Here is a 115,069-nt window from a genome sequence, read left to right on the forward strand (position 1 = left end):
AGACGCTGGGGGCCGGGCGAGCGGATCGTGTTCGAACCCTATTCGCGCGAGATCTACGAGCAGTCGTTCGACTGGATTGCGAAGCACGGCATCTTCAAGGACGGCACGATGGGCGATGGCGCTTACGACAAGGCCACGGTCGCGTTCGGGAGGATTTGAGAGCGGGCGCCGGAGTGCCTCAGGCGAGATCGCCGGACAGCGTTGTCACGACCAGCGGCCGCACGTGAGTGCTCGTCGCTCGGCGAGGATGATCGCGCTGTTCATTGCCGATCGCCAAGGAAGCGCGCGATCGGCCGCAGGGCGTCAATGGCTGGAACGGTCTCGCAAGCCTGGAGGGCCGGGCACCATGGATAGGGCAAAGCCGCCAGCCACCGCATGATGGGCTCGGAGTCCTCGGACGGAAGCACGCACATCACCTCGATGTCGATCGCGAGCCTCTTCACGCGCCCGTCGTCGGAGGCAAATTGCCAGTCATAATGTCCGCATCCGACGCGGACGGCGCCGCCCTCCTTCGCCGACATCCCGACCAGCCAGTCGCAACGGAACTGCGGCAGAAAACCCGCATCGGGACGGGAGAGGCAGAATGTGCGCACATTCTCGTACTGGTCACTGAAGCCGGTGACCAGTACCTGGGTGATTTGCGCGAGCCCCTTGGCCGAACTCGGAAATGAGATGGCGTCGGTCTTGACTGCCATTTCGAGCTCGCAGTCGTCCACGAAAGCGCGCGTCATCAATTCAGGACGGTTGCCGTCCTTCGCCACGATATACGTGCTGATCGCATCGGCAGCGTCGATGGCCGTAACTCGGCTCATTTGGTCGCCCTCAACACGCTCAGGCCGCCTCTAGCACCCCAGCCTATCGGCGATCCCGCCAAAATCCTTCGCGACGATGTCCCACTTGCCGGTGGCTTCGAAATCGACCTTTTGAAGCGGGCCATACTCGGTCGGCCGCGCCACGAAGGCGGTCTTCAAGCCGCGCTTCTGCGCAGCCGCGAGATCGCCGTTGTGAGCGGCGACCATCATCACCTCCTCCGGCTTGAGGCAGAGCAGCTTTGCAGCGCCGAGATAGGTCTCGGGATCTGGCTTGTAGTGCTCGAACAGCTCGGCCGACATGATGAGGTCCCACGGCAGACCGGCGTACTTCGCCATGTTGGTGAGCAGCGCGACGTTGCCGTTCGACAACGGCGAGATCACGAACTTGGTCTTGAGACGGGTCAGGCCGGCGACGCTGTCGGGCCAGGGATTGAGGCGGTGCCAGCCCTTGGTGAGATAGTCGAGATCGGCGTCGGTGAGACCCTTGATCGAGAACTGCTCGACCAGCTTTTCCAGCGAACGGCGATGCAGATCATCGAGCATGACATAGCCGCGCTCGGGATGTTTGCGCACGTCGTCCATCGACGCCATGTACATGCCGCGCCAGCCGTCGACCAGAGCGGTCCAGTCGGCGCTGATGCCGCGGCCCTTCGCCCACCACATGAAATCGGTGATGAGGCTGGTGCGCCAGTCCACGACCGTGCCGAACACGTCGAAGACCAGGGCTTTGACGGCGGTGAGATCGGACATGTGCGCTTCCTCCACATTCGTCATTCCGGGATGGCCCGCAGGGCCAGGCCCGGAATCCATAACCCCGACTTGTGGTTATGGATTCCGGGCTCTCGCTTCGCGAGCTCCGGAATGACGGCAGTTGTTACTGCATTGCTTAGTCCAAATGGAACTTCGCGAGCTCGCGGTGCTCGGCCTTGATGTAGCGCACGGTGCCGGTGACGGAGCGCATCACCACCGTCTCGGTCTCAATCACGCCGTCCTTGCGGAACTTGACGCCCGAGAGCAGCGAGCCCGTGGTGACGCCGGTGGCGGCGAACAGGCAGTCGCCGCGCGCCATGTCCTCGATGCCGTAGATCATCTTGGGATCGTTGACGCCCATCTTGGCGGCGCGCTCGCGCTTCTCGTCGGAATCAAGGATCAGGCGGCACTGCATCTGGCCGCCGATGCAGCGCAGCGCCACGGCCGCGAGCACGCCTTCCGGCGCACCGCCGGTGCCGAGATACATGTCGACGCCGGTGTTATCGGGGTCGGCGCAGTGGATCACGCCGGCGACGTCGCCGTCGGTGATCAGGCGCACGGCAGCGCCGGTCGAACGCACGCTCGAGATGATGTCGGCATGGCGCGGACGGTCGAGCACGAGAACGGTGATGCCTTCCGGCTTGACGCCCTTGGCCTTGGCGAGACGGAGCACATTGTCGGCAGGGCTCGCATCGAGATCGACGACGCCCTTGTCGTAGCCCGGACCGATCGCGAGCTTCTGCATGTAGACGTCGGGGGCGTGCAGCAGTGTGCCACCGTCGGCCATTGCCATGGTGGCGATCGAGCCCGGCATGTTCTTGGCGCACAGCGTGGTGCCTTCGAGCGGATCGACCGCGATATCGACTTCGGGGCCGGCCTTGAGGCCGACCTGCTCGCCGATGTAGAGCATCGGCGCCTCGTCGCGCTCACCCTCGCCGATCACGATGGTGCCCTGGATCGGCAGCTTGTTGAGCTCGCGCCGCATCGCGTCCACCGCGGCCTGGTCGGCCGCCTTTTCGTTGCCGTGGCCACGCAACCGGGCCGACGACACCGCCGCCCGCTCCGTCACGCGCACGATCTCCAGCGTAAGAATGCGCTCGAGCAATGCGTGCGGAGGGACTTCAATATGGGTCGACATCGGCTAACTCCTTCGAAACAGTTTTGGACAGAGATCTCTGTCCGCATCAACTCGTAACACCCACAGTTCGTTCGAACGGTGTCAGTTCTTCTCAATCCTGATGACCTGCGGCCGTCCGCTGATCACCTTGTCCTTCTGCACGGCGGCGAGCGCGCGGCGCACCGCGTCCTCATGCGTGGCATAGGTGATCAGGATGACGGGCACGGGGACCGCCTTGCCGTCGCTCGGCGCAGCGCCGCCATTGGGATGGCGCTGCACGATCGACTCGATCGAAATCTTCTGCTCTGCGAGCCGGGTCGCGATCGCAGCCGCAGTCCCCGGGAAATCGCGCGCGAGAAGGCGGATGTAATAGCCGCCCTCGTGGCGCTCCATCGGCGCCTTCTTGGTGTCGTGGAGCTGCGCGATCGGCCGGCCGAACGGATTGGCGCGGATGCCGCGCGCGACATCGGCGATGTCGGCGACCACGGCGGATGCGGTGGCCGCGCCGCCAGCACCCGGGCCGACCAGCGTGATCGGGGGAATGCCCTCGCCATCGATCGTGACCGCATTGGTGACACCCATCACCTGCGCGATCGAGGAGGACTTTGGAACCATGGTCGGATGCACGCGCTGCTCGATGCCCTTGGCAGTGCGAACCGCAACGCCGAGCAGCTTGACGCGGTAGCCGAGATCAGCGGCGGCGCGAAGATCTTCCGGCGCGATGGAGGAGATGCCTTCGACATACACCGCGCTTTGAGCAACTTTCGTGCCGAAAGCGAGGCTGGCGAGAATGGCGAGCTTCTGCGCGGTATCATGGCCGTCGACGTCGAAGGACGGATCGGCCTCGGCATAGCCGAGCCGCTGCGCGTCCTTCAGGCACTCGGCGAAGGACAGGCCTTCCTGCTCCATCCGGGTCAGGATGTAATTGCAGGTGCCGTTGAGGATGCCGTAGACGCGGTTGATGCCGGTTCCGGCAAGACCTTCGCGCAGCGTCTTGATGACAGGGATCGCAGCGCCGACCGCTGCCTCGAAATTCAGCGCACCGCCGTGCGTTTCAGCGGCTTTCGCCAGCTTGATGCCGTGCTTGGCGAGCAGCGCCTTGTTGGCGGTGACGACCGACTTGCCGGCACTCAGCGCGGCCTCGACCGCGGACAGCGCGGGATCGCCGGCGCCGCCCATCAGCTCGACGAAGCAGTCGACCTCGGGATGGGTGGCGAGCGCCATCGGATCCTTGGCCCATTCGACGCCGCGCAGATCGACGCCGCGCTTCTTCGCCTTCGAGCGCGCGGTGACGGCGACGACGCGAATGCCGCGGCCGCTGCGGCCCGTGAGCACGCGCGCTTGCGTTTCAATCAAACGGACAACTTCGGCGCCCACGGTGCCGAGCCCCGCTATGCCCACTTTCAGGGGTGCAACCATGATATCTTAGAAAACCTGCGGAAGAGAAGCTTAGCGCCGATTGGCGAGCGGAACCACGTTGTGCAACGTTTCGATGCCGCTTTCAAGGAAGCGGCGCACGCCGCGCGCGGCCTGCCTGATCCGTTGCTCGTTTTCCACCATGGCGATGCGGACATATCCTTCGCCATGCTCGCCGAAGCCGACGCCGGGCGAGACCGCGACGCCACTTTTCTCCACCATCAGGGTCGCGAACTGCATGCTGCCGACGCTGCGGAAGGCCTCCGGCAGCGGCACCCAGGCGAACATCGAGGCCTCCGGCGGCGGGATCTCCCAGCCGGCGCGGCCGAACGATTCCACCAGCGCATCGCGGCGCTTGCGGTAGGTGTCGCGCATCTCCTTGATGCAATCGTCAGGGCCGTTCAGCGCGGCGGTCGCGGCGACCTGCACCGGCGTGAAGGCGCCGTAGTCGAGGTAGGATTTGACGCGGGCGAGCGCCGCAATCACGCGGTCGTTGCCGACCGCAAAGCCCATGCGCCAGCCGGCCATGGAATAGGTCTTCGACATCGAGGTGAACTCGACGGTGACGTCGATCGCGCCGGGCACCTGGAGCACCGAGGGCGGCGGGTTGCTCTCGTCGAAATAGACCTCGGCATAAGCGAGGTCGGACAGGATCAGGATCTCGTGCTTCTTCGCGAAGGCGACGAGGTCCTTGTAGAAGTCGAGGCTCGCGACATAGGCGGTCGGGTTCGACGGATAGCAGACGACGAGCGCCAGCGGCTTCGGGATCGAATGCACGATCGCCCGCTCCACCGCCTCGAAGAATTGCGGCGTCGGCTCCGAGGGCACCGAGCGGATCACGCCGCCCGCCATCAAAAAGCCGAAGGCGTGAATCGGATAGCTCGGGTTCGGACAGAGGATGACGTCGCCCGGCGCGGTGATCGCCTGGGCCACGTTGGCAAAGCCCTCCTTCGAGCCGAGCGTCGCCACGATCTGCGTGTCGGGGTTGAGCTTCACGCCGAAGCGGCGGGCGTAATAGGCGGCCTGGGCCCGGCGCAGGCCGGGGATGCCGCGCGAGGCCGAGTAGCGGTCGGTGCGCGGCTTGCCGAGGGTCTCCTTGAGCTTCTCCAGCACATGGGGCGGTGCCGGCAGGTCCGGATTGCCCATGCCGAGGTCGATGATGTCGGCGCCGGCATTCCGCGCGGCCGCCTTGGCCCGGTTGACCTGCTCGAACACGTAAGGCGGAAGGCGGCGGATGCGGTAAAATTCTTCCATGGCTCTCTGGGCTCCAGGCAACCGGTCAGGACAGAATCGACGGGCCATGACGGCCGCCTTCGAAAGGCGCCCCGCCCCTCTCGCGCAAATCGCTCAAAATCAAATACTTAGAGCAATTTTCGACGACGGTGGCTGAAGTCGTTCGCCCTGACTCTCGGCTGAACTGAGGTCTTTTAGCACGGCACGACGGGGGCGCCAGCGATTACCTTGCGCTGCGTTATTTCGCATCTTTGGCGGCAATGGCCTGGCGTTCGCGGGCGGCGGCGAGCTCGGCCTCGATCTTGGCGCGCTGCTCCGGCGGGATGACCGCCTGGTCGCGATCCGGCGGCAGGTCGTGCACCGGCAGATAGGTGCCGGGCTCCTTGGGATGCGCCTGCGCATCCGCAGGCGTGAGATCGGCAAGCTGGCTCGAGCAGCCGCCAAGCACAAACACCGCGCCCAGAAGCGCGCCGCCGATCAGCAGCGATTTTTGCAGGTCCCTCAACGCCAACACTTGGGAAATCCCCTACTCGTCCCAAAGCACGGCCCCGGGCAAACCTACCCGACACCGCGCCCAAGCTCAAACCATTGCTGCCCGAAATGGTGCGAGCGAGAAAACAGCCCGGAACTACCAAGACGAGCGGTGCGGCTCGATTGTGACGGAACCAAGAAAATTTGTCGCACCGCAACACATCTTCGAGAGGGTTTAACGCCAAACATGCGAGCTTCGCGGTGACGAATACGGAATGAATCGTTACTGTTCTGGCCATGAGTACCGCCACGACCGACACGCCCAAACCCGAGACCAAGTTCGATGCGGAGGCCTTCGCGATGAATGTCGCGCGGGCGATGGAGAGCGGCGGCAAGGCGCTCGCGGCCTACCTCAAGCCGCGCGAGAGCGGTGAGGTGCAGGATCGCCCGCCGGCCGAGCTGACGGAAGTGGTCAAGACCTTCACCTCGGTCGCGGAATACTGGCTGTCGGATACGTCGCGGTCCTCTGATCTCCAGACCAAGCTAGCCAAGGACTATCTCGATCTCTGGGGCTCGGCGGCGCGCCGCATGGCCGGCCAGGACACGGTGCCCGCAATCGCGCCCTCGCCGCGCGACAAGCGCTTCGCCGATCCGGAATGGAAGTCGAACCAGTTCTTCGATTTCATGATGCAGCTCTATTTGCTCACGAGCAAATGGGCACAGGAGCTGGTGCGCGATGCGGAAGGGCTCGATCCGCAGACCCGCCGCAAGGCGGAGTTCTACGTCCAGCAGGTCACCAACGCGATCTCGCCGTCGAATTTCGTGCTGACCAATCCGGAAGTGCTGCGCGAGACGGTGGCGAGCAGCGGCGAAAATCTCGCGCGCGGCCTGAAGATGCTGGCCGAGGACATCGCGGCCGGCAAGGGCATGCTGAAAATCCGCCAGTCCAACCCGGATAACCTCGTCGTCGGCGTCAACATGGCGACGACGCCGGGCAAGGTGATCTACCAGAACGAGATGATGCAGCTGATCCAGTATTCGCCGACCACGGAGAAGGTGCTGCGCACCCCGCTCCTGATCGTGCCGCCCTGGATCAACAAGTTCTACATCCTCGATCTCAAGCCGGAGAAATCCTACATCAAGTGGTGCGTCGACCAGGGCATCACCGTGTTCGTGATCTCATGGGTCAATCCCGACAAGCGGCTCGGCAAAAAGAGCTGGGAAGACTACATGAAGGAAGGCCCGCTCACGGCGATGGACGTGATCGAGAAGGTCACCGGCGAGATGAAGGTGCACACCGCCGGCTATTGCGTCGGCGGTACCATGCTCGCAACCACCCTCGCCTGGCTCGCCGAGAAGCGCCGCCAGCGGGTCTCGTCGGCGACGTTCTTTGCCGCGCAAGTCGACTTCACCCACGCCGGCGACCTCCTCGTCTTCGTCGACGAGGAGCAGATCGCAGCCCTCGAGCACGACATGAAGGTATCAGGCGTGCTCGAAGGCTCGAAGATGGCGATGGCCTTCAACATGCTGCGCTCCAACGACCTGATCTGGTCCTACGTCGTCAGCAACTATCTGAAGGGCCAGCAGCCGAGCGCGTTCGACCTGTTGCACTGGAATTCCGACGCGACACGGATGACGCAGGCGAACCATTCCTACTACCTGCGCAATTGCTATCTGGAGAACCGGCTGTCGACCGGCACCATGGTGCTCGACAACACCCTGCTCGATCTCTCCAAGGTCAAGGTGCCCGTCTACAACCTCGCCACCCGCGAGGACCACATCGCACCGGCGGAATCGGTGCTGTACGGCTCGCAGTTCTTCGGCGGACCGGTGAAGTATGTACTGTCGGGCTCGGGACACATCGCCGGCGTCGTCAACCCGCCCGCCTCGAACAAGTACCAGTACTGGACCAACGACAACATCAAGGACATCACGGTCGCGGACTGGATGAAGGGCGCGGTCGAGCACAAGGGCTCGTGGTGGCCGGACTGGCGCGAATGGCTGGGCAGCCTCGATCCTGAGGAAGTGCCCGCGCGCAGCGTCGGCAGCGATGCCCTGCCGCCGATCGAGGACGCGCCCGGCAGCTATGTCAGGGTTCGCGCGTAGCGCAGGATCCGGAAAAGTGCGAAGCGGTTTTCCGGAGAGATCATGCGCAAACAAATACGAGGCGCATGGCGCAATCTTTCTCGTTTGTATAAGCTCGCCTCAAGCACAGCGACGACAGAGGGGACCGGGTTATGACGCGCGAATTGTTCTGGCTTACCTGTACGGTGATCCTGACCGGGATCCTCTGGATTCCCTACACCATCAACCGCTGCCAGGTTCGGGGGCTGAGCGGCGCCATGGCCAACCCCTCGCGCGGCGACAAGCCGCAAGCCGAATGGGCGAACCGCCTGATGTTCGCCCATGACAACGCGGTCGAGAACCTCGTGCTGTTCGCACCGCTGGTGCTGATCCTGAACGCGATCGACTATTCCACGAAATGGACCGTGCTCGCCTGCGCGGTCTATTTCTGGTCGCGCGTCGCGCATCTGATCGTCTATGCGCTCGGCATCCCGGTGTTCCGCACCCTCTTCTTCACCGTCGGCTTCCTGGCGCAGGCCGTGCTGGCGCTGGCGATCTTCAAGGTCTTCTGACCGGCGGACGCGCGGCAACGCGTAGCGATGCATCACGAAGCAAACCGCGACTTTCTCCAGTTCCAGGACCTCGGCGCGGACACGATCAAGTCGATCGTCGACCGCGCACAGGTTTTGGCGGCGGCCTGGCACGACCGCGCGATGCCGCAGACCCTCGCCGGCAAGCGCGTCGGGCTCATCGTCGACGACGGCGGATGGCGTAATACCACCGCCTTCGACCTCGGCATCCAGGCGATGGGCGGCACCTGCGTCCGTTCGCCGGTCAGGTTCAATGCCGCCGAGGCCACTGCGGACCTCGCGAAATATCTCGACGATTGGTTCGATGTCCTGGTCGTGCGCACCCGGGAGCTGTCGGCTCTGCGAGAGCTCGCAGCCAGCGCCGATGCTCCGGTCATCAATGCCAGAACGCGGTCGAACCATCCTTGCGAGACGCTCGGCGATCTCGCCTATGTCAGGAGCAAGAGAGCGCGTCTCGACGATCTCAAGGTCGTCGGCGTGGCGCCCGATGCCAACATCCTGCGGTCCTGGGTTGAAGCCTCGATCGCGCTGCCGATCAAGGTGACCCAGGCCTATCCAGCGGATTGGCACGTCAAGGACCTCGCCAGCCCGAACTTCGCTGCCACAACCGACCTCGACGCCTTGTTCGACGCGGACGTCATCGTCACCGACTGCTGGCCCGACCGTGGGCGCGACGATCAACTGGCGAGCTACCGGATATCGGCCGCGATCCTGGATCGGTGCCGCTCCGACGTGATTTTCCTGCCCTGCCCGCCCGTGACCAGAGGTCAAGAGGTCAGCGCCGATGCGATGTCGCATCCGGCTTGCCAGAGCCCGCCCGCAAAGGCCTATCTCCTGCACGCGCAGAATGCGCTGCTCGAATGGACGGTCGCATAGAGGCCGGGGAAGGCTCGCGGCCAATGCAAGCCGGGTCTTCGAACGTCGGCCAGCGCCGCCGTGTTGCCGAGCCCTCACCGCCAACGGCGCGCTGGCCCCTGTCGGCACGTTCTCGCGCACGGAGATTATCGGCCAGGACGTCGACCTGATCACCGCCCGCATCAACTACCGGTTGGGCGGCCCGATCATCGCGAAGTACTAAGCGCACCAACCTCGTAGTCGTCATGCCCGGGCTTGTCCCGCCTGCGCGGCCGAAGCCGCTTCGGCGAGGCGAAGGCCCGGGCATCCACGTTCTTCCTTGATCGCGGCAACGCGTGGATGGCCGGGACAAGCCCGGCCATGACGCGCGGCACGAGAGCGCCCTACTCTTCCGGCAATCCCAGCATCAGCCGCATGTTCTGCACGGCGGCACCCGAGGCACCCTTGCCGAGATTGTCGAGCCGCGCGACCAGCACCGCCTGGTGGTACTTGTCGCTGGCGAAGACGTAGAGCTCGAGCATGTTGGTCTCGTTGAGCGCCTCCGGCTCGAGCCGGCCGCCCTTGGTCGCCTCGTTCTGGAGCGGCATCACCTTGACGTATTTCGATCCGGCATAGCGCTTGGCCATCGCGGCCTGGAGGTCGGCACCACCAGGCTTGCCCGGCAGCGTGTCGAGCTGGAGCGGGATCGAGACCAGCATGCCCTGCCGGTAGTTGCCGACCGAGGGAATGAAGATCGGCCGCCGCGTCAGGTTCGAATAGAGCTGGAGCTCGGGCAGATGCTTGTGCTCGAAGCCGAGGCCGTAGAGCTCGAAGGACGGAGCGCTGCCATCCTCGAAGCTTGCGATCATCGACTTGCCGCCGCCGGAATAGCCGCTCACCGCGTTGACGGTGACGGGATAATCGGACGGCAGCAGACCTGCGTCGACGATCGGCCGCAGCAGCGCGATGCCCCCGGTCGGATAGCAGCCGGGATTGGAGACCTTGCTCGCGGCCTTGATCTTGCCGGCCTGGTCCGGCGTCAGCTCGGGGAAGCCATAGGCCCAGTCGGGCGCGACCCGGTATGCGGTCGAAGCGTCCAGCACCTTCGGCGCCGAGGCGCCCATGCTGTCGACCAGCGCGACCGTTTCCTTGGCGGCATCGTCGGGCAGGCAGAGGATGACGAGGTCCACCTCCTCCATCAGCGCCTTCTTGGCCGCGGGGTCCTTGCGCTTGTCGTCGGCAATGCTCTTCACCGCGACATCGCTCTGGAGCTTCAGCCGCTCGTTGATGCCGAGGCCGGTGGTGCCGGAGCCGCCGTCGACGAAGACGGTGGCCGGCTTCTTCGTGGCGCCGGCGGTCGGGGCTTTGGTGGTTTCCGTGAGGCTCATGGCGCGCTCCTTTCGAGCATGTTGGTTTCGTTCACGAAGGCCTCCGGCCTCACGTCCTGCATCAATTGTGCGATCTCTCTGGCGTCGGCGGTGGGCTGTGCCCCGAGCGCATTGGCGATCGCCGTATAGTCGGCGTCCGACTTGTGCTGGTTGAGCTTGAAGCTGCCTTCAACCTCTTCAACCGTCATGACCAGACCCACGATCCCCTTCTTCAGCGCCTCAAGCCGGCCCGCCGTCATCTTGGCCGATGTCCAGGGCTTCTTCGGCAGCAGCCAGTTCTCGAACTTGTCGCTGAGCGTATCGATCTGCACCGACAGCTCGTCCTCCGACAACGGACGCACCGGCCCGCTCAGATGCACCGACTGGTACAGCCAAGTCGGCACCTGGTCCGGCGAGACGTACCAGTCCGGCGATACATAGGCATCGGGGCCGTTGACCGCGAGCAGCCAGGACGCACCGCCGCCCGCAAGCTTTAGCAGCGGATTGTGACGGGCGACATGAAAGGCGGCCTTCGGCGTGCCGTCGGCGGCGTAGGTCAGATAGAACGGCAGCGGCGAGGCCACCGGCTTGTGGCCGTCGAAGGCGCACATCGTGCCGAAGCCGCGCTCCTCGGCGAATTTCAGGCTCGCGGCGCGGTCCTGTCTAAAAAAGGGTGGCGTGTACATCGTGGTCTCCTGCTGGGTCTCCTTGGGGGAGCCGCCGGATCAGATCGCGCTGACAGGAGAGAGAGTGCCGCGGATCGGGTCCAGCGGCAAAGACGATGATCTCAAACGCGATCGACCGCCCAAACCGCTAAAGCGCGGCGGCGGCGACGGGCGAACAGGATGGTCGCGGCGTTGATCATGGCGCGCGGCTATAAGGCCACCGGGTTCCATGGTCAAGTCCAAATGCGTGGCGCATCAGGACGGGATGCCGCGGAATTTCCTTTAAGCGTGGGGGTTCCGGAGACAGACCGACACGCCACAGCCTGCCGGTCCTTAGTCTTTCGAAAACCCAGCCCAGGACATCGCCATGACCGAGATTACCCGTCGCGCAACGCTGGCCGGTGCCGCCGCCTCGGCGCTCCTGCCCTTCGTGAAGACCTCGCCCGCGAGCGCCGCCGCGCCCCCGGCCGCGACCCAGAACGCGAGCTTTTACCGCTACAATGTCGGCACCCACCAGATCACCGTGGTCTGCGACGGCGTCGCCACCGTCAACCTGACTGACAATTACGCAGCCGGCGCCAGCAAGGACGACATCAACAAGGTGTTCGCCGAACATCACCTGCCGGCCGACAAGGTCACCCACACCTTCAACCCCGTTGTCGTCAACACCGGACCGAAGCTCGTGGTCATCGACACCGGTCTCGGGCCCGACCAGTTCACGCAGACCAAGGGCAAGCTCGGCCAGTTCCACAACAACCTCGCCGCCGCCAGCATCGACCGTGCGGCGGTCGACACCGTCATCATCTCCCACTTCCACGGCGACCACATCAACGGCTTGCTCGCGGCCGAGAACAAGCCCGCCTTCCCCAATGCCGAGATCATGGTGCCGGCGGCGGAATGGAAATTCTGGATGGACGACGGCGAGATGAGCAAGGGGACGGGCAATCCGATCCTCGAGAGCAACTTCAAGAACATCCGCCGCGTGTTCGACGCGCTCGGCCGCAAGGTGACGCAATACGAGCCCGACAAGGAGGTTGCGCCCGGCATCACCTCGGTGGCGAGCCCCGGCCACACGCCGGGCCACAACTCCTTCATCGTCGCCTCCGGCGCGGAGAAGGTGCTGGTGCAGGTCGACATCACCGCAGGCGCGGCGTTCCTGTTCGTGAGGCATCCCGAATGGAACATCGCCTCCGACGTCGACAAGCCGCTGGCGCAGGAGACGCGGCGCAAGCTCTACGACATGGCGATCGCCGAGAAGATGCCGATCCAGGCCTTTCACGCCGCCTTCCCCGGTCTCGTCCGGGTCGAGAAGGACAAGGACGGCGCAGGCTATCGCTGGATACCGTCGATCTGGAACGCCTCGCTCTAGGCTCGCCGACACGCTGACCGGGCGGCCTTCGCCGTCCGGTCAGATCAGGCTCCAGATCCATTCCATCAGCTTGGCCATCACATCGCCGAACAGCAGCAGCGCCGCCGCCCAGACCAGCGCGGAGATGAAATTGGCGGCCTGAAAGCTCCAATAAGGCATCTCGAAGATGCCGGCTGCGAGCGGCACCGAGGCGCGCAAGGGCCCGAAGAAGCGGCCGATGAAGATGCTCGGCACGCCCCAGCTGCGCACGAAGGCCTCGCCCTTCGGCAAGAGCTCCGGATAGCGCGAGAGCGGCCACATCTGCGCGACCTGCTCCTTGTAGCGATAACCGAACCAGTAAGAGACCCAGTCGCCGAGCGCCGCCCCAAGGCCGCCGGCGATCCAGACCGGATAGAAGCTGATCCCGCTCGCCCCGATCAGCGCGCCGATCGCCACCAGAGCGCCCCAGGCCGGGATCAGCAGCGAGATGAAGGCGAGCGACTCGCCGAAGGCGAGCAGGAACACGATCGGGGCAGCCCAGACCTGGTGAGCGCGCACGAAGTCGGCCAGGGCGTGCGCAAACTGCTCCATTCAAAAATAGCCTTCCCGCCCTGCCTCAAGGTGCTGCTCGATGAAAATGACTGGTAAGCCAAGGGCTTGTGTGACATCAAGTCACAAAACCGGCGCCCAACCGTACCGGAACGTCAAATTGCCGGGAATTACTGGGGCTGCGGCGTAAAATCGCCGGGATTGGCTCCCACCCACACCCCCTTGGCCGGCATGCGGTGACCTCTATAGGTGAGCCGTGGCATAGTCGCCCGAACCGATTCGCCGCCTGCGCGGCCCTCAAAACGCATCAAGATATATGTCCAAGCAGTTGAAAACAAAAGGCAAAGACGATTTGTTTGACGGCAATGAGCCGAAAGCGCGTGCGAGCGCCGCGAAGGCGGCACCGCGCGCGAGCGGTGGCGAGGCCGATTACACCGCCGCCGACATCGAGGTGCTCGAAGGCCTGGAGCCGGTGCGGCGCCGGCCCGGCATGTATATCGGCGGCACCGACGAGAAGGCACTGCATCACCTCTTCGCCGAAGTCATCGACAACTCGATGGACGAGGCGCTGGCGGGACATGCGACCTTCATCGGCGTCGAGCTCAGTGCCGACGGGTTCCTGACCGTCACCGACAACGGCCGCGGCATCCCGATCGATCCGCATCCGAAGTTCCCGAAGAAGTCGGCGCTCGAAGTCATCATGTGCACGCTGCATTCGGGCGGCAAGTTCGACAGCAAGGTCTACGAGACTTCGGGCGGTTTGCACGGCGTCGGCATCTCCGTGGTGAACGCCCTCTCCTCGCGTCTCGAGGTCGAGGTCGCGCGCAGCCAGAAACTCTACCGCATGAGTTTCGAGCGCGGCCATCCCAAGGGCAAGCTCGAGGATCTCGGCAAGATCAACAACCGCCGCGGCACGCGCGTGCGCTTCAAGCCTGATACCGACATCTTCGGCGCCAAGGCCGCGTTCAAGCCGCAGCGCCTGTTCAAGATGACACGCTCCAAGGCCTATCTGTTCGGCGGCGTCGAGATTCGCTGGAACTGCGCACCCGAACTGCTCAAGGGTATCGAGGACGTTCCGGCGGAAGCCACATTCCACTTCCCCGGCGGCCTCAAGGACTATCTCGCCGCCGCGATCCACGCCGACACGCTGGTGCATCCCGACATCTTCTCCGGCAAGTCGGGCCGCAACGGCGCGCATGGCGCCTGCGAATGGGCCGTGGCCTGGACCGCCGATGCCGACGGCTTCCTGTCGTCCTACACCAACACGGTGCCGACACCGGACGGCGGCACGCACGAATCCGGCCTGCGCAGCGCGCTGCTGCGCGGCCTGAAGGATCACGCCGAGCGCGTCGGCCAGGGCAAGCGCGCCTCGTCCATCACGTCGGAAGACGTGATGGTGGGCGCGGCCGTGATGCTCTCGGTGTTCGTGCGCGAGCCGGAATTCCAGGGCCAGACCAAGGATCGTCTTGCCACCGCCGAGGCGCAGCGCATCGTCGAGCAGGCGATGAAGGATCCGTTCGACCATTGGCTGTCGGGCAATCCGAACATGGCCAACCGGCTGCTCGACTTCGTGATCGACCGCGCCGAGGAGCGGCTGCGCCGGCGACAGGAGAAAGAGACCGCGCGGAAAACCGCCGGCAAGAAGCTGCGCCTGCCCGGCAAGCTCGCCGATTGCACCGATGCCGGCACCGAGGGATCCGAGCTCTTCATCGTCGAGGGCGACTCGGCAGGCGGCAGCGCCAAGCAGGCGCGCGACCGCAAGACCCAGGCCGTGCTGCCGCTGCGCGGCAAGATCCTCAACGTCGCCTCCGCCGGCAAGGATAAGCTGACGGCGAATGCGCAGCTCTCCGATCTCGTGCAGGCGATCGGCTGCGGCCAGCTCTTGCATTATCGCGAAGAGGATCTGCGCTATCAGCGCATCATCATCATGACCGACGCCGACGTCGACGGAGCCCACATCGCTTCGCTGCTGATCACTTTCTTCTACCGGCAGATGCCCCGGCTGATCGACGAAGGCCATCTCTTCCTCGCGGTGCCGCCGCTCTACAAGCTGACGCACGGCTCGAAGTCGGTCTACGCCCGCGACGACGCGCACAAGGAAGCGCTGCTCAAAAGCGAGTTCAACGCCAACGCCAAGGTCGAGGTGAACCGCTTCAAAGGCCTCGGCGAGATGATGCCGGCGCAGCTCAAGGAAACCACCATGGATCCGAGCAAGCGGACGCTGCTGAAAGTGGTGCTGCTCGCCGACGACCGCGATACCACGGCGGATTCGGTGGAGCGCCTGATGGGCACCAAGGCCGAGGCGCGCTTCGCCTTCATCTCCGACAAGGCCGAATTCGCCAGCGAAGAGCTGCTGGACGTCTGAGGCAGGCTCCGATGCGCTGCAAAAGCCCCGGCCATCGGCCGGGGCTTTTTTGTTGCAGCCAGGCCTCAGAGTTCCCGCGAGAGCGCGACTCGGTCAACGACTCAGGGGTCGCCGAGGGCTGAGGCAGGGCTGCCTCCATTTCGGACAAGGGCGATGTGCTAACGAAAACTTACTCCAGGCACGAAGTCCAAAACATGACATAAAGCTTTATGATTGCTTCGTTTTTCAAGTTTCTGCCAATCGCGTTTCAAAACCCGATCGAAGGGTGTTTTCCGGCGACTGTGCCTGTGCAGCAACAGCATTTCCGGGAGAACCGTCTATAGTCCGGGCATCAGATGACACGGACTTCAGTGCGCTCGCGCCTGCTGCGACAGACAAAGGTTGGGGATTTTAACATGAAGAAGATTTTGCTCGCTCTGACCGCTGTTGCGGCAATGACCGGTTCGGCCTCGGCGGCCGACCTGGCTGCCCGCCCCTACGTGAAGGCCCCGGTTGCGGCGCCCGTCGCCAACTGGACCGGCTTCTACATCTTCGGCGGCGGCGGCGGCGGCCTCTCGAACTCCGACCAGCGCGTCCAGACCACGGTCGGCGCCGTTCCGCTGACGATTGATCAGCGCCAGGGCGGTTCGGGCTGGTTCGGCACCGTCGGCCTCGGCTACGACTGGCAGTTCAACAGCACCTGGGTTGCCGGCGTGTTCGCCGATGGTCAGTTCGGCAGCATCCGCGGCACGGTGCAGGATCCGCTCCTGTTCGGTGGCATCACCGGCAGCCAGAAGCTGGAAGACTCCTGGGCCGCTGGCGTGCGCCTCGGCTGGCTGGTTGCTCCGAACGTTCTCACCTATGTCAACGGCGGCTACTCCGGCGCTCACTTCGGCAGCACGAACTTCCTGACGCTGGCTGGTGTCCCCGCGGGTGTTCATCTCAATGGTTACAACCGCAACGGCTGGTTCGTCGGCGGTGGCGTCGAGAACAGCCTGAACTTCTTCGGCATCTCCTCGCCCGGCTGGTTCATGAAGACCGAGTACCGTTCGGCCTTCTACAATGCCAAGACCCAGGACATCCTGTCGGACGTCAGCAATCTTCCGGTCGGTGGTCAGAGCATCCGCGCCAACAGCTGGAACCAGACGATCTCGACCTCGCTGGTCTATCGCTTCAACTGGACCGGTCCGGTCGTCGCCAAGTACTGAGCGACCAAGTACTGATCCGAACGCAAGTTCAGACGTCAAAGCCCCGGCATCGCCCGGGGCTTTTTCGTTGCGTGTGCATCACCGGCTGACGCTCGCCTTGAGCGATCGGTACGCCTCTCCAAGCCGCCCTTCGATCGTGGCCCAATCCGCCACCGCGATCCCCTCGCCGCGCGAATCGCGAAACGCCATCGCCTCCGCCCGCGCGATGCCGAACTGCTGGATGCCGGAATCGTCCTCGCTCTTGCCGTAGGTCAGCGCGGTGACGCGGGCGATGGTGAGGCCATAGTCGCGCGGCGCTACCGCCTCGCGCCGCGCCTGCCACCAGTCGAGCTCGAGCCGCGCGGCCTCGGCCACGTCGAATGCCACGGGCGCGGCTGGCGCAAGATCACGGTAATACGCCACGAGGGCCGGCAGGACCGCATCGGCCTCCCGGCGCGAGTGCGTCGGCTGGAACATTTTGGCTGCCTCGGCCGCGCTGAAGGCGACGTGCAGGCTGCGCAGCGGCGAGAAGCCGAACTGCGTCCGCGTCGATTCGTAGAGATGGTAGAACAGCGCGCCATAGCGCTTGTCGTAATAGTCGCGCCACATCGCGGTCTCCAGCCGCGCCATCTCGGCCGGATCGAAAGCGCGCAGATCCGCCCGGCGCGGAACCGCGGCATAGGCCTCGACCAACACGAGGGCGATCGCCCCACCGAGGACCATCTTCCGCCGCGACATGCATCCTCCCTCCCGGCCGCGTTGCGTCCGCGGCCATTGTATCCGAACCGAAGCTACGGCTAGTCTGGCGGGAAGTTTTCGCGGCCCGCGGCAATCGTTCATGCCGTGCGCCGCGACAGAAGCAGACCGATGGGGAGGAATGCATGCGCAGATTTCTGCTTGTCGCAGGCCTGTTTGCCCTCGCCGTCGGGCTGCTCTGGATCGGCCAGGGCACGGGCACCGTTCCCTGGCCGCGATCGAGCTTCATGGTCAACCAGTTGCAATGGGCCGGCTATGGCGCCGCCATGGCCGGCTTCGGGCTGGTGCTGATCTGGCAGAGCAACCAATAGAAGAAACCAGGGAATACAAGCATGACATCCAACCGGTTCGATCTTCGCGGCAAGGTCGCGATCGTGACGGGAGGCAATGGTGGCATCGGCCTCGGCCTCGCCCACGGCTTGGCCGACGCCGGCGCCGACATAGCCGTCGTCGGACGCAACGAGACCAAGTCAGCCGCAGCCGTCGCCGATCTCAGGGCGCGCGGCGTGAAGGCAATCGCCGTCGCCACCGACGTGACCGACAAGGCGGCGGTCGCTGCCATGATCGACCGCGTCGTCAAGGAATTCGGCCGGATCGACATCCTCATCAACAATGCCGGCATGAGCATCCGCAAGCCGCCGCACGAGCTCGAGCTCGACGAGTGGAACAAGGTAATCGACACCAACCTCACCAGCGCCTTCGTGTGCTCGAAGCTCGCCTATCCCGCGCTGAAGGCATCCGGCAACGGCAAGGTGATCAACATCGGTTCAATGATGTCGATCTTCGGCGCGAGCTTCGCGACCGCCTATGCGGCGAGCAAGGGCGGCATCGTGCAGTACACCCGCGCCTGCGCCAATGCCTGGGCGCCCGACAACATCCAGGTCAACGCCATCCTGCCAGGCTGGATCGATACCGACCTCACCCGCGGCGCGCGGCAGCAGGTCTCGGGGCTGCACGAACGGGTGCTGGCACGTACGCCCGCGGGGCGCTGGGGCGACATCGACGACTTCGCCGGAATCGCTGTGTTCCTCGCCTCCCCCGCCTCGAACTTCGTCACGGGCACCGCGATCCCCGTCGACGGCGGGTTCTCGGTGATGGCGTAAGCCTGTCCCACACGCAGGATAACTGCACGCAAAAAAGAAGCCCCGGCAATGCCGGGGCTTTTGAATTTGGGTCGTGATCGTTTTTTGTCGCTTGCTTGGTCGTTCGTTGACGCGCTCAGTAGCGCGCGATGACCGGGGCGTCGAACTTGTAGCTCGCGCGCACGACGGCCCACTGGATGTCGCGCGGCTTGGCATCGAAGGTGTAGTTCCCCGAGGTGCCGCCGAGCTGATAGGTCTGGCCGCCGAAGGCCGCGTAATTGTATTCGAGGCCGACGATCCAGTTGCGGGTGATGCCATATTCCCAGCCGGCGCCGACGGTCCAGCCGTTGGCCCAGTGGGTCTGACCGCCCGAGCCCGTCGCCGGGGGAACGGTGTCGCTGACGTTGAGACGGTTGTTCACGCCGGCATAGCCGCCCTTGATGTAGAACAGGTTGTTCTGCACGGCGAAGCCGGCGCGGCCCACGACCGTCGCGAGCGCGTTGGCGCGCCAAGTGAAGATGTCGTCGCCAGCACCGAAGGCGGTGTTCACGACCGTGCCCTTGTTATCGAGGCCGGAGATCGTGCCTTCCATGCCGAACACGTAGTTGTTGGCCTGCCAGTTGTAGCCGATCTGGGCGCCGCCCATGATGCCCGAACCGCGCTGACGATAACCCTGTCCCGGAAGGAGATCGCCGAACGGCGCGCCGGTCCCGTTGTTGATGAACTGCTCGTTGGTCCAGGCGCCACCGATGTGGCCGCCGACATAGAAGCCGGTCCAGTTGAACAGCGGCTCGACATAGGCGGGCGCCTTCGTGTAGCGCGCACCGAGATCGGCGGCGGAGGCGGCGCCGGTCGAAACCAGAGCGGTCGTGCAGGCGAAGGCGGCAATCAATTTGTTACGCATGGTACACCCCGTGTCCCCGTGTCCTTTGATGGGTGCACGCTCACACGCAGGTCTTACTCAAATTTGAATCAAGAAAGTTAAGACGCCGGATTGGCATACAGCGCATCGTGAATCCGTTTGCGCTGTTGCACGCACGCAACGCGCCGCGCGCGATTTAACGCGGCATTATCCCTACCGCCTGCTTGCATTACGGTGCCGGCGCGGCCTTCGGCTGCACATGCTCGGGCCGCACGCCGATCGCCAGGAAGCGCGCGGGGATGCCTTGCAGCCACGGCACCGCGGTGAGGACGCGCAGGACCAGCGGCACCTTCAGCGGCCGATCGCCGCTCTGCAACGCGCCGCTGATGATGTTGTTCTGCACGATGACCTGCATCGCCTGCGTCATCCGCACCGGAAACGCGCGCCGGCGCCGCACCGCATCGAGTTCATCCTCGGAGGGGCGGCCGCGCTGAAGCTTGTCGGCGAGCAGGTTTGCGGTCGCGACCGCGTCCTGCACGGCGAGATTGACGCCGACGCCGCCGACAGGCGACATCGCATGTGCGGCATCGCCGATGCAGAGCAATCCGGGCCGCGTCCAGCGGCTCAGGCGATTGATTGCGACGGTGAGAAGCTTGAGGTCGTCAAAACTCTTCACGTCGGCGATGCCGGACCTGAGGATCGGCGCCATACGCACGACGTCGTCGAGCAGCGCCTGCAATCCCCTCGCCTTCACCACCTCATATTGCCCCTTGGCGATGACATAGGCGCATTGCCAATAGTCGCCGCGGTCGAAGGTGACCATCATCTTGCCGGGCTCGATGCGCGCGAACAGGTTCTCGGTCTCGCTCGCCCTGCGGCCGACACGGAACCACAGCACGTCCATTGGCGCGCCGATCTCCTCGACCTCGAGACCCGCGCGCTCGCGCACCGTCGAATGCCGGCCATCGCAGGCGATGGTGAGATCGGCCTCGATGTCGATCGGCCCATCCGGCGTGTTCGCGCGCACGCCCGCAATGGTGTCGCCGCGGCGGATCAGGTCGACGGCTTCCGTATTCATCATCACCTTGAGCGATGCGAACCGCTTGCCGGCCTCGCGCAGGAAATTGAGGAAGTCCCATTGCGGCATGAAGGCGATGAAGGGATATTTCGTGTCGAGCCGGCGGAGATCGGCGATGCGCACCTTTGTGCCGCCGAACAGGCCGTCCATCTTCTGCAAGCGTTGATGCGGCAGCTTCAGGAAGTCGTCGATCAGACCGAGTTCGTCCATCACCTGGAGCGTCGAGGGATGCACCGTGTCGCCGCGAAAGTCGCGGAAGAAATCGGCATGCTTCTCCAGCACCGCGACGTCGATGCCGGCGCGTCCGAGCAGATAGCCCAGCATCATGCCGGCCGGCCCGCCGCCGACGATGCAGCATTGGACTTTTGTCGTTCGGTTCGGTGCTTGATCCGATGTCATTGTTGCCACAACGTGCGCTGTCGCTCGGAGATGAGCTAAGCTTAGCTCAGTTCAGCTCGACCGCAGTCGCAATTCGAGGTCACCTGAGGCTTGCGGCCTCGGTCGATGGGCCGCCGAAGGTCGGGTTCCACCAGCCCTAGCGCGGGCTCGATCCACAAGGAACCTCTTGGAGCCGTAGCCATACGGATTTTCCCGCTATCCGGACTTGCCTAAGATTCGACTTAAATCATTGGCGAGATCATAAGTTGTATCGCCATAAAAGATCGCGTCGCTCAATGAACGCGGCATTCGAACGAACCAGGTGGGGAAATGCCAATGGCCGAGGCGTTGCAGATCAATTTCGCATTGTGGGGCATGATCGTCTGCGCGGCGATCAAGATCAGTCAGTTCCTGGCGGTAGGTTAGCCGAACACCATCCAGCTGATCGCGGCAAGCGCAGCGCGGGTGATGACGTAGAGCCAGCAGATCATCGCGGCGCCGACTGCGGTTAGATAGGCGCCAGCAAAGGCACGCTCGCGCATCGGCGTCTTGCTGCCAGCGAATTTCTCGGCGTCGATGTCCGCGCCCAAGCTGGCCTGATTAGCTGTATCCGACATGTCTCACCTCCGGCGACGGAGTATGGCGCAGGAATGTTGCGTCCAGCCGACAGCAACGTGGAAAGCGCGGGGGCGGTAGCCTGGCAAAAGCGAGATGCCCTGAAATATCTGGCGCGCATTCCGCTGCCGGAACTTGCAAAAAACATAACCTTGCAGGTTCTTCCCAGCCCCGCCACCATTCTAAGGTCCCGCGCGTCACGACGCGGCCGATGGTCGGGCGGCGCTAATTGTTGCTGCGGTTCGCGGTGCGAAAACTCTTGATCTCCGAGACGCTGCCGTCGCGATAGGTCAGCTCCACCGAAACGAACTGCGTGGCGGGGGCGAGCTTCATGTAGAGCGGCATGCCGGCGCTGATCGCGCTGGGGTCACGCATGTCGCAATTCGGCATCTTCAGCACCTGATTGGGCACGGCGGTGTCGATGCCGATGCGCACCTCGCGGATGGCGCAGCGATACGAGACCAGATGCGTGTAGTAGACCAGCAGCCCGTTGAACTCGCGGAACGACAGCCAGCTCGTCGAGGTCATGTCGAGGATCTTGCGCTGGTCGCGGATCAGCGCGGCCTCGGGATCGAACTTGATCGGGAACGGGCCCTGCATGTCGCCGGATTGGTCGACATAGCGGACCTCGATGGTGCCAGCCTGCGCATCCGGCGGCAGCTCGATCGAGGGGTTCGGCATCCGCTTGCGCGTGCGCGGATCGAGCGTGTCGATGAAGCCGGTCTCGCGGAAATCGCCCTTGCCGGCCATCCGCCAGGAAATGCCGAGCGTCGGATCGGCGAAGGAGAACACCACGCTCCAGCCGCCATTGTGGCGCGAGAAGCTCGCGATCGGCGCGTTGGTGGTTTCCTCCTTCGGCAGGCGCGGCACCGACACCGGCGGCAGCGCGGCGACCTTCTGCGGCGGCTGCTCGGCGGGGCGCGCGGCGGCGTCCTTGGCCAAGCCGCTGAGGAAAACGTCGTCGACCATCTGGTCGAAATAAACCGGCACCTGCTTGTGCCTGACGGTGTCGGCCATCTCGCTGACCAGGCGGCGGGTGCGCTGAGCCACCTGCACGAGGTTCTCGCCGGGCTGGAGCAGCTCCTTGGCGAAGGTGCGCGTGAACACCGAGTTGGGGTTGGCGTCGTCGTTGGACAGACGGTCGAGCGCGGTCTGGCGGGGACCTGCCGAGAACACCGAGAACACGCCTTCGGGCAGCTGCGTCATCGGCGCCAGCCCGCCGCCGCCGGCGACAGCGCGTGTGCCGGCGCGTTCGAACGGATTGTTGCGGCAAGCGTCGAACACCAGGATCGAGGTGCGCGCTTTCTTGTTCTGGAGCCGCTCGACGATGCGGTCGGCGAGGACGGAAGCGTCGCGCACCAGCTCTTCCTGACCTTCGGTCGCCGCCGGCACGTCGGTCGGCAGCAGATAGTTCTGGCCCGCGATCTCGAAGCCGTGGCCAGCGTAGAAGAAGAACGCGGTGTCGCCAGGCTCGATCGCCCGGTCGAAGGCGAGCAGCGTCTCGGAGAATTGCTGACGGTTCTGGTTCTCGGCGACCATCACCTGGAAGCCGAGCTGCTTCAAGGTGTCGCCCATGGTGCGGGCGTCGTTGACGGCCTTGAGCAGCTTCGGGACGTTGCGGTAGTCGTTGTTGCCGACGACGAGCGCGACGCGCTTCTCGGCATGTGCGGGCAGCGCGACGCCGCCAAGGCTCATCACCAGACCAAAGGCTGCCAGAATTCTGAAAAGCCGACGCGTCATCGAGTAAATCCCGTTGCAGAACGGCCGGTCCCCAGCTCCCTCGAACGGTCGTTCATTGAAGCCTCCGCCGCTGATGTGATAGTCGGCCGAGCCATACCGGCGGTTCAAGGGCGCCCGGCTTCGAGCGCCCCGGTTCCGTCATCTGGCCTATGGCAGATTCGGCCGGAATCTGCTTTTTCTAGGGCGTCGCGCTGCAAGCGGGGGCTGCCGTGTATCGCTGGTGTACTGACGAAGTCGAACCGCATGACCGCTTCGACTATTGGCGCGAGGTGCGGGCCAAGGGATTGTTCGGCGTCACCGCCGAGCTCGAGCGCGAACGGCGTGCGGACTTCTTCGGCGAATTCTCGCTGCGCCAGCTCGGCGGCGCCGGCCTCGTCGAGCTGAAGGCCTCGCCCTACACGGTCGAGCGCAGCGCATCCGACATCGCCTACGCCCCTGGCGATTCCATCTGCGTCTACCAGCAACTCGGCAGCGGCGGCTGGTTCGGCGGCATGCGCGCCAGCGAGTTCGCGATTGCCAATGGCAGCTTCGCCACCAGCCATACCGACCTGCCCTACCGCACCACGCCGCTCGGCACCGGAGGCTTCCACCTGCGAATCGTGAAGATCCCGATGAGCAGCATCCCGGCCCAGGACAGGCGCATGCGCGAGCTCGCGCCGAAGACCTTCAACGACCACGCTTTGGCGCCCTTGCTCGCGGCCTGCTTCACCGATCTCGGCGAGGCCGCCACGGACGAGAGCGCGACCGACGCGACCTCCCTCGTCCAGGCCCTCGCGCATCTGGCACTGATCGAGCGTGGCATCGTGCGGTCCGGCAGCCGCCGCGGACAGGCCGCGCTGCGAACCGCCCGCCTCTCGCAGGCGCGGCACCTGATCGCGCGCCATCTGCAAAACCCCGATCTGACGCCGGCCATGGTGTCCGACCAGCTCGGCGTGTCTGTACGCCACCTGCATATGCTGTTCGAGGCCGCCGAGAAGAGCTTCTCGCAGACCGTGACCGACGAGCGTCTGAAGCAGAGCCGCCGCCTGATGCGCGAGGCGCCGGAACGGCTGATCGCCGACATCGCGACCTCCTGCGGCTTCGAGAGCCTTGCGACCTATTACCGGGTCTTCAACGCCGCCTACGGCATGGCTCCGGGCGACTTCCGGGCCCAGGGGGCGGAGGGGCGCTAAGCGCGGGTCCTGGCGGTTCCGGCCTGGGCGGAAAACCCCAGACGCACCCGGTATTTGGCTAAAAACCTCAGGTTTTTTAGGGTCTTCCCGCGCCCGCTCCATTGACTTTGGCTGATTCCTGCCTATGTTCCGGGGCGACGCGGCTCAGGTCGAAGACCGATTCCTGATCCTGGCGCTTTGTTCGCGTGAGTCAGCACCCCCAGCTTCTTTGAGAGCGCGCCGTTTCGGGGTGGAGCGCGACAGCCTTATTACCCTCGATTCCGAACGGCGGTTTCGACCAGAGGCTCAATGTCCTTTTCAAATCTCGGACTGTCCGAAAAAGTCCTCGCCGCAGTGGCGGCCACCGGTTACACCAACCCCACCCCCATTCAGGAACAGGCGATCCCCCACGTCCTCGCACGCAAGGACGTGCTCGGCATCGCCCAGACCGGCACCGGCAAGACCGCGGCCTTCGTGCTGCCGATGCTCACCATCCTCGAAAAGGGCCGTGCCCGGGCGCGCATGCCGCGCACGCTGATCCTGGAGCCGACCCGCGAACTCGCGGCGCAGGTGAAGGAAAACTTCGACCGCTACGGCGCCGGCCAGAAACTCAACGTTGCGCTGCTGATCGGCGGCGTCTCGTTCGGCGACCAGGATGCCAAGCTGATGCGCGGCGTCGACGTGCTGATCGCCACCCCCGGCCGCCTGCTCGACCACACCGAGCGCGGCGGCCTGCTGCTCACCGGCGTCGAGCTGCTCGTCATCGACGAAGCCGACCGCATGCTGGACATGGGCTTCATTCCCGACATCGAGCGCATCTGCAAGCTCGTCCCCTTCACGCGGCAGACCCTGTTCTTCACCGCGACCATGCCGCCGGAAATCCGGCGCATCACCGAGGCCTTCCTGCACAATCCGCAGAAGGTCGAAGTCTCCCGCCCCGCCACCACCGCCGTGACAGTGACGCAGGCCCAGGTGCCCGCTGGGCGCGAGGCGCATGAGAAGCGCGAGCTGCTCCGCCGCCTGCTGCGTGAGGCCAAGGACCTCAAGAACGCGATCATCTTCTGCAATCGCAAGCGCGAGGTTGCGATCGTTCACAAATCGCTCCAGAAGCACGGCTTCAGTGTCGGCGCGCTGCACGGCGACATGGACCAGCCGGCCCGCATGGCCGCACTCGACCAGTTCCGCAAGGGCGAGCTGCCGCTGCTCGTCGCCTCCGACGTCGCGGCGCGCGGCCTCGACATTCCCGAGGTCAGCCACGTCTTCAATTTCGACGTCCCCCACCACGCCGACGATTATGTTCACCGCATCGGCCGCACCGGCCGCGCCGGCCGCACCGGCACCGCGATCTCGATCGTGACGCCGCTCGACCAGAAGTCGATGGCCGCGATCGAGAAGCTGATCGGCCAGAGCATTCCGCGCGCCGAAGGCGACTACGAAGTGCATGCGGACTCGGGCGAGCAGAGCGAGCGTCCGCGCGGACGGGAACGCGAACGTTCACGCGGCGGCCGCGGCAAGCCGCAACGCGGTGGCCGCGATCGTGAGCGCAGCCACGAGCCGCGCGAGGCGCGTGGCGAGGCACGGCACGCCTCCGAAGCACGGCATTCCCCCGAACCGCGAAACGGATCCGAGCCGAGGCATGCGCCCGAGCCGCGCCGCGGTTCGCGCCAACAGGCCCCGACCTCGCATGTGCCGTCGATCGGCCGGCCCGAGCCGCGCCGCCAGCGCGAGGTCGACACCGAGCCGGGCGATCACTCGCATCTTCCGGCATTCCTGTTGCGGCCGGTTCGCTCGCCCGCCGGCGCTTGAGGCGCGATGCTTCAGGTTGGTTGAGACAGACGTCTACACACTTTTTCAGATGCATTCGTGAACGTAGATTTACGGGTCGTTCACGATCGTCCGTTAGCCTACGAACATAATTTAAGCATTGCAGCGATCGGCGGCGTACCGATCGCCGTGGGGAATGTTCCGTGGTCAAGGTGCTCGACGAACACGAACGCACGATGGCGTTCGCCGAGGTAGCGCTCGGTCAGATCCGATCGCTTCGGCAGACGGCAATCCCACGCAATTACGAGATCTGGTACGTCTATGCCACCGGCTACAACGCGCCGCTCAACAAGATCATCAACGAGACGCTGGCGCGCAACGGCAAGCTGACCGAAGCCGATCTCGAGCAGATCTACGAGACCTATCTCTCCCACATCAAGACCACTGACCGCATCGACAAGGTCGGCGCGCGCGTCATCGGCGAGATCGACGACGTGATGAAGGTCCTGGGCGAAGCGCTCGGGATGACCGGCTCCTACGACGCCAGCCTGTCGGGCGCGACCGCGAAGCTGGCTTCGGCCAAGAACCGCGACCAGATCAAGGCGATCGTCGAGACGCTGCTGCGCTCGACCAGCGAGATGCGCGAGACCAACAAGGCGCTGGAAGACCGGCTGACGCTGTCGAAGAACGAGATCAGCAACCTCCAGCAGAGCCTGGAAGCGATCCGCGCCGAGAGCCTGACCGATCCGCTCACGGGTCTCGGCAACCGCAAATATTTCGACCGCATGATCGGCATGGCCGTGCAGAGCGCGCTGGCGAGCGGCGAGCCGCTGTCGCTGCTGCTGTTCGACATCGACCATTTCAAGTCGTTCAACGATTCCTACGGCCATCTCACCGGTGACCAGGTGCTGCGGCTGGTCGGGCTGTCCTTGAAGCAGACCATCAAGGGCCAGGACATCACCGCGCGCTATGGCGGCGAGGAATTCGCGGTCGTGCTGCCCAACACGGCGCTGCGCCAGGCCCTCACCGTGGCCGATCACATCCGCCGCGCGGTGATGGCGAAGGAATTGAAGAAGAAGTCCACCGGCGAGATCCTCGGCCGCGTCACGATCTCCGTCGGCGTCTCCATGCTCAAGGAAGGCGACGACACCGACGCGCTGATCGAGCGCGCGGATGCCTGCCTCTACGCAGCCAAGCGCAACGGCCGCAATCGCGTGATCTGCGAAGCCGATCCGGAGTTCGCGGTCGAGAGCCACAGCCGCGTGGCCTGAGGCGGCTCGTCGCGCGCTTGACTTTCCAATCTGCCGAACGACATCTTCCTCGCTGCCTGAGCATCGAGGATTTGTCGTCGTGCCCAACAATCCGCATGACTTTCACACGCCGCAGCCGTCCTACACCAAGGACGAGCTGCTGAGATCGAGCGAAGGCGGCTATTTCGGTCCGGGCAACGCGCAACTGCCGGCTCCGCCGATGCTCATGATGGACCGCATCACCGAGATCAGCCTGGACGGCGGCACATACGGCAAGGGCCACATCGTCGGCGAGCTCGACATCGTCCCGGGCCACTGGTTCTTCGACTGCCACTATTGCGGTGATGCGATGATGCCGGGAAGTCTCGGCCTGGACGCGATGTGGCAGATGATCGGCTATTGGCTCGGCTGGTCGGGCTCACCGGGAAAGGGCCGCGCCATCGGGGTCGGCGAAGTCGAGGTCACGGGCGCCGTCACGCCGCAGACGCGCTCCGTGCGCTACGAGGTCGCCATGCGCATGGTCCGGCGCGGCAAGCTGGTGCTGGGCATTGCCGATGGCCGTGTGCTCGCCGACGGCGTCTGCGTCTTCGTGGCGAAGGATATGCGGGTTGGTTTGACGAAAGCCGTTGACTGAGCCTCTGCTCTCGTAGGGTGGGCAAAGGCGCGCAAGCGCCGTGCCCACGATCCTTCCTCGCGACGATCCCACCCGTGGGCACGCTTCGCTTTGCCCACCCTACCGCACCGCCTTCTTGGCTGCCTTCCTGGCCGGCCGTTTCTTCGCAACAGTCTTCTTCACCACCGCCTTCTTCCCCTTCGGCCGCTTCTTCACCTTGGCGCGCTGGGCCGCGGCGAGCGCCGCCCTTGCCCATTGTGCAAGCTCGGCGGAATCGTCGAACAGGCGCGCCGGCAGCTCCCAATAGGAGTTGACCGTCACGGTCTTGGCGCGGGTCGAGTACTGGAACGGCTTTGATCCCTCGGCCTCAAACTCCGGAATGGTCACCTCGTCGGCGCGGAAGAACAGGCCGGCGCGCAAGGACAGCGCGAAATTGGTGCCGTCGGCGGAAATGCCGTAGCCGGAAAACATCTTTCGGATGGTGACGGGGCCGAAATCGGCGAACAGGTCGATCAGGAATTCGCGGTCCATGGCCCAGCTCTCTCCCCGAGGTCGTCCCCGCCTAGTGCGCAATTGCGCACGGGGAGCGGGGACCCATACTCCGAGGCAGGAGTTTAGCGAAGACTGGAAGTTACGCCACGCGGTACGGACACCTCCCACGATTGAGGCATCACGCCGTATGGGTCCTGGCTTTCGCCAGGACGACGCCTGAGTAAAACGCGAAAGCCGGGCTTACCCGTCGATCTTCGCCGGGCGCAGCTCGACCGACTCGCCGCAGCCGCAGGCAGAGATCTGGTTGGGGTTGTTGAAGACGAACTGGGCCTGCATCTTGTCGGCCTTGTAGTCCATCTCGGTGCCGAGCAGGAACAGCACAGCCTTGGGGTCGACCAGGATCTTGACGCCCTTGTCCTCGACCACCTCGTCGGTCGGGCGGATCTCATGGGCGTATTCGACCGTGTAGGACTGGCCGGCGCAGCCGCCGTTCTTCACGCCGACGCGCAAGCCCACGATCTCGGAATCGGCGCGCTGGGTCAGCTCGGTGATGCGCTGGGCAGCGGCATCGGTCAGTCGCATCACCTGCGGGCGGGGCCGCCGGGGCTTGGGTGTCGAAGCTGGTGTCGCCTGGGTCATGTTATTTATGTGGTCCGTTGCGGAGCGAATTCAATGCGAGCCGAGACCGTCACCACATGTTGAGCACGAGGCGCGCCTCGTCGCTCATGCGTTCGGGCGACCAGGCCGGCTCCCAGACCACCTTGACGTCGACCACGCCGACGCCAGGGACGCTGGCAACCGCGTTCTCAACCATGGTCGGCAGCTCGCCGGCGGCCGGGCAGTTCGGCGTCGTCAGCGTCATCAGCACGTCGACCGAGCGGTCGTCCTTGATCTCGACCTTGTAGATCAGGCCGAGCTCGTAGATGTCGGCCGGGATTTCCGGATCGAACACGGTCTTGAGGCCGGCGATGATCTCGGTGGTCAGGCGCTCGGTCTCCTCCGGCGGCAGCGCCGAGAGGGTCTCCATCGGATTGGCTTTGATTTCGGCCGTGTCACTCATGCGAACAAATCCCGCGCCTTGAGCAGCGCCTGTGCCAGATGATCGACTTCTTCCCGCGTATTATACATGCCGAACGAGGCCCGGCAGGTGGCAGTCACATTGAACCGCTCTAAAAGCGGCATCACGCAATGGGTGCCGGCCCGCACCGCGATGCCCTGGCGGTCGATCACGGTCGCGACGTCATGGGCGTGTGCGCCCTTGAGCTCGAACGAGATCACCGGGCCCTTGCCGCGGGCCGTTCCGATCAGCCGCAGCGAATTGATCTCGCGCAGCTTCTCCTGGGCGTAGGCAGTCAGGTCGGCTTCGTGCGCGGCGATGCGCTCCTTGCCGATCGAATTGACGTAATCGATGGCGGCGCCAAGCCCGACGGCCTCGACGATCGCGGGCGTACCCGCCTCGAACTTGTGCGGGGGATCGCCATAGGTGACGACATCACGCGAGACCTCGCGGATCATCTCGCCACCACCATTGTAAGGGCGCATCGCGACGAGGTGGTCGTACTTGGCCCAGAGCACGCCGATGCCGGTCGGCCCGTAAACCTTGTGGCCCGTGAAGACGTAGAAGTCGCAGCCGAGATCCTGGACGTCGACGGGCAGATGCACCGCACCCTGGCTGCCGTCGACCAGCACGGGAATGCCGCGCGCGTGGGCGATTTTGACGACGTCCTTGATCGGCACGATGGTGCCGAGCGCATTCGACATCTGCGTGATCGCGACCAGCTTGGTCTTCGACGTCAGCAGCTTCTCGAACTCGTCGATGAGGAAATTGCCCTCGTCGTCGACCGGCGCCCACTTGATCACGGCACCTTGCCGCTCCCTGAGGAAATGCCAGGGAACGATGTTGGAGTGGTGCTCCATGATCGAAAGGACGATCTCGTCGCCGTCCTTGATGTTCGGGCCACCCCACGACGACGCCACCAGATTGATCGCCTCGGTCGCGTTGCGGGTGAAGATCACTTCCTCAGTCCGGGACGCGTTGATGAACTGCGCCACCTTGGCGCGGCCGCCCTCATAGGCTTCGGTCGCAGCGTTGGCCAGGTAGTGCAGGCCACGATGCACGTTGGCGTATTCGCTCGTATAGGCCTGCGTCATGCGGTCGAGCACGGACTTCGGCTTCTGCGCCGAGGCCGCGTTGTCGAGATAGACCAGCTTCTTGCCGTAGACCTGCATGGCCAGCGCCGGAAAGTCCTCGCGCACGCGCGCAACGTCATAGGCGCCGTTCTTGACTGCGGGATGGGTGCTCATGACCGCCGCTCCAGCCAGCGCTCGGCGATGCCGATCACGTGCTCACGCAATCCGTCATCGGCGATCTGCTCGATCGCCTCACCGACGAAGGCCTGGATCAGCAGCGCCTGGGCCTGCTTCTCCGGCAGGCCGCGGGCCTTCAGATAGAACAGCAGGCTGTCGTCCAGCGCGCCGGCGGTCGCGCCGTGGCCGCAGGAGACATCGTCGGCAAAGATCTCGAGCTCGGGCTTGTTGTCGGCCTCGGCTTCGTCCGAGAGCAGCAGTGCGCGAGTCATCATCTTGCCGTCGGTCTTCTGCGCGTCGGGACGAACGATGATGCGGCCCTGGAACACCGAATGGGCGCGATCGTCGATCACGGCACGGAAGACCTCGCGGCTGACGCAGTTCGGCACGGCATGATCAACCACCAGCGTGGTGTCGCCATGTTCGGTCTTCTGCAACAGGTTCACGCCATTGGCGGAGAGCTCGCTGCCCTCGCCTGCCAGCGTGATGAAGCCCTGCAGGCGGCTGACGGCCGCGCCTGTGGTCATGTTGAAGAAATTCAGCTTCACATTCGCACCGACCGTGACGAACTGCGAGGTCACGTTCACCGCATCAGGCGCATCGTCCATCAGGCGGATATGCGCGACGTCGGCGTCATCGCCGATCCAGAGGATCACCGCATCGTTGACCTGATAGCTGCTCGCCTTCCCGGCTGCGACGAAGCTCTCGACGACTGTGGCGCGCACGCCTTTGCCGATCCGCAGATGCGAGCGGGTGAACGCGGACGCACCGGCCGCAGTCGCGATGTGGATGACCTGGATAGGCGCAGACAGCTGCGTACCGTCGGCCACCGAGACCACGACGCCATCCGTCGCCATGGCCGCATTGAGCGAGATCACGGCATCGGTCGCGGCAGTCTGGAGGAGGTCACCGGCCGCAGGATTGGCCTCGTTCGCCAGGACCTCGCGCAACGTCTTGAGGCTCACTTCGGACGCGAGCGCCTTGACGTCGGAGAGATCGGCAATAAACACGCCATCGACCAGCACCAACTTGCGGGCGCCCGCGATCGCGTGCGCCTTCACAGCCTCGGCGGCACCTTTCAGCGCAGCCGCATCGGGGCTGGCCGCCAGCGGCAGCACCTCGCCGACCAGCGCGCGCAGATCGGTGTATTTCCACTCCTCGATCCGGCGATGCGGCAGGCCGAGACGCTCATAGGTCTCGAACGCCTCGCGGCGCACCGCAACGACCGCCGGCGAACCCGGCAAGCGGCCTTCGGCGCTGGCGAAGAGATCGCTCACCGCACGGCCGTTCCCGGTCTTTGCCACAGCAACGTTCATCACAAAAATCCTTACGCGTCCTCGAACTGGGCGTAGCCGGACGCCTCCAGCTCCAGCGCCAGATCCTTGGCACCGCTCTTCACGACCCGACCGCGCGACATCACGTGCACGAAATCAGGCACGATGTAGTTCAGAAGCCGCTGATAGTGGGTGATGACGACCATCGCGCGCCCCGGCGAGCGCAGCGCGTTGACGCCGTCGGCGGCGATGCGCAGCGCGTCGATGTCGAGGCCGGAATCCATCTCGTCGAGGATGCACAGGCTCGGCTCGAACAGCGCCATCTGAAGCACCTCGTTGCGCTTCTTCTCGCCGCCGGAGAAGCCGACATTGACGCCGCGCTTGAGCATGTCCTGCGGGATGTTCAGCGACTTCGAGACCTCGCGCACCTTCTTCAGGAAGTCCGGGGTGGAATATTCGCTCTCGCCGCGCGCCTTGCGCTGAGCATTCAGCGCGGTGCGCAGGAAGGTCATGGTGGCGACACCGGGGATTTCGACCGGATACTGGAACGCCAGGAAAACGCCCTTGGCGGCGCGTTCCTCGGGAGCCATCTCCAGGAGATCCTCGCCCTTGAACAGGATCTGGCCGTCGGTGACCTCGTAGCCGGGCTTGCCGGCGATGACGTGCGAGAGCGTCGACTTGCCGGAGCCGTTCGGCCCCATGATCGCGTGCACCTCGCCCTCGTTCACGGTCAGCGTCAGCCCGTGGAGGATCTCACGCTCCTCGACACGAACCTTGAGGTCTTTCACTTCAAGCAAAGCCATCTTGGTATCCAGTCTATTCAATTGATTTTGGAGCGCCGCAGCGCGCCGCGAGGATCGGCGATCAGCCGACCGACCCTTCAAGCGAGATCGAGATCAGCTTCTGCGCTTCCACCGCGAATTCCATCGGCAGTTGCTGCAGCACGTCCTTGACGAAGCCGTTGACGACGAGGCCGACGGCCTCTTCCTGCGAAAGGCCGCGCTGGATGCAGTAGAACAGCACGTCCTCGGAGATCTTCGAGGTCGTTGCTTCGTGCTCGAACGTTGCCGACGAGTTCTTGGCCTCGATGTACGGCACGGTGTGCGCGCCGCATTTGTCGCCGATCAGCAGCGAATCGCAGGCGGTGAAGTTGCGCGCGCCAGTCGCTTTCCGGTGCGCGGTGACGAGACCGCGATAGGTGTTCTGCGACTTGCCCGCCGCGATGCCCTTGGAGATGATGCGGCTCGACGTGTTCTTGCCGAGATGGATCATCTTGGTGCCCGAATCGACCTGCTGGAAGCCGTTCGAGATCGCGATCGAGTAGAACTCGCCGCTCGAATTGTTGCCACGCAGGATACAGCTCGGGTACTTCCAGGTGATCGCCGAGCCGGTTTCGACCTGGGTCCAGGAGATCTTGGAACGATCACCGCGGCAGTCGCCACGCTTGGTGACGAAGTTGTAGATGCCGCCCTTGCCTTCCGAATTGCCCGGATACCAGTTCTGCACCGTCGAATATTTGATCTCGGCGTCATCAAGCGCGACGAGTTCGACCACGGCGGCGTGCAGCTGATTCTCGTCGCGCTGCGGCGCGGTGCAGCCTTCGAGATAGGAGACGTAGGAGCCCTTGTCGGCGATGATCAGCGTGCGCTCGAACTGGCCGGTGTTGCGCTCGTTGATGCGGAAATAGGTCGACAGCTCCATCGGGCAGCGCACGCCCGGCGGCACGTAGACGAACGAGCCGTCGGAGAACACCGCCGAGTTCAGCGTTGCGTAGAAATTGTCCGAGGTCGGAACCACGGAGCCGAGATATTTCTGCACCAGCTCGGGATGCTCGCGGATCGCCTCCGAGATCGGCATGAAGATCACGCCGGCCTTCTTCAGCTCCGCCTTGAACGTGGTCGCAACCGAGACCGAATCGAAGACCGCGTCGACCGCGATCTTGCGGCGGGCGGGATCTTCCTCGCCCACCTTGGGCTCGACGCCTTCGAGCATGGCGACTTCCCGCAAGGGGATGCCGAGCTTCTCGTAGGTCTTCAGGATCTCCGGATCGATCTCGTCGAGCGAGGTCACCGTCTTCTTCGGCTTCGGCGCCGCGTAATAGTAGATGTCCTGGAAGTCGATCCTGGGATACTCGACGCGCGCCCAGGTCGGCTCGGTCATGGTCAGCCAGCGCCGATAGGCCTCCAGCCGCCACTGGAGCATCCAGGCGGGCTCGTTCTTTTTCTGCGAGATGAATTTTACGATCTCTTCCGACAGCCCCTTGGGAGCCTTCTCGGAGTCGATCAGGGTCTCAAACCCATAACGATACTGGTCGACGTCGATGCGCTTCACGCGCTCGACCGTCTCTTGTACGGCTGGCATTCCATCCTCCGCTCGCGGTTTCAAGGACCGCGGTGGATCAAACTCGGACGAGTATTACGATGTTTTCTGGCCGAAAGCACGCGCTTAGAACCGTTCAAGCCGTGTTTCGTCGCTTACGCTCTAAGTAGGGTATTACCCAGCTTTCGCCAAGCCTCTAACGCCCTATTGATGTCATCTGGTTCTGTGGACCAGCCCAGACTGAGACGCACCGCTCCCTGGGCGACGGTGGCATCATACCCCATCGCCGACAGCACGTGCGACGGCTGGACCTTGCCCGAGGAGCAGGCCGAGCCGGAGGACACGGCGACCCCTTCGAGGTCGAAGCCGATCACGGCAGTCTCGGCCTTCAGGCCGGGTGCGGTAAAAAGAACCGTGTTCGGCAATCGCTCCACGTCGTCCGCGAAGATGGTGCCTCCGGCGACGCCGCGAAGTCCATTTTCCAAGCGATTCCTGAGGGTTATCATCCGCTCCACATCTTCCGGGAGAGTCTGAAGCGCCGCCCTCACCGCTGCACCGAACCCGGCAATGCCTGCGACATTCTCGGTTCCCGCGCGGCGGTTCAGCTCCTGGCCGCCGCCCCGCAGCACCGGCTCCAGCCCGGCGATTCCCTCAGCGACAACCAGTGCGCCGACGCCCTTGGGACCGCCGATCTTGTGCGCAGAAAAGGTCGCAAGGTCCGCGCCTACCGCGTTAATATTGAAAGCAATTTTGCCGAGCGCCTGGATCGCGTCGACATGCAGGAGGCCGCCGACCTCGCGGACGATCCGCGCGGCTTCGGTGACCGGCTGGACCGCGCCGGTCTCGTTATTGGCCGCCATGATCGAGACCAGCGCCGGCGGACCGTCGCCAAGCAGTGCCTTCAGGTGATCGAGATCGATTACGCCCGAGCGCGTGACCCGGATCTGACCGATCCTGTCGGCCGGGAACCGGCCGCCTGCCAGCACCGAGGCATGCTCGATAGAAGAGACCAGCAGCCGTTCGACAGGGCCGCCAGAGGGACCGCGCAGACCGGGCGAGAGCGCCAGCGCATTGGCTTCGGTTCCAGCGGATGTGAAGACAACGTTCCGCGGCAGCGCACCGGTGGCCGCCGCAAGCGCGGCGCGGGCCTCCTCGACCAGCCGTCGCGCCTCGCGCCCCTCGGCATGAACCGAGGACGGATTGCCGACCAGGTCCCAGGCAGCGAGCATCGCGTTCCGCGCTTCAGTGCGGAGCGGTGTGGTCGCGTTCCAGTCGAGATAAACACGGCGCGGCATTGAGTATTATGTTACCTTGCATAGCGGGACCTGGTCGGCCCGCCTCGCTGCCCGACATGGGCCGCCGCCGCGCACTTGGCAACCGTGATTCCGAAACCGCAGCCGGCGATGACGCCGCCATGACACGCTAACACCTTGCGCCCATTGAGTGATGTTCAAGATGCTTGCTTTTTGCCCCGCAGCCTATGTTAGAACGCGGCCGTCAAGTCACCGCGCGCCATTCGCGCATCACCGCGAGGCGCACGCCTTCTCATCCTTCATTCGCGCTTTCGTCGGCATCAAAGTCGACGAAGCCACAATCGGTTGATTGCCGAGGAACCTCGCTCCAGCACATCAATCAAGAGATCATCGATGCCTGAAGTCATTTTCGCCGGCCCCGCTGGCCGTCTCGAAGGCCGCTATCACCCGGCCAAGCAGAAGAACGCGCCGATCGCGATGATCCTGCATCCGCATCCGCAGTTTCACGGCACGATGAACCATCAGATCGTGTACCAGTGCTACTACGCCTTCGCGCATCGCGGCTTCTCGGTGCTGCGCTTCAATTTCCGCGGCGTCGGCCGCAGCCAGGGCTCGTTCGACCACGGCACCGGCGAACTGTCCGATGCCGCCGCCGCGCTCGACTGGGCGCAGACCATCAATCCCGAGGCGCGTGCCTGCTGGGTCGCCGGCTTCTCGTTCGGCGCCTGGATCGGCATGCAGCTTCTGATGCGCCGCCCCGAGGTCGAGGGTTTCATCTCGATCGCGCCGCCGGCCAATCTCTACGACTTCTCGTTCCTCGCGCCCTGTCCCTCGTCCGGCCTGATCGTGCATGGCGAGAAGGACGCCGTGGTGCCGCCGAAGGACGTCAACACCCTGGTCGAGAAGCTGAAGACGCAGAAGGGCATCGTGATCGACCAGCAGATCATCCCCGGCGCCAACCACTTCTTCGACGCCAAGCTCGAGCCGCTGATGGAGACCATTACGGCGTATCTGGACATGCGTCTCGCCAACGTCCGGTGAGGCCGTAACCTTGTAGCCCGGATGGAGCGAAGCGAAATCCGGGACACTCTTTCCGCTGATACAAGGCCCCGGATTGCGCTTCGCTCCATCCGGGCTACGGCGCCCAACTCAAGCCAGCTTGAGCGCAGCTATCCCCCCCAGCCCACGTCGAGTGCGCCGGCGATCACCAGCATCAGCCAGGCGAGGGATGACGACATCGGCTCAGGCCGCGAGCTTGAGGAGATGCGCATCGTGCCGGACGAGGAAGGCGCGTAGCAGTTGCGGATAGTCCGCCCCGACCGCGGTACGGACGCTCGGGCGCTTCGCGAGCTCGGCGCGCCAGGCGCGGACCTTCGGCACATCCTTGAAGATGCCATGCTCGGTCAGTTCGTCGAAGAGATCGAAATAGCGAAAGACCGGCGCGAACACCGCATCGACCAGGCTAAACGCCTCGCCGGCGAAATAAGGCCCAGCGCCGAGCGCGGCTTCCACGCGCGCGAACTTCGCGACAAGGGCCTGACGCTTGCTTTCGAAGGTCGCCGGATCCGTCGCGGTCTCGAGGCCCCAGAGATCACCGAGGATCGCCGAGCCGAACTCCATCCAGGCGCGATGCTCGGCACGCTTCAAGGCATCGGCCGGATGCAGCTTGGCGCCGGCTTGCGTCTCCTCGATGTATTCGCAGATCACGTTGCTCTCGAACAAGGCCACCTCGCCCTTGTCCGTCGTCACCACCAGCACCGGCACCTTGCCGAGCGGCGAGATCTTCAAGAACCAGTCGGGCTTGTTGGCGAGATCGATGTCGATCCGCTCGAACGGAACGCCCTTCTCCTTCAGCGCGATCACGGCGCGCTGCACATAGGGGCAAAGCTTGTGGCTGATCAGTTTCAGTGATGCGGTCATGGCAACGATCCCGGCAGTTAGATGCAACTGCATCCAAGATAGATGCATTTGCATTCTTCTGTCAAGATCAATGCATCTGCATTTAACCGGCTGTGGCCGTGGGCTGCCCCCTCAGGGCCGCGCGATCACCCCGCCCGTCATGGGCATCGGAACGCCCGTGGTGGCCGGATAGGACAGCGGCAGGCCCTTGAGGCCGCGGACGGCGAGGAAGCCGAAGGCCTGCGCCTCGATGGCGTCGGAGGCCCAGCCGAGGGTCTCGGCGGCCTCGACCGTGGCCGAGCCCACCCTCTCCCGCAGCATCCGCAGCATGGTCAGGTTGCGGGCGCCGCCGCCACAGACGATCCAGCTCCGCGGCCGCCGCGGCAGCAGCGGCATGACACGGGCGATCGCGGCAGCGGTGAAGGCCGTGAGCGTCGCCGCGCCGTCGGCCGGCGCGACCTCGCCGAGCTTGAGCGCTGCGAAATCGTTTCGATCGAGCGATTTCGGCGGCGGGCTTGCGAAGAACGGCAGCTCCAGCGCCCGCGCGATCCAGGCGTCGTCGACCTTGCCGAGCGCGGCGAACTTGCCCTCCGCGTCGAACGCCTGGTTCATGGTGCGGTACATGAAATCGTCGAGCAGCGCATTGCCGGGCCCGGTGTCGCAGGCGATCAGCGTGTCGTTGCCGTCGATATAGGTGACATTGGAGACCCCGCCGATATTGACCACGACGATCGGCCCTTCGCGCTCCAGCGAATTGGCGAGCGCGCGGTGGTAGACCGGCACGAACGGCGCGCCCTGCCCGCCCGCCTCGACGTCGGCAGCGCGGAAATCATGCATCACGGGGATATGGATCGCCCTGGCGAGCGCCGGCCCGTCGCCGATCTGAACCGTCATCCGCTTCTCGGGCCGGTGCAGCACGGTCTGGCCGTGGAAGCCGACGATGTCGATGTCCTCCGGTCGCATCCGATTCTGGGCGACGAAGGCGGCGACCGCCTCGGCATGGGCCTGCGTCACCGCGCGCTCCGCCTCGGCGAGGACGCCGGGGCGGGCATCGCGCCGCGGCAGGTGCACGGCCTCGGACAGCGCCTGGCGCAGCAGATTGCGCTCCGCCGGGCTATAGGGCCGGTAGCTGGACGGTCCGAATGCCTTCACCTGTTTTCCGTCGGTCTCGATCAGCGCGACATCCACCCCGTCCAGCGAGGTGCCGCTCATCAAGCCGAGTGCCGTCAACATCATCTCAAGCGGGCCTCGACGTCCCCTGCCCCGACGCCTGACTTGTATCAAACAAGTACATCTTATAATGCCACAGCGCGCATTTTTGCGGCAGCCCGGCTGACGCTGGTTCCGCAACTTGCCGCAATGATCGTAAAATAAGAATGATCAGGCACGCCGACAGATGACTGCATTTAAATCGGATTTCCTCAACACCCTGCAAGAGCGTGGATTCATCCACCAATGCTCCGATTTCGAGGGGCTGGACGCGCTCGCCGCCAAGGGCGAGGCAACCACCTATGTCGGCTACGATTGCACCGCCCGTTCGCTGCATATCGGCAACTACCTGACCATGATGATGCTGTACTGGCTCCAGCAGTCCGGCAACAAGCCGATCACGCTGATGGGCGGCGGCACCACCATGGTGGGCGATCCCTCCGGCAAGGACGAGACGCGCGCGATGCGCACCGTCGCCGAGATCGAGGCCAACAAGGAATCGATCCGCGGCGTGTTCGCAAAGGTACTGCGCTATGGCGAGGGCAAGAGCGACGCCATCATGCTCGACAATGCGGAGTGGCTGACCAAGCTGAACTGGATCGAGATGCTGCGCGACGTCGGCCGGCACTTCTCGGTCAACCGCATGCTGACCATGGACTCCGTGCGCCTGCGCCTCGAGCGCGAGCAGGAGATGAGCTTCATCGAGTTCAACTACATGGTCTGCCAGGCCTACGACTTCGTCGAGCTCGCCAAGCGCACCGGCTGCCGTCTCCAGATGGGCGGCTCGGACCAGTGGGGCAACATCATCATGGGCGTCGATCTCGGCCGCCGTATGGGCACCCACCAGCTGTTCGCGCTGACGACGCCGCTCTTGACCACCGCCTCCGGCGCCAAGATGGGCAAGACCGCGCAAGGCGCGGTGTGGCTCAACGCCGACCAGTTCTCGCCGTATGATTTCTGGCAGTATTGGCGCAACACCGAGGATGCCGACGTCGGCAAGTTCCTGAAGCTGTTCACGACGCTGCCGATGAGCGAGATCAAAAAGCTCGAGGCGCTCGGCGGCTCCGAGATCAACGAGGCCAAGAAGGTGCTCGCGACCGAAGCGACCGCGCTGCTGCACGGCCGCGACGCCGCGAACGAGGCGGCCGAGACCGCACGCCGCACTTTCGAGGAAGGCGCGCTGGCCGAAAGTCTGCCGACGGTGGAAATTCCGCGCGGCGAATTGGACGCCGGCCTCGGTGTGCTCAATGCCTTCGTCAAGGCGGGCCTGGTTGCCTCCAACGGCGAGGCGCGGCGCCAGATCAAGGGCGGCGGCCTGCGCGTCAACGACGAGCCCGTGACCGACGAGAAGATGGCGCTGTCGGCCGGCAATCTGACGCCGGAAGGCGTGATCAAGCTGTCCTTCGGCAAGAAGAAGCACGTCTTGATCAGGCCTGCATAGGCGTATGAGCTTTTGATGCTTGTCAGGACGCGCCGAAGCGCGCTCCCTGACGGGCAATGGATCAGAACACGCCCAAGCAAGCGACGGCGGAAACCAGCAAGGATAGCGTTGCGACAACGCCGCAAGGCGCCGTGCGCATCGCGCTCACCGTGCTCGCGCTCTGCTTCACGCTCGCGGTTCTCGGCCGCGGGCTTGGCGACAGCTTCACGGTGTTCCTGAAGCCAATCTCGGAAAGCTTCGGCTGGGACCGCGCGCAGATCGTTTCGGTCTATTCCCTCACCTGGCTCGCAAGCGGCCTCACCGCCCCCTTCGTCGGCCGCCTGTTCGACCATTCCGGACCGCGCATCGTCTATGCGCCCGGCCTGCTGCTGCTCGGTGCGGCGTTCCTGATCGCGGCGCACGCCCAGCATCTCTGGCAGTTCCAGCTCTCGATCGGCCTGTGCGTCGGCATCGGCGTCGCTTTCATCGGCATCGTGCCGAACTCGATCCTGCTCGGCCGCTGGTTCGGGCCGCGTCTGCCGACCGCGATGTCGGTGGTGTATTCGGCGATGGGCGGCGGCGTGCTGGCGCTGCTGCCGGCCTCGCAGCTCCTGATCGATCACATCGGCTGGCGCGACACCTATCAGCTGTTCGGATTCACCGCCTTGGGCCTGCTGGTGCCGCTGTTGCTGCTGCCGTGGCGGCTGTTCGCCGCGGGCTCGCCGCATGTGGTGAAGAAGACCGATCCGAACTTTGTCGACAATGGCTGGACGCTGCTCGGCGCCATGCGCCATCACGCCTTCTGGGCGCTGTTCTCGACCTTCTTCTTCACCGCCGTCGGCATGTATGCGATTGCCGCCCAGATCGTGGCCTATCTGATCGATGCCGGTTTCCCGCCGCTCCAGGCCGCGACAGCCTGGGGTTTTTCCGGCGTCGTGCTGGTGTTTGGAATGCTCGGCGTGTCCGCGCTCGACGGGCTGATCGGGCGCCGGCCCTCGGTGCTGCTGAGCTACGCGATCTCGATCCTCGGCATCGTCCTGCTCTGGCTGTTGCAGTACACTCCGAACATCCTGCTGCTGACCGGCTTCGTCGTCTGCTTCGGCAGCATGATGGGCTCGCGCGGCCCGCTGATCAGCGCAACCGCGATGCGGATCTTCCAGGGCAAGCGCGTCGGCACCATCTACGGCACCATCTCGATCGGCAGCGGGCTCGGCTCGGCGTTCGGCTCCTGGAGCGGCGGCCTGATCCACGATGCGACGCACGGCTACAACGCGTTGCTCGCCTTCGCACTTGCGAGCGTGGTGCTCGGGATGATCCCGTTCCTGATCGTGCCCGCCTTGCGGCGCTAGGTTTCGCAGGAGTAACCTAAGCGCATTCGCGTCACCGGAAAATTACGGACGGATGCGATACGAACACGCGCAAAAAATGCGGGCCGCACCTGGCTGAAAGCACATCCTGTGGTGTTTTGTCCGACATGACAAAAATGTCAGCGCAAATTGGGCTTGGGCGCTTGCAGGCTGGAACCGAATGCGGTCCAAGTCGCGCATTGGATGGAGGGCACAAACCAATGGACTTTCCCTATCTCGTTCGCTTTCAACCGGTTCTCTTGAGCCTGTTTCGCTTCATCACCGGCTTGCTGCTGTTCCAGTACGGCGTCGCCAAGCTGTTCAAGTTTCCGGTGCTTCCCTACTTCGCGAACATCCCGCCGCTGATCTATGTGGCCGGTACGCTTGAGCTCGTGCTCGGCGCGCTGCTCATGATCGGCCTGTTCACGCGCCTCAGCGCTTTCATCCTCGCGGGTGAGATGGCCTTCGCTTACTTCATGGGCCACATGTTCAAGGGCGAGACGCCGGTGTTCCTGCCGCTGCTCAATGGCGGCACCGCGGCGATCCTGTTCTGCTTCGCCTGCCTCTATCTCTCGTCGGCCGGCGGCGGCTCGGTCAGCGCCGATGCGGCGATGGGCAAGAAATAACGGCCCGATCGGCGACACGTTCGCGCGGCGCTGACGGACGTGCAGTCGAGGCGCAAATAAACGACGGCACCGGCAGCTTCGCCGGTGCCGCCTACCGCGAGCCCAGCACGTTCCAGATCAGAACGAGGGCCGCGACCAGCAGCACGGACATGATGAGGCGGTGAGCGAATCGGTTCATTGCCACTCCGGCTAAGCCCAATCAGGACCAAAGTCTGAGAACGACGTCCTCCCGCAAAAAAGCGGGAGCGCGGCGATGCATGGCGATTTACCTGCACACTTGCGCATAAGGCGGCAAATGCCGTCCGCGCGATGGGCCGTCGCATGCCTACGTTCATGATTGGTAAGAACTTCATGCTACCGATGCGAGCAATAACAACCGTTCCGTAGAGGCCGCGATGAAGCTGCTCAGTCACCTGAAGATCCGCACCAAGCTGACCAGCATGGTCTGCCTCGCGGCACTCACGGTCACGGCCATCATCGGGGTCTCGGCGGTGCTCAGCAAGAGCCGCATGATGGAGGACCGTGTCCAGCAGATGCGGACTGCGGTGGAACTCCTCTACAACTACGCACAATCGCTCCAGGACGAGGTCACTGCCGGCAAGCTGACGCAGGCCGAGGCGAAAGCCCAGTTCCACCAGCGCGGCCGCCGCATGAGCTTCAACGGCGGCCAAGGCTATCCTGTCGTCTACAATCCCGACACCTCGCTGTTCGTAAACGGCGCCAACCAGCAGCTCGAAGGCAAGATCACAGGTGCCATCGATTCCAATGGCGTCCTGATCGCCGACGCGATCATGAACACCGCCAATCAGAATGCCCAGGGCGGCGTGGCCTCCTACCTGTATCCTCGTCCCGGCCAGACCGAGCCGGTCCGCAAGACCGTGTTCACGCGCAAATTCGCGCCCTGGAACGTCACCATCAGCTACGGCCTTTATGTCGACGACATCGACGCCGACGTCCGTGCCTTGACGCTGGAGCTTGCCGCGATCGGCATCGGCCTGATGCTGCTGATGGCGACCTTGTCCTGGCTGATCGCTCGCGACGTGCTCGGCGCGCTCGACCGCCAGAAGAACCGCATGCAGGAGATCGCCGACGGCGCCATCGACAAGCCGGTCGAGGAGACCGATCGCGGCGATGAGATCGGCCGCATGGCCGAGACGCTCGAAGTGCTGAGACAGACCGCGCTGACGGCACGGAATCTGGAGGCCGAACAGGTCGCCGCCAAGAGCCGCAGCGAGCAGGAGAAGCGCGAGGCCCTGATCGCGCTCGCCGACCGCTTCGATGCCTCCGTCGGCCAGCTCGTCGGATTGATGGCCTCCGGATCCGGCGAGCTCGAGACCACCGCCAAGTCGATGTCGTCGACCGCCGAGGGCACCAACCGCCGCGCCGCCGTGGTCGGCTCGGCCGCGACTGAAGCGAGCCAGCGCGTCCAGACCGTCGCGGCCGCCGCCGAGGAGCTCTCCTCCTCCATCACCGAGATCAGCCGTCAGGTCGCGCAATCCGCCGAAGTGACCGGCCGCGCCGTCGACAGCGCGCGCCGCACCGACACCATCGTGCGCGCGCTCTCGGACGGTGCCCAGCAGATCGAGCACGTCGCCGAGCTGATCTCGAGCATCGCGGCACAGACCAATCTGCTCGCGCTCAATGCCACCATCGAGGCGGCGCGCGCCGGTGACGCCGGCCGCGGCTTTGCCGTCGTCGCCTCCGAGGTGAAGTCGCTGGCGAGCCAGACCGCGGAGGCCACCCGCGAGATCGGCGACAAGATCGCGCAGATCCAGGGCGCCACCAGGGAGGCCGTCGACGCCATCGGCGGCATCACCGCCACCATCGAAGAGGTCAGCCGCATCGCCACCTCGATTGGAGCTGCCATCGAGGAGCAAGGCGCCGCCACCGCCGAGATCGCCCGCAGTGTCTCCCAGACCGCGGAGGCGACCAAGGAGGTCACCACCAATATCGGCGGCGTCTCTACGGCAGCCAACGAGACCGGCAACGCCGCCGGCATGGTGCTCGCGGCAGCCAGCAACCTCTCCAAGCAGGCCGAGCAGCTCTCGGGTGAAGTCGGAACGTTCCTCGCAGGCGTGCGCGCGGCGTAAGCTGCGCGACTTCTGTACTGGTCCGAGCGCGACGACGCCTCGGCGAATCGATGCGTCGATCGCACCACCTGAGCACGCACGCGATCCAGCTTTTCTTGGACACGTCGCCGCAGGCGTTGACCTTGTGCCTGCATATGTGTGTCCACGGCTGCGCGAATTGCATCGCGCCTGAACGCGTCATCTCATGCGTTCACGAATGGTAAGAATTTCCTGATACCGCTGCGCGAGAACAAACATTCTACAACCGTTCTCGAGGCCGTCATGACGCTGCTCAGTCACCTGAAGATCCGCACCAAGCTCACCAGCATGGTTGCACTCGCAGCGCTCACCGTGACCGCCCTCATTGTCGCCTCGAGCTATCTCAGCAAGACTCGCATGCTCGACGATCGCGCGCGCCAGATGCAGACCGCGGTCGACCTGCTGCACGGCTTCGCGCAGTCGCTCCAGGACGAGGTCACCGCCGGCAAGATGACGCTCGCCGACGCGCAAGCCGAGTTCAAGCTGCGCGGCCGGCGGATGAAGTTTGGCGGCGGCCAGGGTTATCCCGTCGTCTACACCGCCGACTCAACCGTCATGATGAACGGCGGTGCGCCTCAGCTCGAAGGCAAGAACAACGGCATCAAGGATGCCAATGGCATCGTGATCGGCGATGCCACGGTGAACGTGGCCAAGCAAGCACCTGAAGGCGCCATCCTGTCCTATCTCTTCCCGCGTCCGGGCGAAACCGTTCCGGTTCGCAAGCTGGTATTCGCTCGCCACTTTGCGCCCTGGAACGTCGCGATTGCCTACGGCCTTTATGTCGACGACATCGACGCCGACGTCCGTGCCTTGACGCTGGAGCTTGCCGCGATCGGCATCGGCCTGATGCTGCTGATGGCGACCTTGTCCTGGCTGATCGCACGCGACGTGCTCGGCGCGCTCGACCGCCAGAAGAACCGCATGCAGGAGATCGCCGACGGCGCCATCGACAAGCCGGTCGAGGAGACCGCCCGCGGCGACGAGATCGGCCGCATGGCCGAGACGCTCGAAGTGCTGAGACAGACCGCGCTGACGGCACGGAACCTGGAGGCCGAGCAGGTCGCCGCCAAGAGCCGCAGCGAGCAGGAGAAGCGCGAGGCCCTGATCGCGCTCGCCGACCGCTTCGATGCCTCCGTCGGCCAGCTCGTCGGCCTGATGGCCTCGGGCTCCGGCGAGCTCGAGACCACCGCCAAATCGATGTCGTCCACCGCCGAGGGCACCAACCGCCGCGCCGCCGTGGTCGGCTCGGCCGCGACTGAAGCGAGCCAGCGCGTCCAGACCGTCGCGGCCGCCGCCGAGGAGCTCTCCTCCTCCATCACCGAGATCAGCCGTCAGGTCGCGCAATCCGCCGAAGTGACCGGCCGCGCCGTCGACAGCGCGCGCCGCACCGACACCATCGTGCGCGCGCTCTCGGACGGTGCCCAGCAGATCGAGCACGTCGCCGAGCTGATCTCGAGCATCGCGGCACAGACCAATCTGCTCGCGCTCAATGCCACCATCGAGGCGGCGCGCGCCGGTGACGCCGGCCGCGGCTTTGCCGTCGTCGCCTCCGAGGTGAAGTCGCTGGCGAGCCAGACCGCGGAGGCCACCCGCGAGATCGGCGACAAGATCGCGCAGATCCAGGGCGCCACCAGGGAGGCCGTCGACGCCATCGGCGGCATCACCGCCACCATCGAAGAGGTCAGCCGCATCGCCACCTCGATTGGAGCTGCCATCGAGGAGCAAGGCGCCGCCACCGCCGAGATCGCCCGCAGTGTCTCCCAGACCGCGGAGGCGACCAAGGAGGTCACCACCAATATCGGCGGCGTCTCTACGGCAGCCAACGAGACCGGCAACGCCGCCGGCATGGTGCTCGCGGCGGCCAGCAACCTCTCCAAGCAGGCCGAGCAGCTCTCCGGGGAAGTCGGAACGTTCCTCGCCGGCGTGCGCGCGGCGTAGCGCGCCACTCAGAACACGAGACATTTGGCACGAAAGCGTCGCCACATTCGTCATGGCCGGGCTTGTCCCGGCCATCCACGTTTTGGCCGAGCTGCACGAAGAACGTGGAAGCCCGAGCATGACGAGCACTTGGGAAAGTAGGTGGCTTACCGCCGCGTGAGGCTGCAACCGTTCGAGAGCTGCCGCGTCGATCCGGTCGAGCCGTCGTTCGATTGCGACGGGAATTCCTCGAACGGCGAGTTCTGCTTGCCGGTGTTGAACTCCATGATCTTCCGCGTCACGCCGGGAAAGATCGCGGAGATCGGATTGACGCGCATGACGGGGGCGGCCGGCGTACCGACGACCTCGTAGGTCACGCCGATCAGTCCCTCCTTGTCGCCGGCCCCCAGGATCAACCCCAGCACCGGAATCTGTCCGAACATGTTGTTCAACCCGTACATCGGCACGAAGGTGCCGCTCATGCACACCTGGTTGCCGGGGTAGTCGATCGAGCCTTCGATCGTGGCGCCGATCATCGGGCCCTTGACCACGCCGTCGCGGATCGTAAGCGCACCGTTCTGCCGGGTGAATTCGGCGCGGAGCGCACTGAACGAGACGCCATTCCCGGTGCCGTTGGGCGCACCGGCGGCGACGCGCTCGAGCTGCGCCTCGCCCTTCACCGTGAAGTCGCGCACGTTGATGAGGCCCTCGCGCGAGGTGTTCGGCTCCGACGTCGGCGGCTCCATCGCCACCACCATCTGGCCGCCGACCGCCTTGGTGTAGGTGTCGGTGAAGCGCAGCAGCGCGCCGGCATTGTTGGTCTGGAGGTAGATCACCTCGCGGTTGCCCTGGGCGCGGCCACCGCGCAGGTCGGCCGCGACCGGCGAGTCGTTGCCGATCTTGCCGCTCAGCGTGACCGCCTTGATGGCCCCGCTGCGCTTCGACATCTTGGCATCGACGCTGCGCATCGCCTCGCCGTTGAAACCCATGACGGCGCCGAGTTTCAGGTCAATGTCGAAATCGACGTTCTTCAGCTTGTTCTTGGAATCGTCCTTGGAATTGCCTGAGATCGCCGATTTCAGGAAGCCGCGGCCGTCGAAGATGTCGCCGCGCATCGTGCCCTTGACCACGCCGTCCTGGCTCCGCTCGACTTTCAGCGATGCCTTGTCGCCGTCGGACGGCGAGTAGGTCGGGAAATTCGCATTCATGAGGTCGCCGTTGGGATCGAGCTCGAGCGAGCCCTTGATCGAAGCGCCGCCGCCATCAATGACGATGTCCTCGAAACGGGTCGACTGCGCCGTCGGCACCACTTTGAAGCTGGCCTTGCCCGACTTGCCCGGCAGCTTGACCCAACCGGGCAGGATGTTGTCGAGCTTGACCGACGTCAGGTCGGCCTCGACGCCGAGCTTGGTGGTCTGGTCGGGACCGCCGGCAATCTTGCCCGACACCTTGATCGGCAGCGAGCCGCTGACGGCCGGGCTCAGATCGAAGCCGAGGCGCGCCCGGCTCGCATCATCCAGCGTCGCCTGCAAGCGGACGTCCGCGTCGCCCTCGGCCGGCTTGCGGTAGTCGAGCGAGGCCGCCTGCCCGTTGATCTTGACGTCGCCCTTGACCTGATAGCCCTGGTTGTTGGCGGTGATCTTGAGGTTGTTGGCCTCCAGCTTCTGGTTCATCACCAGCTTGTCGGCGGAGAAGCCGTTGAGATCGGCGGTGACGGCATAGACGGTGTCGGCCTTGGTCAGCTCGCCCTTGACCGGCAAGCCGAGCTGAATGTTCGCCGTGAACGTCCCCTTGCTGGTGTTGGGATCGACGACCGTCGCGGACAGGTCGCTGAGGCGATCATTGGCGAGCATTTCGGCCGCCGCCGGCACCGGACCGTCGACGCGGAACCTGGTGCGCGACGGCGAAGGCTTGGGCGCCATGTCGGGCACCTCGAAGACGAAATCGGAGATCGTGACCTTGCGGCCCGCAGGCGTATCGGCAATGCCCTGCCCGATATTCACGGTCGCGGTGCGCCCGGTGACGCGCGCCTTCAGATCGGCGTCGTGCACGACAGGCATGCCGTCCACGGGGCGGACCGCGACGCCGCTCGCCACGATGTTGACCGAGAGGCCGTCGTCCGGAATCGGCGGGCCCTTGCGCGGCAGGTTCCTGGTCGGCGAATTGATGCCGATCTCGATGCGCTGAAGCGTGCCGTGCTCGATCCGCTCGATCACCCATTCGCGCAGCTCGGGCACCACGAGCGTCGGCCACATCCGCTTGAGCGCGGAGGCCGACATCGGCGTGCCGGCAAAGCCCAGCGTCAGCCGCGGCTCGCCGGAATAGTCGATGGCGCCGGTGCCGGCGACGCCGATCTCGCCATTGCTGATGTCGGCTTGCGTCAGCAGCATGCGCTTGTGGTCAGTGTCGAAGCGAAAGCCTATCGCAATGCGGTTGAAGACCAGCGGCGGCTCGTTGTCGATGCCGCCGAGCAGGATCGACCCGCCGCTGAAGCCAAGCTGCCAGTCGTTGACGGTGCCGTTCGGCGGCTCGAGATGGGCCAGCAGGGTCAGACGGTTCGCGCCCGAGAGGATCTTGAAGGGCGCAACCAGCACCCGCCGATTGGCGTCCCACTCGATGTTGATCTCGGCCTGGTCGATCGCCATCGGGTAGTCGGGCGTATCGGTGTCGATGATGTTGCCGGCGCCGACCGCGATCTTGCCGCGGAAGAAGGTCGGCACGCCGTCGCGGCCGAGCTCGCCCTTGAGCTCGCCGGTCAGCGGCAGATCGGCGGTGTAGGTGAGGTCCTTGACCCGCAGCGCCAGCAGGATGTTGGAGGTCGAGACCTTGTCGGCCTTGATGTCGATTGAGCGCACGCCGTTCTCGGCGGGGCCGATCGTGGCCCGCAGCATCCACGGACGCGCGCCCTCCTCGCCGAGGCTGAGCGTGACGCCGCCACGGCTCGGCCGGCGCAGGCTCAGCGTGATGTTCTCAAAGGTCCATTTGCTGCCGCGCTGCTGATCGTCGACGATCAGGTTGCCGTTCTTCAGGCCGATCTCGTTGAGGTTCTGACCGTCGAGGCCGGTCATGCTCAGGCTGTCGAGCCAGTCGAGGCCCTGAAGGATGCCACTCTGCGCTGTCGCCTGAGGGGCCGCTTGCGATGCGGCTTGGGATGGGTCTTGGCCCGCAGGCGCGGTCGCAAAGGGCGGCGGCGGGACGCCATTGCGCGGGAACGTCGGCGGCAGGCCCGCATCCTTCTTGGACGCAACACCGGTTGCGAGCGGTTTGGCGGTGTCGCCGGCGGATACGGTGACGGTGCCGTCCGGCGCAATGCGGATCGCGAGTTCGGCGTCGACGAGGTTGAGGCTCTCGGCGCGCAAATGGCCCATCAGGAGACCGGCGCCCGACAGCTTCACCTCGGCCTTCGGCGCGGTGGCAACGATGGCATGATCGTGGTCGCGGACGACGATGTCGCGGATGCGGACGGCGATGCGGACCCGGCCGGCCCGCTCGATCTGGGTGCCGCCGACCTCGACCGTATTGCCGTGACCGATATTGTCCTCGATCGCCGCAGCCAGCCAGGGCGTTGCGATGTCGAGATTGATCGGACCGGCGCCAAGCCGCCACCACAGCGCGCCGAAACAGCCGACGAAGACGACGAAGAGGGTGCCTACGACGACGGCGATCCGGCGAAGCCAGCGTCCACTCGGCAGCGCCCGTCGAACCGACGAGAAGCTGTCACCGAACCGAAAGCGCGAACTGGAGCGCGACAGCAGGCGGCGCGCGCGATGGCCCGCCTCCTCCTCCTCCTGATCCTGATCCCAATCGGCCTCGTCCCATTCCGGCGGCTCTTGATAGCCGCCGCGCCGATCGAAGTCCCGATTGTGATCCTGGGGCGACGTATTCCTTGCCATTGCCTCTCGATACAGGCGCCCATCATAGGATTGAGCGCCGCCCGGACCGCAGCCGTCGACGGGGATCGAAGCACCCCGACCCGGCGTTGCCGCCATACCTCGAATATTCCTGCTGTTCGTCATTTCGCCCCGGGAGCGCGTTCAACGAGCAGTGGGGTGGTGCGTGGAAATCCTTGTAACCATATTCCGGCGCCGTCAGACTTGCCCAGCCAAGGGCACGAATCCGGCGTGCCGGACGAGAGCTGCAATACCGCTTTGGTTGACCCGCCGAAAGCGTCGAAAGGAAGGCGTATGTCCAAGAAATCCCGAAAGAAATCGTCCAAAACGCCCTCCGGCAGTCCGACGGCCAAAAAGAAGACCCTGAAAACGCGGGCATCTAGTCAAACAAAGCTCGCCAAAACCCGGCGGGCACCGGCCAGCAAATCAACCGCGAGCATAGCAAAGACAGCATCGCATGGGGCCGCATCGAAACAGTTAAATTCCTCCAGATCGGCCGCGGCGGCGAAGGTGGCCCTGGCAGAGGGCGCGAAAGCCCCCGCCTTCCGCCTGCCCCGCGACGGCGGCGATGTGGTCACGCTGTCCGACTATGCCGGCAGCAAGCTCGTCCTGTTCTTCTACCCCCGCGCCGACACGCCCGGCTGCACCAGGGAGGCGATCGACTTCACCCGGCTTGCCGACGACTTCGCCAAGGCGGGCACGGCCGTGCTCGGCATCTCCGCCGATCCGTTAAAGGCCCAGGAGAAGTTCCGCGACAAGCACAAGCTCGGCGTTCCTCTCATCTCGGATGAGAGGCACGAGATGCTCGAGGCCTATGGCGCCTGGGGCGAAAAATCCATGTATGGCAAGAGCTTCCTCGGAATTCTTCGGACCACGATTTTGGTCGGGAGCGACGGCAAGATCGTCAGGATCTGGCGCAATGTCCGGGTCGACGGCCATGCCGATCAGGTGCTCGAAGCGGCAAGAAGTCTTTAACCAGCCCGTTAAGTTCTAACGGTTCCGTTTCCGGAAAATTAACCATGACCGGCCCAGATTGCTGCGGCAATTGAGCCGCAAGGAACCCATCCGACCGGCGCGGGAGTGCCGATGTCGAAAAGTTCTGCCCAATACTCGCAGTACCCCCAGCATCATCCTCACGACCACGGACGGGCCTTCCAGCGCCGTCCCGCCGCCGCAGTGGCGGCGGCGATTCCGCTTCCCGCGACCGACGACGCCTACACCATCGTGCATCACGGCAAGCAGGTCCGGCTCGGGCCCGTGGTGTTCTGGATTGTCGTCGGTACCGTTGTGCTGCTCGGCCTGTGGTCGGCGGCAACCGCCACCTATTTTGCGTTTCGCGACGACGTCCTGACCCGTCTGATCGCCCGCCAGGCCGAGATGCAATACGCCTATGAGGACCGCATCGCCGAGCTGCGCGCCAAGGTCGACCGCACCACCAGTCGGCAATTGCTCGACCAGGAACAGTTCGACCAAAAGCTCGACCAGATCATGAAGCGCCAGACGGCGCTGGAGTCCCGTGCAACGGCGCTCGGCGCCATGCCCGACGTGACCGGATCGATCCCGCGCTCGGCGCCGCAGCGCGGCGATGCCGGTCAGAGCTCGACGCAGGGCACATCCAAACCCTCGCCGATCAGCGACACCGTGATCTTCGTGGCGCCGCCTGATCGCGAGGCGCGGCTCGAGTCGCGCGCGCCGACCGTGGCGACCGCGCCGACCAGCCAGTTCGCCAAGAACCAGGGCTTTGACAACGTCCTGGTCCGGCTCACGAGCTCTCTCGACCAGGTCGAGCGTCGCCAGATGGCGGCGCTCAGCGCGGTCGAGGACGGCATGGATTCGCGGATGCGCCGGATGCGCGGCGTGGTCAGCGATCTCGGTTTGAACCTCGCCAATCTCGAAGCCGCCGTGCCGCGCTCCGCGATGGGCGGGCCCTTCGTACCCGTCAAACTGACCGGCAATGCCGGGCCGTTCGAGAAGCAGCTCTCTCGCATCAACACCACCCGCGCCGAGATGGACCGGCTCAATCGCACGCTGGCGCTGGTGCCCTATCGCAAGCCCGTCATCGGCGAGGTCGAATTCACCTCCGGCTTCGGCGTGCGCAGCGATCCCTTCCTCGGCCGACCCGCGATGCATACCGGGCTCGACTTCCGCGCCGCGACGGGCGATCCCGTCCGCGCCACCGCCTATGGCAAGGTGGTCTCCGCCGGCTGGTCCGGCGGTTATGGCCGCATGATCGAGGTCGATCACGGCAATGGGCTTTCGACCCGCTACGGCCATCTCTCCGAGATCAGCGTCAAGGTCGGCGAGATCGTCAAGATCGGCCAGGTCGTCGGTCTCGTCGGCTCGACCGGCCGTTCCACCGGTCCGCATCTGCATTACGAAACCCGCATCGACGGCGAAGCGGTCGACCCGCAGAAATTCCTGCGCGCCGGCGTGCGCCTCAGCGCGGGCTAAAGCACGATCCGGCCCCGAAGGGCCGCCCGAGCGCAAAGTGCGCAGCGGTCTTCCCTCGCGACAAACGCGGAACGCGTTTGCGCGGAGATCATGCCCAGCATGGTGCTGCAGGCAAAGACCGAACAACGAGATCAGCCGGCCGTGACTACTGGCTGCGCTCGTGGCCGACCTCGCCGGTGATGACCTCGCCGAACAGCTCCCAGGCCTGCCCGTTGAAGCGCATCAGCTGCATCTGCTCGATCGGGAAATAATCGTCCGGCGAGGTGTTGACCATGATGCCCGGCAGCATCAGGTCGGTGTGAAAATCCTTCAGGTTCGCGGCCTGCTTCATGACGTTCTCGCGCGTGAGATTGTCGCCGCACTGCTTCAGCACCTGCGCCATCGCCTCGGCCTGCACATAGCCATAGACGTTGTTGGCATTGGCCTTGTCGCCATCGGCGTAATACTTGTCCATGAACGCGCGCCAGTTCACCACGGCGGGATCCTTGTCCCAGGTCGGATCGGTCGGATCCTTCAGATAGACCGTCGAGATGATGTCCTTGGAATACTCCAGCCCGGCCGGCTTCAGCACCGATGCGACCGAGGTCGCAGTGTTGGCCAGGAAGAATTTCGGCTTCCAGCCGAGCTCGCCCACTTTCCGGATCGCCTGTGCCGAACCTTTCGGCGCGGCCCATGAGAAGAAGATGTCGGCGCCGGAATCGTGCAGGGCCACGATCTGCGAGTCGATCGAGGGATCGCTCACCTCGTAGGATTTGTCGGCGATGATCATGCCGGCCTTGTCACCGAGCCCGTCCTTCAGGCCCTTGAACTGGTCCTTGCCGGCATCGTCGTTCTGCCAGAACACCGCGATCTTGCTCTTCGGAAAATGGTCGCGGATGTATTTTGCGTAGATCCTCCCCTCGCTCTGGTAGTTGGGCTGGAAGCCCATGGTCCAGGGGAAGTTCTTGGGATCGCCGAATTTGGTGCCGCCCGAGGCGACGAACAGCTGCGGCACCTTCTTCGCATTCATGTATTTCATGATCGCGGAATTGGAGGGCGTGCCGAGCGGCTGGAAGATCAACAGCACCTCATCGCTCTCGACCAGCTTGCGCGCCTGCTCGATCGCCTTCGGCGGCGAATAGGCGTCGTCATAGCTGATGAAGTTGACCTTGCGGCCGTTGATGCCGCCCTGCTCGTTGATCATCTTGAAGAATGCGGCTTCGGTCTTGCCGATCACCCCATAGGACGACGCCGGCCCGCTATAGGGCATGATGTTGCCGATCTTGATTTCGGTGTCGCTGGCGCCGGGATCGTATTTCTTCTGCGCCGAGGCCGGTGTCGCGGCGATCACGCCGGCAACGAGAATGGCGAGGGCAGCAAGGTTTTCGCGACGACCCGGCATTGGTCTCTCCCCTGTTTTGTAGTCTTGTTTTGCTGGGAGTGTCGCAAGCAGGTCGAGGGCTGGCAAGCGATACGATTTTCCGCGGCATGAAACGCTGGATCGGGAACTTAAGCGATATGACGCAGCAGGCCGAGCGCGCGTCCGTCAATCACCAGCAACGCGCTGCCGATGATGATCGCGCCCGCGATCTCCCGCGCAGAGATCGGCTCGCCCAGCACCAGCCATCCCAGCAGGATGGCGGTGACGGGAATGAGCAGCGTCACCAGCATCACATTGGTTGCCCCCGAGCGCTGAATGATTTGAAAGAAGACAATGTAAGCGAGCGCCGTTGAAAGCGCGGCGAGACCAAGAATCGCCAGCCAGGTCGCGACGCCCGGCATTGCCAGATGCCATGGCTGCTCCACCGCGCCGGCAACGACCGCCATCATCACCGTGGACGCCATCAGCTGAAACGTCGCCGTTCCAAGCGGCGGCGAGTCCTTGAGCAGCCGCCGCGCCGCCAGCGCCGCGAAGCCGTAACTGAGGGCACCTGCGAGGCAAAGCAGGATGCCGAGCCCCTGCCCCGGTCTCGTCTCGATGCCCCATCCGCGCAGGATGACCACTCCGACGACGCCCAGCGCCACGCCGGCCACCCGTCGCATCTGCAAGGCCTCCTCGCCGGCCGCTGCCATCACGATCACCGTGAATAGCGGCGTCGTGGCATTCAGGATCGAGGCGAGTCCGCTCGGAATGAAGGTCTGGCCAATCACGATCAGCGAGAACGGAATGACATTGTTGAGCAGCCCGATCGCGATGAACGGCTTCCAGCCGGCGGTGTCCTTGGGAAAACTGATGCCCTGCATGCGAAGGAGTGGCAGCAGAATGGCTGCCCCAAGCGCGACGCGCAAAAACACCAGCGTCAGCGGCGGCAACTCCCGCAGCGCCGCGCCGTTGAAGAAGAACGAGCCGCCCCAGAGGATCGAGAGCACTGCGAGCAGCGACCAGTCTCGCGCGTCGATCCGGTTGTCGTTCGGGGGCATACGTCTCGCCTCAGTGGCCGAGCCTGTCGCCTAGAGCATGATCCGGAAAAGTGCGCAGCGGTTTTCCGAAAAGATCATGCGCAAACAACAAACTAAAGCGCGATGACGATTCATCCTGATCTCATCGTGCTTTAGGACGGCACAGCCAACTTTCCCACCCGATTTCCGAGAACGTTATGAGGTCCGTCGCGTCCGGGCATCGCCGGCGATGTCGGCGACCACCGCGCCGATCACCAAAGCTCCGCCAATGAGCGCGTGCACGGCCGGCACTTCGCGAAACGCAGCCCAGATCCAGAACGGCATCAGCGGCGTTTCCAGAGTCGCGATCAGCGAGGCTTGCCCTGACGGCAAGAGGCGCGAGCCGAGCATGTAGAAGGTCAGGCCGAGCGCGACCTGGAGGCACCCGAACATCGCGAGGATCGCAAGGCCGTTGCTGCCGACATGGGCGATGTCGTGGGCGAACGGCAGGCTGACGAGGCTTCCCAGGAAGTTCGAAAGCGCAGCCGCCGCCACCATCGACGTCTCGCGGTGGCGCCGGACCACCACCGTCATGGCGGAGATGGCGATCACCATCAGGCAGCTCAGGGCCAGGCCGCCAATATCAGCGCCGGCTTGCACGCCGCCGACCGTGATGACGACGCCGGCAAAGGCGATCAGGCTCGCAATGAGCGTGCGCCACGTCGCGGCTTCGCCGAGCCACAGCCACGCCAGCGCGGCGGCGACAAAGGGCTGGGTTGCGATCAGCACCGCGACATTCATCACCTTGGTCATCTGAAGTGCGGGGATGAACGAGACCATGCCGATGGTGGACAAGGAGGCGACGAGCAAACCACCCCTCCCCGGCACCACCAATTGCCACAGAGCCGCGCGGCCCTGCATGACGACGAGAAACACGCTGATCAGGCTGCCCGCGAACACGCCGCGCCAGAACAGGATGGTCCAGGGATCGAACGGCAGCAGGCGGGTGAAGAATGGTGCCGTGCTCCAGGCAACCGCAGCAGCGATGACGAGGGCAATGCCGAGACCGCGTTCTGATCGAGGCTGCCCCATGCTGATACCTCCGGCTAGGACGGCTTCTTCGGACGCGACACCAGCTCGATCATCCTGCCCTCGTCGTCATCAGGCATCGCGGCCTTCGCCTGCGCGTAGGACTCGACCGCGGCGCGTGACACGAGCGGCTTGTCGGCAAGCAGGCTTTCCGCGAGCCTCACCGCGTAGGCTGCATCCTTGTGCCGAAGCGCCGCCGTAAACGTCGCGCCGCTGAAATCGCGGGCGACCATGCGCCTGGAGTGGCGCTGCACCTGCGGGCTCGCGGCGACGCCCGCCTGGATCGAGTCCAGCACGAGGTTCATGTCGAGCCCGGCCTGCTCGGCGATCGCCAGCCCTTCTGCGAGCCCGGCGATCTGGATCGCGCCCATGAGATTGTTGATCAGCTTGTAGACCGTGCCGGAGCCGACCGCGCCGAAATGACGGATGGTCGAGCCGATCGGTTCGAGGAACGGCCGCGCGCGTTCGAGATCAGCCGCATCCGCACCGACAAGCAACGTCAGCTTCCCGACGGCCGCCGCGTCCGGCAATCCCGTCACGGGGCAATCGATGTAGATCAGCCCGCGCGCATTCAGCTCGCGGCCCATCTCGCGGGCGTGGTCATAGGAGACGGTGGAGCATTCGATCGCGATGGTGCCGGCCTTCGCCGTCTTCGCCGCGCCTTCAGGCCCGAGCCAGACCGCGCGCGAGGCTTCGTCATCGGCAACCATGGTCACGACCGCGTCGGCATCGATCGCAGCATCCTCGGGCGAGGTCGCCCAGAGCGCGCCGCGCGCGATCAGGTCCTCCGCCTTGGCCTTGCTGCGGTTCCACAGCGTCACCGTGAAGCCGGCATCGAGATAGCGGCCGGCCATGCCATGGCCCATCCGCCCAAGCCCGATGAAGGCGACGCGGGTCATCGCTAATCCACGTCCTCGATTTCGCCGCTCGTGGTGCCGAAGGCGCGCTGCGCCAGCGTCGCGGCCATGAACTCGTCGAGATCGCCGCCGAGCACGCCCGATGTGTCGGAGGTCTGCACGCCCGTGCGCAGGTCCTTCACCATCTGGTAGGGCTGGAGCACGTAGGAGCGGATCTGGTGACCCCAGCCGATGTCGGTCTTGGCGGCTTGGTCGGCGGCGGCCTTCTCCTCGCGCTTCTTCAGCTCGATTTCATAAAGGCGGGCGCGCAGCATGTCCCAGGCCTGCGCACGGTTCTTGTGCTGGGAGCGGCCGGCCTGGCAGACCACGGCGACGCCGGTCGGAATGTGCGTCAGGCGCACCGCGGATTCGGTCTTGTTGACGTGCTGGCCGCCGGCGCCGCCCGAGCGCATGGTGTCGACGCGGACGTCGGATTCCTTGATGTCGATCTTGATGCTGTCGTCGATGACGGGAAACACCTGCACGCTCGAAAACGAGGTGTGCCGCCGCGCGTTGGAATCGAACGGCGAGATGCGCACGAGGCGGTGCACGCCGGCTTCCGTCTTCAGCCAGCCATAGGCGTTGTGGCCGGAGACCTGGATGGTCGCGGACTTGATGCCGGCCTCTTCGCCCTCGGACTCCTCCAACACCTCGACCTTGAAGCCGTGGGTGTCGGCCCAGCGCGTGTACATGCGCAGCAGCATCTGCGCCCAGTCCTGGCTCTCGGTGCCGCCGGCGCCGGCATGGACCTCGAGATAGGAATCGAAGCGGTCGGCCTCGCCCGAGAGCAGCGCCTCGAGCTCGCGCCGTGCGACTTCCTTCTTGAGGTTCTTCAGCGCCGCTTCGGCCTCGGCCACGACGCCGTCATCGCCCTCGGCCTCGCCGAGCTCGATCATGCCGATGTCGTCTTCGAGCTCCTGCTCGACCTTGCCGATGCCCGAGAGCGAATCCTCAAGCGAGGTGCGCTCCTGCATCAGCTTCTGGGCTTTCTGGGGATCGTTCCAGAGGTTGGGATCTTCTGCGAGCTTGTTCAGCTCAGCGAGGCGCGCCGTCGATTTCTCGACGTCAAAGATGCCTCCTCAGCAGCCCGACTGACTGCTTGATCTCTTCTACCAACCGTTCGATTTCGGCGCGCATGTGGCTCTCTGGTCTCGCGGAATCCCGCGTGCATTTCGAGATGGGGATGTAGCGGCGGCGGCTGCAAAGCGCAACCGCCGGAACCGCGATCGTCAGCCTTATCCGCGGCTACCACAGCCCGCCGGTGCCCGGCCGCATGAGGAAGCCGGAATCCGGCTGCTGCTGCTGCGAGGCCGGCATGCCGCCGCGCGCGTCGGCGTCGGCCACACCGATGACCGCATAATTATCCGGCGGCGCCGTGCCCGGCTTGAAGGCTTCGAGGATGGTTCCGCCGGTCTCGCCGGGGCCGGCGCGCATGCCGGTCTTGGCGACGACGCGCACCAGCTTGATGCCGGCCGGCACCTTGAACGGAACGGCGGGCTTGTCGGCGAGCGCGAGCTTGAGGAAATCGCGCGCGATGGGCGCGGCCAGATGGCCGCCGGTCGCGGCGTTGCCCTTACCGAGCGCGCGCGGCTTGTCGTAGCCCATATAGATGGCGACGGCGACGTCGGGCGAGAAGCCGACGAACCAGGCGTCCTTGGCCTCGTTGGTCGTGCCGGTCTTGCCGGCGATCGGCTTGCCGACCTCCTTGACCACGGTCGCGGTACCGGCCTGCACCACGCCTTCCATCAGCTCGGTGATCTGATAGGCGGTCATGGAATCCAGCACCTGCTCGCGGCGGTCGATCAGCTGCGGCTCGGGCTGGTTCTTCCAGCCGCCGGGTGCGTCGCAGCCGCGGCATTCGCGCTGGTCGTGCTTGAAGATGGTGTGGCCGTAACGGTCCTGGATACGGTCGATCAGGGTCGGCTTCACGCGGCGGCCGCCATTGGCGAGCATCGAATAGGCGGTCACCATTCGCATCGCAGTCGTCTCGCCGGCGCCGAGCGCGTAGGACAGATAGTTCGGCAGCTCGTCATAGACGCCGAAGCGGCGGGCATATTCGCCGATCAGGGGCATGCCGATGTCCTGCGCAAGGCGCACCGTCACGGTGTTGAGCGACTGCCGGAGCGCGTTGCGCAGCGTCACCGGCCCCTGGAACTTGCCCGAGGAGAAGTTTTCGGGCCGCCACACGCCGGCGCCCTGGCCCTGGTCGATTTCGATGGGCGCGTCGAGCACCACGGTCGAGGGCGTGTAGCCGTTGTCGAGCGCGGCCGAATAGACGATCGGCTTGAACGACGAGCCCGGCTGCCGGTAGGCCTGCGTGGCACGGTTGAACTGGCTCTGGTCGAACGAGAAGCCGCCGACCATCGCGAGCACGCGGCCGGTCCAGGGATCCATCACCACCATCGCGCCGGACACTTCGGGGATCTGGCGCAAACGGTACTGGCCTTCGACCGGCTGTCCTTCCTTGCTGTAGAGCGGATCGGCATAGATCACATCGCCAGGCGCCAGCACCTGCGCCACGGACGTCGGCGTCTTGCCCTTCGCATTGCCCTGGGCCGCCCTCGCCCAGCGCACGCCGTCGAGGGTGACAAGGCCGGTCTCGCGTTGCTTGCTCACGGCGCCGCCGAGCTCACGGCTCGGCTGGAAGCCGATGCGCGCCGACTGATCGCTGGTCTCCAGCACCACCGCCATGCGCCACGGCGCGATGTCGGACAGCGACTTGATCTCGGCGAGCTTCACGCCCCAATCGCCGGAGATATCGAGCTTGCTCATGGCGCCGCGATAGCCCTGCTGCTCGTCATAGTTCACGAGACCCGAGACCATGGTCTTGCGCGCCATGACCTGGATCTTCGGATCGAGCGTGGTGCGGACCGAGAGACCGCCCTCGTAGAGTTTCTTCTCGCCATAACGCTCGAAGATGTCGCGGCGGACTTCCTCGGCAAAGTATTCACCGGCGAAGGTGTGGGCGCCGCCCGAACGGTTGGTGACGGCCAGCGGCTCCTTGCGCGCCTTGTCAGCGTCGGCCTGCTTGATCCAGCCGTTCTCCAGCAGACGGTCGATGACGTAGTTGCGGCGCTCGACGGCGCGATCACGGTTGCGGACCGGGTGCAGCGTCGCCGGCATCTTCGGCAGGGCCGCCAGATAGGAGGCTTCCGCCACGGTCAGCTCGTTCACCGACTTGTCGAAATAGACCAGCGAGGCGGCCGCGATGCCGTAGGCGCCGAGGCCGAGATAGATCTCGTTCAGGTACAGTTCGAGGATCTTGTCCTTCGAATAGGTCTTCTCGATGCGCATCGCCAGCAAGGCTTCCTTGATCTTGCGCGAGAAGGAGACCTCATTGGTCAGCAGGAAGTTCTTGGCGACCTGCTGGGTGATCGTGGAAGCGCCCTGCGGACGGCGGTTGGAGCCGAAGTTCTGGAGATAGAGCACACCGGCACGCGCCATGCCGGTGTAATCGATGCCGCCATGCTCGTAGAAATTCTTGTCCTCGGCCGCGAGGAAGGCGTTGATCACGAGCTTCGGCACCGCCTGGATCGGCAGATAGAGCCGCCGCTCCTTGGCGTATTCGCCGAGCAGAGAACCGTCGACCGCGTGCACGCGGGTCATCACCGGCGGCTCGTAATCCTGAAGCTGAGAGTAGTCGGGCAAGTCCTTGGAGAAATGCCAGATCAGGCCTGCCACGGCTCCGACACCGACAAGGAACACCACCGTTCCCGCGGCGAACAGGAAGCCCATGAACCGCACCAGCAAGCGCATTATGTGTTTATCCGTTCAAACCCTGGATCAGTCCAGTATCAGCCCCATAGGACCTAAAAACTGGCACCTAAAACTGGTGCCAACCTCACGTCGCGAATTCACCGGCCTACGCAATCACATGAAGGCCGAGCCTAAAGACGCTTGCCGAGCGGGATTCTCTCCGATTCCGGAACCCCCTGCGGCATTTTTATAAAGCGCCCGCTGTGGCCAAACTAGGGCTTTTGCGGCGGGACGGAAAAACCCTTTCAATTCGAGGGACCTGCCGTGGCCAGTCGCTTGGCCAGGAACCCGTCGATCGCCTGTGCCATCGCGCCTACGGCCTTGGAGCGCCAGCCCTCGGACACCAGGTGCCCGAGATCGCCCTTGTTGGAGACGTAGCCGATCTCGACCAGGACGGACGGGACGTCGGGTGCTTTCAGGACCCGGAATCCGGCCGACTTCAGGGGATGCTTGTGCATCCGTACGCTCGACTTCATTTCGCTCATCAATAGGCGGGCGAAACGGTTTGAAAACGTGCGGGTTTCCCGCTGGGTGAGGTCGATCAGGATGTCGGCGACATCGGTCGGCTCTTCCGCCAGATTGAACCCCGCGATGGCATCCGCCCGGTTTTCCGCGTCCGCCAACCGCTGCGCCTCGGCGTCGGAGGCCTTGTCGGACAGCGTGTAGATGGTGGCGCCCTGCGCGTCACCCTCGGCCTTGGGCAGCGCGTCAGCGTGGATCGAGACGAACAAGGCCGCTTTCAGGTTACGGGCGATTTTGGTTCGGTCATTGAGCGGGATGAACGTGTCGTCGTCCCGCGTCATCACCACACGATACTTACCGGCCTTTTCGAGCCTGTCGCGGAGCGCCAGACCGAAGGCCAGCACCAGATTCTTCTCGCTCTCGCCGCTCGACTGGGTGCCGTTGTCGATGCCACCATGACCGGGATCGATCACGACCACCGGACGGCCATCGGCCTTCTGCTGCGCCGTTTCCGGAGCCGGGGCGGCCGGAACCGTCGCCGGCGGCGCATCGGCGATCGCGGGCCGCAGGTCCGGACGCTTTTCCGCAGGAATCGTCGGCACGAAAGCGGCGCGGTCGACCTCCTCCAGCTCGAGCACGAGCCGCGCCGGCTGACCGTTGGCCGCCTCCAGCACGTAGGAATTGGCGATCTTGGCGGGTCCCGTCAGGTCGAACACGATTCGCGAGCCGCCGGGCATGACGAGGCCGTAACGGAAGGCCTTGACCAGCCCCCGCCCCCCAGTCCCGGTGCCGGCGGGCAGCTGAAAATTGAGCTGGGGCACGTCGACCACGACCCGATACGGGTCGGCCAGGGTCACGGTGCGGAAGGTGACGGTCTGATCGAGGTCGAGGACGAAGCGGGTCTGCTTGGCATCACCGGCGAGGCGCGCGGCCGAGGCAATCGGAAAATTCGCCGCTGCCATAGCGGGTTGCGGCTGGCTTTCCGCCGCCCTCAGACGCCAGGAATCAGCGCCCGCCAATAGTGCAGTGCACAGCAGCGCGCCACCCAGCAAAACCCTTTGATTTGTGCGGCTCGCCACCGATTCCGTGCCTCCGAGCGGCCCTTTTAACGCAATAGAACCACAGGGTTAATCGATCCTTAATGACAAAAATGCGAAACTCGCCGACTGTGACCGCCGTGCGACGCTCCCTTGCACGGTTGGCCCATTCCACGTATGTACGGAATGCTGACGGCCGATATTTCCGGTTGTGTCGCATTCAGCCTCCCGGTGCAGCGCCGGAGCTCCCAAGGTTTGGGAATTCCTGCGTTTTCCGTTCCCCTCTAAGACCAGCGCGGTGCGCGGCAGCGAGGTGGAATGGGCTAAAGCCCCGGTGGCGGACGGTCCCTGGTTACCTCAGCGTGTCCGGGACGGTTCTGACAGCGGCGTGACCATTTACCCGATCCCTTAATCCCAAGGGAGCGGTTCGTAATCCCAAGGCGAGCGCGCTCGCGCCATGCCTGGCCAGCAGCAACTGATTGAGGGGCGGCCCCGCCGCCCAATGCTTCATACGGGCCGACGCTTGATGCGCCAGACTGTGCCGACGAATTCTGAAGGACCGTTCGCGACGCTGCGGAGTGACAATCCCGCGCGCCGCCTCGGTCCCGAAGCTTCCGGTTCGGCAAGGCGCGAGAGACGGCGTTTCGGCCTTCCCCTCACCCCCGAATCAGGTGGACCGTCGCGTCACCCGGCAGCGCAATTCGCGCCCACGGTCGATCGCGCCCGCCGCCGCCAAGAGTTAAGACATGCCCAACAAGATGTTGATCGATGCCACCCACCCGGAAGAGACCCGGGTCGTCGTGGTCCGCGGCAATCGCGTCGAAGAGTTTGATTTCGAGACCGCGCAACGCAAGCAACTGCGCGGGAATATCTACCTCGCCAAGGTCACAAGGGTCGAACCCTCGCTCCAGGCCGCTTTCGTCGAGTATGGCGGCAATCGCCACGGCTTCCTCGCCTTCAGCGAAATCCATCCTGACTACTACCAGATCCCGGTCGCCGACCGGCAGGCGCTGATCGAGGCCGAGGAACAGGCCCATCGCGAGGCCGAGGAAGAGAGCGAGAACCGCTCCCACGGCCGCCGCCGCTCGCGCCATCGCAACGCCCGCCGCCGCGGCCACGGCGAGCGCGTCCGCAGCGACATCGTCGAAGGCCTCGAGGCCGGTGCCGATCCCGCGGCACAGCCGGTCGAGGGCGAAGCCCTGCACACCGAGGGCGCATCGCACGAGGGCGAGCACCTGCACGCCGACGCGGAGCATCACGGCGAGCACGAGGGCCACGAGCATCACGACCATGGCGATCATGATCACCACGATCATGACCATGAAGCCCATGGGCACGACGACCACCATCATGCCCATGATGACGATCACGCGCACGATCATGACGACCATCATCATGACGACGAGCACGATCATCACGACCATGATTATGCCGCCGAGACGCCCACGCCCGTCGCAGCGCTCGGCGCCGAGCCCGAGGTCGCAACCGAGACCGCTCCCGAGCCGCAGGAAGCCCAGACCTTCGAAGCTCACACCTCCGAAGCACATGCCGAGGCTCTGGCCGAAGCCGTGACGGCCGCCACGGAACCGGCCGATGCCGTCTACGCCGCCGGCGATGTCGCCGAGGCACCGCACGCCGAGGCCGCGGACGGTGAAGACGACGAGGACGAGGACGGCGAGGAAGCCGAAGAGGAAGTCGTCGAATCCGTCGGCGGCGACGACGTGCTGGAGGAAGTGCCCGAACGCACCTTCCGCCCGCGCCGTCAGTACAAGATCCAGGAAGTCATCAAGCGCCGCCAGGTCATGCTGGTGCAGGTGGTCAAGGAAGAGCGCGGCAACAAGGGCGCTGCGCTGACCACCTACCTCTCGCTCGCCGGCCGCTATGCCGTGCTGATGCCGAACACCGCCCGGGGCGGTGGCATCAGCCGCAAGATCACCAGCGCCCAGGACCGCTCGCGCCTGAAGGAAGTGGTGCAGGACCTCGACGTGCCCGAGGGCATGGGCATCATCCTGCGCACCGCGGGCGCCTCCCGCACCAAGCCCGAGATCAAGCGCGACTTCGAGTACCTGATCCGGATGTGGGAGACGGTGCGTGACCTGACGCTGAAGTCGCAGGCCCCGACCCTCGTCTACGAGGAAGGCTCGCTGATCAAGCGCTCGCTGCGCGACCTCTACAACAAGGAGATCGACGAGATTCAGGTCGCCGGCGAATCCGGCTACCGCGAAGCGCGCGACTTCATGAAGATGCTGATGCCCGCCAATGTCAGCGCGGTGAAGCAGTATCGCGACGGCCAGCCGCTGTTCTCACGGATGGGCGTCGAAAGCCAACTGGATGCGATGTTCTCGCCGACCGTGCAGCTTCGCTCCGGCGGCTATGTCGTGATCAACCAGACCGAGGCGCTGGTCTCGATCGACGTCAACTCCGGCCGCTCCACCCGCGAGCACCATATCGAGGACACCGCGCTCAAGACCAATCTGGAGGCGGCCGAAGAGGTCGCCCGCCAGCTCCGCCTGCGCGATCTCGCCGGCCTGATCGTCATCGACTTCATCGACATGGACGAGAAGCGCAACAACCGTGCGGTCGAGCGCAAGCTGTCCGATTGCCTGAGGCAGGATCGCGCCCGCATCCAGGTCGGTCGCATCTCGCATTTCGGCCTGCTGGAAATGTCGCGCCAGCGCATCCGCGCCAGCGTGCTGGAATCCTCGACCGATCCGTGCCCGCATTGCGGCGGCACCGGCCATGTCCGCTCGGTGTCCTCGGTGGCGCTCCAGCTGCTGCGCGGCCTCGAAGAGATCCTGATGAAGGGCGCGACCCATAATCTCGTGGTCCGCACCCGCACCGACGTCGCGCTCTATGTGCTGAACCACAAGCGCGGCCATCTGCGCGACCTCGAAAACAGCTTCAAGGTCACGCTGTCGATCATCGCCGATCCCAGCGTCAGCGGCCCGCAGGCCTATCTGATCGACCGCGGCGAGCAGGTGCATACGCTCGAAGCCGCGAAGGCGCTGCTCGCGGCGCAGGCGGCCGCGAGCCCGCCGCCGCTGGCTGAAGACGCCTATGACGACGAGGAGTTCGATCCGGAGCTGGAATCCGAGGTCGAAACCGAGGAGAGCGAAGGTCTCACTGAAGAACAGGCTGCCGGCGAGGCCGGCTCCGAGCAGGACGGCCAGCGCCGCAAGCGCCGCCGTCGCCGGCGCGGCCGCGGTGGCCAGCGCGACGGCGAGCTGCGCGAGGACAGCCCGCCCACCCTTCCCGAGGCGGCCGTGGCTGCCGGCGAAGGCGAGGACGATTCCGAATCCGAGCAGGACGGCGAGGAAGGCGAGGAGCAGGCGGCCCGTGGCGAGCAGCAGGGCGGCGGCGAGCGCCGGCGCCGGCGTGGTCGCCGCGGCGGACGCCGTCGGCGTGGCGGTGGCGAGGAAGGTCTCGCCGGCTCCATCGGCGACGAGCTCGCGGCCAATGTGCCGCCGGAAGCGAGCGACGCAGTCGCCGATTTCGACAGCTTCGGCAACGAAGCTGCGCCCTCGATCGCACAGGCCGAGCACGTCGCCGAGCCGCAAGCTGCTCAGCCTGAACCGCTTGCCGAGGTGCAGCCCGAGGTGCCGGCCCAGCAGGAACCCGCTCCCAGTACAGCGGCCGAAGAGTCCGCCGACGACAAGGCCGCGCGACGTCGCTCCACGGTCCGGGAGAAGGTGAGCTTCCTGACGAGCAGCCAGAGCGAGCCCACAACGCCGGTTGCGCAGGCGAGCGAACCGGTCGCTCCGCCCGCGCCGGCCCCTGAGCCCGCGCCGGAAACGACGATCGAGACTCCGGCCGCGCCGCGCCGCGCCGGCTGGTGGTCACGGCGCTTCGGCGGCGGCGAGTAACAGGAACATCCAGATGAAACCGCCCGGCCAAACCGGGCGGTTTTGATTTGGCGAGGTCAGTGTCGATGCAAAGTGCGATCGTTCTCGGCGGCGGCATGATTGGAGTCAGCGCGGCGCTGCACCTGCGGCAGCGCGGCTGGGCTGTCACGCTCGTCGACCGTAGGGAGCCGGGCCGCGAGACCAGCTACGGCAATGCCGGGATGATCCAGGCCGAAGCGGTGCGCCCCTATCCGATGCCGCGCGACCTCGCCTCGCTGCTCAAGATCGCGACCGGCCGCACCAACGACGTGCGCTACAGCCTGTCGTCGCTGCATCTCCATATCGAGCCCCTGCTCCGCTATTGGTGGCATTCCGCGCCGAAGCGGCACCGCGAGGCCATCGACGCCTGGGCGCGGCTGATCGCCTACGCGACGAGCGAGCACGACATCCTCATTCGCGAGGCGCACGCCGACAATCTCATTCGTCGCGCCGGATACCGGCATCTGCATCGTGACGCAGCTTCGTTCGATCAGGCCGTCAAGGCCGCGGAAGACGACGCGCGCGAATTCGGCGTGAGGTTTCGCGCGCTCTCGGGAGCCGAGCTCGCCAAGGCCGAGCCGATCCTGCGCGACGACCTTCCCGGCGCAATCCACTGGCTCGACACCTGGACCGTGTCCGATCCCGGCGCGCTGGTCACCGCCTATGCCGAGCTGTTCGAGCGCCTCGGCGGCAACATTGTGCTCGGAGACGCCCAGAGCCTGCAGCAGACCGCGACCGGCTGGTCGGTCAATACCGACAAGGGACGCATCGACGCCCCCCACGCCGTCGTGACGCTCGGACCATGGTCGCCCGATCTGCTGCACAAGTTCGGCTACCGCATTCCGCTGGTGCGCAAGCGCGGCTACCACATGCACTATGCCGGCGGCGCGTCGCTCGATTTGCCGCTCGTCGACAAGGGCCGCGGCTATGCCATGGGACCGATGGCCAAGGGTATCCGCATCACCACCGGCGCGGAATTGACCGGCATGGATGCGCTCGCAACGCCGGTGCAGCTCGCCAGCGCCGAGGCCTCCGCGCGCGAGCTGATCGATCTCGGCCAACGCGTCGAGCCGGATCCGTGGTTCGGCACGCGGCCCTGCACACCCGACATGCTGCCGGTGCTCGGGCAGGCTCCGCGCCATCCCGGCCTCTGGATGAACTTTGGCCACGGCCACCAGGGCTTTACGCTCGGACCCGCGACCGGACGCCTGCTCGCGGAGATCATGAGCGGCGAGCCGCCGGCGATTGATCCCGCGCCTTACCGGCCGGAGCGGTTCTAACCCTCCGCATTCGCAGCAAACACCGCGAGCACGGCCGAAATCCGCATCAGCGGTTCGTGCCATTCGCGGGGCCGTCAGTCAGCGCGCGCGGTGAGCAGCTTTTTGATCCGTTCGGCGTCTTCCGCCGTCGCCGGGTTGTAGACGATCATGCTGAGATCGGAGCGGCCCTCGACGTTGAAGCTCGAATATTCGAACGACATCACGCCGTGAAGGGGATGCCGCAGCCGCTTGATGCCGTCACCGTGGTGGCGGACGTCATTGTCGCGCCACAGCGCCGCGAATTCCGGGCTGGTGCGGCAGAGTTCGTCGACGAAATCGGCGACATGCGAGACCGCGCCTGCGCGTGCGGCGTCGGCCCTGAACGCCGCCACCACGAAACGGGCCACGCTGTCCCAATCGTACTGCGCAGCGCGCACACGCGGATCGCAGAAGATGAAGCGCAGGATGTTGCGCTGGCCCGGCGGGATCGCACCATAGTCCGTCAGCACGACGCTTGCGGCGCGATTCCAGGCAACAACGTCCCAGGTCGCGGTCCGCACTAAGGCCGGGCTGAATTCGAGCGCGTCGAGCACGCGCTGAAGCCGCGGCGAGACGCCTTCAGTGGCCTGGTAACGCACCTCGGGCGGCCGGCCGAGCCCGATCAGGAACAGATGCTCGCGCTCGACATCGGTCAGCAGCAAGGCGCGGGCGATGCGGTCGAGCACGTCGGCCGAGGGCGCCCCGCCCCGGCCCTGCTCGAGCCATGTGTACCAGGTCGGGCTGATATTGGCGCGCTGCGCCACCTCCTCGCGGCGTAGCCCGGGCGTGCGCCTGCGGCTGCCGGAAAAGCCGAACGCTGTGGCATCGAGCCGGGTGCGGCGGTCCTTCAGGTAGGCGCCGAGCAGGTTTTCAGCGGTGGCGGTCTCGCTCATCCTGTTAGCCATTATACCTTGATAAAGTCACTACTTTACCCGGATAATCCTAGCGCGGATGGTCGTCTCCACACCAACCCTCGACCGCTCTCTGGAGATTGCTCATGCATGTTTTCGTCACCGGCGCCACCGGTTTCGTCGGCTCCGCCGTCGTTGCCGACCTGATCGCCGCCGGCCACCGCGTCACCGGCCTTGCCCGGAACCATGAAGGTGCAGCCGCCGTCGCTGCGATGGGCGCCGAGGTCCATCGCGGCTCGCTGGAGGACCATGCCTCCTTGCGCAGCGGCGCGGCTGCTTCCGACGGCGTGCTTCACCTCGCCTTCAACCACGACTTCTCGAGGTTCGCCGAGAATTGCGAGCTCGATCGCCGCGCCATCCTCGCGCTTGGCGAGGAGCTGAAGGGCTCCGAACGTCCGCTCATCGTCACCTCGGGCGTGGCGTTGCTCGCGCCCGGACGCCTTGCGACCGAGGACGATGCGGCGGCTCGCCACTTCCCGCGCGTCTCGGAGGCCACGGCCGAAGAGCTCGCCGAACGCGGCGTGCGCGCCGGCATCGTGCGGCTGCCGCCCACGACCCATGGCGAGGGCGACCACGGTTTTGTGCCACGCCTGATCGCGATCGCGCGCGAGAAAGGCACTGCCGCCTATCTCGGCGATGGCAGCAACCGCTGGCCGGCCGCGCACCGCTTCGATGCCGCGCGCGTCTACCGGCTCGCGCTGGAGCAAGGCGCATCTAGCGGCCGCTATCACGCCATCGCCGAGGAAGGCGTGCCGTTCAAGGTGATCGCGGAGGTGATCGGCAAGAGGCTCGGCGTGCCCGTGGTCTCGAAGACGCCGGATGAAGCGGCGGCCCATTTCGGCTGGTTCGCGCGGTTCGCCGGCATCGACGTTCCGACCTCCAGCGCGAAGACCCGCGCCGCGCTCGGCTGGGAGCCGAAAGAGAAAGGGCTGATCGAGGATCTCGACCAGCCCTGTTACTTCAAGGTCTGACGGCGCGTAGCGCCATCGCGCTCAACCGGCAGATCAGTCCGTCGTGACGGCCGTTTCCATGTCGGTTGGATCGATCTGCCGGGCGAGGTTGGCGTTGAGCTTGTCGCGGTCGAGCTCGCCTTCCCACCAGGCGACGATCACGCAGGCGACGCCGTTGCCGCACAGATTGGTCAGCGCGCGGCACTCGCTCATGAACTTGTCGATGCCGAGCACGATCGCCATGCCCGGCACCAGGCGCGGATCGACCACCGCCAGCGTCGCGGCCAGCGTGATGAAGCCCGCGCCGGTGATGCCGGAGGCGCCCTTCGAGGTCAGCATCGCCACCACCAGGATGGTGAGCTGCTGGCCGAAGGTGAGATCGAAGCCGAGCGCCTGGGCGATGAAGAGCGTCGCCAGCGTCATGTAGATGTTGGTGCCGTCGAGGTTGAACGAATAGCCCGTAGGCACCACGAGGCCGACCACCGACTTCGAGCAGCCGAGCCGTTCCAGCTTCTCCATCAAGGACGGCAGCGCGCTTTCGGACGACGAGGTGCCGAGCACGATCAAGAGCTCGTCCTTGATGTAGGCCAGGAACCTGAAGATCGAGAAGCCCGCAATCCGCGCGATGATGCCGAGCACCACGAACACGAACAGCGCCGCGGTCAGGTAGAACGTCGCGATCAGGCCGACCAGGTTGAGGATTGCGCCCGTGCCGAACTTGCCGATGGTGTAGGCCATCGCGCCGAAGGCGCCGATGGGAGCTGCGCGCATCACGATGGAGATGACGCCGAACACGGCATGCGCGGCGTCGTCGATGAAGCTGCGGATGGTGTGGCCGCGCTCACCAAGGCTCATGATGGCGAAGCCGAACAACACCGAGAACAGCAGCACCTGAAGGATCTCGCCCTGCGCGAAGGCGCCGACCACGGTGTCGGGAATGATGTGCAGGACGAAGTCGACCGACCTCTGCGCCTCGGCCTGCTTGGCGTAGTTGGCAACCGCCTGCGCGTTGGCGGCGGCATTGCCGAAGCCCGCGCCCGGCCTGACGACATTGCCGACGATGAGGCCGATCACCAGCGCGAAGGTCGAGACCACCTCGAAATAGACCAGCGCCTTGACGCCGATGCGTCCGACCTTCTTGGCGTCCTGGATGTGCGCAATGCCGGATACGACGGTGCAGAAGATGATCGGCGCGATCACCATCTTGATCAGCTTGATGAAGCCGTCGCCCATCGCTTTGATCCACTCATTGGTGGCGAGCGACGGCCAGAGCCAGCCGACGATGGCGCCGAGCACGATGGCGATCAGCACCTGGACGTAGAGAACCTTGTACCACGGCTTGGATGCGGTCGGCGCGACCGGCGCCCCCGCCATCGTTGTTGTCGTCATTGTTTCACTCCCCCTCAAAAATCAGAGCCAGCCAAGATCAACTTGGCCGGCTCTGTCAATTGGAACTGCTCGTTTTGGCGCGCTTTACCCGCGGCGATCGACGAGCCGGCGTGCCGCCGGCATCAGCGTCGCGCCCAGCGCGTTCTTGACCAGCGAGGCCGCGATGAACGGCACGATGCCGACCTGCCAGGCCTTCGCGGCGCCGAGACCGAGGCCAAAGGCGAGCCAACCGAACCCGGCCGCCAGTATGACGATATGACCGACGGCCATGGCCGCAAACAGCAGCACGACGCTGCGATCCCAGCCGCGCTCGGCTAGCCAGCCGGTGACGAAGGCCGCGCCGATGAAGCCGAACAGATAGCCGGCGGTCGGGCCGACCAGCGGTGCAATTCCACCGACCGGGCCGGCGAACACCGGCAGCCCCATCGCGCCTTCGGCGAGGTAGGCAATCATGGTTGCGCTGCCAAGACGCCAGCCATAGGCGGCGCCGATCATCAGCACGACCAGCGTCTGCAGGGTCATGGGCACGTAGGGCAGCGGCAGGTTCACCTTGGCTGACAGCGCCATCAAGGCGGTGCCGAGCGCGATCAGCACGACGGCGCGCAATGCGCCGACGCTTTCGCCCGGCCGGGTCGGCCACATCAAGGCGGCGAGAGGAGAATGCGTGGCGGTGGTCGGGATCGAACGGTCAGACAAGTTGAACTCCGCAAAAGGCTGTCGAAAACTGGCGCGATCATTTAAGCCACTCAGCAATCCGGTCAACTGCCTCCCGCATCTCGTCCGGCGAGCGCGCATAGGAAAAACGAATGAATGAGCGGCCGTGGATGGGATCGAAATCGAGCCCTGGCGTCGCGGCAACGTTCGCCTGCTCCAGCATCTGCTTGGCGAACTCGAAACTGTCGGAGGTGAAGTCCGAGACGTCGGCATAGAGGTAGAAGGCGCCGTCGGCCGGCAGGAACTTGCTTAGGCCCGCCTTGGGCAATCCCTCGATCAGGATGCGCCGGTTCTCCTGATAGCCGTGCTTGATCTCCTCCATCTCCGCTGCGCCGTCGAACGCCGCCTCTGCCGCGATCTGCGACAGCGCAGGCACCGAGATCGACAGGTTCTGCTGGAGACGCTCGATCGGGCGCGCCAGGATCTCCGGCACCACCATCCAGCCGACGCGCCAGCCGGTCATGCAAAAATACTTCGAGAACGAGTTGATCACGAGTGCGTGCTCCGACAGCGCCGCCGCGGTCACCGCGGGAAACGCATAGTCGAGCCCGTGATAGATCTCGTCGGAGATGAAGCGGATGCCGGCGCCTTCCGCCGCCGCGATCAGGCTGGCGAGCGCCTCGCGGGACATCATCGTGCCCGTCGGATTGGCGGGACTGCCGACCAGCACGCCCTTCAGCGGCGCCTTGCGATGGGCGGCGAGCAATGCCTCCCCGGTCAGCGCATGGCGCGTCTCGTCCGTGGTCTCGATCAGCACCGGCTCGCAGCCGAGCGCGGTGAGGATATGGCGGTACGGCGGATAGCCCGGCACCGTCACGGCGACGCGGTCGCCCGGCTCGAACATCGACAGGAACGCCAGGATGAACCCGCCGGACGAGCCGGTCGTCACCACGATCCTGTCAGGGCTGACGTCACAGCCATAGGCGTCGCGATAATGCCGCGCGATGCGGGCGCGCAACGACGGGATGCCGAGCGCCGAAGTATAGTCGATCCGCCCCGCTTCCAGCGCCGCATGGGCGGCCGCGATCGCCGTCTTTGGCGCGCCGGCCGCGGGCTGGCCGACCTCCATGTGGATGACATGGCCGCCGGCGGCCTCGATTCGGGCCGCCGCGGCCATCACGTCCATCACCATGAACGGGGGAACATCGCTGCGGCGGGAGGGCTCGAGCCACTGCCCCAACCGGTTCCTCAATGTCGCATCGTGCATCGATTTCTGCTATTTCGCTGGCGGACCGGTCCGTCCGGTCCGGGAAACGGGGCGCTTGCGCCCCAGACTGGCCGCATTGTACGGCTCATAAGGGGGTACGGCTCACAAGGGCATATCGCGTATCCGGTCCGCCGCCAATCGCCAAAAACCAATCACCAAACTGCTTTGCAAGACCGTTTGACCCAGACCGCCTGATGTTGCTCCAGATCGCATTGCGCAGGAAGGCCTCCGCCCTCACCGCCATCGTCACGGCCGCAGCGATCGCGCTGTTGCCGGTCCCGGCCGCGCATGCGCAGGCCAAGGGGCCGCAGGTCCTGCGCGACACCGAGACCGAGCAGCTCCTGCGCGAATATACCCGCCCGATCCTGCGCGTCGCTGGTCTGGAGAAGCAGAACATCCAGATGGTGATCCTCAACGAAGCCTCGTTCAACGCGTTCGTCGCGGACGGCCGCCGCATCTTCGTCAATTACGGCGCGATCCTCCAGTCGGAGACGCCGAACCAGATCATCGGCGTGCTCGCGCACGAGACCGGGCATCTGGCCGGCGGCCATCTGTCCAAGCTGCGCGAGCAGCTCGCCACCGCGCAGACCCAGATGATCATCGCGATGCTGCTCGGCGCCGGCGCAATCGCCGCGGGCAGCACCCGCGGCAGCAGCAGCGCCGGCAACAACGGTCTCGCCAATGCCGGCGCGGCGGCAATCGCCGGCCCGCAGGAGATGATCCGCCGCTCGCTCTTGTCCTACCAGCGCCAGCAGGAGGAGAACGCCGACCGCGCCGGCGTGAAATTCCTGACCGCGACCCAGCAGTCGCCCAAGGGCATGTACGAGACCTTCAAGCGCTTCACCAGCGAGAGTCTGTTCGCCGCGCGCGGCGCCGACCCCTATCTGCAGTCGCACCCGATGCCCGCCGAGCGCGTCGCCGCGCTCCAGGAGTTCGCCAGCTCCAGCCCCTATTGGGACAAGAAGGACGATCCGGCGCTCCAGCTCCGCCACGACATGGTGCGCGCCAAGATCTCCGCCTTCATGGAGCGCCCGGAGACGGTGTATCGCCGCTATCCGCAGACCAACGACAGCCTCCCGGCGCGCTATGCCCGCGCCATCAGCACCTATCTGCACGGCGATCTGCGCAGCGCGCTCGCCCAGATCGACGCGCTGATCCAGGTCCAGCCCAACAACCCGTACTTCTACGAGGTGCGCGGCCAGGCCCTGCTCGAGAGCGGCAAGCCGGCGGACGCCATCGCTCCCCTGCGCAAGGCTGTCGCACTCTCCAACAACGCCCCCCTCATCGAGATGTTACTTGGGCAGGCTCTGGTTGGAACCGATAATAAGGCCTACACGGACGATGCCGTTCGGATTCTCCGTGCCGCGGTGGCACGGGAGCCCGAGGCCCCGCTCGGTTACACCCAGCTCGCGATGGCCTATGGCCGGAAGGGCGACTATGCCGAGGCCGATCTCGCCTCGGCGCAGGCCGCTTACCTGCGCGGCGACAACAAGACCGCCCGCGAGCTTGCCACGCGCGCGAAAACCCGTTTCGCCGTCGGCACGCCCGGATGGGTCAAGGCCGACGACATCGTGGCGTCAAAGCCGCCGCGCAACTAGGTCGAACGCAACTAGGTCAAACTAAGTAAGACGACGCCTGCTACCACGACGTCACGACACCAGAATCAGTCCGCCGGGACGTTTTCCGAAACCTGCTTTGGATAAGAGGATTTGCCTATGCCTTCGCTGCGCCTGCTTGCTCCCGCGTTGTTTGCGCTCGCCATGTTCGGCGCAGCCGCGCCCGCGTCGGCCGACAGCTTCTCCGATGCCCAGCGCACCGACATCGAGGCGATCATCAAGAACTACCTCGTCACCCATCCCGAGGTGCTCGAGGAGGCCATGACCGAGCTCAGCAAGCGGCAGGCCGATGCCGAAACCAAGAAGCACGAGGCCAGCATCGCGCAGAATTCGGATGCGATCTTCAACTCGCCGCGCCAGGTCGTGCTCGGCAACAAGGACGGCGACGTCACCTTCGTCGAGTTCTTCGATTACAATTGCGGCTACTGCAAGCGCGCCATGGGCGACATGCTCGACCTCATGAAGAGCGATCCGAAGCTGAAGGTCGTGCTGAAGGAATTTCCGGTGCTGAGCCAGGGCTCGGTCGAAGCGGCGCAGGTCGCGGTCGCCGTGCGCATGCAGGATCCCACTGGCAAGAAATATCTCGACTTCCACCAGAAGCTGCTCGGCGGCCGCGGCGCGGCCGACAAGGCGCGCGCGATGCAGGCGGCCAAGGAAGCCGGGCTCGACACCGCAAAAATCGAGAAAGACATCGCCAGCCCCGAAGTGCGCGCCACCATCGAGGAGAACTTCAAGCTTGCGGAGGCGATGGGCATGAACGGCACGCCGAGCTACGTGATCGGCAAGCAGATCGTGATCGGCGCCGTCGGCCTCGAAGGCCTCAAGGAGAAGATCGGCGTCGCCCGCTGCGGCAAGGCGACTTGCTGACAAAGCGATCGCGCGTCTCACAACTCTCGCATGCGTCGAGGCCGGCTGAAAAGCCGGCCTTTTTCGTTGGCCGATAGCGGCGCGAATCCGGCGCGCGCATTCATCTCGCGTTTAGGAAACAAATGCCCCGGAACAGGCGAAGTTCCGGAACAACTCAAATCTCCTTTCGTTGTCGGCGCGGGCAATGACGCAAATGAACACGTGAGGAGAATTCGATGTTGAACCGCTTTATGATCTCGGTTGCCACACTCGCGCTGGTCGCGGGCACCGGTCTGGCGAACGCACAGGACAAGGGCCGCGACGCTGGCGGCGCTGGCTCGCAACAGCAGATGCAGCATTCACAGCCGTCTGGCGGCGCCGCAGAGCGCGGCTCGATGGGCAAGGAGTCCACCCATGAGAAGGGCACCGTCGGCCAGGCCGGCGGCGCTATGAAGCAGGGCGGAGCCGAAGAGAAGTCGGGTGCAATGGAGAAGTCCGGCACCGCCGAAAAGTCAGGCGGAATGGACAAGTCCGGCGCGATGAACAAGAACGCGGCCGACGAGAAGGCTGGAGCGAAGGGTGAGCACGCCCAAGGTGCGCAGGATAAGGCCGCGCAGGACAAGTCGAAGAGCATGAGCTCCGAGTCCTCGACCACCAAGTCCGACTCCACCAAGTCGGGCACCAAGGACATGAAGGCCGAGGACAACAAGGCCGGCGGCGCCGCCAAGAGCAACAATGCCGAGAGCCGTCCGGCTGCGACCGACAAGTCCCAGACCACGACCGGCGCCGCTTCGGCGACCGCGACCGCCGCGCCGCCGCCCGAGAAGCGGACCGAGATCTCGACGGCGATCAAGTCGACCAAGATCGAGGAGACCACGAACGTCAACTTCAACATCTCGGTCGGCGCCGCGGTCCCAGCGTCCGTCCGCTTCCATCCGCTGCCGCCCCGGATCGTCGAGATCTACCCGGAGTGGCGCGGTTATGAAGTGATCTTCGTGCACGGCCAGTACGTGATCGTCCGTCCGCAGACGCGCGAGATCGTGTACATCATCGAAGGCTAAGGCCGGACAGCGGCAAGCTCAGGGGGCGGGCAGCGATGCCCGCCCCCTTTGCATTCGGCCGGCAGCCATGCTTTGGACTGGTTAACAAGCAATTTCCGTAGTTTCCGCACAGGTTTTTGCGCAACGGATGAGGTGCCTGAACCCGCCTCGGAGGTCCTTCAAGGCTTCCCCTCACGCGCTTTGTTACCTATAACCCCCGCCACGCCGAAGCACCTCTTTTCCGGGATTTGAATGGCTGAACCTGCAACCGACACGATCCTCGTCCTGAACGGGCCGAACCTCAACATGCTGGGGACGCGCGAGCCCGAAAAGTATGGCCATGCGACGCTGGCCGACGTCGAGGCGCTGTGCCGGGAGACGGCAGCACACTTCGGCCTCAAGGCCGACTGCCGGCAGTCCAACCGCGAAGGCGAGCTGATCGACTTCATCCACGAGGCGCATGCGCGCAAGATGAAGGGCATCATCATCAATGCCGGCGGCTATTCGCACACCTCGATCGCCCTGCACGACGCGCTGCTCGCGGTGCAGATCCCGACGGTCGAGGTGCATGTGACCAACATCCACGCCCGCGAGAGCTTCCGTCACCATTCCTACACCGCGCGCGCGGCCTTCGCCTCGCTGTGCGGTTTCGGCATCGAGGGCTACCGCCTCGCCATCCAGGGCCTTGCCGCCAAGCTCGGCATCAAGCCCAACGCCTGACGCTCCCTCATCACACAGAACATTCGGATCAAACAACATGGCGCGCCAGCCAGACGACAAAGCAGCCGCAAAGTTTTCCAGCGAGGATTCCGCGCTCGTCCGCGAGCTCGCTCTTCTGCTCGATGAGACCAGCCTCACCGAGATCGAGATCGAACGCGCGGGCCTGCGCCTGCGCGTCGCCCGCAACATCAGCGTCGCCGCGACCATGCCGATGCCGATCGCGGCCGCTTCCGCCGCGCTGCCGATGGCGGCAAGCGTCGCCGCTGCGCCCGCTGCGGCCGCAGCCGACCTGTCGAAGCATCCGGGTGCGGTGACCTCGCCGATGGTCGGCACCGCCTATTGGGCGCCGGAGCCAGGCGCAAAGCCGTTCATCGAGGTCGGCAACAAGGTCTCGGTCGGCCAGACCCTGCTGATCATCGAAGCCATGAAGACCATGAACCAGATCCCCTCGCCGCGATCAGGCACGGTGACGCAGATCCTCGTCGAAGACGGCCAGCCGGTCGAGTACGGCGAGCCGCTGGTCATTATTGAATAAGCGAATGGCGAATGGCGAATAGCGAATGGTGCCCGTCTTGCCCCTCGCTATTCGCTACTCCCTATTCGCCCGCTGAGGCACCATGTTCGACAAGATCCTCATAGCCAATCGCGGCGAGATCGCACTTCGCATCCTCAGGGCCTGCAAGGAGCTCGGGATCGCGACCGTCGCCGTGCACTCCACCGCCGACGCCGATGCGATGCATGTGCGACTGTCGGACGAGAGCGTCTGCATCGGACCGCCGCCGTCCAAGGACAGCTATCTCAACGTGCCCGCCCTGCTCGCGGCCTGCGAGATCACCGGCGCCGATGCCGTGCATCCCGGCTACGGCTTCCTGTCGGAGAACGCGCGGTTTGCGGAAATCCTCGCCGAGCACAATCTGCAATTCATCGGCCCCAAGGCCGAGCACATCCGCCTGATGGGCGACAAGATCGAGGCCAAGAAAACCGCCAAGCGGCTCGGCATTCCCGTGGTGCCCGGCTCCGACGGCGCGGTCGGCCCTGATGACGACGCGATGGCGATCGCGAGGAAGATCGGCTTCCCGGTGCTGGTCAAGGCCGCGGCCGGCGGCGGCGGGCGCGGCATGAAGGTCGCGCAGAGCGAGGCCGACCTCCAGGTCGCACTCTCCACGGCAGCCAATGAGGCCAAATCCGCCTTCGGCGATGCCTCCGTCTATCTCGAAAAATACCTCCAGAAGCCGCGCCACATCGAGATCCAGATCCTCGGCGACGGCCGCGGCGGCGCGATCCATCTCGGCGAGCGCGACTGCTCTCTGCAGCGCCGCCACCAGAAGGTCTGGGAAGAAGGCCCCTCGCCGGTGCTGGCCGCCGCTGCGCGCGCCAAGATCGGCGAGACCTGCGCCAAGGCGATGCGCGAGATGAAATATCTCGGCGTCGGCACCATCGAGTTCCTGTTCGAGGACGGCGAGTTCTACTTCATCGAGATGAACACCCGCATTCAGGTCGAGCATCCCGTCACCGAGAGCATCACCGACATCGACCTCGTGCTGGAGCAGATCCGCATCGCCGCCGGCGGCGATCTGCCCGCGAAGCAGGAAGAGGTGCAGATCATCGGCCACGCCATCGAGTGCCGCATCAACGCCGAGAATCCGCAGACCTTCCGGCCCTCACCGGGCCGGATCACGCAATATCACCCGCCCGGTGGGCTCGGCGTGCGGATCGATTCCGCGGTCTATCAGGGCTACCAGATCCCGCCTTATTACGACTCCCTGGTCGGCAAGCTGATCGTCCACGGCAAGACCCGGACCGAGTGCCTGATGCGCTTACGCCGGGCGCTGGACGAGATGGTCGTGGAGGGCATCGAGACGACGCTGCCGCTGTTCCGCGACCTGGTGCGCCAGGACGATATCATCGACGGCGACTATCACATCCACTGGCTGGAACAGTACCTCGCCGGCAAGGCGGAACCCGGCGCGAAATAATCCCTTCTCCTCTTGGAACCCATTGGCCCCAATCGAGTTCTCGACGGTGGGGCCAGTTCCCGAGGGGCATTTTGAATTCCGTTGAACCTGAGCGAGTGAAACCGTCGTGACGGCCGAGGGCCAACGACGGCGCGCATTCTGGCAGATCCTGCTGTTCGCGGCGGGCCTTTTGGTGCTGACCGTGATCAGCGCCGGCTCGGTCTACCTCGTCAACAAGGCGCGCGACGACGCCAAATGGGTGCTTCACACCATCGAGGCGGAGAACCAGATCAACGCCCTCCTGCTCGAAGTCCGGCGCGCCGAAAGCGGCGCCCGCGGTTTCCTCCTGACGCAGGGACCGGATTTCCTGTCGGATCACCAGAAGGCCGTCGCGGCGATCATTCCCGCGCTCGACAAGCTCACGCGCCAGATCGGCGACAATCCGGCGCAACGCGAGAGCCTCGAGAAGCTGAGCGCGGCGATCGAGACCCGGCTCGACCAGTTCTCGCGCGAGATGAATTTCGTGAAGCAAGGCCGACCCGACGATGCCACCGCGCTCGTCCGCGAGGCCGCTGCCGGCAATACCACGACCACGATCAGCAACCTCGCCAACGCGATGATCCGCGAGGAGGAACGGCTGTTCCGGATCCGCAGCGCCAACTCCGACCGGAGCCAGACGCTGGCCGCGTCGATGACCGGCATCGGCTCCGGCCTCGTCGTGCTGCTGACCCTGATCTCGATCTGGCTGGTGCGGCGCTCGGCCCGTGCCCGTGACGAGGCCGAAACGCGGCTGCGCGATGCGAACGTCAACCTGGAGGCCGTGGTCGACGAACGCACGGCCGACCTGCGCGAAGCCAATGACGAGATCCAGCGCTTTGCCTATATCGTGAGCCACGATCTGCGCTCGCCCCTCGTCAACATCATGGGCTTCACCAGCGAGCTCGAAGAGCTCGGCGGCGACATTTTCCGCCGTATCAGCGGCCTCGCCCATATCCCCGCCGACGGGCCGCCGCTGCCGGCCGGCGAGATCGCGCTCGAAGGCCCCGACAAGCAATTATCGGCGGATTTTTCCGAGGCGCTCGGATTCATCAAATCGTCGATTGCCAAGATGGACCGGCTGATCTCGGCCATCCTCAACCTGACCCGCGAGGGTCGCCGCGAATTCCAGCCGGAGAAGATCGACACGCGCGAGCTGATCGAGGCCATCGTGTCGACGCTGGCGCACCAGGCCGCCGAGGCGCATGCCGAGATCCATGTCGAGCCCCTGCCGAATCTCGTCAGCGACCGCCTTGCGCTGGAGCAGATCTTCTCCAATCTGATCGACAACGCGATCAAATATCTCAAAACTGGCGTTCCCGGCGAGATCAGAATCCGCGGGCGCACCAAGCTCGGCTACGCTATCTTCGAAATCAGCGATAACGGCCGCGGCATCGACCCCAGGGATCACCAGCGGATCTTCGACCTGTTCCGCCGTGCGGGAACCCAGGACAAGCCCGGCCAGGGCATAGGTCTTGCACATGTGCGTGCACTTGTGCGCCGCCTCGGGGGCACGATGTCGGTATCATCGGAACTGAATGCGGGCAGCACCTTCACGATCACGCTGCCCATCACCTGGAACGTCACCAACCGGAACGCAGATCGATGACCCAGCCTGTCACCATCATCATGATCGAGGACGACGAGGGACACGCCCGGCTGATCGAGCGCAATATCCGCCGCTCAGGGGTCAACAACGAGATCGTCTCGTTCCCGAATGGCACCGACGCGATGAAGCACCTGTTCGGCGCGGACGGAAGCGGTCTCGTGCAGAAGGGCAACGCGCTTCTGATCCTGCTCGATCTCAACCTGCCCGACATGACCGGTATCGACATCCTGAGGCAGATCAAGGAGAACAAATATCTGAAGGCCTCCCCCGTGGTGGTGCTGACCACCACCGACGACAGCCAGGAAATCAAGCGCTGCTACGAGCTCGGCTGCAACGTCTACATCACCAAGCCCGTCAACTACGAGAATTTCGCCAATGCCATCCGGCAGCTCGGCCTGTTCTTCTCGGTCATCCAGGTCCCGCCCGCCGCCTCATGAACCAGCGCACGCCAACACTGCTCTATATCGACGACGACGACGCGCTGGCGCGCCTGGTCGATCGCGGCCTGACGCGGCGCGGCTACAAGGTCGTTCATGCCGCAAGCGGCGAGGAAGGCCTCGAGCGCATCCGCCGCGCGGAGACCGAGGGCGGCATCGACGTCGTGGCGCTCGACCAGTACATGCCGGGCCTCGATGGCCTGGAGACGCTCGAGCAGATCATGGCGATAGCGGGCGCGCCGCCGGTGGTGTTCGTCACGGCGTCGCAGGATTCCACCATCGCGGTGACCGCGCTGAAGGCGGGCGCGGCCGATTACCTCGTCAAGGACGTCAAGGGCGACTTCATCCCCCTGCTCCACGTCGCGGCCGAGGGCGCGCTGCGCCAGGCCGAGATGCAGCGGGCGCGCGAGGAAGCCGAAGCCGAGATCCACGCCTCGCGCGACCGCTACGCCGCGCTCGCCGCCGAGCGCGAGCTGCTGCTCCGCGAGGTCAACCATCGCGTCGGCAATTCGCTCCAGATCATCGCTTCGCTCTTGCACCTCCAGGCGAGCTCCGCCGCGCAGGAAGAGGTCAAGGCGGCGCTGACCAATGCGATGGGCCGCGTCGCCGCGGTCGCGCAGGTGCACCGCCGCCTCTACACCTCGCAGGATCTCAAGAGCGTGGTGCTGAACCAGTATCTGGACTCGCTGCTCGAGGACCTCCGCCGCTCGGCCGAAGGCAACCGGATGTCGCGCCTGACGCTGAAGGCCGAGCCGATCGAGATCGACCCGGACCGTGCGGTCGCCGTCGGCATCATCGTCAACGAGCTGGTGATGAACGCGGTGAAATACGCCTACCCCGATGGCGCCGGCCCGATCCATGTCGAGCTGACCTCGCAGGGCGACGACGTGCTGCTCTCGATCAGCGATGACGGCGTCGGCGACAAGGCCGAGGCCGATCCGCGCTCGACCGGCATGGGCCAGCGCATCGTCGCGGCGATGGCCTCCAAGCTGGATGCCTCCGTCGAGCGCGACCCTGCGCATTCCGGAACCCGCATCGTGCTGCGGTTCCGCCGCGTGCCTGACGCGCCCGGCAAGACCAGCAGCGCCGCCGCGAGCTGACCTGCCCGCCACCCATCGCAACCGAATTGCGATCCTGCTATTGTTGCCTCATGACTTCGCGCGACTCCGCCTCGTCTGAAATCACGCCGGCCGTGCTGCTGCGCGCCTATGCCTGCGGCATCTTCCCGATGGCGGAAAGCGCCGACGATCCGACCCTGTTCTGGGTCGAGCCGGAATTGCGCGGCGTCATCCCGCTCGATGGTTTTCGCGTCGCCTCGCGCCTTGCCCGCACCGTGCGCTCGGACGGGTTACGCGTTACCGTCAACACGGCGTTCAAGGCGACGATCGCCGGCTGCGCCGCGCCGCAGGCGGGCCGCGAAGACACCTGGATCAACAAGCGCATCCGCGACCTTTATGGCGGCCTCTACGAGCTCGGCCATTGCCACAGCGTCGAGGCCTGGCAGGGCGACGACCTCGTCGGCGGTCTCTACGGCGTGAGCCTCGGGCGCGCCTTCTTCGGCGAGAGCATGTTCCACACCGCGCGCGATGCCTCGAAGGTGGCGCTGGTGCATCTTGTCGCGCGGCTGATCCATGGCGGCTTCGAGCTGCTCGACACGCAATATGTCACCGACCATCTGAAGAGCTTTGGCGCGGTCGAGATCTCGCGGCGGCGCTACACCGGCCTGCTCGACAAGGCGCTCGCCGGCGAGCCCGGCGACTTCTTGAGGCTGTCCCCGGGTGAGGCTATCCCGGGCGCACGTGCGCTCGAGATCATCGCCTCACGGCAATAATCGATAGCTGGCCTAAAGCGCGATGAGTTTTGGTTGAATCGATGCGTGCGCTGGACTCGGTTGACCTCTCCCGAAGGGAGAGGTCGGAGCGCATCGAAGATGCGATCCGGGTGAGGGGTCCAGGTCTCGCTGAGTGCCGCAGCCCCTCACCCGGATTGCTATGGCGCGCAATTGCGCACCATAGCAATCCGACCTCTCCCCGTCGGGGAGAGGTGAACCACAGGCAGCTCGCCGAACCCAATTACATCAAGTTCTACCGGCCGAAGCCCGGCAAACCGAACAGGCCTGGCCGCTGCTCCGGCGGCGGAGGCGGCGGTGCCGGTTGCTGCACCGGCGGCAGAGGCTGCGGCGGACGCTGCTGCACCTGCTTGGGCGCGGCCTTCTTCTGCGCGGGCGGCGGCGGTGGGGGGGCCGGCTTGCTCGCGGGATCGGGCGCCGCCGTTGCGATGGTCTGTTGCGGCTCTTTGCAGTCGGTCAGCCAGATGTCGTAGATCGGGTGCTCGACGCCGTGCAGGCCGGGGCTTGCCGCGTACATCCAACCCGAGAAGATACGCTTCACCTCGCCTTGCAAGGTGATCTCGTCGACCTCGACGAAGGCGTCGGTGTTGGCGGCTTCCGTTGCCGGCCGCGTGTAGCAGGCGTTGGTCTTGACCCTGAGCGCACCGAACTGGACGGTCTCGCCGATATCCTCGTCGAAATTGATGATGCGGCCGGTGATCTTGTCGAGGCCGGAGAAGGTCGCCTTCTTGTTCACGATCTTCTGGGCTGGCGGCTCGGTCACGACCTCGTCGCCCGGCTGGAGGCTCGCCGGCGTCTGCGGCACCGCACCGCCTGGCGCGCCCTTCTGCTGCGGTTGGCGCTGACCGGGCGCACCCGGGGCGGCTCCCGGCGCATTGGGCGGCGCGACCGCCACGGACGGCGGCTGGTTCGGCGGGGCAACGGTGGAGCCCGGTGGCGGCGCCAGCGGCTGGCTCTCGACCGGCCCCGGCATCACGTTCCCCTGCCGGCCCGGCGGCGGCGGCATCGGACGCGACGGCAGAACGCGGCCCTGCGGCGGCAGCGCGGGGACCTCTTCGTCGTCGTCCTCGGGCATCGGAGGCTGCGGCTGGCCACGCGGAATCGCCCCCGGCGGCCGCGGCGGCGGATCAGAGAAGATCGTGCCGATCTGCGCCTGCGCGGGCGTCGCAGCCGTCAGTGCGGTAGCGGCCAGCAGCGCCGCAAGGCCTGTCAGGGTAAAGGTTTTGAACATCTCGCGCGGCTTCAACAGCGAATCGGGCTTGTTGGACATTCTACAGGTGATACCGCCGCTCGCAGGCTACCGGGTTAACACGCCGAATACGGCGGGGAAAGGGCGGCAACCCTGCCCTGCCCGCCGCCCGCTGGCCAGACCCGCCACCGGATGGGATAGTTCGGTCGCCTCTCCCCGGGGCCGAGGCGGCCCCCCCGATACCCCACCTCCAACCATAACCAGAAACCTCTGAGGTCGCTTCCCATGCCCGTCGTGCTCGATCCCGATGCCGCCGCCGTCTACAGGGCTTTTCGGGAGGCCGGGCGCCCCGCCTACGAGACCCTGACCGCGCCGGAGGCCCGCGCCTATTATGCGCAGGCGCGCTTTGCCACCAATCCCGAGCCGCCCGAGCTTGCCCGCATCACGCAGCTCGCGATCCCGGCGCCGCACGGCGCGATCCCGGCCCGCCTGTATGTGCCGAAGGAGCCGCGCCGACACGACGGGCTGTCGCCGGCCCTTGTGTTCTTCCATGGCGGCGGCTGGGTGATCGGCGATCTCGACTCCCACGACGTCGTCTGCCGCCAGCTTGCTGAGGCCGGCGCCCTCATCGTGATCTCGGTCGACTATCGCCTTGCGCCCAAGCACAAGTTTCCCGCCGCGGCCGATGACGCGATCGCCGCGACCCAATGGATTGCCGCGAATGCGCGCGAGCTCGGCGTCGACGCCTCGCGCCTCTCGATCGGCGGCGACAGCGCCGGCGGCAATCTCGCCGCGGTCGTCGCACTCGCCGCGCGCGACGCCGGCGGCCTGGCGATCGCAGGCCAGATCCTGATCTACCCCGCGACCGATTTCGCCATGACGCACGGCTCGCACAGCGAGCCCGAGACCAGCGTTCTGCTGACCCATTCGGTGATCCGCTGGTTCCGCGATCATTATCTGAATGGCGCCGTCGACATCCACGATTGGCGCGCTTCGCCCGCACGCGCGCAAAGCCTTGCCGGCCTGCCGCCCGCTTTTGTGCTGACCGCCGGCGCCGATCCCTTGCGTGACGAGGGCGATGAATATGCTGCGCGGCTGAAACAAGCCGGCGTGCCCGTCACCACCAGGCACTATGCCGGCCAGTTCCACGGCTTCTTCACCATGGGCAAACTGCTGCCGCAGGCCAATGTCGCCGTGAGCGAGATCGGCGCGTGGCTGAAGGCTTTGGGGTAGAGCGAATGCCGTAGGCCCGTAGCACGACGCACCAACGACGCCGATGTCCTCGCTCCTCAAATCTCTCCTCGCCGTCCCCCTGCACGCCCTCACCTGGCTTGGCAGCCAGGGCACGCGTGGGGTGGCCGCCGTCGTCTTCATCGCGGCCGCGGTGCCGCCGCTCGGAGCGCTGCTGCGGCCCTACGTCACCGAGGCGATCTTCGTTCTGCTCTGCATCTCCTTCATGCGGGTCGACCTTGCCGCGCTGTACGGCCATCTGCGGCGGCCAGCGCTGGTCGCGACCGCCACCGCCTGGACCACGATCGGCGTGCCATTGATCGTCGGGCTGATCGCCCATGCAACCGGGCTGACCGCGCGCGCGCCCGGCCTTTCGCTCGCCTTGATGCTCCAGAGCATGGCCTCGCCGATGATGGCTTCGCCTGCCCTCGCCGCGCTGATGGGTCTCGATGCCACGCTCGTGCTGATCACGCTGGTGACCTCCACCGCGCTCGTGCCCTTCACGGCGTCACTGTTCGCCGGCCTCTTCCTCGGCGACATGCTCACCATCTCGCCGCTCACGCTGGGCCTGAAGCTGCTCGGCATCCTCACGGCATCGCTGCTGGCCGCCACCGTCATCCGATGGGGCTTCGGCGCGGAGGCGATCCAGCGTCACAAGAAGCCGATCGACGGCTTCAACATCATCATCCTCTGGATCTTCGCAACAGCGGTCATGAGCGATGTCGTCAGCGACCTCCTGGCGCAGCCCGTGTTCACGATCAGCCTTGCAGCTCTGTCCTTCGCGATCTATTTCGCGCTGCTCGCCGTCACCACGCTGCTGTTCCGCCGCGTCGGCTATGAGCGCGCGCTGGCGCTCGGGCTGATGGTGTCACAGCGCAACCTCGGCCTGATGCTGGCGGCGACCGCAGGCGCCCTGCCGCCCGCCACCTGGCTCTATTTCGCGATGACGCAGTTTCCGATTCATCTAGCGCCGTGCATGCTGACGCCGATCGCGCGGCGATTGACGGCGCGCGGAGACACGTCCGGGGCGACGGCGGCCGGCAGCACGAGCTAGCACGCGCTCATGTCGCCGCCGCAGCCGGCTTCGAGGCCCTGAACAGATAGCGATTGGTGCTGAAGAAGTAGTGTCCCGCAGCGCCGAGACGCTCGAACTCGCTGTGCCATGCTGAGAGATCATCGGCCGGTACGTCGCTCCTGCCGGCGACGAAATCCCGAATGCCTTGGGCCAGCCCCTTGCTGTAGCTGTCGTCATCGTACCGCAAATTCAGGATGGGAAAGATCGACGCGCCGTCGAAGTGAAATCCGGCCTCAACCAGTCTGCGGACCATCGATCTCGGCAGACGCGGGTGGGCGCAGTGCGCTTCCCATGACGTCATGACCGCGGCCATTCGTTCCGGGCATTCGGAATGCCACACCACTGCGTCCCAATCGGTTGCGACAAAAATCGTGCGGCCACCCGGCTTGAGGACGCGAAACGTCTCGGCGAGAACGCGGTCGACATCGGGCACGTACTCCGCAACCTGTGTGCACGCGACGGCGTCGAATGACGCATCGGCTTGATCCAATGCCGTCGCGTTGCCGATGGCATATGAAATCCAGGCGGAGGCTTTCTGCCGGTTGCAGGCCGCGATCAGGTCGGGGGACACATCGATACCGACGACGGCGCCACCGGGCCCGACGATCTGCGCCATGCTTTCGCAGAGATAGCCGGGACCGCATCCGATATCGAGAACGCGCTCGCCGGCAGACAGATCGAGCTGCCGGATTGTCTCCGCACGCTGGGCGGTCACATCAGGCTTGAGATAGATTCTTTGCAGTCGCCTCGCGTTCTCGTTGCTGTACTCCATCCCGCTCATCGTCGCCTCCACGCTCGAGTGCCAGGTGAGTTTCCCTACCCCGCCCGCGCCGCGCGGCGCAGCGCCTGCGGCGGCTGGCCGAAAGCCCGGATGAAGGCGCGCCGCATCCGCTCGGGATCGCGGAAGCCGGTCACCTCCGCGACGAGCTCGATCGCCTCGCGCGAGGACTGCACGCGCTCGCGCGCGACCTCGAGCCGCAACCGCTCGATCGCTTTCGACGGCGTCGTGCCGGTCTCCGCGGCAAAGGCGCGGGCAAAATGCCGCGCGCTCATGCCGGCGCGATCGGCGAGGTCTTCCACCGTCAATGGCGCGTCGAGGTTTTCGCGGGCCCACGACAACAGCGCGCCGAAGCGGCCGTTCGGCGTCTTCAGCTCCAGCAGCGAGGAGAATTGCGACTGGCCGCCGCTGCGACGATGATAGAGCACGAGCTGCCGCGCGGTCGCTTGCGCGATCTCCTCGCCATGGTCCTCGGTGACCATCGCGAGCGCGAGGTCAATGCCGGCGCTGATGCCCGCCGAGGTCCAGACATTGCCGTCGCGGGTGAAGATCTGGTCCGGCTCGAACTTGACCTTGGGATAGCGCGCGACGAATTCGCGGGTGCGGCCCCAATGCGTGGTGGCGCGGCGGCCGTCGAGCAGGCCGGCCTCCGCAAGCACATAGGCGCCGGAGCAGACGCTGGCGACCCGAACGCCGCGCTTGGCGAGCCGCCGCACGAAAGCGAGCGTCGCAGGACAGCCCGCCGGAGCCGACACGCCCGCGCCGCCCGCCACGACCAGCGTCGTGATCGCATTCGCCGATTTGAAGTCGCGCGCCATCATCTCGACGCCGGACGAGCTGCGCACGGGTCCCGCATTCAGCGCCAGCACCCGCAGCGCGAGCGGCTTGCCGCTGGCACGTGCCGCGATCTCGAACACCGAGATCGGGCCGGCCGCATCGAGCAGTTGGAAGTCGGGGAAGATCAGGATGCCGATCATGGTTCATGTCCGAAAGCGAGGGAAATACGCCATTTTGGACGGAAGGGCATCATGAGAGGCTGCGTCCGTCAAGCTTATCTTTGGAGGACCTGCCCATGTCGTCTCCGCTCCAGATCGGTCTGCTGGTGTTTCCGCACGTCACCCAGCTCGACTTCACCGGTCCGCTGCAGGTGTTTTCGTCCGTCCCCGGCGCGACCGTGCACCTGATCTGGAAGACGCTGGCCCCGGTGCCGAGCGATTCCGTGCTGATGCTGACCCCGACCATCACCTTCGCCGACTGCCCGCAACTGGATGTGATCTGCATTCCCGGCGGCTTCGGCACCGACGCGCTCCTCAACGACGAGGAGACTCTCGACTTCGTGCGCAAGCAGGCCACCAGCGCCAAATTCGTCACCTCGGTCTGCACGGGATCGCTGGTGCTGGGCGCGGCCGGGCTCCTGAAGGGCTACAACGCCGCGACCCATTGGAGTGCGATGGAGATGCTGGCGCTGTTCGGCGCGACGCCCACCAAGACGCGCGTCTGCGTCGATCGCAACCGCGTCACCGGCGGCGGCGTCACCGCAGGAATTGATTTCGCCTTGAAGCTGGTATCGCTGCTGGTCGATCGCACCACCGCGGAAGCCGTGCAGCTCCGCCTCGAATACAATCCCGCGCCCCCCTTCAACGCCGGCTCGCCGGATACGGCTCCGGCCGAGGTGCTCGCGCTCATGAAGGAGCGGGTCGCACCATGGCAGGCGCGGCGGCTCGAAGCCGCGAAGCGCGCAGCCGAAAGGGTGATGTAGCCCTTGGTCTTGCGTCCCGGACATTGTGCAGCACGTTCGAGCGATGCGAAGCATCGCCCGAACTGACGCTGCTGACACGACGCTGTCAGGAGCCTGTCGCGACACTCCGGCTGCGGCCGCCACGCCCTTTGGCAGTTTCCGGTCGGTGCGCACAGGAGGACCTGACCATGGCGCGATACCGGCTGCACTGTGTGGGAGCTTCGGGCAATTCGTTCAAGGTCGCGCTATTCCTCAACTGCGCCGGGCTCGACTGGGAGCCGGTCGGCGTCGACTTCGCCGGCGGTGAGACCCGCAGCCCCGACTGGCGGGCCGCAACCAACGTCATGGGCGAAGTCCCGGTGCTGGAGATCGACGGCCGGCAGATGAGCCAGTCGGGTGCGATCCTGCTGTGGCTCGCCGAAACTCACGGCGTGTTCGCTCCGACGCACGAAGAGAGGTTCGAGACGGCGCGCTGGCTGCTGTTCGACAACCACAAATTCACGGGGAATTTTGCGCCGCACCGGTATCAGCGCTGCTTCATGCCGGAGCCGGCCCACCCGGCCGTGCTCGCTTTTCTGCGCGCGCGGACCGAGAGCGCGTTCTCGATTGTCGACAGACATCTCTCAGACCGCCGCTTCATGCTGGGCGACCGGCCCACGATCGTCGATTTCTCGCTGCTCGGCTATTTGTACTATCCGAGGGAGGAGACAGGTTTCGATCTCGCCGCGGCCTTCCCGGCCATTGATGCCTGGCGCCGACGCATCGCCGAACTGCCAGGCTGGAAGCCGCCTTACGAGATGATGCCCGTCGGCAACTCACCACCCCTGCATCTCCATTTCTGAGAAGCGAGCAACGAACAGGAAATCAGATCAAAGAAAAAGGCCGCTCGATTTCCCGAGCGGCCTTTCCTGTTTCACGGCGGCGACACATCCACATCGGGCGCAGGCGTTCCACCTTCGGTGGTGGAACTGAGGTTTTGGGGGGCGAGTTATATCCTCACGAAACTTACAGCATCCGGAGCGCAATCATGGAGCATCTCCGCTACCCCAACGAAAGCACCGAGTATCGTGCCGCGCGAAACGCGTTGCTGGATGAGGAGATTGCCCTCCGGGCTCAGATTGAGGCCGTTTCGGCCAAGCGTCGCGCGCTGCCGCTCGGCGGCGAGGTACCCCAAGATTACGTCTTCGAACGCATCGGCAAAACGAGCATGCCGGAACAGGTCAGGATGTCGGAGTTGTTCGGCCCGCATGACACGCTGATCCTGTACAGCTTCATGTATGGGCCGGAGCGCGAGCTGCCCTGCCCCGGCTGCACCCATTTGCTTGACGGGCTCGACGGCGCCGCACGGCATGTCGGGGAGCGCGCCGCGCTTCACATCGTTGCGAAATCACCGATCGCGCGCCTCGCCGCCTGGGCCCACGAACGCGGTTGGGAACATCTGTCGCTGCTGTCCACTGCCGGCAACAGCTTTGATGCGGACTACTTCGGCGACACCTCGAAATTCCCCAAGGGCATGCGCGCGCAGCACAACGTTCCCGAGGGGCAGAATTGGGATGAGACGATCTTCAATGTCTTCAGGAAAGCGAATGGCAAGATCAGGCACTTCTGGGGCTCGGAGATGAGCTTCGCGCCGTCCGCGCCAAAGCAGCATCATCGCGCCGGTGATCTGGTCGATCCGCTCTGGGGCCTGCTCGACATGACGCCTGAAGGCCGCGGCGACTTCTTCCCGAAGGTGCGTTACGACTGAGGCGCACAAACCGGCTGAAGAATTGCCATCAAAGAAAAAGGCCGCCCGGTTTCCCAGGCGGCCTTTCCTTTCTTACGGCGGCGCACATTCACATCGGGCGATTTCGGAACTTCCAGACCGGGGGCCTATCTCCCGATCGAGTCCTTGCTCGGCGGCCGCTGCATCTCGGGACAGTCGCGAACTGTTGCCCGAACCGAACGCGATGGTTTCCCATCTCCGTAAGATGGGACCATTGAGCCGCATCGCTCGCGCCGGCGCAACGACGGCGCAACCGCCATCCCCGCTGTTCCCGTTGTCCACAGCGGCGTGAGGCGGATGCTTATGCATCCACCCTTGATGATGAAGATTCGCGTCGGGGCGGACGACTAGCCGGGGGTCCAGGGCTGATAGTCGCCGGTCGCCTTCGGCCGGCGACCGCTGGCAAGCGTCGAACCCGAGGGCCGGTAGGCCTTGGCCGTGCCGGTGAGATTCGGCTGGTGCGGCTTCTCCCACTCGCGCGGCTGGTAGTTGGTCGCGGTCGGCGGGGTGTCGACGACGTGATGGATCCAGCCGTGCCAGGACGGCGGGATGCGGCTCGCCTCGGCATAGCCGTTATAGATCACCCAGCGCCGCTCGAAGCCCAGTGTCGGATCGATCGCCCCGCCGCGGGTGCGATAGTAGCGGTTGCCCTGCTCGTCCTCACCGACCAGCTCGCCGTACCGGCTGGTCCAGAGCTGGGTGCCAAAGGTCTGGCCATTCCACCAGGTGAAGAACTTCAGAAGGAATTGTTTCATGCGGCAAGGGCCCTGCTTCGTGGGGCCCTGATGCCATCCGGACGCCGAAATGTCCAGTTCGGCCGGCGGGGGCCGTCCCCTCGACAAATGCGGGGTGCTCCGGCCCGCCGGCCCCGCCGCAAATCGGTCGTGATCCGTTCATGCCGGGTACAGCGCCGAGGTGAGAGGCTCGCTGCACACACGCACACCAGCGTGATCCCTGGAACCAGCGCTGTTTCATCGGGTTGGCTTTTCCGGGAAAGGAGTTTGATCATGAACAGTCTGAAGGTTTTGAGTGCCGCTGCGGCAGTGGCGTTGATGCTTCCGTTGGCGAGCCCGAGCTTCGCCCAGGGCCGCCCGGCCGCGGGTGGTGGCGGAGGAGCCCATTTCGGCGGTGGTGGCGGTGCTCACTTCGGTGGTGGTGGTGGCCCCCGCATGGGCGGCGGCTTCGCCGCTGGTCCACGGGTCGCCGGCGGTGGCGCCGGTTTCGCGGCTGGCGCAGCCATGCGCCCGAGCGCCGGCGTCGCCATGCGTCCAGGCGCAGGAGCCACGTTTGGCGGCGGCCGTCCGGTCGCAGCTGCGGGCGGCAATTGGCACGGCGGCGGCGGCAATTGGAGCGGTAACCGCTGGCATCATCGTGGCGGCGGCTTCTGGCCGGGGTTCGCGGCCGGCGCCGCGATCGGCGGCCTAGGCTCCTACGCCTATTACGGCGGCGGCTATTACGATGACCCCTATTACTACGGCGACTCCTACTATGATGAGCCGTCAGTCGCGGTGGTGCCCGACACCGGCGGCGACTCCTCCGCTTATTGCGCGCAGCGCTACAAGTCTTACGACCCGGCCTCGGGCACGTATCTTGGCTATGATGGCCAGCGTCATCCCTGCCCGTAAGGCGACCTGAACAACGCGATGAGTGGGCGGTGCCGGTGAACGACCGGCGCCGCCCACGCTTTCCGAGCCGGTCGGACTCCGCGAGCTCATCCGGCGCCGAAGCCGTCACTGTCCGTGGTCCGTTTCCCCGATCCGCACGCTGCCGATTGCCGCGATCAAGCCGGCAAGCTCAGCCTGGCGGCCGGTGCCCGTCTTGGCGAAGACGCGACGCAGATGCGTCTTGATGGTGTTGGGCGACAGCTTCAGCGATTGCGCGGTCTCCAGGACCGTATTCCCTGACGAGGCCGCAAGGGCCACCCGCGCCTCGGCATGCGTCAGGCCATAGGCGTCCATGATCTGCCCGAGCGGAATCGATCGCCGGTTGGCGGGATCGACGACGAACAGCAGTACGGCGGCATCCTTCACACCGGCATCCGATAGCCGACCGAGATCCTTGCTCCGGATCGCGGAGACCAGAATGGTCAGCAGGCGGCCGTCGAGAGGGCGCGGCAGGCTCATGGTGCCGCCGGCCCCGCCCTGGAGCGCGGCGCGGATCAGCTCGCTCAGCCGCTGCGAATGTGCGGGCGAATGCGTCCCGACTGATTGATGCAGACGCAGCACGCCCTCCTCCGCCATGCGGCGGGCGGCACCGTTGGCAAACAGCACCCGCGCCCTGCGGTCGAGCACGGCGACGCCGTCGGCAAGCCGGTCGAGGACATTGAATGCAGCCTGCTGCATGGCGAGGTAGCCGTCGATCCGGAACCCGAGCGTCACCGACCGGCACAGATGCGGAGCCAGCCATTCCAGCAGCCGCTGCTCGTCGGGATCGAACGGCCCCAGCCGCGCGCTGCGACACATATTGAAGGCGGCACGAAAATCATCGCGCGCCGCAAGCGCCATCATTCCGTTGTGGCCGATCTCCTGCGGCCGCAGCACCTCGTCATAGAACGCGGACGACTGCAGCTCTCCCAGTGAGATGGCTTCGTCGGACAGCACCAGCCGGCCAACAGGCTGGTTCTCCATGTATTGCGACCACGGATTCTGCATATGCCGCTCCTGATAGGTGCGGTTGCATTCCTCGTTGAGGCGGCCGTTGAAATCGAAATAGACCCGCTCTGCGGTGAGGGACTGACCGAACAGGATGCCGCCCTCGCTGCGCGTCAGATCGGCGATCGCCGTGAGCACATGCGGCCAGAGCGCGTTTTCCGCCGCAGCGTCGTAAATGAGGTCGAGGATCTTCTCGATCTTGCCACTGGAGAAATTCAAAGTACCCCCCGCCCGAGGGCCGCCGGGTGCCAACAACTTGTTCGTGCAATCTAGGGAAGCAATATGATGATATGGCGACTCGCGGCAGGATGCCTCACCCAATGAGGTGAGAGACGCTCGACGCCGGTCAAATCTCCGTTTTGAGGCGGACATCGAAGTCGCTGCCTACTAATCAGGCGAAGAGCTGCTCCATGGGTACAAGCTCAACCAAGGTTGCTTGCGCCTCCGCTGCAAATCCTTATGGCGGGCGGATCATTCGCCAACATTGAACGCGGAGGTCGCGAAGGAAGGCCTCGGAGTGCGCCTCGAGGCGGACTTGAATGGAAGCTGCCGTTTGTACGCGGCATGACAGGTCCCGACACCTTGCCTCAAGCTTTCGTCGAACCTTGTCACAATTCGCGTCCCGAATTGCCTCCGGTCGACGGACGTCAGTGAAACGCCGATGCCCGGTGTCGACCCGATGGAACCCGCTGGACTGCCTATGCACCACGCCGTGCATATCTACATCGCTCCAATCCAAAATTGACCCGACCCACGATTCGCGGATATCACAAATACCGATGGGGACTTCGATTTGCTGGGAAGTGTCATGCCGCGTATCCTCGTGGTAGATGACGATCCGATGGTCGGCGCGACCATCGAGGTCCTCCTCCAACGTCAGGGCTTCGACGTCACGCTGGCCGACGGCGGCGAAACGGGACTGGCCGCGCTGGAAGCGCAGGCCTATGACGTGATGCTGGTCGACATCTTCATGCCGCATATGCGCGGCTTCGAGTCCATCCGCATCTTTCACGAGCGCGCGCCGTCCGTGCCGCTGATCGCGATGTCCGGCTACGCCTTCGCATCGTCCGCCTCGCCCTCGCCCGATTTCCTCCGCATGGCGCTGGAGCTCGGTGCGACGCGCTGCCTGCGCAAGCCGTTCACGCCCGACGCGCTGCTGACCACGATCCGGGAATGCCTCGGCGCGGCGGCCTTGCCGAAGGATCAGAAAGAAGCACCTTGATCCCAACGCAACGCGTCATTCTCGGTGCTGGACTCGCCATCCTCCTGATCATCACCGCCGCCTCGATCGCCCTCGACGTCAAGTCGCGGTCCGATACCATCTGGGTCAATCACACTGTCCAGGTCCTGAAGAAGATCTCGGATCTGCGCGTGCTGCTGCGCCGCGCCGAGAGCGCCGCGCGCGGCTACGAAATCTACCGCAACCAGGCCTTCAGCGATGAATTCGAGGCCGCCCACGCCCAGATCGCGCCGGCGCTCGCGAGCCTCAAGCGCGACGTGCGCGACAATCCCGACCAGGTCGCGCTGCTGGAGGGCACCGAGCCGCTGGCGCTGCGCCGGATGGAGGTCGCCGCCGCGGCGATGCGCCTGCGCGCCGCGAACGACGACGCCGGCATTGCCGCGCTCCAGGGCAAGGGTGAGGGCCGCGGCCTCATGGACACGGTGATGGGCAATCTCGACCAGCTGAGCACGGAAGAAGAAGGGCTGCTGACCGCGCGCTCCCAGGATTCGCGCCGCACCGGCATCGTGCTGCTCGGCATCGACGTCGCCGGTGCGCTGGTGATCCTGCTGCTCGTGCTGATGGTGATGCGCGAGAGCCACCGCGCCCAGAGCGCGCTCAAGAGCACGCTCGAGGAAGCCACCGCCGCCAACGAGCAGCTCGAGGCGGCGGTCGCCGAGCGCACCGAGCATCTGGTCACCGCGCATGACGAGCTGCGCCTGTCGGTCAACGTGCTCCAGAGCACCTTTCGCAGCATGGCGGAGGCGGTGCTGGTCATCGATACCGAGGGCAATGTCCTGTTGTCCAATCCGGCGGCCGAGCACATGCTGCTGCACCGGGCCGGCATGAACCTGCGCAATCTGCGCGCGCTGTCGGATGTGTTTCACGGCGACGGCATCACCCCGCTGCAGGCCGACGAGCTGCCGTCGAGGCGCGTGCTGCGCGGCGAGCATTTCGAGGCCATCGAGATGATCGTCCGCCCGCACAACGGCAGCCCACCGCGCCACCTCATGATCAGCGGCCGGCCGATGCTGGACGGGCAAGGCGACATTTCCGGCGCGGTGCTGGTCTATCACGACGCGACCACCACGCGCGACACCGAACGGCAGCTGCACCAGTCGCAGAAGCTGGACGCCATCGGCAAGCTGACCGGCGGCGTCGCGCACGACTTCAACAACATGCTGACCGTGATCTCCGGCAACACCGAAACGTTGGTGGCGAGCCTGAAGCAACAGCCGGAGCTCCAGCGCGTGGCGCGCCTGATCGACGATGCCGCCGAGCGCTGCGCCGAGCTGATCCAGCACCTGCTCGCCTTCGCGCGCAAGCAGCCGCTCCAGCCGCGCAACGTCGAGATCAACGCGGCGATCACCGACATCGCCAAGCTCTTGCGCCCCACCCTCGGCGAGCAGATCCAGATCGAGACCGTGCTGGAACAGGGACAGATGACGGCGCATATCGATCCGTCCCGGCTCACCAACGCCGTGCTCAACATGGCGATCAACGCCCGCGACGCCATGCCGAACGGCGGCAAATTGCTGCTGGAGACCCATCGCGTCGTGCTGGACGAGGCCTATGCGCAGGCCAATGCCGAGGTCGTGCCCGGCCCTTACGTGATGCTCGCGGTGAGCGACACCGGCACCGGCATGTCATCCGACATACAGCAGAAGGCATTCGAGCCGTTCTTCACCACCAAGGAGGTCGGCAAAGGCTCTGGCCTCGGCCTCTCCATGGTCTATGGCTTCGTCAAGCAGTCCGGCGGCCACATCAAGATCTACAGCGAGCCGGGCCACGGCACCACGATCAAGCTCTATCTGCCGCCGGGTGACGGCACGAGCGATGCGGCCGCCGCCGCGGTGCCGCAAGCCGAAGGCGGCGCCGAGACCATTTTCGTGGTCGAGGACGATCCGCTGGTGCGCAACTTCGTCACCGCGCAATTGCAGAGCCTCGGCTACAAGACCGTCGCCGCTGCGGACAGCAAGACCGCACTGGAATTGATCGAGGCCGGCCAGGCCTTCGACCTCCTTTTCACCGACGTCGTCATCCCCGGCGGCATCAGCGGGCGCGAGCTCGCCGAGAAGGTGGCAACGCTGCGCCCTGGCGTGAAAGTGCTCTACACCTCCGGCTACACCGACAACGCCATCGTCCACCACGGCAAGCTCGACGACGGCGTGCTGCTGCTGACAAAACCCTATCGGCGAAACACGCTCGCGGAGATGATCCGGAAGGCGCTGGGCGGCGGGATGACGGCGAGTTGATTTGTAGGATGGGTAGAGCGAAGCGAAACCCATCAATGAATGTAACGGCGACGATGATGGGTTTCGCTTCGCTCTACCCATCCTACATGCCACGGCGCCCTAGCGCGTCGCCAGCAGCACCGCGGCCAGCGTGAAGATCAACCCGGCGATCTGCCCTGCCCCGAGCGGCTCGTGCAGCGCGATCGCAGAGGCGACCACGCCGATGACCGGCACCGCCATCGTCCCGATCGCGGCGACCGACGCCGGCAATCGTGCGAGCGCGGCGAACCAGCTGACATAGGCGATGCAGAACTGCACCACGGTCGAATAGAGCAGCAGCCACCATCCGACCGGCGTCACCTTGTCCAGATGCGAGGTCTCGACCAGGAGGCCGATGACCGAGATCGGCAAGCAGCCGATCCCGATCTGCCAGGCCGCAGCCGTGATCGGCGGCAGATGGATCGGATACTTCTTCGAGAATACCGTGCCGACGGCAAAGCCGAACGCGCCGGCGAGCGCCATGACGATGCCGGGCAGCTTCTCCGCGCTCGCGGCGATGCCGTTGCCGCCCATGATCGAGGCAAGGCCGGCAAAGGCCATCACCAGCCCCAGCGTCCGCAGCACCGTCGGCCGCTCGCCCAGCACCGGCCAGGCGATGATCGAGGCCCACACCGGCATGGTGTAGGCGATCAGCGCCGCCTCGCTCGCCGGCAGCCAGAGCAGCGCGAGGCCCATCAGCACCATCCAGCCGGTGACGTTGAGCACGGCGGCGGTGAGCAGTCGCGGCCAGATCGCGGGCTCGACCTTCAGGCTCTGCCGGCGGATCAACGCCAGCGCCGCGAGCAGCAGCGCGCCCAGCACGCCGGTCACCCCGCGCAGGGTCAGCGGCGGCAGCTCGGCGAGGAGGAATTTCGTCACCGGCCAATTGAAGCCCCAGCCGATCGAGGTGATCGCGAGGAACATCAGGCCGGCCGGGGCGATACGCGGCCGCGTATCCCGGCGAGTCGAATCAAGCATGTAGGCAATCCGGCAAAATCGAGGTCAGCTTGGCCCGGATTCGCCCCCTCCACCACCACCTCGGCGGGCATGCCTGCCCTCACCTTCCGTAAGGATACGTGAGTCCCGCTGACGCAATCCCGGTCCCGAAAAATATACCTGCCCTGTGAACAGCGGGATGAAGGGTCCGTATCGTCACGGAAGACAAATTTTTTCGGTTGGGAATCCCTGAGGACTCACTGATACTTGGCTCAACAACAGGCGCGGGCTTGCCCCCTGTTATCCCCCGCAATCCACCATATTTAGTATTTGATTCAGGAACTCGCACTAGTTCTTGACGGGCGCAACGGAGAGTCCTAGCTTTCGGTCCGTTCGGCGCGAGTGAGTTTGCGTCCCGCCGGCACTCCCCCAAAGGGTCTCGCAAATCTTAGCTCCGCCAGCCGGCCAAAGGCTGCGGAATGAGGGCTTGTCTGCCCTCAAGAAGCGGACTTTTCGGGCGCCAGAACGGGCCGGCAAAAGGCTCGAATGGCATCGGTTGAAGAAGTGACGTTGTGGGGCGTTGAACGCATGTCGGGCTCATCCCGTTGGGGCGGATGGGCCTGGACATGCCGGCGGGATGATCGATGCACGCATCGAGCCATCGCGCCGGGAGAAACTGGGCCGGACTCCACCGGCTGAACTGCGAAGCCTTTGGGCCGGTGGCCCTGTGAGGAAGCGCGAGAGAGAAATGACGACCCGGCACGCTTCCAACGAGGGGCGGATCCGGTCAAAGATAAGGACGGGGCAAGACAATGCGGATTGAGCGGCGCCACACCACTTCGGGACAGTCACCTTACGCCGGGATCGAGTTCCGGCTGACCACGTCGGAGATTCGCAATCCCGACGGCTCGGTCGTGTTCAAGCTGGATAACGTCGAGATCCCGACCGAATGGTCGCAGGTCGCCTCCGACGTGCTGGCCCAGAAATATTTCCGGAAAGCGGGCGTCGCCGCGCGCCTGAAGAAGGTCGAGGAGGAGTCCGTCCCCTCCTTCCTGTGGCGCTCCGTACCCGACACTGAGGCCCTTAGCCAGCTGCCCGAGAAAGAGCGCTTCGTCAGCGAGCTCAGCGCCAAGCAGGTGTTCGACCGCCTCGCCGGCTGCTGGACCTATTGGGGCTGGAAGGGCGGCTACTTCACCTCGGACGAGGACGCTCAGGCCTTCTACGACGAGCTCCGCTACATGCTCGCCATGCAGATGGTCGCGCCGAACTCGCCGCAATGGTTCAACACCGGCCTGCATTGGGCCTATGGCATCGACGGCCCCGGCCAGGGCCACTATTACGTCGACCCCTTCACCGGCAAGCTGACCAAGTCCAAGTCGGCCTATGAGCACCCGCAGCCGCATGCCTGCTTCATCCAGGGCGTAGGTGACGACCTCGTCAACGAGGGCGGCATCATGGACCTCTGGGTCCGCGAAGCCCGCCTGTTCAAATACGGCTCCGGCACCGGCTCCAACTTCTCGCGTCTGCGCGGCGAGGGCGAAAAGCTCTCGGGTGGCGGCCGCTCGTCCGGCCTGATGAGCTTCCTCAAGATCGGCGACCGCGCGGCGGGCGCGATCAAGTCGGGCGGCACCACGCGCCGCGCCGCCAAGATGGTCGTCGTCGACGTCGATCACCCCGACATCGAGACCTATATCGACTGGAAGGTGAAGGAGGAGCAGAAGGTTGCTGCGCTGGTCACCGGCTCCAAGATCAACCAGAAGCACCTCAAGGCGGTGCTGAAGGCCTGCGTGAATTGCGAAGGCTCGGGCGACGACTGCTTCGACCCCGAGAAGAACCCGGCGCTGCGCCGCGAGATCAAGCTCGCACGCCGCAGCCTCGTGCCTGACAATTACATCAAGCGCGTCATCCAATTCGCCAAGCAAGGCTACAAGGACATCCAGTTCGACACCTACGACACCGACTGGGATAGCGAAGCCTACCTCACGGTCTCCGGCCAGAACTCCAACAATTCGGTCTCGCTGAAGGACGACTTCCTCCGCGCCGTGGAAACGGATGGCGACTGGAATCTCAATGCCCGCACCTCCAAGAAGGTGACGAAGACGCTGAAGGCGCGCGACCTCTGGGAAAAAATTGGCTACGCCGCCTGGGCGTCGGCCGACCCGGGCCTGCACTTCAACACCACGATGAACGACTGGCACACCTGCAAGGCGTCCGGCGACATCCGCGCGTCCAATCCGTGCTCGGAATACATGTTCCTGGACGACACGGCGTGCAACCTCGCCTCGGCGAACCTGCTCACCTTCTACAACACCACGACCAAGCAGTTCGACGTCGCCGGCTACGAGCACCTCTGCCAGCTCTGGACCATCGTGCTCGAAATCTCCGTCATGATGGCGCAGTTCCCCTCGCGCGCGATCGCCGAGCTCTCCTACGAGTTCCGCACGCTTGGCCTCGGCTACGCCAATATCGGCGGCCTCCTGATGACCATGGGTCTGTCTTATGACTCCAAGGAAGGCCGTGCGCTCTGCGGCGCGCTGACCGCTGTGATGACCGGCATCACCTACAAGACCTCGGCCGAGATCGCGGCCGAGCTCGGCACCTTCCCGGGCTACAAGAAGAACGCCGCGCACATGCTGCGCGTCATCCGCAACCACCGCCGCGCCGCCCATGGCGAAGCCTCCGGCTACGAGGCGCTCAGCGTCAACCCGGTGCCGCTCGACCACGCCTCGTGCCCGCAAGCCGACATCGTCACACGTGCGATGGCGGCCTGGGATGCGGCGCTCGAACTCGGCGAGAAGCACGGCTATCGCAACGCCCAGACCACGGTGATCGCGCCGACCGGCACGATCGGCCTCGTGATGGATTGCGACACCACCGGCATCGAGCCCGACTTCGCGCTGGTGAAGTTCAAGAAGCTGGCCGGCGGCGGCTACTTCAAGATCATCAACCGTGCGGTACCATCAGCGCTGCGCGCGCTCGGCTATCGCGAGAGCGAGATCGCGGAGATCGAAGCCTACGCCGTCGGCCACGGCTCGCTCTCCAACGCGCCCGGCATCAACGCCTCGACCCTCAAGGCCAAGGGCTTCACCGATGAAGCCATCGCCAAGGTCGAGAAGGCCCTGCCGACCGCCTTCGACATCAAGTTCGCCTTCAACAAGTGGACCTTTGGCGAGGACTTCATCCGCGACCAGCTCGGCATCGGCGCCGAGGCGATCGCGGCCCCCGGTTTCGACCTGCTCCAGGCCGTGGGCTTCACCAAGCGCGAGATCGAGGCGGCCAACGTGCACATCTGCGGCGCGATGACGGTCGAAGGTGCCCCGCACCTCAAGGCCGAGCACTATCCGGTGTTCGACTGCGCCAACCCCTGCGGCAAGATCGGCAAGCGCTACCTGTCGGTCGAGAGCCACATCCGCATGATGGCGGCGGCGCAGCCCTTCATCTCGGGTGCGATCTCCAAGACCATCAACATGCCGAACGACGCCACGGTGGAGGACTGCAAGTCCGCCTACATGCTGTCGTGGAAACTCGCTTTGAAAGCCAACGCGCTCTATCGCGACGGCTCGAAGCTGTCCCAGCCGCTCAACTCGCAGCTCATCAGCGACGATGAGGACGAGGACGATGCGGTCGAGACGCTCTACGAGAAGCCGATGGCCGCACGCGCGACCCAGGTCTCGGAGAAGATCGTCGAGAAGCTGGTCGAGCGCATCATCGTGATGCGCGAGCGCGAGAAGATGCCTGACCGACGCAAGGGTTACACCCAGAAGGCGGTCGTCGGCGGCCACAAGGTCTACCTGCGCACCGGCGAGTATGACGACGGCCGTCTCGGCGAGATCTTCATCGACATGCACAAGGAAGGCGCAGCGCTCCGCTCCTTCATCAACAATTTTGCGATCGCGGTCTCCCTCGGTCTGCAATACGGCGTGCCGCTCGACGAGTATGTCGACGCCTTCACCTTCACCCGCTTCGAGCCGGCGGGCCCCGTGCAGGGCAACGACAGCATCAAGTACGCGACCTCGATCCTCGACTACGTCTTCCGCGAGCTGGCGGTGAGCTACATGTCGCGCTTCGATCTCGCCCATGTCGATCCGACCGAGTCGAACTTCGACGCGCTCGGCAAGGGCGTCGAGGAAGGCAAGGAGCCAGACGAGACCCAGCACGCGACCAAGCTGGTCTCGCGCGGCCTCACCCGCTCGCGGACGGACAATTTGGTCGTGATGCGCGGCGGCAGCGCCGCGGTCGCCCAAGGCAACGACAGCGCGCCATCCGGCGGCAGCAAGGTCACCGCCCTCGCCGCGCACGGCGCAAGCGCCCGCGCCGGCGACGCCATCGAAGGCGCCGTCGCCCTGAAGCAGGAAGCCAGCCACGACCTCTCGCCAACCGAGAAGCTCGAGGCACTGCAGTGGAGCAAGGCCGGCAGCGCCGCGACGATCGCGGCTCCCAGCAAGGCCGAGCGCCGCGCGGAAGCCAAGGCCAAGGGCTACGAGGGCGAGATGTGCTCGGAATGCGGCAACTTCACGCTGGTGCGGAATGGCACCTGCATGAAGTGCGATACTTGCGGGTCCACGACGGGGTGTTCGTGAGCGTGACAAACTAGGATCACCACACAAACAACTGACATTTCGATGGGCGGAGGGTTAAATCCTCCGCCCACAATATTTTCGGTGTTAGCTTCAGGTCTGCCAACCAGATGCAGCCGGAAGAGCTGGCGGCGGAACCAATCGCCCACCATTGTTTTGAGATACGCTGACTCAGGTAGTGGGCGGCATTGACGAGTTGAGAGGCGAAAATGTTCCTGACGGGACTTGGCGCACTGCTCATCTTTGGCGGACTTCTGTACATGGCACGCGCCACGATTTGGCGGGGACCACTGAGCGGTCGGGATTCGCCTCGGAAGGTTCGCGACACGCTGGAACCGCCGCGCCGGGGCTTGGGATTCCTTGGAATCGGATCGAACTGGCCGGGGATTCTTCTGATGGCCAGCGGCGCAATACTGATTGCGTCAGGCGCCAGCTTCTAGGCTTGGCCCGATGGCCAACATGCAACTCGCAGAATGGGTGAAGCGGCCTGTCCGCCGTAGCTCGACGAGAAGGCGGAAACCCATCATGACACCACGACTGTTGACGAATTTTGCTGCGCTCTGGTTGAGCTTTGACTAGCCCTCGATCTGGTCGACGACGAGGTCGATGACGGATCGTTGTCAGCATGGACTCCCGTTTTTATCGGCTCGATCTCCCTGAGGTCCCAGCAAGCGTAGCCCGGATGTCGCTCACACTCCATCCGGGCCACTCGCTTCTCACCCCTCATCATTCGCCACCGCGTGTCGACGCGCCCGTCTCGCAGCTCGCCTCGCCGCTTTCCTCGCAACCCAGCGCGCGCGAAACTGCTTTGCGGCACGAAAGGTCCGCGGTGCGACGACCTGAAATGCCAACGAGGCGATTCCAGCGACCACCCCCTTGACCACGTCGAAAGCGAAATCGGGTCCAAAATACTCCCACACGACCCTGCCTCCTTCTCGCGAAGGCGCCGCCGGGCGGAATGGGTAGCTTGCGAACATGAAAAAGCCCCGTCCGTCACCGGCGGGGCCTCGGGAAAATCTCTGTACGCCCAGTTCAGCGCACGCGAAATCTCTCAGTACACCCGCTCATGGTGGACTCGATGAACCAGCTGCAAAGCATGGCGGTGCGATGAAAAACGCCCATAGCGATCACCCAGAAAATTCGAAATGCGAAGGTGCCAGATGCGCAATGCCAAACGCGCGCACGAGAGGCCGGTTGGCGGCAGATAAACAGACTGAACGGCCGCCGTCTGTGGCGTAATTCACATCTGCGATATGACATTTTTTGGGCGCAGTCCGGTTAGCCCTGCCGCTGCGCCAGCCCAGAACCCGCACAGTCAGCCAGAATGTCCGCTTCCAATCGTCCATTCCTCCCTCGCCTGCGCAGGGTTAGGCGGCGCGCCCGGTGGGCACGAAAGACGTTCTCGCGCGCACCACGGATGGTTCGGATCGCAGCCGGCCTGGCTATCCTGCTCGCGTCTCTCGCCCTCCTAAACATCGCCTACCACGTCATCCGCAAGCCCACCGAACTCTTCGTCTTCGTCGGCAATTCCCTCGACAAGGATCCATCCGAGACCTGGCGTCAGTACGGCCCCCTCTTCCGCACCTACTCCACGGCAACGATCACGCCCGAATTGCTGGCCGCGCTGGCGCAAATCGAGAGCTCCGGCAATCCGGTGGCGCGCACCTACTGGCGCTGGCGGTGGAGTTTCAATCCGCTGGCGATCTACCGGCCCGCCTCCAGCGCAGTCGGCCTCTTCCAGATGACCGATCCGGCCCTCGGCGAAGCCGCACGGTTCTGTGTCCGCGGCAACGCGGTCACGGAGACCGGTTGCGGGTCCGCGTCCCTCTACATTCGCACGATCCCGAGCCACGCCATCGAGCTGGCGTCGGCGTATCTGGACCGCAATGTCGCGCTGGTTCTCGCCCTCGCGGGCGATGTGAAGGCAAGCGCCCGGCAGAAGCAGGATCTGGCCGCCTTCATTCATCTCTGCGGCGCAGGACCCGCCACGGCCTATGCGCGCCGCAAGTTTCAGATTCTGCCCGGCGAGCGGTGCGGCGATCACCTCGCCGCAAGCTATGTCGCCAGGGTCAGCGCGATGAAGCGGCAGTTTTTGCGGCTTGCGGCGGATGACGGCGGTTAGTGCCGTAGGATGGGTAGAGCGAAGCGAAACCCATCAGTCCACGGATGGCTGTCGATGGGTTTCGCTTCGCTCTACCCATCCTACGCACCTCAGACTGTCGCTTCCGTATCCGGCATCGAACTCTTTCCGCCGTCCGAACCTCGCGTCTTCCTTCCCGCTGAAAAAATATCCTGCACCAGCCCAAGCTTCCCCAGCCCCAAAATGATCAACCCGTTGATGTCCACCTCGTACCACGCGTGCGACAGGTACGCGTCGCGCGGGAAGCGGTGGTGGTTGTTGTGCAGGCCTTCGCCGAAGGTGAGGATTGTGGTCACGAGCTCATTCGTGGTGCTGTCATTGGTGTCGAAGCGGCGGTAGCCCCAGCGGCCGTCGCTGTGGCAGACCGAGTTGACCAGCGAGGTGGCCATGGTCATGACGTAGCTGCGGAACAGGCCGGAGAACAGGATGCAGCCGATCATCGTGCGCACGCCGCCAAAGGCGTAGCCGAGGGCGGCGGGGATGATCAGCGCCGAGAGCGCGTACCAGTACCAGCGCGTCCTTGTGAAGAACATCGCGATCGGGTCGGCCAGGATGTCCTTGGCGTAGTATTCGGCGTCGGTGGTCTCCTTGTCCCACACCCAGCCGCCCTGCGTGTGGCCCATCCCCTTTGCAAAACTCTCGATGCGGTTGCCGGAGCCGTCATAGTAAGGGCTGTGGACGTCGCCGGGCCGGTCGGAGTGAAGATGGTGCCGGCGATGGTTGCTCACCCATTTCAGGATCGAGCCCTGCACCGCCATCGTGGCGATCGCGGCGAGGATCGTCCGCATCACCGGACCGCAGCGGTAGCTGCGGTGGACGAAGTAGCGATGCATGAAGCCGATGCCCATCGTGGTCAGCACGAACATGCCGGCGAAGACCGCGATCTCCACCCAGCCGATGCCATAGGTGAAGGCCCAGATCAGCGCCCCGATCGTGCCTCCGATCATCAGGGCGAACGAGATGTAGGAATCCCGAAATTTCGCGTCGACCACCGGGCCTTCGAACAGCAGGCCCGGCGGCATTTTCGCCTCCGCGCCCTGCTCCGGCGCCACGCCCTCGATTACGGTCATTTCAAACGGCCCACTTCCAAAGCACTTCTGCAACGTAGGGTACAGACGCGGATAATTTCTAGCAAGAACCCCATCGGCCGCTCGACTACCGAGGGAACCTGTCGGGTGGGTCAGCCCTGCGGACTGCGCGTAGCGCAGACCGCTTGGCGTAACCCACCCCACCCACTGCCGGCATCCGGCCAAATCTCATCACATGGCCGCCACGCAAGTGACAACCCACAATCGCGATTTCAGCGCAAACGCGACGGAGGTTGGCGGCTTCAGCGATATTCAGGAGCCATTTGCAATGTTGAGTTCGGTAGAAAATAAGCCAACGGGAAAATCCGGCCGGCGCGGCGGCAAGAAGAAGGCCGGGCAACGGACCAAAGCCGGCGAGCACCACGCAACTGCAGCGCATCCATCGCCGGATGCCTCGGCGGAGATCAGCCAAGAGAATAAGCAAGAGAACGAGCAAGAGAACAGGCAAGAAAACAGGCAAGAGACCGAGCAAGAGAACAAGCAAGAGACCAAGCAAGAGACCAAGCAAGAGGCAGAGACGAGCCGACTGATCGGTGCGCAGGTTCCCTCGGCTGTAACCTTGCCGTCCGGGATAGAGATCGCTGCAAGCGCGCCCGTCGCACCAAGGGAACCCTCCCAGGTCAGCCCGCAGGCGATTGCCGATGCCTATGGCGACTACATCAGGACGTCGCTTGAGCAAGCCTGGGCCTTCCTGGGACGGCTCGCGACGGCGCGCTCACCCGTCGAGGCCGTTGAGCTTCAGATGGCGTACGCGAAACAGGCGTGCGAATCCTTCGTCGCCAAATCCCAAGAGATCGCCGAGCTGCATGAACAAATGACCAGACAAAGGGTCATGCATTTTGAGGGGTTCGTGGCCAGGCTCACCCAGACGACGCTCGAAATCCGCGCAACACATCACTAAAGCTGAATGGCGTTGGGTTGAATCGAGTGCCGCAGGCTCGGTTCACCTCGCCCGCTTGCGGGAGGGGTCGGCGCGAAGCGCCGGGTGAGGGCTTTCTCCTCTAGGAGAGTGTCCCATTGCGGATGCACCCTCACCCCAACCCTCTCCCGCAAGCGGGAGAGGGAGCGCACCTCCCGTTGCAGCGATCAATCTCATCGCGCTTTAGCGGCGGCTGCGCATTTCGAGCCGCGTGGCCGGAAGCCCTCAGGGGTAGAACCCTTGCGAAACCCATCATACGACCATCGACGTTGATGGGCTTCGCTCCGCTCGGCCCATCCTACGAACAGCGCTTGCGCAGTCGCGGAGCCAACCCACCCTAAAGCATGATCCGGAAAAGTGCGAAGCGGTTTTCCGGAAAGATCATGCGTAAACAACAACCTAAAGCGCGATGACGATTCATCCAAATCTCATCGCGCTTTACGCTCACTCCGCCCCGCTCCCGCGCTCGCCATAATTTTACCTTTGCACACGCGTTGTGTCGGACAACGGCGAGACCTATCCTTGCAGCGATCGGACTGCCTCCCATTGACGCCCGACCGGATGGAGAGCGCATCGGTGCCTGAGACGAACGACCCCAAACCTGAGACCGACAGGCCGGATAACGCCAAGCCGGATAACGCCAAACCTGACGCCGCCAAGCCGGACGAGGCGCGCGTCGACGGCGGGCTGGCGCGGGCCTATGACCGGATCAAGAGCGCCGAGGAAGACCTTGCTCGGCTGGACCGGCTGGTTTCCGGAATGGAACGCGACAGCGAAAGCCCTGGGGTCTCGCACGCAAGCGCCGCTGCGACGGCAGCCGCAACCTCCGCAAACAAGGCGCCGACGCCGGATGCCAAGGCTCCCGATGACAAGGCTCCGGATGACAAGCATCAAGGCTTGAAGGGAGACCGGACCATGATGCGTGCCTTGGTCGGCCTCGTGCTGGCAATCGGCCTTCTCGGCGCGGCCTTCGCTTCGCAATATCGCGATGAGGCCAAATCGATCAGCGAGTCGATCGGCAAGTCGATCATGGCACGATTGGGTCCGCCGGCCACGAGCACACCCTCGCAAGCCTCCGCTGTGGCAAGTCCGGCGCAGCCGCCCGCCATGCTGCTGGCTGCGGCCGATGAGACGAGCCCGATGCCCGCGCCGCCGGTCGCCAAGGACACGCCAACCAAGGACACGCAAGCCAAGGACACGGAAAGCGTCCCCAAGCCCGGCGCCACGGCGCCTGAGGCGTCATCGGCCGATCTCGCGCAATCGCTCAAGGCCATCACGAGCGAGCTTGCGAGCATCAACGGCAAGCTCGAGCAACTGAAAAGCCGCAACGAGCAGACCCTGCGCGAGCAGGCCGACACCATTCAACAGCTCAAGGCGGCGCAGGAGAAGGATGCGGCGGAGACTGCGCGCCTCGCCGCGCAGGTCCAGACGTTGCAAACGCCGCCGACGGCGTCATCGGCGTCCACAGCCGCAAAGCCCGTCGTGCGCAGTGTGAACAGCGATATGGCTGCGCGTGCCCGGCCGCACGTACCAGACGCCGCGCCCCGGCGGCCCAGGCCGCCGCCGCGTGGCCGCTGGATGCCTCCGCCCTATATGGATCCCTATTACGGCGATCCGGATTGGTGAGCTCGAAGGCAGGCTGCAGTGCCGTAGGGTGGGCAAAGGCGCACTTGCGCCGTGCCCACGAGCAAGTTCTACGGACGGGAATGGTGGGCACGCTTCCGCCTTCGCTCTTCGAGCTACGGCGGACAAGTCGCTTTGCCCACCCTACGAGAGCCGGGCGCTACCACCAATACGGCCAGCGCCATCCCTCATAACGAACATATGACGACACGAACGGCGGGCCATAGGGATCGACGCGGTCGTCTTCAGGCCGATAACGATAGCGCGGAACGATATAGTAGTCCCACGGCGTCGGCCGCAGCACGGGCGCCGTCACGATGAGCCTCTCCTGTGGTGCGCGGACGACGACAGCCTTTCGCGTCCTGGCTTCAACACCTGTCGTTGCCAGGCTGCACAGCGCCACGGCCGTTCCGAGCGCACACGCGAGGGTCATTTTCTTCATGCGTTGATCTCCTTCGCGGGAAGAGTGCTCAAGGTTGCAAAGCAAGGCAAGCCAATTCGCTGTCAACTTGCTTGAATGAACGCTGTCGGCTCTGGCTCGCCGCCCGCTCCACGCACCCATCCCGGCCGCAACCTCGCGGGCATCGGCAGCGCGCCAGCGCTAGGTTCAACCGGCGCACCCCCTTGGATTGCAGGGGCCAATTAGACACGCTAGACGTTTGGTCATTGGTCAAAACGATTCGTATCTTTGGGGGATAGATGAACAAGTTGATGACGGCTTTCGTCGTGACGGTCTTGTCGGTGGGCATCTCGGCGGCCGGGGCTGCTCCCCTTTACGAGTGCGGCGGCAACCCCGCCTGCCAGGCCAAGCGCGATCGCATGTCCCGCGAGACCTATGATCGCAACATCAATCGGTGCCTCGCCGCTGCCGGGGCCACGCGCGAGCAGTGGCGCGCCCATGCCGTCCCGCGCCCGCAGGCGGACAAGGTCCGCGCCTGCCTGGAGGCGCACGGCTAATTCACCAAGTCGTGCGGCGGGCGAAGCCCTACGCCGCGTCGGCGTCCTCGGGCTCAGGCCCATAGGATGGGTAGAGCGTAGCGAAACCCATCCTATGCAGTCGCACTTGCCAAGCCGCGCTTCAGGCTGCCTGGCCGGTGCTTTGGGGCAGGTCGATATCCTTCCAGCTCGCATCGCTCTGATGGACGGCGAGAATGTTGATGCCGAGCGCCACCGCGTGATAGCCGTTGTCCTTCAGCCATTGCTCGAGTTGCCGGGTGTCCGTCTTGATCTTTTCGATCAGCAGGATCGGACGATACTTCCTGATCGTCGCCTGGGCACCGCTGAGGGCTTCCATCTCCATGCCCTCGATGTCGATCTTGATGAAATCGACCCGCGGCAAATCGAGTTCGTCCAGAGTCATTTTCCGGACCATGACGGTGTTCTCGGCGTAGTCGATCGCCTGACCGATGAATTCGGTGCTCGGGCGTGGCCGCAGCTCCAGGCTGCCGAAGCTGGACGGCGTGAAATAGTTGGGATTCGGAATTTGCATCGTGCCGGATTCGGACGACACGGCCGCATGCACCGCATGCGCATTGAAGCAGTTGTTGATGGCGATGTTGCCGGCCAGCGCGTAGAAGATCCGCTCCTGGGCCTCGACCGCAAGCACCGTGCCCCATCCCGTCATCGACGAGGCCCATTCGATCGTGTGCACGCCGATATTCGCGCCGCAGTCGATCGCGATCACTCCGTCACCGTGGTACTTTCGTCGCAGGGCCAGCAGTTCGAGCGCGACCTTGACTTCGAGCGGATCGAAGGCGGCCCCCTCCAGGATCTGATACCCCACGCCGTAGCCGCGGTCAGGCGCGAGCATGCGATAGTCGAAGCGATTGACGATCATCGTGCCGTGGTTGGACGAGGCCATGACAAAGGCCAGTTTTTGCCCCGCGATAGGCATAGCAGAATCTCCCCTTCACCCAGAGTAGACACCACTATCCCAGTGCGTGCTTATGCGAAGCTTGCCCGGAATCGGCGACCGGACGAGCACGCGTCCCCCGGATGAGCGCAGCGATGTCCGGGGAAATGTTCCACGGCAAAGGTCCCGGATATCGCGGAGCCTGTTATCAAGCGACGCGTTGCGCCGACCCGGTGGCTCATGCGGGCTACGGCTCCCTCACGCCGCGTCGGCGTCCTCGGGCGCAGGCCCTGTCACGAGCCCGTCGAGACTGACCATCAGCAAATCGGCGATGTGCATCAGCTGGTAGAGCGGAATGTCCGCCTCGCCCGTCTCGGCCTGCAACACGAACGCGGGCGACACGCCGATGCGCTCGGCGAGCTGGGTTTCGGTGTAGCCGCGGCTCTCGCGTGCGGCTTTCACACGCGCGCCGATGCCGAGCCGGTGCCGGGACTGCTCGTCCGCGGTCATCATGGCGGCCTGCTCCTCCGGGCTCGCATAACCGTCCGCGAACGCGGTGCCGATCAGCCGCTCCTTGCGCCAGGCGAGCCGGCAGGCCTTGCGCAGTCCGCTCGAGAAGATCACCGAAAACTGCTCCGGCACCCACGCCGAGCTGTTGAGCTGCAGGCGCGCGCCGGTACCGGAGACGTCGCGGATCGTGCAGGGCACGCTGATGACGCTGCCGGCGCCGTTGTCGAACTCGACAATGCCGGTCCGCAGCGTGTGATGCCTGACGGCGGCGCGATGATCGCTCATGACAGCTCCCGTAAGCTCGCGGCAGCGCCGGACGAGGCATCTGACGCGGCCGCAAATTCCGGACCGGAACCTAGCGCAGAGTTTTTCGCAAAACTCCTAATGTTCCACCGCCGCGCCCGCGACCGGCCGCGATGGTAAAGGATTTGCTCCCATCTGCAGCGGGGCGGGTCGCACAAGAACATTCACGAGAAGACCGACATGCCCGGGACAAGCCCGGCCATGACGATGTGGAAGCGACCGCGTCTCTCTCCGCCGTCATTCCGGGGCGCGACGAAGTCGCGAGCCCGGAATCCATAGCCACGAGCGGAAGGGATGACCCGTCACTATCGGCGCGCCCGTCTCGACGTCCTGTGGTTATGGATTCCGGGCTCGGCGCTGCGCGCCGCCCCGGAATGACGGCGGGGAGAGTTCGGTGCACAGAGATACAATCTGTCCGTCATGCCCGGGCTTGTCCCGGGCATCCACGTTCTTTGTGCCGGCTTTGTGCCGGCAAGGCGTGGATGGCCGGGACAAGCCCGGCCATGACGCTGTGGAACCTTCGGTGCCCAAATCGTTGGGCCACATACGCCCCCACCATCCGTGCCCGCCTACTCGCGCGCGCGGCGCAGCGCGTCCTCCAGCTTCCGCCTTTGCTTGTCCCAGCGGGTCTGCTCGGCCTCAGCGCGCTCGTCGATTGCGGCGCGCTCGGCCTCGATCGCCTCGATGCGCGCTGCGTGCACCCGCCTCGCCTCCTCCAGTGCCGCTTCGGCCGCGGCGACGGCCTTGTCCCGGCGCGCACGCGCCTTGGCGTGGGCCGCCTCCTCCTTGCGGCGCTCGGCTTCGCGCCGCCGCTCCTCTTTCTCAAACGCCGCGGCGGCCTTGCGCGCGGCCTCGTCGTCGGCCTTGCGCGATATCTTGTGTGCGGTCCTGACGGGACGCTTCTTCGACTCCGCCTTGGGCTTGCGTTTGGGCCTGCGTTTGGGCTTGGCCTCGTCGTCGGCGAGATCGGTCGGCAGCTGCGCGTTCTCGGTGAACGGATCGTCCGAGCCGACCGGGCGTCTCAGCACGACGCCGGGACTTGCCATCGTCGCCGCGACGACATCGGGGTCGTCGGTCTCCTTCGCAACGCCCTGATGGAAGAGATTGGAGCTCGCGCCCCACGCCTCCAGCGCCGCCTTCATCGAGGGTGCGGCGACCGCCTGGTCGTAAAAGCCGAGCGAGGTCTGGTACGTCCTCAGTTTTCTCTGCGGTTTTGTCTTCGGCTTGTCTGGCATGTCGCTCCGCGGCCCTGGCGCAGCAACAAGCTCCCGTCGCACCGCCACCACCTTGGCATCATGCCCCTGTTTTGCCCGACGGGTCAAACACTATTTCGGTATCGCCGAAGTCGCTCGACCCAGGGCAATCGCGATTAACATCGGAGCTTTGGGCTGCCAGGCCCCCACAGCGTCATGGCCGGGCTCGTTGTTTAGTCCGGAGACATGGCTGACACCTGTTCGGACACATCACTGACAGGTTGGTCGTTGGTCAAGTCGATCGATGCGACCTGCCAGCTGGCGAAGAAGATTCCGTAATGGCCGTCGCGGTCCAGCGGGCGGATCGCGAGATGTTCGCGTGCGAAGGCCTGGGGAACCTTCCAAAATCGTCCCTTGAAAGAGATATAGGGTCTGGTCGATGAGACCCTGCGCACGATCTCTGTGCTGTCGTATTCGACCTTCGGAATGCGCGCCGGCATGGCACGGGCGCTCGGCCGGAAGCGATCGGCGGGGACGTGCATATCGATGCCTTGGTGGGGGCGCTCCAGATTGTAGACCGGTCGCCAGGCGTCGAAGGCGCGCTGGACTTCCGCGAGGGTACGGAAGCGACGCATGGCAAAAACCTCGGCCTTCAGGGTGCGATGGAAGCGTTCGTTCTTGCCGCGGGCCTGCGGGTGACATGGCCTGGCGTGCACCACCCTGACGCCGAGCTTGAGCAGCCACACCTTCAGTCCGGTCCAACGAACGCCGGACGTATCGCCCCAAGGTGAGCCGTTATCGGTGTAGAAGGCCTCCGGCAGGCCATAGCAGCGGAACGTCGCCGTCAGGTGATCCTGCACGGTGAGACGCTGCTCGTCGGCGCAGGCCTTCAGGCACAAGACATAGCGCGAGTGATCGTCGACGACGGTCAGCGGATGGCACCGTGTCCCGTTGGCGAGCGGCAGGTGGCCCTTGAAGTCCATCTGCCACAGCAGATTGGGAGCTTCCTTCTCGAAGCGGTGCCCCGGATTGGGTGGCGCAGTCTCACTCGGTGTGACCCGGCCGTTCCGGCACAGGATCCGGTGCACCGTTGACGGCACCGGCACCGTCTGGCCATCCCGCTTCAGGCAATGGGCGATCTTGCGTGCGCCCCAGGCGGGATGCTTGTCCCGCACAGCCAGAACCTGTGCCTCGACCGCAGCCTTGCTGCGCTTGGGCATCGCATGCGGGCACCGGGAACGGTCGGCCAGCTCCCGATCGCCAGCCTGCCAGCGCCGCAACCACTTGTAACCGACATCAGGACTGATGTTGAACCGACGGCAGAGCTCGCGCCGGTTGACGCCTTCCTGCAAAGCCAGCCGCACGAACTCGTGGCGCTGATCCATTGCTGACACCTCACTCCAAGGCATGGACGGCCTCCCGAATCGGACCAATCCAGCCAATGTTGATGTGTCAGCTATGTCTCCGAACACCCGTCAGTGATCTGTCCGGGCTAAACACTCGTCCCGGCCATCCACGCCTTGCCCGGTGTTGAAATCCCAGTTGTTTTCTACTGTGCATGGGGTTGTTTTCGAACTTTTGCCGGCCTGGCCTCGCGACGACGCTACGATCCCGCATCGAGCAGCGCGTCATATCCCTTGGCGCTGAACGCCAAGAGACAAAACCCGTGCCCGAACGGATCGGCCAGCATCGCGATCCGCCCATAGGGCGCATCGCGCGCAGGCACCTCCAGCACCGCGCCGGCTGCGAGCGCACGCGCGACCGCGGCATCGACATCGTCGACGACGACGTCGACATGCAGCGGCGTCCAGTGCCGCTCGTAGCGGCGGCGGTCACCGCCAGCGCCGATCGTGCCGGCCGCTTTGCTGAGCAGATACACCGGCGCCGGCCAGCCGTTGAGCTCGACGAAGTCGGTGCCGAAGCGGCGGCCAACCGTCAGGCCGAAGGCTGAGGTGTAGAAGGTCGTGGCGGCGGCGACGTCGGGAACGTCGATGTTGAGGAGCATGGTCATCGGGGCAGCGTAGCCCGGATAGCGCAACGCGCAATCCGGGATGGTGCCGCACCTGTCCCGGGATTACGCTTGCGCTCCATCCGGGCTACGTCGGCCTTTATGGAATCTCGTACACCGACACCCGCTCCGCGATGCCGCTCAGCGCGACGCTGCGGCGGGTCGGGACGAGGCCGCCGGCCTCAAGCAGGCTGCGCGCCTCGGCATTCTCCACCACCTGCTCCGTCACCACGATCGAGCGCGAGGCGGCGAGGCCCTGGACGCGCGAGGCGATGTTGACGGTCTGGCCGAAATAATCCTGCTGGCCGTTGAGCGTGACCGCAAGGCACGATCCCTCGTGGATGCCCATCTTCAGGAGCAGGCCCTGCTGCTGGCGCTGCGCCCCGAGCTCGCTCATGGCCTCGCGCATGCGGATCGCGGCAGCGATCGCCCGGTCGGGAGTCTCGAACGTCGCCATCACGGCATCGCCGATGGTCTTGACCACGGCGCCGCGCTCGGCGGCGATGATCTCCTGCAGCAGGCGGAAATGCTCGTTGACCAGATCGAAGGCAACGAGGTCGCCGACATGCTCATAGAGGCCGGTGGAATCCTTGAGGTCGGAGAACAGGAAGGTCAGGCTCAAAATCTTCAGGCGCTGGCCGATGGCGAGCGTCTCGGTGCGATACAGATCGCGGAAGGTCTGGTTGGTGAGCAGCCGCTTTGCGGTGAGGCTGGGCCTCCGCCGCGTCAGGACGGCATCGAGTCGCCCGTCCGCGACCCACACCGCCGGCAGCACGCGCGTATCGGTGCGGTTCTCCAAGGTGAGCCTGAGCGCGCCGGGCCGAAGCGTGACCGCGTCGACGGGCACGTCGGCCTTGCTGAAGATCAGCGCGAGGTTCTGGCGCTCGCTGGTCTCCTCGCCCTTGACCTCGATGAATTGCGCCGTGTGCGTCACCGGATCGAACAGGATCAGCATGCCCGCTCGAATGTGGAGCGACAGGATCGCCCGCTCGCCCGACGGCAGGTCGACGGCTTCGAGCGTGAGCTCACGCATGAGCGCATCGACATCCGTGGGCAGGTCGATCGCCGAGCTCCAGAACACCTGGCGATAATATTCGGCGAGCGACAGCTCGTCGGCATTGTGGGCGGCGATCTTGCGCACGCGCGGGCTGACCGTGAAGGTCACCTCGACCAGATTGTCCAGCGTCGTCTCATAGCCCGCCGCGCAGAACGCGCAGTGATACTGCGCGCTGTTGACGGTCTTCAGACTCTTGTTGGCGGAGAGCACGCCGGCGCAGCTTGGGCACATCACACTCCAGGTCATCTCGAGGATGCCGAGCCCGACCGCGCGCAGCAGGCCGCCGATCACCTCCTCCTCGTCGAGGCTGGCCTCGCCGGCCAGATGCAGCGGGTTGATCTT

General features: G+C 65.1%; 97 protein-coding genes (2 of these 97 cut by a window edge). 47 read left to right on the plus strand and 50 right to left on the minus strand.

Translation table 11 applies throughout. The features are described from left to right. Positions 1–159 carry the 3' end of an ABC transporter substrate-binding protein gene (locus tag QA642_RS26135; RefSeq protein WP_283079410.1) on the plus strand. 717 nt of this gene lie to the left of the window's left edge, so the window shows 159 of its 876 coding nt (coding positions 718–876); its start codon lies off the left edge, out of view; its stop codon occupies positions 157–159. A gap of 101 nt (positions 160–260) precedes the next feature. Here the strand turns inward: QA642_RS26135 and QA642_RS26140 are convergent, their stop codons facing one another. The 6 genes from QA642_RS26140 to QA642_RS26165 all read right to left on the minus strand — a co-directional run bounded on the left by QA642_RS26140 (position 261) and on the right by QA642_RS26165 (position 5,842). Then, positions 261–812 (minus strand): hypothetical protein, encoded by a 552-nt coding sequence (locus tag QA642_RS26140; protein WP_283079411.1) that lies wholly within the window; start codon positions 810–812, stop codon positions 261–263. A 30-nt stretch (positions 813–842) separates the two neighbouring features. Beyond that, the gene (locus tag QA642_RS26145) at positions 843–1,562 is read right to left on the minus strand and encodes a haloacid dehalogenase type II (RefSeq protein ID WP_283079412.1); all 720 of its coding nucleotides are present in this window, start codon (positions 1,560–1,562) and stop codon (positions 843–845) included. 136 nt (positions 1,563–1,698) lie between these two features. Next, complete coding sequence (gene glpX / locus QA642_RS26150) at positions 1,699–2,700, minus strand: class II fructose-bisphosphatase (RefSeq protein WP_283079413.1); 1,002 nt, start codon at positions 2,698–2,700, stop codon at positions 1,699–1,701. A gap of 81 nt (positions 2,701–2,781) precedes the next feature. Beyond that, positions 2,782–4,098, minus strand: a complete 1,317-nt coding sequence (locus QA642_RS26155; RefSeq protein ID WP_283079414.1) for a homoserine dehydrogenase — start codon at positions 4,096–4,098, stop codon at positions 2,782–2,784. A 30-nt stretch (positions 4,099–4,128) separates the two neighbouring features. Beyond that, complete coding sequence (locus QA642_RS26160; protein ID WP_283079415.1) at positions 4,129–5,349, minus strand: LL-diaminopimelate aminotransferase; 1,221 nt, start codon at positions 5,347–5,349, stop codon at positions 4,129–4,131. Between the two features lie 217 nt (positions 5,350–5,566). Further along, positions 5,567–5,842: a hypothetical protein gene (locus QA642_RS26165; RefSeq protein WP_283079416.1), complete on the minus strand. Its 276-nt coding sequence runs from the start codon at positions 5,840–5,842 to the stop codon at positions 5,567–5,569. Between the two features lie 254 nt (positions 5,843–6,096). Between QA642_RS26165 and phaC the strand changes: the two genes are divergently transcribed. From phaC to QA642_RS26180, 3 genes are all read left to right on the plus strand, one after another. Then, positions 6,097–7,905, plus strand: coding sequence for a class I poly(R)-hydroxyalkanoic acid synthase (gene phaC / locus QA642_RS26170; RefSeq protein WP_283079417.1), 1,809 nt, complete (start codon positions 6,097–6,099; stop codon positions 7,903–7,905). A 131-nt stretch (positions 7,906–8,036) separates the two neighbouring features. Continuing rightward, positions 8,037–8,435 (plus strand): MAPEG family protein, encoded by a 399-nt coding sequence (locus QA642_RS26175; protein ID WP_283079418.1) that lies wholly within the window; start codon positions 8,037–8,039, stop codon positions 8,433–8,435. Between the two features lie 27 nt (positions 8,436–8,462). Further along, complete coding sequence (locus QA642_RS26180) at positions 8,463–9,329, plus strand: ornithine carbamoyltransferase (protein ID WP_283079419.1); 867 nt, start codon at positions 8,463–8,465, stop codon at positions 9,327–9,329. A gap of 362 nt (positions 9,330–9,691) precedes the next feature. Here the strand turns inward: QA642_RS26180 and argC are convergent, their stop codons facing one another. Both argC and QA642_RS26190 read right to left on the minus strand, forming a co-directional pair. Next, positions 9,692–10,675: an N-acetyl-gamma-glutamyl-phosphate reductase gene (gene argC / locus QA642_RS26185; protein WP_283079420.1), complete on the minus strand. Its 984-nt coding sequence runs from the start codon at positions 10,673–10,675 to the stop codon at positions 9,692–9,694. Further along, positions 10,672–11,340: an FMN-binding negative transcriptional regulator gene (locus QA642_RS26190; RefSeq protein WP_283079421.1), complete on the minus strand. Its 669-nt coding sequence runs from the start codon at positions 11,338–11,340 to the stop codon at positions 10,672–10,674. Before QA642_RS26190 ends, argC begins: the two co-directional genes overlap by 4 nt. Positions 11,341–11,686: 346 nt before the next feature. Between QA642_RS26190 and QA642_RS26195 the strand changes: the two genes are divergently transcribed. Next, positions 11,687–12,688, plus strand: coding sequence for an MBL fold metallo-hydrolase (locus QA642_RS26195; protein ID WP_283079422.1), 1,002 nt, complete (start codon positions 11,687–11,689; stop codon positions 12,686–12,688). 39 nt (positions 12,689–12,727) lie between these two features. Here the strand turns inward: QA642_RS26195 and QA642_RS26200 are convergent, their stop codons facing one another. Continuing rightward, on the minus strand, positions 12,728–13,258 hold the full coding sequence (locus QA642_RS26200; protein WP_283079423.1) for a DedA family protein: 531 nt from the start codon (positions 13,256–13,258) through the stop codon (positions 12,728–12,730). Between the two features lie 274 nt (positions 13,259–13,532). Here QA642_RS26200 and parE point away from each other — a divergent pair, with 274 nt between their 5' ends. Both parE and QA642_RS26210 read left to right on the plus strand, forming a co-directional pair. Next, positions 13,533–15,581: a DNA topoisomerase IV subunit B gene (parE, locus tag QA642_RS26205; RefSeq protein ID WP_283079424.1), complete on the plus strand. Its 2,049-nt coding sequence runs from the start codon at positions 13,533–13,535 to the stop codon at positions 15,579–15,581. Between the two features lie 395 nt (positions 15,582–15,976). Next, a complete protein-coding gene (locus QA642_RS26210; protein WP_283079425.1) occupies positions 15,977–16,768 on the plus strand; it encodes a porin family protein in 792 nt (263 codons plus the stop codon). 78 nt (positions 16,769–16,846) lie between these two features. On the opposite strand, the gene QA642_RS26215 is transcribed toward QA642_RS26210, so the two are convergent. Beyond that, complete coding sequence (locus tag QA642_RS26215; protein WP_283079426.1) at positions 16,847–17,485, minus strand: hypothetical protein; 639 nt, start codon at positions 17,483–17,485, stop codon at positions 16,847–16,849. Between the two features lie 143 nt (positions 17,486–17,628). On the opposite strand from QA642_RS26215, the gene QA642_RS26220 reads away from it, so the two are divergent. Together QA642_RS26220 and QA642_RS26225 are read left to right on the plus strand one after the other, a co-directional pair. Next, positions 17,629–17,814, plus strand: a complete 186-nt coding sequence (locus tag QA642_RS26220; RefSeq protein WP_027557870.1) for a hypothetical protein — start codon at positions 17,629–17,631, stop codon at positions 17,812–17,814. 21 nt (positions 17,815–17,835) lie between these two features. Next, a complete protein-coding gene (locus QA642_RS26225) occupies positions 17,836–18,606 on the plus strand; it encodes a glucose 1-dehydrogenase (RefSeq protein ID WP_283079427.1) in 771 nt (256 codons plus the stop codon). A 115-nt stretch (positions 18,607–18,721) separates the two neighbouring features. On the opposite strand, the gene QA642_RS26230 is transcribed toward QA642_RS26225, so the two are convergent. The 4 genes from QA642_RS26230 to QA642_RS26245 form a co-directional block, all read right to left on the minus strand. Then, positions 18,722–19,489, minus strand: a complete 768-nt coding sequence (locus tag QA642_RS26230; protein WP_283079428.1) for an outer membrane beta-barrel protein — start codon at positions 19,487–19,489, stop codon at positions 18,722–18,724. Positions 19,490–19,676: 187 nt separating this feature from the next. Next, positions 19,677–20,924 (minus strand): FAD-dependent oxidoreductase, encoded by a 1,248-nt coding sequence (locus QA642_RS26235; protein ID WP_283079429.1) that lies wholly within the window; start codon positions 20,922–20,924, stop codon positions 19,677–19,679. 401 nt (positions 20,925–21,325) lie between these two features. Continuing rightward, a complete protein-coding gene (locus QA642_RS26240; RefSeq protein WP_283079430.1) occupies positions 21,326–21,520 on the minus strand; it encodes a hypothetical protein in 195 nt (64 codons plus the stop codon). A gap of 223 nt (positions 21,521–21,743) precedes the next feature. Beyond that, entirely contained in the window at positions 21,744–23,258 is a 1,515-nt protein-coding gene (locus QA642_RS26245) for a caspase family protein (protein WP_283079431.1), read from the minus strand. Between the two features lie 209 nt (positions 23,259–23,467). Here QA642_RS26245 and QA642_RS26250 point away from each other — a divergent pair, with 209 nt between their 5' ends. The 4 genes from QA642_RS26250 (at position 23,468) to fabA (ending at position 28,057) form a co-directional block, all read left to right on the plus strand. After that, positions 23,468–24,430, plus strand: coding sequence for a helix-turn-helix domain-containing protein (locus QA642_RS26250; protein WP_283079432.1), 963 nt, complete (start codon positions 23,468–23,470; stop codon positions 24,428–24,430). Between the two features lie 288 nt (positions 24,431–24,718). Then, positions 24,719–26,215, plus strand: coding sequence for a DEAD/DEAH box helicase (locus tag QA642_RS26255; protein WP_283079433.1), 1,497 nt, complete (start codon positions 24,719–24,721; stop codon positions 26,213–26,215). 161 nt (positions 26,216–26,376) lie between these two features. Further along, on the plus strand, positions 26,377–27,444 hold the full coding sequence (locus QA642_RS26260) for a GGDEF domain-containing protein (RefSeq protein WP_092216248.1): 1,068 nt from the start codon (positions 26,377–26,379) through the stop codon (positions 27,442–27,444). Positions 27,445–27,523: 79 nt separating this feature from the next. After that, positions 27,524–28,057, plus strand: coding sequence for a bifunctional 3-hydroxydecanoyl-ACP dehydratase/trans-2-decenoyl-ACP isomerase (gene fabA / locus QA642_RS26265; protein ID WP_283079434.1), 534 nt, complete (start codon positions 27,524–27,526; stop codon positions 28,055–28,057). A 99-nt stretch (positions 28,058–28,156) separates the two neighbouring features. On the opposite strand, the gene QA642_RS26270 is transcribed toward fabA, so the two are convergent. The 8 genes from QA642_RS26270 to QA642_RS26305 all read right to left on the minus strand — a co-directional run bounded on the left by QA642_RS26270 (position 28,157) and on the right by QA642_RS26305 (position 35,723). Next, positions 28,157–28,567 (minus strand): TfoX/Sxy family protein, encoded by a 411-nt coding sequence (locus tag QA642_RS26270; RefSeq protein ID WP_283079435.1) that lies wholly within the window; start codon positions 28,565–28,567, stop codon positions 28,157–28,159. Positions 28,568–28,768: 201 nt separating this feature from the next. After that, positions 28,769–29,167, minus strand: coding sequence for an iron-sulfur cluster assembly accessory protein (locus QA642_RS26275; RefSeq protein ID WP_074123211.1), 399 nt, complete (start codon positions 29,165–29,167; stop codon positions 28,769–28,771). A 49-nt stretch (positions 29,168–29,216) separates the two neighbouring features. After that, on the minus strand, positions 29,217–29,588 hold the full coding sequence (locus QA642_RS26280) for an SUF system Fe-S cluster assembly protein (protein WP_027557857.1): 372 nt from the start codon (positions 29,586–29,588) through the stop codon (positions 29,217–29,219). Beyond that, entirely contained in the window at positions 29,585–30,832 is a 1,248-nt protein-coding gene (locus tag QA642_RS26285; RefSeq protein WP_283079436.1) for a cysteine desulfurase, read from the minus strand. Before QA642_RS26285 ends, QA642_RS26280 begins: the two co-directional genes overlap by 4 nt. Next, positions 30,829–32,151 carry a Fe-S cluster assembly protein SufD gene (gene sufD, locus QA642_RS26290; RefSeq protein ID WP_283079437.1) on the minus strand — a complete coding sequence of 441 codons (1,323 nt, stop codon included), beginning with the start codon at positions 32,149–32,151 and terminating at the stop codon, positions 30,829–30,831. The genes QA642_RS26285 and sufD overlap by 4 nt, the downstream gene beginning before the upstream one ends. Before the next feature lie 11 nt (positions 32,152–32,162). Then, entirely contained in the window at positions 32,163–32,912 is a 750-nt protein-coding gene (gene sufC, locus QA642_RS26295) for a Fe-S cluster assembly ATPase SufC (protein ID WP_283079438.1), read from the minus strand. A gap of 61 nt (positions 32,913–32,973) precedes the next feature. After that, a complete protein-coding gene (gene sufB / locus QA642_RS26300) occupies positions 32,974–34,470 on the minus strand; it encodes a Fe-S cluster assembly protein SufB (protein WP_283079439.1) in 1,497 nt (498 codons plus the stop codon). Positions 34,471–34,583: 113 nt separating this feature from the next. Continuing rightward, the gene (locus QA642_RS26305) at positions 34,584–35,723 is read right to left on the minus strand and encodes a cysteine desulfurase family protein (protein WP_283079440.1); all 1,140 of its coding nucleotides are present in this window, start codon (positions 35,721–35,723) and stop codon (positions 34,584–34,586) included. A 351-nt stretch (positions 35,724–36,074) separates the two neighbouring features. Between QA642_RS26305 and QA642_RS26310 the strand changes: the two genes are divergently transcribed. After that, positions 36,075–36,722 (plus strand): alpha/beta hydrolase, encoded by a 648-nt coding sequence (locus QA642_RS26310; protein WP_018641706.1) that lies wholly within the window; start codon positions 36,075–36,077, stop codon positions 36,720–36,722. A gap of 201 nt (positions 36,723–36,923) precedes the next feature. Here QA642_RS26310 and QA642_RS26315 read toward each other — a convergent pair whose 3' ends face one another. Next, positions 36,924–37,601, minus strand: a complete 678-nt coding sequence (locus tag QA642_RS26315) for a glutathione S-transferase family protein (RefSeq protein ID WP_283079441.1) — start codon at positions 37,599–37,601, stop codon at positions 36,924–36,926. Between the two features lie 111 nt (positions 37,602–37,712). Beyond that, complete coding sequence (locus QA642_RS26320) at positions 37,713–38,816, minus strand: anhydro-N-acetylmuramic acid kinase (RefSeq protein WP_283079442.1); 1,104 nt, start codon at positions 38,814–38,816, stop codon at positions 37,713–37,715. Between the two features lie 160 nt (positions 38,817–38,976). Here QA642_RS26320 and tyrS point away from each other — a divergent pair, with 160 nt between their 5' ends. The 5 genes from tyrS (at position 38,977) to QA642_RS26345 (ending at position 46,227) form a co-directional block, all read left to right on the plus strand. Next, entirely contained in the window at positions 38,977–40,230 is a 1,254-nt protein-coding gene (tyrS, locus tag QA642_RS26325; protein WP_027557830.1) for a tyrosine--tRNA ligase, read from the plus strand. 56 nt (positions 40,231–40,286) lie between these two features. Further along, positions 40,287–41,558: an MFS transporter gene (locus tag QA642_RS26330; RefSeq protein ID WP_283079443.1), complete on the plus strand. Its 1,272-nt coding sequence runs from the start codon at positions 40,287–40,289 to the stop codon at positions 41,556–41,558. A 218-nt stretch (positions 41,559–41,776) separates the two neighbouring features. Continuing rightward, complete coding sequence (locus QA642_RS26335) at positions 41,777–42,181, plus strand: DoxX family protein (RefSeq protein WP_283079444.1); 405 nt, start codon at positions 41,777–41,779, stop codon at positions 42,179–42,181. 395 nt (positions 42,182–42,576) lie between these two features. Beyond that, the gene (locus tag QA642_RS26340; protein WP_283079445.1) at positions 42,577–44,271 is read left to right on the plus strand and encodes a methyl-accepting chemotaxis protein; all 1,695 of its coding nucleotides are present in this window, start codon (positions 42,577–42,579) and stop codon (positions 44,269–44,271) included. A gap of 261 nt (positions 44,272–44,532) precedes the next feature. Further along, positions 44,533–46,227: a methyl-accepting chemotaxis protein gene (locus QA642_RS26345; RefSeq protein ID WP_283079446.1), complete on the plus strand. Its 1,695-nt coding sequence runs from the start codon at positions 44,533–44,535 to the stop codon at positions 46,225–46,227. A gap of 146 nt (positions 46,228–46,373) precedes the next feature. Here QA642_RS26345 and QA642_RS26350 read toward each other — a convergent pair whose 3' ends face one another. After that, positions 46,374–50,195, minus strand: coding sequence for a DUF3971 domain-containing protein (locus QA642_RS26350; RefSeq protein ID WP_283079447.1), 3,822 nt, complete (start codon positions 50,193–50,195; stop codon positions 46,374–46,376). A 195-nt stretch (positions 50,196–50,390) separates the two neighbouring features. Between QA642_RS26350 and QA642_RS26355 the strand changes: the two genes are divergently transcribed. Continuing rightward, a complete protein-coding gene (locus QA642_RS26355; protein WP_283086979.1) occupies positions 50,391–51,071 on the plus strand; it encodes a peroxiredoxin in 681 nt (226 codons plus the stop codon). 111 nt (positions 51,072–51,182) lie between these two features. Beyond that, the gene (locus QA642_RS26360) at positions 51,183–52,547 is read left to right on the plus strand and encodes a peptidoglycan DD-metalloendopeptidase family protein (protein ID WP_283079448.1); all 1,365 of its coding nucleotides are present in this window, start codon (positions 51,183–51,185) and stop codon (positions 52,545–52,547) included. Positions 52,548–52,692: 145 nt separating this feature from the next. Here QA642_RS26360 and QA642_RS26365 read toward each other — a convergent pair whose 3' ends face one another. The 7 genes from QA642_RS26365 to QA642_RS26395 all read right to left on the minus strand — a co-directional run bounded on the left by QA642_RS26365 (position 52,693) and on the right by QA642_RS26395 (position 62,187). Then, a complete protein-coding gene (locus QA642_RS26365) occupies positions 52,693–53,928 on the minus strand; it encodes an ABC transporter substrate-binding protein (protein WP_283079449.1) in 1,236 nt (411 codons plus the stop codon). A 107-nt stretch (positions 53,929–54,035) separates the two neighbouring features. Continuing rightward, on the minus strand, positions 54,036–54,947 hold the full coding sequence (locus QA642_RS26370; RefSeq protein WP_283079450.1) for a DMT family transporter: 912 nt from the start codon (positions 54,945–54,947) through the stop codon (positions 54,036–54,038). A gap of 174 nt (positions 54,948–55,121) precedes the next feature. Then, positions 55,122–55,997 carry a DMT family transporter gene (locus tag QA642_RS26375; RefSeq protein WP_283079451.1) on the minus strand — a complete coding sequence of 292 codons (876 nt, stop codon included), beginning with the start codon at positions 55,995–55,997 and terminating at the stop codon, positions 55,122–55,124. Positions 55,998–56,011: 14 nt separating this feature from the next. After that, entirely contained in the window at positions 56,012–56,893 is an 882-nt protein-coding gene (locus tag QA642_RS26380; RefSeq protein ID WP_283079452.1) for an NAD(P)-dependent oxidoreductase, read from the minus strand. A gap of 2 nt (positions 56,894–56,895) precedes the next feature. Beyond that, positions 56,896–58,027 (minus strand): peptide chain release factor 2 gene (gene prfB / locus QA642_RS26385; protein WP_283079453.1). Its coding sequence is split into 2 segments (ribosomal slippage): positions 56,896–57,957 and positions 57,959–58,027, totalling 1,131 coding nucleotides; the frame shifts between segments, so codons are not numbered across the junction. A 108-nt stretch (positions 58,028–58,135) separates the two neighbouring features. Further along, positions 58,136–60,646, minus strand: a complete 2,511-nt coding sequence (locus tag QA642_RS26390) for a penicillin-binding protein 1A (protein ID WP_283079454.1) — start codon at positions 60,644–60,646, stop codon at positions 58,136–58,138. A gap of 245 nt (positions 60,647–60,891) precedes the next feature. Continuing rightward, the gene (locus QA642_RS26395) at positions 60,892–62,187 is read right to left on the minus strand and encodes an N-acetylmuramoyl-L-alanine amidase (RefSeq protein WP_283079455.1); all 1,296 of its coding nucleotides are present in this window, start codon (positions 62,185–62,187) and stop codon (positions 60,892–60,894) included. Positions 62,188–62,891: 704 nt separating this feature from the next. Between QA642_RS26395 and QA642_RS26400 the strand changes: the two genes are divergently transcribed. After that, positions 62,892–66,008, plus strand: a complete 3,117-nt coding sequence (locus QA642_RS26400; RefSeq protein ID WP_283079456.1) for an Rne/Rng family ribonuclease — start codon at positions 62,892–62,894, stop codon at positions 66,006–66,008. A 65-nt stretch (positions 66,009–66,073) separates the two neighbouring features. After that, positions 66,074–67,306, plus strand: coding sequence for an FAD-binding oxidoreductase (locus QA642_RS26405; RefSeq protein ID WP_283086980.1), 1,233 nt, complete (start codon positions 66,074–66,076; stop codon positions 67,304–67,306). A gap of 74 nt (positions 67,307–67,380) precedes the next feature. Here QA642_RS26405 and QA642_RS26410 read toward each other — a convergent pair whose 3' ends face one another. Further along, positions 67,381–68,217, minus strand: coding sequence for a helix-turn-helix transcriptional regulator (locus QA642_RS26410; RefSeq protein ID WP_283079457.1), 837 nt, complete (start codon positions 68,215–68,217; stop codon positions 67,381–67,383). A 104-nt stretch (positions 68,218–68,321) separates the two neighbouring features. Here QA642_RS26410 and QA642_RS26415 point away from each other — a divergent pair, with 104 nt between their 5' ends. Beyond that, positions 68,322–69,206: an SDR family oxidoreductase gene (locus QA642_RS26415; RefSeq protein WP_283079458.1), complete on the plus strand. Its 885-nt coding sequence runs from the start codon at positions 68,322–68,324 to the stop codon at positions 69,204–69,206. Positions 69,207–69,239: 33 nt separating this feature from the next. Here the strand turns inward: QA642_RS26415 and QA642_RS26420 are convergent, their stop codons facing one another. The 3 genes from QA642_RS26420 to QA642_RS26430 all read right to left on the minus strand — a co-directional run bounded on the left by QA642_RS26420 (position 69,240) and on the right by QA642_RS26430 (position 72,495). After that, positions 69,240–70,574, minus strand: coding sequence for a dicarboxylate/amino acid:cation symporter (locus QA642_RS26420; protein ID WP_283079459.1), 1,335 nt, complete (start codon positions 70,572–70,574; stop codon positions 69,240–69,242). A gap of 84 nt (positions 70,575–70,658) precedes the next feature. Beyond that, positions 70,659–71,216 carry a biotin transporter BioY gene (locus QA642_RS26425; RefSeq protein ID WP_283086981.1) on the minus strand — a complete coding sequence of 186 codons (558 nt, stop codon included), beginning with the start codon at positions 71,214–71,216 and terminating at the stop codon, positions 70,659–70,661. A gap of 91 nt (positions 71,217–71,307) precedes the next feature. Beyond that, on the minus strand, positions 71,308–72,495 hold the full coding sequence (locus QA642_RS26430) for an aminotransferase class I/II-fold pyridoxal phosphate-dependent enzyme (RefSeq protein ID WP_283079460.1): 1,188 nt from the start codon (positions 72,493–72,495) through the stop codon (positions 71,308–71,310). A 194-nt stretch (positions 72,496–72,689) separates the two neighbouring features. Here QA642_RS26430 and QA642_RS26435 point away from each other — a divergent pair, with 194 nt between their 5' ends. The 10 genes from QA642_RS26435 (at position 72,690) to aat (ending at position 82,585) form a co-directional block, all read left to right on the plus strand. After that, positions 72,690–74,093: a M48 family metalloprotease gene (locus QA642_RS26435; protein ID WP_283079461.1), complete on the plus strand. Its 1,404-nt coding sequence runs from the start codon at positions 72,690–72,692 to the stop codon at positions 74,091–74,093. A 117-nt stretch (positions 74,094–74,210) separates the two neighbouring features. Beyond that, a complete protein-coding gene (locus QA642_RS26440; RefSeq protein ID WP_283079462.1) occupies positions 74,211–74,978 on the plus strand; it encodes a DsbA family protein in 768 nt (255 codons plus the stop codon). Between the two features lie 215 nt (positions 74,979–75,193). Then, the gene (locus QA642_RS26445; protein WP_283079463.1) at positions 75,194–76,018 is read left to right on the plus strand and encodes a DUF1236 domain-containing protein; all 825 of its coding nucleotides are present in this window, start codon (positions 75,194–75,196) and stop codon (positions 76,016–76,018) included. Between the two features lie 231 nt (positions 76,019–76,249). Further along, positions 76,250–76,717, plus strand: coding sequence for a type II 3-dehydroquinate dehydratase (aroQ, locus tag QA642_RS26450; RefSeq protein WP_283079464.1), 468 nt, complete (start codon positions 76,250–76,252; stop codon positions 76,715–76,717). Positions 76,718–76,754: 37 nt separating this feature from the next. Then, on the plus strand, positions 76,755–77,252 hold the full coding sequence (gene accB, locus QA642_RS26455; RefSeq protein ID WP_283079465.1) for an acetyl-CoA carboxylase biotin carboxyl carrier protein: 498 nt from the start codon (positions 76,755–76,757) through the stop codon (positions 77,250–77,252). An 82-nt stretch (positions 77,253–77,334) separates the two neighbouring features. Beyond that, the gene (gene accC / locus QA642_RS26460) at positions 77,335–78,693 is read left to right on the plus strand and encodes an acetyl-CoA carboxylase biotin carboxylase subunit (protein ID WP_283079466.1); all 1,359 of its coding nucleotides are present in this window, start codon (positions 77,335–77,337) and stop codon (positions 78,691–78,693) included. A gap of 106 nt (positions 78,694–78,799) precedes the next feature. Continuing rightward, a complete protein-coding gene (locus tag QA642_RS26465) occupies positions 78,800–80,317 on the plus strand; it encodes a CHASE3 domain-containing protein (RefSeq protein WP_283079467.1) in 1,518 nt (505 codons plus the stop codon). Further along, the gene (locus QA642_RS26470) at positions 80,314–80,754 is read left to right on the plus strand and encodes a response regulator (protein ID WP_283079468.1); all 441 of its coding nucleotides are present in this window, start codon (positions 80,314–80,316) and stop codon (positions 80,752–80,754) included. Before QA642_RS26465 ends, QA642_RS26470 begins: the two co-directional genes overlap by 4 nt. Next, a complete protein-coding gene (locus QA642_RS26475; RefSeq protein ID WP_283079469.1) occupies positions 80,751–81,854 on the plus strand; it encodes a histidine kinase dimerization/phosphoacceptor domain -containing protein in 1,104 nt (367 codons plus the stop codon). Before QA642_RS26470 ends, QA642_RS26475 begins: the two co-directional genes overlap by 4 nt. A gap of 50 nt (positions 81,855–81,904) precedes the next feature. After that, positions 81,905–82,585 carry a leucyl/phenylalanyl-tRNA--protein transferase gene (gene aat, locus QA642_RS26480; protein WP_283079470.1) on the plus strand — a complete coding sequence of 227 codons (681 nt, stop codon included), beginning with the start codon at positions 81,905–81,907 and terminating at the stop codon, positions 82,583–82,585. A gap of 253 nt (positions 82,586–82,838) precedes the next feature. On the opposite strand, the gene QA642_RS26485 is transcribed toward aat, so the two are convergent. Further along, positions 82,839–83,873 (minus strand): DUF2155 domain-containing protein, encoded by a 1,035-nt coding sequence (locus tag QA642_RS26485; RefSeq protein WP_283079471.1) that lies wholly within the window; start codon positions 83,871–83,873, stop codon positions 82,839–82,841. A 204-nt stretch (positions 83,874–84,077) separates the two neighbouring features. Between QA642_RS26485 and QA642_RS26490 the strand changes: the two genes are divergently transcribed. Both QA642_RS26490 and QA642_RS26495 read left to right on the plus strand, forming a co-directional pair. After that, positions 84,078–85,025 (plus strand): alpha/beta hydrolase, encoded by a 948-nt coding sequence (locus tag QA642_RS26490; protein WP_283079472.1) that lies wholly within the window; start codon positions 84,078–84,080, stop codon positions 85,023–85,025. A gap of 43 nt (positions 85,026–85,068) precedes the next feature. Further along, positions 85,069–86,076 (plus strand): Na+-dependent transporter, encoded by a 1,008-nt coding sequence (locus tag QA642_RS26495; RefSeq protein ID WP_283079473.1) that lies wholly within the window; start codon positions 85,069–85,071, stop codon positions 86,074–86,076. A 7-nt stretch (positions 86,077–86,083) separates the two neighbouring features. Here QA642_RS26495 and QA642_RS26500 read toward each other — a convergent pair whose 3' ends face one another. Together QA642_RS26500 and QA642_RS26505 are read right to left on the minus strand one after the other, a co-directional pair. Beyond that, positions 86,084–86,878 carry a methyltransferase domain-containing protein gene (locus QA642_RS26500; protein ID WP_349253794.1) on the minus strand — a complete coding sequence of 265 codons (795 nt, stop codon included), beginning with the start codon at positions 86,876–86,878 and terminating at the stop codon, positions 86,084–86,086. A 35-nt stretch (positions 86,879–86,913) separates the two neighbouring features. Further along, the gene (locus tag QA642_RS26505; protein WP_283079474.1) at positions 86,914–87,852 is read right to left on the minus strand and encodes a GlxA family transcriptional regulator; all 939 of its coding nucleotides are present in this window, start codon (positions 87,850–87,852) and stop codon (positions 86,914–86,916) included. Between the two features lie 95 nt (positions 87,853–87,947). Here QA642_RS26505 and QA642_RS26510 point away from each other — a divergent pair, with 95 nt between their 5' ends. The 3 genes from QA642_RS26510 (at position 87,948) to QA642_RS26520 (ending at position 90,360) form a co-directional block, all read left to right on the plus strand. Continuing rightward, complete coding sequence (locus tag QA642_RS26510; RefSeq protein WP_283079475.1) at positions 87,948–88,634, plus strand: DJ-1/PfpI family protein; 687 nt, start codon at positions 87,948–87,950, stop codon at positions 88,632–88,634. A 167-nt stretch (positions 88,635–88,801) separates the two neighbouring features. After that, positions 88,802–89,455: a glutathione S-transferase gene (locus QA642_RS26515; protein WP_283079476.1), complete on the plus strand. Its 654-nt coding sequence runs from the start codon at positions 88,802–88,804 to the stop codon at positions 89,453–89,455. 185 nt (positions 89,456–89,640) lie between these two features. Then, positions 89,641–90,360: a DUF899 family protein gene (locus tag QA642_RS26520; protein WP_283079477.1), complete on the plus strand. Its 720-nt coding sequence runs from the start codon at positions 89,641–89,643 to the stop codon at positions 90,358–90,360. Between the two features lie 365 nt (positions 90,361–90,725). On the opposite strand, the gene QA642_RS26525 is transcribed toward QA642_RS26520, so the two are convergent. Next, positions 90,726–91,133 (minus strand): NADH:ubiquinone oxidoreductase subunit NDUFA12, encoded by a 408-nt coding sequence (locus tag QA642_RS26525; protein WP_027557785.1) that lies wholly within the window; start codon positions 91,131–91,133, stop codon positions 90,726–90,728. A gap of 252 nt (positions 91,134–91,385) precedes the next feature. Between QA642_RS26525 and QA642_RS26530 the strand changes: the two genes are divergently transcribed. Further along, complete coding sequence (locus QA642_RS26530) at positions 91,386–92,003, plus strand: BA14K family protein (protein ID WP_283079478.1); 618 nt, start codon at positions 91,386–91,388, stop codon at positions 92,001–92,003. Positions 92,004–92,108: 105 nt separating this feature from the next. On the opposite strand, the gene QA642_RS26535 is transcribed toward QA642_RS26530, so the two are convergent. Beyond that, positions 92,109–93,248, minus strand: a complete 1,140-nt coding sequence (locus tag QA642_RS26535; protein WP_283079479.1) for a LuxR C-terminal-related transcriptional regulator — start codon at positions 93,246–93,248, stop codon at positions 92,109–92,111. A gap of 589 nt (positions 93,249–93,837) precedes the next feature. Between QA642_RS26535 and QA642_RS26540 the strand changes: the two genes are divergently transcribed. Both QA642_RS26540 and QA642_RS26545 read left to right on the plus strand, forming a co-directional pair. Continuing rightward, positions 93,838–94,251, plus strand: a complete 414-nt coding sequence (locus QA642_RS26540) for a response regulator (protein ID WP_283079480.1) — start codon at positions 93,838–93,840, stop codon at positions 94,249–94,251. After that, positions 94,248–96,503, plus strand: coding sequence for a CHASE3 domain-containing protein (locus tag QA642_RS26545; protein ID WP_283079481.1), 2,256 nt, complete (start codon positions 94,248–94,250; stop codon positions 96,501–96,503). Before QA642_RS26540 ends, QA642_RS26545 begins: the two co-directional genes overlap by 4 nt. A 99-nt stretch (positions 96,504–96,602) precedes the next feature. Here the strand turns inward: QA642_RS26545 and QA642_RS26550 are convergent, their stop codons facing one another. Beyond that, positions 96,603–97,499 (minus strand): DMT family transporter, encoded by an 897-nt coding sequence (locus QA642_RS26550; RefSeq protein WP_283079482.1) that lies wholly within the window; start codon positions 97,497–97,499, stop codon positions 96,603–96,605. Between the two features lie 770 nt (positions 97,500–98,269). Here QA642_RS26550 and QA642_RS26555 point away from each other — a divergent pair. Further along, positions 98,270–102,037: a vitamin B12-dependent ribonucleotide reductase gene (locus QA642_RS26555; protein WP_283079483.1), complete on the plus strand. Its 3,768-nt coding sequence runs from the start codon at positions 98,270–98,272 to the stop codon at positions 102,035–102,037. A 1,321-nt stretch (positions 102,038–103,358) separates the two neighbouring features. Further along, a complete protein-coding gene (locus tag QA642_RS26560; protein ID WP_283079484.1) occupies positions 103,359–104,156 on the plus strand; it encodes a transglycosylase SLT domain-containing protein in 798 nt (265 codons plus the stop codon). Between the two features lie 89 nt (positions 104,157–104,245). On the opposite strand, the gene QA642_RS26565 is transcribed toward QA642_RS26560, so the two are convergent. Continuing rightward, complete coding sequence (locus tag QA642_RS26565; RefSeq protein ID WP_283079485.1) at positions 104,246–105,244, minus strand: acyl-CoA desaturase; 999 nt, start codon at positions 105,242–105,244, stop codon at positions 104,246–104,248. Positions 105,245–105,437: 193 nt separating this feature from the next. Here QA642_RS26565 and QA642_RS26570 point away from each other — a divergent pair, with 193 nt between their 5' ends. Together QA642_RS26570 and QA642_RS26575 are read left to right on the plus strand one after the other, a co-directional pair. Then, a complete protein-coding gene (locus QA642_RS26570) occupies positions 105,438–106,163 on the plus strand; it encodes a phasin family protein (RefSeq protein ID WP_283079486.1) in 726 nt (241 codons plus the stop codon). A 579-nt stretch (positions 106,164–106,742) separates the two neighbouring features. Beyond that, positions 106,743–107,807 carry a hypothetical protein gene (locus QA642_RS26575; RefSeq protein WP_283086983.1) on the plus strand — a complete coding sequence of 355 codons (1,065 nt, stop codon included), beginning with the start codon at positions 106,743–106,745 and terminating at the stop codon, positions 107,805–107,807. 157 nt (positions 107,808–107,964) lie between these two features. Here the strand turns inward: QA642_RS26575 and QA642_RS26580 are convergent, their stop codons facing one another. Continuing rightward, positions 107,965–108,246: a hypothetical protein gene (locus tag QA642_RS26580; RefSeq protein ID WP_283079487.1), complete on the minus strand. Its 282-nt coding sequence runs from the start codon at positions 108,244–108,246 to the stop codon at positions 107,965–107,967. 257 nt (positions 108,247–108,503) lie between these two features. Between QA642_RS26580 and QA642_RS26585 the strand changes: the two genes are divergently transcribed. Beyond that, entirely contained in the window at positions 108,504–108,761 is a 258-nt protein-coding gene (locus QA642_RS26585) for a hypothetical protein (protein ID WP_283079488.1), read from the plus strand. Positions 108,762–108,882: 121 nt separating this feature from the next. Here QA642_RS26585 and QA642_RS26590 read toward each other — a convergent pair whose 3' ends face one another. From QA642_RS26590 to QA642_RS26615, 6 genes are all read right to left on the minus strand, one after another. Then, positions 108,883–109,698: an FkbM family methyltransferase gene (locus QA642_RS26590; RefSeq protein WP_283079489.1), complete on the minus strand. Its 816-nt coding sequence runs from the start codon at positions 109,696–109,698 to the stop codon at positions 108,883–108,885. A 216-nt stretch (positions 109,699–109,914) separates the two neighbouring features. Then, positions 109,915–110,451, minus strand: coding sequence for a helix-turn-helix transcriptional regulator (locus QA642_RS26595; RefSeq protein ID WP_283079490.1), 537 nt, complete (start codon positions 110,449–110,451; stop codon positions 109,915–109,917). Between the two features lie 587 nt (positions 110,452–111,038). Then, positions 111,039–111,704 carry a cell envelope biogenesis protein TolA gene (locus tag QA642_RS26600; RefSeq protein WP_283079491.1) on the minus strand — a complete coding sequence of 222 codons (666 nt, stop codon included), beginning with the start codon at positions 111,702–111,704 and terminating at the stop codon, positions 111,039–111,041. 191 nt (positions 111,705–111,895) lie between these two features. Further along, positions 111,896–113,071 carry an IS481 family transposase gene (locus QA642_RS26605; RefSeq protein WP_283079492.1) on the minus strand — a complete coding sequence of 392 codons (1,176 nt, stop codon included), beginning with the start codon at positions 113,069–113,071 and terminating at the stop codon, positions 111,896–111,898. Between the two features lie 194 nt (positions 113,072–113,265). After that, entirely contained in the window at positions 113,266–113,673 is a 408-nt protein-coding gene (locus QA642_RS26610) for a VOC family protein (protein ID WP_283079493.1), read from the minus strand. 97 nt (positions 113,674–113,770) lie between these two features. Continuing rightward, positions 113,771–115,069 carry the 3' portion of an adenylate/guanylate cyclase domain-containing protein gene (locus QA642_RS26615; protein ID WP_283079494.1) on the minus strand. Its footprint extends 108 nt past the window's final position, so only the last 1,299 of its 1,407 coding nucleotides appear in the window; its start codon lies off the right edge, out of view — the gene reads right to left on this strand; the stop codon is at positions 113,771–113,773.

This window comes from Bradyrhizobium sp. CB2312, from assembly GCF_029714425.1.
Classification (GTDB): domain Bacteria; phylum Pseudomonadota; class Alphaproteobacteria; order Rhizobiales; family Xanthobacteraceae; genus Bradyrhizobium.

What these genes read in the sequence shown, in the direction of transcription:
- QA642_RS26245 (WP_283079431.1), bottom strand. Translation starts at nt 23,258, where the DNA reads ATGACGCGTCGGCTTTTCAGAATTCTGGCAGCCTTTGGTCTGGTGATG.
- QA642_RS26425 (WP_283086981.1), bottom strand. Translation starts at nt 71,216, where the DNA reads ATGTGGCCGACCCGGCCGGGCGAAAGCGTCGGCGCATTGCGCGCCGTC.
- QA642_RS26505 (WP_283079474.1), bottom strand. Translation starts at nt 87,852, where the DNA reads ATGATCGGCATCCTGATCTTCCCCGACTTCCAACTGCTCGATGCGGCC.
- QA642_RS26500 (WP_349253794.1), bottom strand. Translation starts at nt 86,878, where the DNA reads ATGAGCGGGATGGAGTACAGCAACGAGAACGCGAGGCGACTGCAAAGA.
- QA642_RS26355 (WP_283086979.1), top strand. Translation starts at nt 50,391, where the DNA reads ATGTCCAAGAAATCCCGAAAGAAATCGTCCAAAACGCCCTCCGGCAGT.
- accB (WP_283079465.1), top strand. Translation starts at nt 76,755, where the DNA reads ATGGCGCGCCAGCCAGACGACAAAGCAGCCGCAAAGTTTTCCAGCGAG.
- QA642_RS26415 (WP_283079458.1), top strand. Translation starts at nt 68,322, where the DNA reads ATGCATGTTTTCGTCACCGGCGCCACCGGTTTCGTCGGCTCCGCCGTC.
- QA642_RS26255 (WP_283079433.1), top strand. Translation starts at nt 24,719, where the DNA reads ATGTCCTTTTCAAATCTCGGACTGTCCGAAAAAGTCCTCGCCGCAGTG.
- phaC (WP_283079417.1), top strand. Translation starts at nt 6,097, where the DNA reads ATGAGTACCGCCACGACCGACACGCCCAAACCCGAGACCAAGTTCGAT.
- QA642_RS26230 (WP_283079428.1), bottom strand. Translation starts at nt 19,489, where the DNA reads ATGCGTAACAAATTGATTGCCGCCTTCGCCTGCACGACCGCTCTGGTT.
- QA642_RS26190 (WP_283079421.1), bottom strand. Translation starts at nt 11,340, where the DNA reads ATGTACACGCCACCCTTTTTTAGACAGGACCGCGCCGCGAGCCTGAAA.
- QA642_RS26610 (WP_283079493.1), bottom strand. Translation starts at nt 113,673, where the DNA reads ATGACCATGCTCCTCAACATCGACGTTCCCGACGTCGCCGCCGCCACG.
- QA642_RS26400 (WP_283079456.1), top strand. Translation starts at nt 62,892, where the DNA reads ATGCCCAACAAGATGTTGATCGATGCCACCCACCCGGAAGAGACCCGG.
- QA642_RS26315 (WP_283079441.1), bottom strand. Translation starts at nt 37,601, where the DNA reads ATGACCGCATCACTGAAACTGATCAGCCACAAGCTTTGCCCCTATGTG.
- QA642_RS26510 (WP_283079475.1), top strand. Translation starts at nt 87,948, where the DNA reads ATGTCGTCTCCGCTCCAGATCGGTCTGCTGGTGTTTCCGCACGTCACC.
- QA642_RS26475 (WP_283079469.1), top strand. Translation starts at nt 80,751, where the DNA reads ATGAACCAGCGCACGCCAACACTGCTCTATATCGACGACGACGACGCG.
- QA642_RS26195 (WP_283079422.1), top strand. Translation starts at nt 11,687, where the DNA reads ATGACCGAGATTACCCGTCGCGCAACGCTGGCCGGTGCCGCCGCCTCG.
- QA642_RS26285 (WP_283079436.1), bottom strand. Translation starts at nt 30,832, where the DNA reads ATGAGCACCCATCCCGCAGTCAAGAACGGCGCCTATGACGTTGCGCGC.
- QA642_RS26490 (WP_283079472.1), top strand. Translation starts at nt 84,078, where the DNA reads ATGCCCGTCGTGCTCGATCCCGATGCCGCCGCCGTCTACAGGGCTTTT.
- QA642_RS26470 (WP_283079468.1), top strand. Translation starts at nt 80,314, where the DNA reads ATGACCCAGCCTGTCACCATCATCATGATCGAGGACGACGAGGGACAC.
- QA642_RS26335 (WP_283079444.1), top strand. Translation starts at nt 41,777, where the DNA reads ATGGACTTTCCCTATCTCGTTCGCTTTCAACCGGTTCTCTTGAGCCTG.
- QA642_RS26270 (WP_283079435.1), bottom strand. Translation starts at nt 28,567, where the DNA reads ATGGACCGCGAATTCCTGATCGACCTGTTCGCCGATTTCGGCCCCGTC.
- QA642_RS26375 (WP_283079451.1), bottom strand. Translation starts at nt 55,997, where the DNA reads ATGGGGCAGCCTCGATCAGAACGCGGTCTCGGCATTGCCCTCGTCATC.
- QA642_RS26430 (WP_283079460.1), bottom strand. Translation starts at nt 72,495, where the DNA reads ATGCACGATGCGACATTGAGGAACCGGTTGGGGCAGTGGCTCGAGCCC.
- QA642_RS26380 (WP_283079452.1), bottom strand. Translation starts at nt 56,893, where the DNA reads ATGACCCGCGTCGCCTTCATCGGGCTTGGGCGGATGGGCCATGGCATG.
- QA642_RS26440 (WP_283079462.1), top strand. Translation starts at nt 74,211, where the DNA reads ATGCCTTCGCTGCGCCTGCTTGCTCCCGCGTTGTTTGCGCTCGCCATG.
- QA642_RS26575 (WP_283086983.1), top strand. Translation starts at nt 106,743, where the DNA reads ATGGAGAGCGCATCGGTGCCTGAGACGAACGACCCCAAACCTGAGACC.
- tyrS (WP_027557830.1), top strand. Translation starts at nt 38,977, where the DNA reads ATGACTGCATTTAAATCGGATTTCCTCAACACCCTGCAAGAGCGTGGA.
- QA642_RS26530 (WP_283079478.1), top strand. Translation starts at nt 91,386, where the DNA reads ATGAACAGTCTGAAGGTTTTGAGTGCCGCTGCGGCAGTGGCGTTGATG.
- sufC (WP_283079438.1), bottom strand. Translation starts at nt 32,912, where the DNA reads ATGGCTTTGCTTGAAGTGAAAGACCTCAAGGTTCGTGTCGAGGAGCGT.
- argC (WP_283079420.1), bottom strand. Translation starts at nt 10,675, where the DNA reads ATGAGCCTCACGGAAACCACCAAAGCCCCGACCGCCGGCGCCACGAAG.
- QA642_RS26235 (WP_283079429.1), bottom strand. Translation starts at nt 20,924, where the DNA reads ATGACATCGGATCAAGCACCGAACCGAACGACAAAAGTCCAATGCTGC.
- QA642_RS26515 (WP_283079476.1), top strand. Translation starts at nt 88,802, where the DNA reads ATGGCGCGATACCGGCTGCACTGTGTGGGAGCTTCGGGCAATTCGTTC.
- QA642_RS26225 (WP_283079427.1), top strand. Translation starts at nt 17,836, where the DNA reads ATGACATCCAACCGGTTCGATCTTCGCGGCAAGGTCGCGATCGTGACG.
- QA642_RS26605 (WP_283079492.1), bottom strand. Translation starts at nt 113,071, where the DNA reads ATGCCTTGGAGTGAGGTGTCAGCAATGGATCAGCGCCACGAGTTCGTG.
- QA642_RS26585 (WP_283079488.1), top strand. Translation starts at nt 108,504, where the DNA reads ATGAACAAGTTGATGACGGCTTTCGTCGTGACGGTCTTGTCGGTGGGC.
- QA642_RS26590 (WP_283079489.1), bottom strand. Translation starts at nt 109,698, where the DNA reads ATGCCTATCGCGGGGCAAAAACTGGCCTTTGTCATGGCCTCGTCCAAC.
- QA642_RS26520 (WP_283079477.1), top strand. Translation starts at nt 89,641, where the DNA reads ATGGAGCATCTCCGCTACCCCAACGAAAGCACCGAGTATCGTGCCGCG.
- aroQ (WP_283079464.1), top strand. Translation starts at nt 76,250, where the DNA reads ATGGCTGAACCTGCAACCGACACGATCCTCGTCCTGAACGGGCCGAAC.
- QA642_RS26365 (WP_283079449.1), bottom strand. Translation starts at nt 53,928, where the DNA reads ATGCCGGGTCGTCGCGAAAACCTTGCTGCCCTCGCCATTCTCGTTGCC.
- QA642_RS26310 (WP_018641706.1), top strand. Translation starts at nt 36,075, where the DNA reads ATGCCTGAAGTCATTTTCGCCGGCCCCGCTGGCCGTCTCGAAGGCCGC.
- QA642_RS26405 (WP_283086980.1), top strand. Translation starts at nt 66,074, where the DNA reads ATGCAAAGTGCGATCGTTCTCGGCGGCGGCATGATTGGAGTCAGCGCG.
- QA642_RS26330 (WP_283079443.1), top strand. Translation starts at nt 40,287, where the DNA reads ATGGATCAGAACACGCCCAAGCAAGCGACGGCGGAAACCAGCAAGGAT.
- parE (WP_283079424.1), top strand. Translation starts at nt 13,533, where the DNA reads ATGTCCAAGCAGTTGAAAACAAAAGGCAAAGACGATTTGTTTGACGGC.
- QA642_RS26540 (WP_283079480.1), top strand. Translation starts at nt 93,838, where the DNA reads ATGCCGCGTATCCTCGTGGTAGATGACGATCCGATGGTCGGCGCGACC.
- QA642_RS26215 (WP_283079426.1), bottom strand. Translation starts at nt 17,485, where the DNA reads ATGTCGCGGCGGAAGATGGTCCTCGGTGGGGCGATCGCCCTCGTGTTG.
- QA642_RS26210 (WP_283079425.1), top strand. Translation starts at nt 15,977, where the DNA reads ATGAAGAAGATTTTGCTCGCTCTGACCGCTGTTGCGGCAATGACCGGT.
- QA642_RS26350 (WP_283079447.1), bottom strand. Translation starts at nt 50,195, where the DNA reads ATGGCGGCAACGCCGGGTCGGGGTGCTTCGATCCCCGTCGACGGCTGC.
- QA642_RS26145 (WP_283079412.1), bottom strand. Translation starts at nt 1,562, where the DNA reads ATGTCCGATCTCACCGCCGTCAAAGCCCTGGTCTTCGACGTGTTCGGC.
- aat (WP_283079470.1), top strand. Translation starts at nt 81,905, where the DNA reads ATGACTTCGCGCGACTCCGCCTCGTCTGAAATCACGCCGGCCGTGCTG.
- QA642_RS26220 (WP_027557870.1), top strand. Translation starts at nt 17,629, where the DNA reads ATGCGCAGATTTCTGCTTGTCGCAGGCCTGTTTGCCCTCGCCGTCGGG.
- QA642_RS26360 (WP_283079448.1), top strand. Translation starts at nt 51,183, where the DNA reads ATGTCGAAAAGTTCTGCCCAATACTCGCAGTACCCCCAGCATCATCCT.
- QA642_RS26175 (WP_283079418.1), top strand. Translation starts at nt 8,037, where the DNA reads ATGACGCGCGAATTGTTCTGGCTTACCTGTACGGTGATCCTGACCGGG.
- sufD (WP_283079437.1), bottom strand. Translation starts at nt 32,151, where the DNA reads ATGAACGTTGCTGTGGCAAAGACCGGGAACGGCCGTGCGGTGAGCGAT.
- QA642_RS26200 (WP_283079423.1), bottom strand. Translation starts at nt 13,258, where the DNA reads ATGGAGCAGTTTGCGCACGCCCTGGCCGACTTCGTGCGCGCTCACCAG.
- QA642_RS26600 (WP_283079491.1), bottom strand. Translation starts at nt 111,704, where the DNA reads ATGCCAGACAAGCCGAAGACAAAACCGCAGAGAAAACTGAGGACGTAC.
- QA642_RS26345 (WP_283079446.1), top strand. Translation starts at nt 44,533, where the DNA reads ATGACGCTGCTCAGTCACCTGAAGATCCGCACCAAGCTCACCAGCATG.
- QA642_RS26565 (WP_283079485.1), bottom strand. Translation starts at nt 105,244, where the DNA reads ATGACCGTAATCGAGGGCGTGGCGCCGGAGCAGGGCGCGGAGGCGAAA.
- QA642_RS26485 (WP_283079471.1), bottom strand. Translation starts at nt 83,873, where the DNA reads ATGTCCAACAAGCCCGATTCGCTGTTGAAGCCGCGCGAGATGTTCAAA.
- QA642_RS26305 (WP_283079440.1), bottom strand. Translation starts at nt 35,723, where the DNA reads ATGCCGCGCCGTGTTTATCTCGACTGGAACGCGACCACACCGCTCCGC.
- QA642_RS26340 (WP_283079445.1), top strand. Translation starts at nt 42,577, where the DNA reads ATGAAGCTGCTCAGTCACCTGAAGATCCGCACCAAGCTGACCAGCATG.
- QA642_RS26155 (WP_283079414.1), bottom strand. Translation starts at nt 4,098, where the DNA reads ATGGTTGCACCCCTGAAAGTGGGCATAGCGGGGCTCGGCACCGTGGGC.
- QA642_RS26595 (WP_283079490.1), bottom strand. Translation starts at nt 110,451, where the DNA reads ATGAGCGATCATCGCGCCGCCGTCAGGCATCACACGCTGCGGACCGGC.
- QA642_RS26140 (WP_283079411.1), bottom strand. Translation starts at nt 812, where the DNA reads ATGAGCCGAGTTACGGCCATCGACGCTGCCGATGCGATCAGCACGTAT.
- QA642_RS26390 (WP_283079454.1), bottom strand. Translation starts at nt 60,646, where the DNA reads ATGCGCTTGCTGGTGCGGTTCATGGGCTTCCTGTTCGCCGCGGGAACG.
- QA642_RS26240 (WP_283079430.1), bottom strand. Translation starts at nt 21,520, where the DNA reads ATGTCGGATACAGCTAATCAGGCCAGCTTGGGCGCGGACATCGACGCC.
- QA642_RS26435 (WP_283079461.1), top strand. Translation starts at nt 72,690, where the DNA reads ATGTTGCTCCAGATCGCATTGCGCAGGAAGGCCTCCGCCCTCACCGCC.
- QA642_RS26160 (WP_283079415.1), bottom strand. Translation starts at nt 5,349, where the DNA reads ATGGAAGAATTTTACCGCATCCGCCGCCTTCCGCCTTACGTGTTCGAG.
- QA642_RS26560 (WP_283079484.1), top strand. Translation starts at nt 103,359, where the DNA reads ATGTCCGCTTCCAATCGTCCATTCCTCCCTCGCCTGCGCAGGGTTAGG.
- QA642_RS26525 (WP_027557785.1), bottom strand. Translation starts at nt 91,133, where the DNA reads ATGAAACAATTCCTTCTGAAGTTCTTCACCTGGTGGAATGGCCAGACC.
- QA642_RS26445 (WP_283079463.1), top strand. Translation starts at nt 75,194, where the DNA reads ATGTTGAACCGCTTTATGATCTCGGTTGCCACACTCGCGCTGGTCGCG.
- QA642_RS26280 (WP_027557857.1), bottom strand. Translation starts at nt 29,588, where the DNA reads ATGAGTGACACGGCCGAAATCAAAGCCAATCCGATGGAGACCCTCTCG.
- QA642_RS26320 (WP_283079442.1), bottom strand. Translation starts at nt 38,816, where the DNA reads ATGATGTTGACGGCACTCGGCTTGATGAGCGGCACCTCGCTGGACGGG.
- accC (WP_283079466.1), top strand. Translation starts at nt 77,335, where the DNA reads ATGTTCGACAAGATCCTCATAGCCAATCGCGGCGAGATCGCACTTCGC.
- QA642_RS26180 (WP_283079419.1), top strand. Translation starts at nt 8,463, where the DNA reads ATGCATCACGAAGCAAACCGCGACTTTCTCCAGTTCCAGGACCTCGGC.
- QA642_RS26495 (WP_283079473.1), top strand. Translation starts at nt 85,069, where the DNA reads ATGTCCTCGCTCCTCAAATCTCTCCTCGCCGTCCCCCTGCACGCCCTC.
- QA642_RS26580 (WP_283079487.1), bottom strand. Translation starts at nt 108,246, where the DNA reads ATGAAGAAAATGACCCTCGCGTGTGCGCTCGGAACGGCCGTGGCGCTG.
- QA642_RS26570 (WP_283079486.1), top strand. Translation starts at nt 105,438, where the DNA reads ATGGCCGCCACGCAAGTGACAACCCACAATCGCGATTTCAGCGCAAAC.
- QA642_RS26555 (WP_283079483.1), top strand. Translation starts at nt 98,270, where the DNA reads ATGCGGATTGAGCGGCGCCACACCACTTCGGGACAGTCACCTTACGCC.
- QA642_RS26420 (WP_283079459.1), bottom strand. Translation starts at nt 70,574, where the DNA reads ATGACGACAACAACGATGGCGGGGGCGCCGGTCGCGCCGACCGCATCC.
- sufB (WP_283079439.1), bottom strand. Translation starts at nt 34,470, where the DNA reads ATGCCAGCCGTACAAGAGACGGTCGAGCGCGTGAAGCGCATCGACGTC.
- QA642_RS26550 (WP_283079482.1), bottom strand. Translation starts at nt 97,499, where the DNA reads ATGCTTGATTCGACTCGCCGGGATACGCGGCCGCGTATCGCCCCGGCC.
- QA642_RS26275 (WP_074123211.1), bottom strand. Translation starts at nt 29,167, where the DNA reads ATGACCCAGGCGACACCAGCTTCGACACCCAAGCCCCGGCGGCCCCGC.
- glpX (WP_283079413.1), bottom strand. Translation starts at nt 2,700, where the DNA reads ATGTCGACCCATATTGAAGTCCCTCCGCACGCATTGCTCGAGCGCATT.
- QA642_RS26410 (WP_283079457.1), bottom strand. Translation starts at nt 68,217, where the DNA reads ATGAGCGAGACCGCCACCGCTGAAAACCTGCTCGGCGCCTACCTGAAG.
- QA642_RS26370 (WP_283079450.1), bottom strand. Translation starts at nt 54,947, where the DNA reads ATGCCCCCGAACGACAACCGGATCGACGCGCGAGACTGGTCGCTGCTC.